Here is a 98,558-nt window from a genome sequence, read left to right on the forward strand (position 1 = left end):
GCCCTGCAACAACCCCAACTCCTTCTTCAGCCTAGCCATGAAGCTCATCCGTGCGAAAATTTTCCGCTATGGTAAGCCAGAGCCCAGAGCGTGTAACCAGACTTGCATGGAAAATTTCAAGATAAAATGATGGGCATTCCGGCATATATCCAGCTATTTCACTTTGAGTAAAAGCGGATAAGCTCAATCTCTTGCCAAAGCACACGTCGAAGTCATGAGCCATACTCTGTTAGAGCAGCGATAAGAGCCGGATTAGGTTGTTATCAGATCAAGGATCCCCTATATGAATCTATGGCTTGTTAGCCTCAGCTTGGCTACTACACTGCTATGTAACCCGCTACCGGCCGAACCGCTGCGAGTAGGCACGGCCCCCTGGCGCCCCTTTGCCTATCAGAATGCCCAGCAACAACCTGTCGGCATAGCCGTAGAGGTGATGCAGGAGCTAGCCAGACGCACCGGGCGGGAGATCTCGTTATCCCTCTACCCGGCGCGGCGCCTTAACCAACTATTTGACCAAGGTCAGCTCGATATTAACTTCGCCGACTCACCGCTGTGGAATCCGCCGTTTCAGCACCATGCCCCCCTATTCACGCAAAGCTACCTGCACGTCAAAGAGTATCTCTATTTTTCGGCCAAGCATTTGCACCCCAAACAGCCGCTGAGTGAATGGCGCGGACTGCGCATAGGGAGTGAGATGGGTTACTACTACCCCATGTTAGATCCCGCATTCGCACAGGGCAGATTGCAGCATAAGGAGTTTTCTCATCCGGAGGATATGCTGCAGTTGCTGCTTAAACATCGCATCGATGCCATGGCCATGGATGAGTGGTTGTTTCAGCATCTGCGGCAGCAACAAGGGCTGAATGACAAGGCATTTGTCCTAGGCCCCCAACTGAGCAATGCCCCGCTCTGCCTGAAACTACGTCCCGAGCTGACTGAGTTACAACAGCAACTGGATCAAGCGCTCCAGGCCATGCAACAAGATGGTAGCCTGCAGAAGATCATAGATCGCTACCAGCAACCTTAATCCATCCACACCACCATGCGGTTACATTACGCACATAAAAGAAGAGCGCCCACAAAGGGGCGCTCGTTTGTTTTAGAAGCACTGACTATTGGCTTATTTCAGCCACTGGCCATCGGCTCCCACCTTGCCTGGACCGTTCAGTACATAGGCACCGACTGAGTAGGGATTGACAGTAAAGGTCAGGTTGCCACCGCTGGCACTGATCTCCTTGCCTGTGACCGCATCCTTATAGGTACCGGCCTTGACTCCCTTGACCGTGATGGTCTGGCTAGAGCCGGAGCTCAACCCCACCACAACGTAACTGTCGCCACTGTCGCGAGCGAAGCTCATGCCATTCCCCCACTCGTTCACATTCTGCATCGCCCCTTTCTGCAGGGCCGGAATAGCCTTGCGGATCTGGTTCAGACGCTTGATATGTTGATACAAGGGATGAGCCTGAGTCGTCGCCTTATCGGCCAGCTTAGGACCATAGTAGGCCCGGCCGGTCTGATCCAGGGTGTCGTTAGCGCTGGCCAAATCCTCAGGCAAGCCGGCTTGGAACATGATCTCCTCACCATAGTAGAGTGCCGGGATACCGCGCACTGTCCACAACAGGTTATACGCCATGGCCGCATTGGCCACCTCACCACCGTAACGGTACTTGAAGTCGTTATCCGGGCCCACATCATGGTTCTGGAAGAAGGTCACCAACTGGGTCGGATCGGCGTAGGTGTAATCCATATCCAGTATGCCCTTGATGCCACCAAACGACCCCTTGGTGACGTTGTCACGGAAGGTAGAGAAGAGCGGGAAGTCAAAGACTGACAGCTTGGAATCTCCACTCGGCTTGGCCTTGTCGCTACCGGTACGGGTATACCACCAGGGGCGAATATCCGCCGAGGCATTGTCATTGGTGATCTCGGAACCAAAACCGGCACCCTTCACCAACACTTCCCCAAAGATAAACAGGCCTGGCTTATGAGCCTGCCAGTCATGGGTGTAGGTCAGCAGCTCGTTACGTTCGATATGCTTGGCGGTATCCAGACGAATGGCATCGACGCCCATGTCCAGATATTTGTGAATGGCGCCATTCATGTACTCTTTAACGTTCTGGTTCTCAGTCGCCAAATCGATGCAATCACCGGCCATGTGCTTACGCTGTAGCGACTTGGTGTTTTCCCAGTCCCCCCCTGACATGTAACCATCCAGGTGGAACCACTGTGGATCCAACTTACCTGGATCAATACCGAAGAAGCGATTGGCCGATACGTTTGGATCGGGAACCTTGGCTCCGGTAGTGGGATCGGTGAAGGGAACAACCCCTTCCGGATCACTGTTATGCAACGCCTGGAACCAAGCTGGCGCCACTGCATTGTCGTTGTCATCCCGGTTGACGGACTTGTAATCCCCCAGGTTGCCCAAATATGGACCGTTTTTGATCTTGCCCTGAGTCGAGCCCTTCTCCACGTAGTACTTGATGGGCAGGTGATCGATCCACACCTTGTCACGAATACCATATTGGCTGGAGTGGTTGATCACCACGTCCTGGATAATCTTCAGCCCCTTCTTGTGCGCTGCGGTGATCAGATCCTGATAGGTGGCATCTGGGGATTCCAGACGTGGATCTATCTTGTACCAGTCATAGGCGTGATAGCCGTGGAAATCGAGGCCGGAGCGGTTTTCTACCGGAGGCGTTACCCAGATAGCGGTAAAGCCCAGATCCTTGATGTAATCCAGTTGCTCGATCAAGCCCTTGAAGTCACCACGCCACTGCGGGTCACCTTCCTTGTAACGGTCACGGTTGTAGTAGTTGTTGCTGGGATCGCCGTCATTGAAGCGGGCGGTCAGCACGAAGTAGATGGTTTCACTACGGAAATCCCCAGTGGTGGTGCTGCCACCGTTATCGCCAATGTAGTAGGTGAAGGTGTTCTTGACCTGGTTGCCAGAGGCATCCACCGCCAGGGTCTTCACCGTCAGATCGGCACCGGTTTTCACCTTGTCGGTCGCACTCAGAGTCTGGTTGGTATAAAGAGTCGAGGCAGTGGTCGGCTCGTTGCCATCCGTGGTGTAGTAGAGCTTAGGTGACTTATCGACCGCATCGCTGATGCTCAGGCCAATAAACTGAGTATCGGTATAGGAACCTGCCGCCGGTGTCGCTGCAACCGTCGGTGGTGTCACATCCTTACCTGGGTCACCCCCCTGCTCCGTGCTGGTCACCGCCTTGCTGGCCGGATCGATACACACCTTATAGGTGGTGTCGGCTTTCACCTTCACATCCGCTGCCGGATAGTTCTCGGTCCAATCACCCTTATGGTCAATCTTGAAACGGGGGTCAGTCGCCACCGCACCAAAGGCCTGGGTCAGGCAGAATAGAGCACCATTCTGGATCATGGCGGTCTTGCCCCAATTATTCGGGGTACCGCGGAAATACCAGGTATCAGTTGATGCCGGCACCAGGGTGTAGACGAAGCTATACACCTGCTTGTTACCGCTGACATCCAGAGCCAATACCTTGACCGTAATCGTCGTGCTTGCCGTTCCCGCCGTCAGCGCTAACGCCTTGCCTGCGGTATAAGCCGTGGCGTTGGCGGTCGGTTCGCTGCCATCCAGGGTGTAATAGAGCTTGGGCGCCGCATCCTTATTATCGGTGACGCTCAGCGTCAGACTCTGTGTGCCGCTATAGCTACCCGCAGGCAAAGAGGGGGCAACCACGGGAGCCTGGGTATCGGCCGCGCTGATCACATAGGCAAAGCTGTAACTCTGCTTGTTGCCGGTGGCATCCACAGCCAACACCTTGATGGTGGTGCTGCTGGCCAGGGTAAAGGTGGTACCGCTATACAGGGTGGAGCCGGTGGTCGGCTCGCTGCCATCCAGGGTGTAATAGAGTTTGGCTGCCTTATCCAGGTTATCGCTGACAGTCAGCTTCACCGTTTGGCTGCTGCTATAGGTACCCGGGGCCACGGAAGGGGTGGCGACTGGTGCCTGAGCATCGGCCACTTGGATGGTATAACGGAACAGGCCGCGCCCGGTATTGCCGCTGGCATCCCGGGAGAGAGTACGAATGGCGAGATCAACGCCATCCGCCGCCACGTCATTGGCTTTGATCACCTGGCCCTTATATATCGGCGACTGGCTGTTGGGCAGGCTATTGTCCGTGGTGTAATAAACTACCGGAGCACTGTCCTGATTATCCTTGATATTCAAGGTGATGGATTGGGGTTGGTTATAGGTTCCCACCTTGACACTGGGCGTCACAGTCACAGGGGTGACATCCTTGGACTGGATGGTGTAGCGATGCAAACCGCGGATCCAGGTCCCATTGCTGTCCACCACCAGAGTCCGCAAATAGAGGTCGGTACCGGAGGCCTTAACATCGGTGGCCTTGATCAGCTCGCCCTTATAGGCCTTGGCACCGTTATTGGGCTTAGGTAGGGTGTTGTCCAGGGTGTAGTAGATAGATGAACTGGCACTGCCACTATTTTGCAAGGCCAGTTTGATGCTCTGGGCGACAGAGTAGGTACCCGCTGCCGGGCTGGGGGTGACCGAGGGGCTTGCCGCCAGAGCCTGTCCTGCGGCACCGACCAATCCCATGGTTAAAAGCCATTTATTCATTGCATATCCTTATCATTGCACGGGAAGAGCACAGCCATCATCTTGCGACTCATCCAGACAAGAGTCGAACACGCTGCGTCTCGGGGGTATTCCATACTCAGCAAGCTATACAGTACTGCGTCACCGGCTTGCACCGCGCCTTCAAACAGTCGGCCATGACTCCAGCCCAAAAATATCTGACATTTTGCATGCCATGATGGGCAAAACAGCCGGTATTAATTCGAAGGTATTAAGCTGCCTCAGCCTGAATAAATAGATAATTCAGCGAGAAAGCACATGATCAGCCTATGCGGTTATCTGCCTCTGTATATGCGGCAATATCACATTTTTTATTAATTTCCCGATGAGTTAAACATAATAAAAAGCAGGGCATAGCATTAGAAAACAATAAAGAATTAAAGAAGTATGACCAGTTTAAAAACCAGAGAATGAACACAATTTACAGCCACTTAAAATAACAAATGAAATGGGGATTTTATCTTTTAAAAATCAGCTCCGATTGAATTCAAAATAATACCTTTATTTAAGGACAATAAAAAACCGCAACCATGAGGTTGCGGTTTAAATTAACGATTTCCTATATCCAGGCAGAGCTTAATGAGTTGCCCGGGCTTGAACTTACTTCAGGTAAGGACCTGCCTCGCCAATCTTGCCTGGTGCCGGATTGCCCGGCAGGCTCAGCACATAGACGCGCATGTTACCCTTGCCACTGACCGACACCGCCAGGCTACCATTGGTCACACTCTTCACATCACCCGTGACCACATCGGTATAGGTACCGTTCGGGATCTTGTTGAAGGTGGCGCCATTAGAGACGGTGATTAAGGCAAAGCTGTCGATGTTCTTGGCCGCGTTAGTAAAGCGACGCTTGTAGGCCAAGTTATTGCCACTGATGTCCTCACGAGAGTACTGACCCTTCTGCAGAGCCGGAACGGCGCGGCGAATTTGGTTCAGACGACTCAGGTGTTTGGCCAGCGGTGAGTTGAGGGTAGATGCCATGGTGCCAGTGGCATTGCTCCACACCCCGAAGTCCTTGACGGTCACATCCCCTTCGATATTGTTACCATAGTAGGCCCGACCCGTGGTGCTCAATGGGCCAGTGGAGCCAATATCGGCGCGCGCCCCCTTCATGAACTCAACCTCACTACCGTAATAGATGGTTGGGATGCCACGGAAGGTCCACATGTAGCTCATGTTTTCCGCCCAGGCATCGGTACCACCGGCATAGCGGTTGTCAGTGTTTGGACCATAGTCATGCGAATCTACATACACCACGTTCCAAGTGGCATCGTTGTAGACAGCGTCCTGGCTGGCGATGTTGATGGCGGAACCCGCATCGCTGAAGTTCCAGTGCATGGGGAAGTCGATAACCGACAGTCCAGAGGCATTAGAGTAATCCGGCGCATGGTAGTCATTGCCGCGCAGTGCATGGTTGTCAGAGGTCGGTTGGTTATTCACCCCCTGACCATTCTCCCAATCATAGGCTTCGTGTACCGCCTTGGTATCATCGGAGCTGTAGGTGTGACGCTCAGCCCAGGTGTAGAACGGGGTAGAAAGAGGAGAAACGCCTTTGTTCCACACCTCATTCACCCGCGTCGCTACTTCACCAAACATGTAGAAGTCTTGGCCACCGCACGCCTTGAAGCCCGGCACGAAGTGACGGTTAAACATCAGACGGTTGACGTGCTTAACCGTATCAATCCGGAAGGCATCCACCCCCATTTCGATGTAGTGGCAATAGGTATCGATCAGATACTGCTGCACCTTGGGACTCTCGGTGTTCAGATCCGGTAGATCCTCATGAATGGTGGAGTTCTGGGCAGTTTCATCTTCCCAGTTCTTCAACCAGGTCTTGTGGAATAGTTCAGGATCAAACAGCGCAAGATCCGGCCATTGATAGGCATAGTTCCAACGGCCCGTCTTGTTGTTAAAGCCGGTCTTTTTACCCCAGTTAGGCAGGTCTTCACCCCAGGATTGAGCCGGCTTCTCAGCGGTCCAGAGATCGCCGTTGTAGTAGTTCTTGCCAGAGCCTGGCTCGACACTCACCCCATCATAGGTAAAGGATTTGTTTTCGGTGTCGTAGTACCAGCCCCACTCAGCATCTTGCACGCCAAAGTAGCGCACCTTCTGCAGATTCACTTCCCCATAACGGGAGGTGTGGTTCAGCACGACGTCCATCACCAGCTTCATGTCGCGCTTATGCATCTCGGCAATCAGGCGTTTGAAGGCTTCATCGCCACCAATCCGGCCGTCGATATGACGCATATCCCAGGCGTGGTAGCCGTGGAAGTCGTAGTCACTGCGGTTAAGCACGGGAGGCGTGATCCAGATGGCGGTAAAGCCCAACGCCTTGATGTAATCCAGCTTCTTGATGAGACCATCCAGGTCACCACGCCAGGAGGGATCATTACCCGCCACATTGCCCGCTTCCTTATCGGCGCGGCCATAGCGGTTATTGGTGGCATCACCATCAAAGAAGCGAGTGGTCATCAGGAAGTAGATGGACTCTTCGCGGAAATCCTTACTGGCTGATGGGGAGTTGCCGATGTAATAGGTGAAGGTATTACTGGCTTTGTTGCCTGCCGCATCTACGGCCAGGGTGCGCACAGTCAGGTCAGCGCCCTTACTGACGATGTCAGTGGCAGGCAGAGGTTCGCCCTTATAGAGAGCGGAGCTGGTGGTGGGCTCGTTGCCGTCGATGGTGTAATAGAGCTTAGGGGCGGTATCGACGTTATCGGTAACAGCCAGTTTGATGTTTTGCTTGTCGGTATAGGCCCCGGAACCTGGGGTCGCGGCCACGCTGGGCGCAGTCACATCCTTGCCTGGATCGACCCCCTGCTCTGTACTGGTCACCGCCTTGCTGGCCGGATCGATACACACCTTATAGGTGGTGTCGGCTTTCACCTTCACATCCGCTGCCGGATAGTTCTCGGTCCAATCACCCTTATGGTCAATCTTGAAACGGGGGTCGGTCGCCACCGCACCAAAGGCCTGGGTCAGGCAGAATAGAGCACCATTCTGGATCATGGCGGTCTTGCCCCAATTATTCGGGGTACCGCGGAAATACCAGGTATCAGTTGATGCCGGCACCAGGGTGTAGACGAAGCTATACACCTGCTTGTTACCGCTGACATCCAGAGCCAATACCTTGGCCGTAATCGTCGTGCTTGCCGTTCCCGCCGTCAGCGCTAACGCCTTGCCTGCGGTATAAGCCGTGGAGTTGGCGGTCGGTTCGCTGCCATCCAGGGTGTAATAGAGCTTGGGCGCCGCATCCTTATTATCGGTGACGCTCAGCGTCAGACTCTGTGTGCCGGTATAGCTACCCGCAGGCAAAGAGGGGGCAACCACGGGAGCCTGGGTATCGGCCGCGCTGATCACATAGGCAAAGCTGTAACTCTGCTTGTTGCCGGTGGCATCCACAGCCAACACCTTGATGGTGGTGCTGCTGGCCAGGGTAAAGGTGGTACCGCTATACAGGGTGGAGCCGGTGGTCGGCTCGCTGCCATCCAGGGTGTAATAGAGTTTGGCTGCCTTATCCAGGTTATCGCTGACAGTCAGCTTCACCGTTTGGCTGCTGCTATAGGTACCCGGGGCCACGGAAGGGGTGGCGACTGGTGCCTGAGCATCGGCCACTTGGATGGTATAACGGAACAGGCCGCGCCCGGTATTGCCGCTGGCATCCCGGGAGAGAGTACGTATGGCGAGATCAACGCCATCCGCCGCCACGTCATTGGCTTTGATCACCTGGCCCTTATATATCGGCGACTGGCTGTTGGGCAGGCTATTGTCCGTGGTGTAATAAACTACCGGAGCACTGTCCTGATTATCCTTGATATTCAAGGTGATGGATTGGGGTTGGTTATAGGTTCCCACCTTGACACTGGGCGTCACAGTCACAGGGGTGACATCCTTGGACTGGATGGTGTAGCGATGCAAACCGCGGATCCAGGTCCCATTGCTGTCCACCACCAGAGTCCGCAAATAGAGGTCGGTACCGGAGGCCTTAACATCGGTGGCCTTGATCAGCTCGCCCTTATAGGCCTTGGCACCGTTATTGGGCTTAGGTAGGGTGTTGTCCAGGGTGTAGTAGATAGATGAACTGGCACTGCCACTATTTTGCAAGGCCAGTTTGATGCTCTGGGCGACAGAGTAGGTACCCGCTGCCGGTGTGGGAATGACCGAGGGGCTTGCCGCCAGAGCCTGTCCTGCGGCACCGACCAATCCCATGGTTAAAAGCCATTTATTCATTGCATATCCTTATCATTACACGGGAAGAAACAGCCATCCGCAATCCAGACCATCTGGCAACCCTGCCAACGCTGTATCCCATCACTACCCATCGAGGCGCCACAGATTGAGCTGTTGACGCTCGACCCCCTTAACCTCTTTTGCTAAAGACACACGCTCTTTGTTATCCACCAGTGAATAGCCAGTTTGGCGGCGACTCACTGGTTGAAAGCGATTGGTCATTAGCGAGGTATTAAGACGAACGAATGATCCTCTCTCAGACTGGTTAATCACCAGCAGCAGAGAGAAAACTCAAATTTAGCGTATGGAGTTATGGCTACTGTTTTATTTGTCAGCTTCACATTTTCAAGTGAATTTTCAGCGAAAAAGCTAATTTTTTCACCGAGACACAAAGTCTGAAAACGTTACAGAACCAGATAAGAATGAGTTGATAAAATATTAGAGTTAGCGCATCACGGGCACGCCAAATAAAGCGTTGAAATAAATAGAGGGTTTTGAAAATAAACAAGATTATTGAAAACAGAGCCGTTGGCTCGTAGCCATTTCAGGTTAGCGGAGGAGCCGTGTGGCGATTTACAGCAGAGCATGTAACCACGCCAGAGTCGGCGCTATGGAAGACTCGGCTGGCCATTCGGCATCTTCATGCTCCAGACTCAACATCCCCTGGTAGCCGACTTGCTGTAAGGCCTGCAAGAACGCCCGCCAGAATTCGGCATCATGCCCCTGCCCTGGCAAACAGTAACGCCAACTACGAGCGGTCAAGCGCTCGTCGCGTGGATCCAGCAAACCCCACATGGCCTGCTGCTGAGCATCCGCTTGCCAATCCTTGAGATGGACATGAAATAACGCCTCGCCCAGCAGGGCAACGGCGCGTACCGGATCCATCCCCTGCCACCAGAAATGGCTGGGGTCCAGATTCGCCCCCAACGTCGGCCCACAAGCCTGGCGCAGTGCCAGCAGGGTGCCTGGTGAGTGGACGAGAAAGCCCCCATGCAGCTCCAGAGCAATGCGCACCCCCTGTTGTTTGGCAAAGGCCGTCATCGGCTGCCAATAGGGGATTAGCTGCTCATGCCATACCCGGTGCCAATAATCGCTCTGCTCGTAGGGCCAGGAGAGCACGGGCCAGTTGAGCTGACTATGGCCGCCGGGTTCCTGAGCTCCCGCCACCCCGGAGAAAGTCACCACCGTCTCTATCTCCAATTCCGCGGCCAGCAAGATGGCGCGGCGCAAGGCGGCGGTATGGGCGCGCGCCAAAGCAGGATCGGGATGCAGGGGATTACCGTGGCAGGAGAGAACCCGAGGTGTCACCCCGGCTTGCCTGAATTGCTGCCGCCAGTGCGACAGCGCTCGCGGGTGGGCGAGCAGAGCGCGACTGGGACAATGATGCGAACCTGGATAGCCACCACAGCCCAGCTCCAACTCACGAATGTCATGGCGCGGGGCATACTCCAACAACCAGAGCAGAGGACGCGAAGCAAAGGCGGCGGCAAAGAAGCCCCAGTGCCAGGATGCATCAGATGGCATAAACGTAGGCGGGATAATCGGAGCCTCAGGCCACGCCACGCGAAGCTTCCAGAAAGTGGGTCAGTTGTTCTGCCGACATGGGTTTGGCAAAAAAGTAGCCCTGAACCTCCTCGATCCCCAGAGACTCCACATAGGCCAGCTCTTCGGCTCGTTCCACCCCTTCGGCCACCAAGGAGAGATTAAGCGAGCGAGCCAGTTGCACTATGGCCTTGACGATCTGTTGATTGCCCTCTTGCTCATGGATGTTGGTGATGAAGCTGCGATCTATCTTCAAGGTGTCGAGAGGAAAACGGCTCAGGTAGCCCAGATTGGAATAACCGGTACCAAAATCATCTATGCTGATCTTCACTCCCAGCTCACGCAGCTCCTCGAAATAGTGGCGTACCGGAATGGCCCCCTCCATGATGAGGCTCTCGGTAAGCTCCAGTTCAAGACGAGCCCCCGGATAGCCCAAGCGCGCCATTTTGCTGATGAGATGGCGCACAAAGTCGTGTTGATGTACCTGGATCGCCGAGAGGTTTACCGCAATCGGCAACATACGAAACCCTTGCCGCTGCCAACTCTGGTTCTGCAACATCGCCTGCTCCAGCACCCAGTCCCCAATCTCCAGGATCAACCGTGACTGCTCGGCTACCGGGATAAAACAGACCGGAGAAACCGAACCCAGTTCCGGATTATTCCAGCGCAACAACGCTTCCATCCCCACCACCTCATGGGTTTCACGCGCCATCTTGGGTTGATAGTCGAGACGGAACTCATCACGTTTGAGGGCATTCTTCAGCCGCTGCTCGATCGACATGCGCCTGAGGGTTTCCTGGCCCATGCGGGCGTTGAACTCGGCAATCTGGCTCTTGCCATGGCTCTTGGCGTGGTACATGGCCATGTCGGCATTGCGGATCAAGGTATCGAACTCATCCCCATCTTCGGGATAGGTGCTCATGCCAATGCTGCAACTGATGTTGTACTCCACATCAAACAGGGTCAGGGGTTGTTCAAACAGACGGCGTAACTGCTGGCCAGCCCGAATGGCCGAGAGCCGGTTAGCTTGCTGCCCCAACACCACCACAAACTCGTCACCGCCAAAGCGCCCCAGCGCATCAAAAGGACCGGTAAATTGTTGCAGACGCTCGGCCACCAGCTTGAGCAGACCATCGCCTATATTGTGGCCCAGGGTGTCATTGATGTTCTTGAAGTTATCCAGATCGATGAAGAAGAGCGCCACGCCCTGACGCAGGGCCTTGGCGCGCTGCAATATATCGGCGAACCCCGCTTCAAAGGCGGGACGATTAGGTAAATTGGTCAGGTAATCATGGTGAGCCAGATGACGCATCATCTGCTCGGCACGCTTGCGCTCGGAGATGTCGCGAGCCATGCCCACGCTGCCGACTACCTTGCCACGACTATCGAATACCGGCACCTTGATCGTTTCGGCCCAAGCCTCCTCGCCATCGGCACTGGTGATGATCTCCTCTCGACGCAAGAGCGCCTGGCTGACCATCACCTGTTTATCATCGGCGATATAGCCGTTGGCTTGCTCCTCATTGGAGAGGTCAAAGTCCGTCAGACCCAGCAGGGATTGAGGGTCCCGATTAAAGACCTTACCAAACTGAGCGTTAACGAACAGGAAGCGGGACTGAGTATCCTTGATCCAGGTCAGATCGGGAATGCTGTCGAACAAAGCCCGCATATGACGACCATCCTGCTCCAGGCGCGTCATTTTGCGCCAACTCCAGAGCAACAGCAGCAGGACCCCCACCAATACTCCCAACAGACCCAGCCAGAGTCCGTCACTCGCCAATCCCAATGCAGAATACATACTCAATTCCTGTTAACGTCAGACTCACGCGGGATGAGAAAAAACGCCAGCGCATCCAACCAGCCCGAAATGGGGCAACCATCATGCCTGCTTCGCCGGATAGCAGACAGCGAGCCAGATCAATGCAACCGTCCGGCAAACTCAGTTCTTTGAGCCCAATCACCCGTTTCCACACTTATCCGACCAGTCAGTAAGCCCCATAATCCGTTCCACGGCGAAATCACGGCAGTGTGATGAGGTTCCTTGCTGCCCCGCAGCTTTTCAGGTTTGATAGGCTAAATCGTTAAAGCCTATCGGGACTGATCATGTCTTTGCGTCTCTCCACACAGAGCCTGCTGCTCTGTGCTCTCTGTGCTTGCACCAGCCAAGAGCCACCCTCTGCTCCTCCTGTCGCAAAACAACCCGATGCCAGCTCAACCAGCCTGGATATGCGCCCGGTTGCCGTGGCCCCCCTGCCGCGCCCGTTACCTGCAGACTGGGCCAAGGGTGCCGTTTTCATGGAGATCTATGTGCGGGGGTATCAAGACTCTAATGGCGATGGTATAGGTGACTTCAAGGGGCTGACCAGCCGGCTCGACTATCTGGCCAGCCTGGGTGTCCAGGGGATCTGGCTGATGCCCATCAACGCCAGCCAGGATCATGATCATGGCTATGCCGTCACCGATTATCGCAAACTAGAACCAGACTATGGCAGCGAGGCCGATTTCAAAGCCTTTCTCGCTGCGGCCCATGCCCGCGGCATAGGGGTCATCATGGACTATGTGATCAACCATAGTGCCTACCAAAACCCGCTCTTTTTAGACGCCAAAAACAGGCTCAACGACAAACGCGACTGGTATCTCTGGAGCGATCATGACCCGGGTTGGGTCAACTGGGATCAAAGCTCAAGCTGGCACCGCGCCCGCCCAAGTCGTGACTTTTATTATGGTGTATTTTGGGAGCAGATGCCCGACTTCAACCTGAAAAACCCCAAGGTCCTGGCCTATCACCATGACAACCTGCGTTACTGGCTCAATCTCGGCGTCGACGGCTTCCGCTTCGATGCGGTCGGGCAATTGGTAGAAAATGGTAAGAACGCATATGAATCTCAGCCAGAAAACAAGCCCATACTCCGTGAGTTGCAGCAGTTGGTGACCCACAACTACTCTGGCCGCTTCATGATCTGCGAAGAGCCTAACGATCCTACCGCCGCCGCGGGCAAAGATTCCTGTGGTTCAGCCTTTGCGTTTGGTTTCAACGAGGCGCTGAGAGATTCAGTTAAAGCAGGGAAAGTCACTACCGAGCTACAGCAGAAGTTGACCAACTACCCACTGGCCCAGATGGGATTGGTTCTGGGAACTCACGACTCCTACGCCGGAGAGCGCTTGATCGACGATTTCCAGGGTGATCTGGCACGTTACAAGCTAGCGGTGGCGACACAACTCACTCTGCCAGGTCAACCCTTTATCTACTATGGTGAAGAGATAGGCATGGGACACAGTGACGGCAACAGTGGCGACTGGGGTTTAAGGGCGCCTATGAGTTGGGAGAGCAAGGGGGGCTTCAGTTCGGCAACCCCCTTCCGTGCCCCGGCCAGCAATCTGGTGCAATACAATGTGCAACGACAGCAAGCCAGCCCGGATTCCCTGTGGCACTTCTACCAACAGCTGATCACCACGCGTAAACAGCACCCGGCCCTGCGTCAGGGTGATCTCACCCTGTTGCAAAGCAATGAGCTGCTGGCCTTTACCCGCCGCTATCAGGGCGAACAGCTACTGGTGGTTATGAACTATGACAGCCAACCCCACTCGACCACGCTGCAGTTACGCGGTAAGCAACAGCACCTGATCCCGCTACCTGGTTTTGGGGCGACCGAGAGCCAATCCGCAGTTCAGGGCAAACTTGGCCTCACATTGTCACCACACGAAATCCGCCTTTATCGCATCAAGAAGTAAGAGCCTGGCCCCATGCTAAATGGCATGGGGCCTATGACCAAAATTCAGCGCACTTGGTTTATAACCCTCTTTGCTGCAAGCGACGCAGAAATTCGAGCATCACCCGCTCGTAGATGAGCTCGCCCATGAAGTGATCTTCTATCCCCCTGTCTATGTTCGGGTTGTCATTGATCTCAATGACATAAGCCTTGTTACCACGCTGCTTGATATCCACGCCATACAGGCCATCGCCGATGAGATTGGCGGCACGCAGTGCCGTATCACGCACACAGCGCGGCACCGACATCACATCTAAGGTCTCCCACCCCCCCGCATTGAAGCTGCCCCCCTCCTTATGCTGATAGATCTGCCAATGACCCTGACTCATGTAGTACTTGCAGGCAAACAAGGGCTGGCGATTGAGCACCCCGATACGCCAATCAAAGTCGGTATACATATACTCCTGGGCTAGGATAAGGGACGAAGAGGCCATCAACTCCAATGCCTTGCTCTCCAGCTCTTCCGGCGTGCAGACCTTGTGTACGCCCCGGGAGAAGGAACCGTCCGGCAGTTTAAGTATGCAGGGTAGGCCCAAGTCATGGATGCTCTTCTCCACCCAGTTGCGCTCGCCGACCCGCAACACTCGAGTCTTGGGGGTCGGCACCTTGTGCTTCTCCAGCAACTCGGCCAGGTAAACTTTGTTGGTGCAATACATGATAGAGGCCGGATCGTCTATGACCACCAGCCCCAGCTTCTCGGCGCGCCGGGCGAACTGATAAGTGAAATCGTCGATGTTGGTGGTGGCACGAATAAACAGGGCGTCATACTCCCCAAGCCGCCCCATCTGCTCTCGATCGATGAGCTCCACATTGATACCCAACCGTTTTCCAGCGCGGATAAAGCGTTTGATAGCCAGCAGATTGGAGGGGGGCATGCGCTCCTCTCGGTCAATGAGAATCGCCAGATCATAACGGTAACGCTTACTCTGGGTGGGCTGACGCCAGATCTTGCGAGAGAAACGTTCCAGCGCGGTAGCAAAGCTATCCTGCTGACCATTTTCCAACTTGTGAAAGGGATAAGGGGCGATCGAGGCCAGATGCCAGCCATGCTTGTTGTGGCGAAACGTGACCTCCATGACCGGCAGTGGGTATTGATCAAACAGCTGGCGAGCCAGACGTTGTAAGGGAAGAACATCACTCTGGCCAAAATAAAAGAGCAGGGTGACCTGCCCCTGCTCCTGACCGGCGAACGCCTGATCTAACGCCTCGTTCATGCCATGCAGCACCATCAACTGCGGCTCGCGATTCGAGACCTCATTGATGGTGCGCAGTGTGGGCAGAATGCGGTGACCGCGGGCTTCGGCCAACAGGGTGCAGTAATAACCTATGCTCTGGTAATCATAGGTGCGACAAAGATTGATGACTTGGGTATTCCGGGCAGCCTGGTCGCTGCGATGGTCGAGATAATCGCCAACGCTAACGACGCTTTCCGAGGGAAAGTAGGCGGCCCAATCAGATTTTTTTTCCGTGACTATCAAAAACTTGGCCATACAGACTCCAAGTTGAACAGCAACGGTATCCGGCACGGCACGAGCGGGAGGTCGGATACGACCCGGCTGCAGAGTCAATCGGCATCACAGACACCTGGATTGGGGTTACGACTCTCAGCCCTGCAGAATGCTATGCCCGTCACACTTTACCCGTCAAGCCATTCGGCCTATGCTCTAGCCTCAACCGGGCACCTCTGCCCCTCGCCTACCCCCTGTCATCCTGACTCGTCTGGGCAGACGCCAGCCGCAATCTGAGTGCGGCTCTTCCTTGAGGCGTCCCTACTGGTTGTCAGGAGAGATCAATGATTCGTCATGCCGTACTGGATGATCTGGACGCCCTGCTGGCTCTGGAAGCTGACAGTTTTCCTGGAGACCGGCTCTCCGCCCGCCAATTTCGCCGTTTCATCAAGAGTGATAACAGCCGCACTCTGATCCTGGAGCGTGATGGCCAGTTACTGGGCTATGCCTTGGTGCTGTTTCATCATCGCACCCACTTGGCTCGCCTCTACTCCTTGGCCGTCACCGCAGCGTGCCGTGGTCAGGGGCTGGGCAAACAGCTTCTCGTCGCCAGCGAAGCCGAGGCGTTGGAACGTGGCTACCTTACCCTGCGCCTAGAGGTGCGCCAGGACAACCTAGGCGCCAAGCAGCTCTACCTCCAGCAGGGCTATCGCCCCATCCGCATCCTGGCTCACTACTACGATGATGCCGCCGATGGCATTCGCCTGGAAAAACGGCTGCAACCTGGGCACCCCACCAGCCTGTTGCCCATCCCCTATTATGCGCAAACGCTGCCCTTCACCTGCGGCCCCGCCTGCCTACTGATGGCCCAGGCCGCCCTGCAACCAGGCATCCCCCTGAAGCGGCGTGATGAGGTGCAGATCTGGCGGGAGGCCACCACTGTCTTCATGACCACTGGCCATGGTGGCTGTTCGGCTCTTGGGCTGGCTCTGGCCGCACAGCGCCGGGGGCTACAACCACGGCTGTGGGTGAGCCAGACCCAGACCCCCTTCCTGCGTGGCGTACGCAGCGAAAGCAAACGGCAGGTGATGGAGCTGGTGCAGGCCGACTTTGTCAGCCAGGCCGCCGCCTGCGGCATTGAACCCGCCATCCGCCGCCCGGTTCTTGAAGAGCTGGAGGCCGAGCTGGCGTTAGGCCACCCGGTACTGGTACTCATCAGCACCTGGCGCCTGACCGGGGACAAAGCCCCGCACTGGGTGGTGTTGGTCGGTATCGATGAACAGTTTGTCTTCTTCCACGATCCGGATGTGGACAGCAGCCGCGAACGACTAGCTTCGGCCATGCAGGTACCCGTCCGGCGCGATGATTTCTACGCCATGATGCAGTACGGCAAGGAGCGCTTTAGCGCGGCGCTGGCACTAAAAATAACGTGACAGCCGTCACAAGTGGCGCCGTTCGAAAACCAAGCTGCTGATTAAAGTAATAATAGAAAGGTATTTTTTAGTAAAGCTGGCTTTACTCATTCTTACGTATTAAATTTGCGCACATAATATAGGCTAAATCAGCCATAAGAACTGAAATATGCACAAGTTACGTAGGAAGGAAGTGCCAATGAGAACCACAGTAAATAGGCTTAGTGCCAAGCGATTGTTGAACCAGGCCCTCTGCGGTCTGCTGTTAACTGGCATGGCCAGTGCAGCCAGCGCCGCGTCAACCAGCACAGGGCTCAGCAGCCTCGATATTCTGCAACAGTTTAATGTGGTGGTGTTCGGAAACAGTACCTCCAGCGCCAACGTGGATGGGCGCACCTATATTGGCGGCGCGCTGAACGGTGGAAATTATAAATCAAGCGCCTCCAGCTATGCTGGTCTGACGGTACAAGGCTCCGCCTCTAATATTCATGTAGAAAACGGTGGGGCTGTCATTGCCGGTTCTTTGAGCAACAGCGTCATCAACAACGGCAGCACAGCCGTATTAGGCAGCAGCAGCTATACCAACTACAACGGTAACAAACAGAGTGTCACTTATGTGGCTGGCGCAGTGGCGGGGGGAAATATCAATCAGAAGCGTATCACCTCCCTAAGCCAAAACAGTGCATTACAAAGTGAGGTGATCGCGGCCCAGAACACCTCGACCAGTGCCCTGAAATCCAGCCTGAGTTCCTTGTCGCAACAGCTGAGTACCCAGGCGACAACCGGCGGCTACAGTGTGGATCAGCACAGCAAGGCCACCTTCACCGCCAAGGCCAATGCCTCTGGCCTAGCCGTAATCAACCTGTCGGCCAGTGATATCACCAAGTTGAACTCCACCAATAACTTCAGTTTCAACGTAGATAGCAGTGCCACAGCCCTGCTGTTCAACGTGAGTGGTCAAAGCTCAACCCTGACCGCCAATCTGTTTGGCAGCCTGCAGAAACTCTCCAGCAAGACACTCTGGAACTTCTATGATGCGACCTCAGTGACACTGGATAAACCGTTCGCAGGCTCCATATTAGCCCCCAATGCAGCACTGACTAACAATAATCAGCTCCTGGGTGGCGTATTCGTGAATTCACTGACCCAATATGGCCAGATCAAGTCAACGACTTTCACCGGTGCCACTGCTATTACCAGTATCACAGCGGCCGTACCAGAGCCTGAGACCTACGCCCTGCTGGGGCTGGGCCTGGTGATGCTGGGCTGGCGCGCTAAGAAGAGCCGCCAAGCGTCTCTGTGCGTAGCAGCCTAACCTCTAACTAACCCTTACACCGCCGCCAGCCGCTCTGCTGGCGGTTTTTTTCCTGCCCTCCCACTCCTGCACCACCAACGGCGATAAACCATGGCTGGCTCATCGCTCTTGCTTGGGTATACTCTCAGCTCGAGACAGGCCACGCCTACATAGTTCGAGGAGCCCAAGCCCATGAAGAGGCTATTTCTACTTTTACCACTGCTGCTGGTGCTCGGTTGCAGCCATATCAAGTCTGCCGGACGCACCATAGGGCATACCAGCCGCGATGCAGCTCATGCCGTGGGGCAGGGAACCAAAGAGGTGACCACCACCATAGGCCATAGCAGCCGGGATGCCGTCAAGAGTGTGAAAAAAGAGATCAGCGAATAGAGCAAGCGGTAGCCGAACCGCCCCTAGGGGGTAACCTGCCCATAAAAAGAGCCGCATCGCTGCGGCTCTTTTCGTTACTCATCGCAAAGCGAATGGCGATCAGGCATAGACAGGCAGACGCTTGCAAACGGCCAGCACCTTCTCACGAGTCGCGGAGAGTACCTGTTCATCAGTAGTGTTATCCAGCACGTCACAGATCCAGCCAGCCAGCTCTTTGGCTTCGGCTTCCTGGAAGCCACGGCGCGTGATGGCAGGAGTGCCGATCCGGATGCCGGACGTCACAAAGGGGGAACGCGGATCGTTCGGTACTGAGTTCTTGTTGACCGTGATATTGGCCAGACCCAGAGCCGCATCGGCCTCTTTACCGGTCAGATTTTTATCAACCAGATCGATCAGGAAGAGGTGATTATCTGTGCCACCGGAGACAATCTTGTAACCGCGGGACTTGATCACTTCAACCATGGCTTTGGCGTTCTTAACGACCTGTTGCTGCAGTACCTTGAACTCCGGCTCCATCGCTTCCTTGAACGCAACCGCCTTACCGGCGATCACATGCATCAGCGGGCCGCCCTGGCCACCCGGGAAGACGGCAGAGTTGAGCTTCTTGTACAACTCTTCGTCATCGGCAGCCGAGAGGATCAGACCACCACGCGGACCAGCCAAGGTCTTGTGGGTAGTGGAAGTCACCACATGAGCGTGGGGAACCGGGTTGGGGTAAACACCCGCCGCCACCAGACCCGCCACGTGAGCCATGTCGACAAAGAACCAGGCACCGATCTTGTCCGCGATTTCGCGCATCTTGGCCCAATCAACAATGCCTGAGTAGGCAGAGAAACCGCCGATAATCATCTTCGGCTTGTGCTCTAGGGCCAGACGTTCCAGCTCGACGTAATCGATCTTGCCGGTTTCATCGATACCGTAAGGAATGATGTCATACAGCTTGCCGGAGAAGTTGACTGGTGAGCCGTGAGTCAGGTGACCGCCATGGGCCAGATTCATACCCAGCACCTTGTCACCGGGTTGCAGCAACGCCATGTAGACGGCACTGTTGGCTTGAGAGCCCGAGTGCGGCTGAACGTTGGCGTAGGTGGCACCGAAAAGAGCCTTGGCTCGTTCAATCGCCAACGATTCGACGATGTCAACGTACTCACAACCGCCATAGTAGCGCTTGCCAGGATAGCCTTCGGCATACTTGTTGGTCAGCTGGGAACCTTGAGCCTGCATGACGCGCGGGCTGGTATAGTTTTCGGAGGCGATCAGCTCAATGTGCTCTTCCTGACGCACTGTCTCATCGGTAATAGCCGCCCACAGCTCGGGATCGTAATCAGCAATGTTCATGTCACGCTTCAACATCCATTTCTCCTGACTCTGCGTGTTAATATTTGGGGGATCTATCACATTCTACCTTGCCCGGCAGCGAGTTGACAGTGTGACCCCTGATCTTTTGCTGTAAAAACAAGCAGACGCCCCGTGGTAAGGCGATACTTTGAGCGCGACAACAGTTTCTTGCGGAGATTAGACCAGTAAAGTGCTGCCAAATCTCACGAAATCAATATAATTGGCGAGTTTGGCTTGAAGGCCAGCGCGATAAAGCATAAAAAACAAAAAACCTAGCCATCGCCCTAAAGAACAGCCAAGATGGCTGCATGATTGCCGAGGATAACCGCAAGATGACTGCAAGACATCGCATTCTGCTGCTCAATGGCCCGAACTTGAATCTGCTGGGCAAGCGCGAACCGGGAATCTATGGTTCAGCGACCCTGGACGATATCGTCAGCCATCTGCACCAGGTTGCCACCGCCGAGGATGTCACCCTGCAGCATCTGCAATCCAATGCCGAGTTTGAACTGGTCAACGCCATTCACGCCGCCATGGGTGCGATAGACTTTATCCTCATCAATCCCGCCGCCTTCACCCACACCAGTGTTGCCCTGCGCGACGCGCTGTTGGGAGTCGCCATACCCTTTATCGAGATCCACCTTTCTAACGTCCATGCCCGCGAGCCGTTCCGCCATCACTCCTACCTGTCCGATGTGGCCAAGGGTGTGATCTGCGGCTTGGGTGCGGATGGTTACGAATTTGCTTTACTAGCGGCTGTGCGCCATCTGCGTCAGTCAAACAACTAACAGCTAGAGAAGTTGAACAGAGAATGCAAATGGATATCCGTAAAATCAAAAAACTGATCGAACTGGTTGAAGAATCCGGCATTACAGAGCTGGAGATCACCGAGGGTGAAGAGTCAGTACGCATCAGTCGTGCCATGGTGGCCCAAGCCGCGCCGGCTGTAGCCTATGCGCAACCGGCCCCCCAGGCCTTAGCCCCGCAAGCGGCAGCCGCTGCGGCCCCTGCCAGTGAGTTGAGTGGTCATATCCTGCGCTCCCCCATGGTTGGCGCCTTCTACCGCTCCGCCAGCCCGGATACCGGCCCCTTCATCGAGATTGGCCAACAAGTCAAAGTCGGCGATGCCCTCTGTATCGTCGAAGCCATGAAGATGATGAACCAGATCCAGTCTGACAAGGCTGGCGTGATCAAACAGATCCTGGTGGAAAATGGCGACACGGTCGAATTCGATCAACCGCTGTTCATCATCGAATAATAGAGGTCTCTGACCATGCTGGACAAAGTAGTCATCGCCAATCGCGGTGAAATTGCGCTGCGCATACTGCGCGCGTGCAAGGAGCTGGGGATCAAGACGGTCGCGGTGCACTCCACCGCTGACCGCGATCTCAAGCACGTCAAACTCGCCGACGAGACCATCTGCATCGGCAAGCCCTCCGCCAAGGAGTCCTACCTCAACGTGCCGTCGCTCATCGCGGCGGCCGAGGTGACCGGTGCCGTGGCCATCCACCCCGGTTATGGCTTCCTCTCGGAAAATGCCGACTTCGCCGAACAGGTGGAAAAGTCTGGCTTCATCTTCGTCGGCCCCCGTGCCGAGACCATTCGCCTGATGGGTGATAAGGTCTCCGCCATCAACGCCATGAAGAAAGCCGGAGTCCCCTGCGTACCTGGCTCTGGTGGCCCCATTGGTGATGACGCCAAGGAAAATGCGGCCATCGCCAAGCGCATCGGTTACCCGGTGATCATCAAGGCCGCCGGTGGCGGTGGCGGTCGCGGCATGCGCGTGGTGCGAGCCGAGGCTGAACTGGTCAACTCCATCGCCCTGACTAAATCCGAAGCCGGTCAATTCTTCAACAATGACATGGTCTACATGGAGAAGTACCTGGAGAATCCTCGCCACATCGAGATCCAGGTACTGGCCGATGGCCAGGGCAACGCCATCTATCTGGGCGAGCGGGACTGCTCCATGCAGCGCCGTCACCAGAAGGTGGTGGAAGAGGCGCCCGCGCCAGGCATCACCGAAGAGATGCGTCAGTTCATCGGTGCTCGCTGCGTGCGCGCCTGTCTCGAGATCAACTACCGTGGTGCTGGTACCTTCGAGTTCCTGTATGAAAACGGTGAGTTCTACTTCATCGAGATGAACACCCGGATCCAGGTTGAACATCCCGTGACCGAGATGGTCACAGGCGTCGATCTCATCAAGGAGCAGTTGAAGATCGCCGCAGGTCAGCCGCTGACCATCAAGCAGGAAGATATTCACCTCAAGGGCCACGCCATCGAATGCCGCATCAACGCTGAAGATCCGCAGACCTTTCTGCCAGCGCCCGGCAAGATTGAGTGGTTCCATGCCCCGGGTGGTCTGGGTGTCCGTTGGGACTCCCATATCTACAACGGTTACACGGTTCCGCCCTATTATGACTCAATGATCGGCAAGCTCATCTGCTACGGCGATAGCCGCGACACCGCCATCGCCCGCATGCGTCAGGCGCTGGACGAGATAGTGGTCGAAGGGATCAAGACCAATATCCCGCTGCAAAAAGAGATCATGCGCGACGAACACTTCCAGCAGGGGGGGACTAACATCCACTACCTGCACAAGAAGCTGGGGCTGTAACCCACGTCTCAAGAGAGGCCACTCCGGTGGCCTCTTCTTTTATCTGCCAGTATCTATCGGCCTGGGGTTATCTGCGCTTTATCCGTGTTACCTCCCCGTTTTGACCAGCCTGGCTCTGCATTACACCCCTGCCTCTCTCAATCCAGCCCCTCTTGATGGGCTGGACTCAGAGCCAGTTGCTAAATCCGCTACCCAAAATGGAACCAAGTGCGCTAGAATGTGCGCCACATCACATTTTATGCGAGGTTTGGGTGTCCAATAGCCGCCGAGTACATGACTGGGGTCACGCCCTGCTATTGACCCTAACCCTGCTGCCCCTCGCCTCTCTGCTGGTCTATTTTGGCCAGGGCGAAAGCCTGCCCAGACAACTGCTGCTGGGCGCGGGACAGAGCCTGTACAGCATATTGCCGCTCTGTTTTGCCGTGCTCATCGCCAGCAGCCTGCAGCGGGAAAACTTTGGTATGCAGGCGATCAATGCCACCTTGGGCTACCTGATACTCACTGCGACACTAGGCGTGTTGGCACCACAGCAACAACACACCGCCATGAGCTGTGCCTTGGTCGCCGGGATCACCTCTGCATGCTCCTATCCCTACTTGGCCCGCCTGCGTCTGCCACCCCTGCTGCACTCCTTCAAGGGCGCCGCCATCATCTTGATCCTCAACGGCCTGCTCTGCCTATTGCTCAGCATACCCTTGGCCGCGCTCTTCCGTTGGCTGGAACCCGAACTACTACGCCTTGGCAGTAGCTGGCTCCGGGAGCGTGAAGGGGGCTTTGCCCTCGGCTCCCTCTACCAACTGCTGACCCCGTTCGGCCTACACACCATATTCCATCCCCTGGTACAGCCGGATACGGCGGGGCAGCTCGATAGCCAGCAGCTGACCTTTCTCTCCGGTCTCTATGCCGTCAAGATGTTTGGCCTGCCCGGCATGGCCATAGCGCTCATTCATCAAGCCCCTATGGCTCAACGCCGCGCCTTCATCGGTGCCATGCTGTTGCTGAGTATCAGTGGCCTCATCACGGGTGTCACCGAACCCCTGCTGCTGCCCCTGCTGCTCATCTCGCCGGCCCTGTTTTGCACCCATATCCTGCTGGCCGGTCTGCTGCTGGCCTTCTGTCAACACGCTAATATCCAGTTTGCCATTCCCCACCTCTTGGGTGGTGTCGACTCCCTGTGGCAAGCCGGGGCGCGGAGCAACAGCCTGCAACTCTACCTGCTGGCTGGTTTGACCCTGTTGCTCTATGGCATCGCATCCCATCTGGTACTACGTCTAGTAGGGCTGCGCGCCCACATCTGGCAGAGCCAGAGCGGCAACGCAACCGAGCGGAACCACCATGCCAACTCGGATATCAGCCTGCTGGCCGTGGGTTATATCAAGGCCCTGGGCGGGCTGGGCAATCTCATCAGCATGAGCGCCAGCCTCACCTACCTGACGGTGGAGGTGGAGAGCCCGGCGCAACTGGATAACGCCGCCCTGCAGAAGCTGGGCGTCATCACCCGCTACGAACTGGATAGCCATAAGCTACAGTTGCTGATTGGTCCCATCGCCGTCCAGTTAGATCAAAAAATCCAGCAACTCGCCGCCCGGCAGGCTCTGGATCTGCAACCCCGAACCTATCACCTGGCCCCCTTCACGCTCCCTTAGGCATTCCCGCTTCCGGCCCACCGCCACCAGCGACGCCTGTCTGGCCGGGGGCAGCTATGCTACAATCCGTCCGTTTTTTTCTTAACGAAGTGACCGCCATGCCCTGGATACAAATCAAACTGTACGCGACCGCCAAATCCGCCAACAAACTCAGCAACATGCTGATGGGCCAGGGTGCTCAGGCTGTCACCTACATGGATGCCCACGACAATCCGGTGTACGAACCGCTGCCCGGCGAGACCAAGCTGTGGGGCGAAACCACGGTTACCGGGCTGTTCGATGCCGAAGTGGACCCGACCCCTATAGTCGCCTTCTTCCAGCGTCACTTTGGCAAGCAGATGCCCTACAAGATAGAGCAGTTAGAGGACAAGGATTGGGTGCGGGAGTGGATGGATCACTTCCATCCTATGCAGTTTGGGGAACGCTTGTGGATCTGTCCCAGCTGGCGTGAAGTCCCAGACCCTGAGGCCGTGAATGTGATGCTGGATCCGGGTCTGGCCTTCGGCACCGGTACCCACCCGACGACAGCGCTCTGCCTGCAATGGCTGGACGGCCAGGATCTGCAGGGCAAGACAGTGGTCGATTTCGGTTGCGGCTCGGGCATTCTGGCCATAGCCGCCCTGAAGTTGGGCGCCGCACGGGTGATTGGCATAGATATCGACCCCCAAGCCATTCAGGCCAGCCGGGATAATGCCGAGCGTAATGGGGTAGCCGACCGTCTGGAGCTCTTCCTGCCAGAGGATCAACCTACCCAGTTGCAAGCAGACCTACTGGTAGCCAACATACTGGCCGGCCCCCTGCGGGAACTGGCGCCGCTGATGAACAATCTGGTGCGCCCGGGTGGTCTGCTGGCCCTCTCCGGCGTGCTGGAGACTCAGGCCGTCGAGCTGGAAGGGATCTACGGTCAGTGGTTCAACATGGATCCGACTGCCGTGAAAGAGGAGTGGTGCCGCCTCTCCGGCCAGAAGCGCTGAGGAGTAGGGATCGGTAACCGACCAGCACGCGCCTTAGTAACGTCGAATATTTGCTCAAAACATCAGCCAGCGGTGGCTCACTCCACCGCTTTCCCGTAGAGTAATCATAATGTTACACCGGCGAGGTGAGAACTATGGTGAAGAGACTTCAAGGGTTGCTGATCCCGCTGGCGCTGCTACTAGCCCTGGCCATGGCGGTGTTTATCGATTATCAGAAGGCCAGCGTCCCCATGGTACGCTCGGCGCCTCGTCACCCTGTCTATGTCTTGGGCGCGCCTCACGATCAGGCTAACGTGGCGCAAGGCGAGATAATTCTGGTGCTCGGCCCCTGGTGTTATGGTCTGTTTACCGGCACCCAAGCTTTCTCCAGCGTGGCTGAGGCCAGTGACTTTATCCGCTTGCAAGGGCTGAACTCAGACAAGTGGCAACTCTACCAAACCTCCGGCGATTACCTGCTCGACGTCACTGACGGCGTACTGAACAAGACGCTGCAACTGGTCGCCCCTCTCCCCTTTAGCCACTGACCTTATCTTGCCAGGAGCTCACCTTGACCTACCTGCTACGCCCCATGACCCGCGAAGACTATCCTGCCGTGATGGCCTTGTGGCAAACCAGCGAAGGGGTGACCCTGCGCGAGGCCGACTCAGAACCCGCCATTGCCGCCTATCTGGCGCGCAATGCGGAGCTGAGCTTCGTGGCTGAAGCGAATGAGCTGATACTCGGTGCCATCCTGGTGGGTAGCGATGGCCGTCGCGGTTATCTGCAACATCTGAGCGTGGCCGCAGCGTGGCGGGGAGTGGGTATAGGCCGAGCGTTACTGCAGGCGGCAATCCAAGCCCTGCAGGCCATGGGGGTAGAGAAGAGCCACCTGTTTGTCCATACCGACAATCAGCAGGCTCAAGCATTTTATCGCCATCTAGGCTGGCAGCAGCGAACCGATATCAGCGTCTACTCCTTCAATGCCAGCGCTAATCTCAATATCTGACCACGCCTCACTGCTGTTGCAGCAGATGATAGAGGCGATCCGTCTCTATCGGGTCGCACAACTGGGTGCCGTGACGCAAGGTGGCGGCGGTTCCGGCGGCCACCCCAAAGCGCACCATCTCGCGCAGATCGGCGCCAGCCGCCAGTTTCAGGCACATGGCCCCCACCATACTGTCCCCGGCACCAACTGTGCTGAGTTTCTGTACCGGCGGGGGGACCACCTGCACACTCTGCTCTCGGCTCACCGCTAGGGCACCTTGTGGCCCCATTGATACCACCACCAACTTGGCCGCCCCGCGACTGATAAGCGCCCGCGCCGCCGCCACGATCGCCTCAGGGCTGTCGACTGGTTCACCAGTCAGCTCAGCCAGCTCGGCTTGATTAGGCTTGATAAGCCACAACCCCCCTTCAGCCACGGCAGCCGCCAGGGCCGGTCCAGAACTATCCACCACGCAATGCAGCCGTTTTTGCTTGGCAAAGCTCAGGAGGTCAACCAGATCGGCCACATCCATGCCCGGCGGCAGGCTGCCGCTGATCACCAGCAGGGAGTGAGCGGGCAAGGCCGCCACCTTCAGCCGTAAACCATGGATCTCTTCGGAGCACAACGACGCACCCGGCATCACGAAGCGGTACTGCTCGCCACTACTCTGGGCCAGGACATGCAGATTTTGCCGGGTCCAATCCTGCGTCACTTCCACCGCCAGCTGCAGCCCTTCATCCTTCAGCAACGCACTCAAATGCTCACCGGTTGGCCCCCCTGCCGGATAGATGGCCAGAGCCTCACCACCGAGACGCTGGATAGCCCGCGCCACGTTGATACCACCGCCCCCCGGTTCAAACACCGGCTGGGCACAACGCAATTTTCCCTCTGGATAGATGCGGTCGGTAACGGTGGCGCTGTCGAGGGAAGGAGAGAAGGTCAGGGTGGCGATCGCGGTCATAGCTGCTCCAGATGATAAATCGAGATGAGACGCAGGCTTCAGCATCAAGCAGCCGCTTCGGCAATGCAAGCCACAGCAGCGCCACGAGCGACTTTATGTGGCCTGTATAGGTCTTATTTAGGCAATCCACCCCCCGATTCCACCCTTGAACGGCAAGAAACTCAAGCCCAAAACCTGGAGAGTAGCCACCAGGTTCACTAACTAGTTAACACCCTATGCCGGATCAAGCCCACACCTCGCCTTACCCGCTCACCCTGGCAGAGCCGCAACTCTGGCTGGGAGATTGCCTCTATTTGCTGGAAACGGAGATAGGGCGGGGAAAATCGGCCATCTCCTATCTCTACCACCGCCAGGGGCGCGATGGCGCTAGCCAAGCGTTACCCGAGAAAGTGGTACTCAAACGCTATCAATCTACCCCGCTGCAGACCATACCCTTTGCTCAGGCGCTGGAGTTTGAACTCTGCAGCTACCAGCGACTACAGGCCGCCGCCATCGCCCACCCCCGTCTGCTCGCCTTCAGTAGCCAGGCGTATTGTCTGGTCAAAGAGTACATAGCCGGTGATCTCATCATAGATCTGTTGGTCGAACAGGGGCTCGATGACCGCCATTTTCGCCCCATCTTCGCCATGGCCAGGCAGTTGCAACAGGCGGGTTGGCATATCGACTACTACCCGGCCAACTTTGTACTCAATGCGCAGGGGCTCTTCTATATTGACTATGAGGCTCACCCCTACAATGCCGAGTGGGATTTTGCCAACTGGGGCATCTTCTACTGGCTTAACCGTGAGGGGATACGCCGTTTCCGGGAGAGTGGCGATGTGACCCATATCAACAAGCCTGGGCAACCCAAACCCTGGACTGAGCCTTTTGGAGCCCAACGGGAGAGCTTGGTGCGCCGCCTGAGTTAAGTGGCTCGCCTGGGCTGCCGGGTTGTGGCAGGCTAACAGCCAGTTATTACCGGGAATTCACATGTCACAACCCGAGATCGAGACACCCCGCCTGCGCCTGCGGCCATTCCAATCTAGCGATGCCGAACGGATACGTCTGTTGGCAGGTGACCGGGCGGTAGCCGAAGGATGCATCCTCATACCCCATCCCTACCCGCCGGGCCTGGCCGAACGCTGGATCGCCTCTCACCCGGCGGGGTGGCAGGCCAACACGGCCGCCATGTTTGCCATTACCGACAAGCCCAGCGGCCTGCTGATCGGCAGCATCAGTTTGCTGCTGCGTGAAGAGCGCCAGGCCGATCGGCGCATCAAGCAGGTCGGCACCTTGGGTTACTGGTTGGGGCGCGCCTACTGGGGAAAGGGGCTGATGAGCGAGGCGGTCGCCAGCATGCTGGACTTTGCCTTCTACGAGCTGGGAGTGGATCGCATCGAAGCGGAACACGCCCCGACCAATCCAGCCTCGGGACGGGTAATGGTCAAAAATGGCCTGCACTTTATCGAAGAGCGCCTCTGTGACGAATTCGACGGCCAGCCGCACCGACTGCGCTGCTATGCACTGGAGTGGGCAGAGTACGTCGCCCGGCAACGCAACCCCGCCTAAACGGATCGCGTCAACTCCGCCTGCACTACCTTATCCTGAGCAATCTGCTGCTGTAACCAAAGGACAAAACGTTGCACGGCGGGACGCAGCATGGTGCGCGGGGTCTGCAGCAGGTAGTAAGCAAAAGGACAGGGCAGGAGCAGATCAAATAGTTGCACCAGAGTGCCATTTTGCAGCTCGGTTCCCACCAAAGAGCGTCGAGCCAACGCCACCCCCTGGCCAGCCAGCGCCATATTGACCACCTGAGCCGAGTCGGAAATAGTGAGATTGTGGCTGGGCACAAACTCGGTGACCCCGGCCAGGCGCAACCAGCTCGACCAGTTAAACGACTCCAGCGAGTTATCCTTAAGCAGGGTAAAGCGCGCCAACTCGGCGGGTGTAGCCGGCGCCCCCTCTCGGGCCAGCAAACCCGGTGACGCCACCGGAAACAGTTCATCATCCATCAGGTGCGTCACCTGTAGCCCAGGATAGTTACCACGCCCGAAACGGATGGCCAGATCGATGGCCGAGATCTGCAGATCTTGCAGTTGATCGCTCATGGCGAGGCGCAGCTCAATCTCGGGACAGCAGGCGGTAAATTGAGCCAGGCGCGGTAACAACCAGCGACTGGCAAAAGAGGGCAGCAGGGTAATGGTCACCACGGACTCCTCGTCCCGGTTCTGTATCTGCCGCCACCCCTCCTCCAATTGGGCAAAGCCCTGCTGCAAGAAAGGGCGCAAGCGCTCGGCTCGCGGCGTGGGCTTTAACTGCCTGGGTAACCGCTCAAACAGCAGACCCAGCTCCCCCTCCAACTGCTTGATGTGCTGACTCACAGCCGACTGGGTAATAAACAGCGACTCCGCAGCCCGACTGAAGGAGCCGGTGCGTAATACCGCCTCCAGCACAGCCAAGGCCTTCAACCTGTGCATTAGCACTGACATAAGCTCACCTAATACCCAATGCAGATTTTCGCGTTTGTGAGAGTGTGCCAGAACTTCGATGATGAGAGCCACAACAGGATGTTACCGCTCATCAGGAGTCACCATGTCACTCTTCATCGCCATTTCACGCCCAAGACTCAGATTGAGGCTATTAGCCAAGCTAATCAGCAGTACCCGACTGTTACGGCAGAAACTCGCCCTCTGGCAGCAAAACAGTCGAGGTCGGCGCCAGTTGGCCGAATTCAGTGATGCCCAGCTCAAGGACATCGGCATCACCCCCTGCCAACGTAGGGAGGAGATCCGCAAACACTTCTGGCAATGACCCCACCAGAAACAACTCAGGCCCCGCAGGGCCTGGCTTGTTGCATCGGTTAGCCAGCCAAGCTTAGCGGCGAGTCCGGTACATGGCCTCGATCTCGTCACCAAACGCCTGCTCAATCGCCTTGCGTCGCAGCTTGAGCGTGGGCGTCAGCTCTCCCTTCTCCATGGAGAAAGCCCGCGGCAAGAGGGTGAACTGCTTCACCTGCTCATACTTGGCCAGCTCTTTTTGCATGGCATTGATCCTTCCTTCGAAGAACTCCACCACCTTGCTGTGGCGCAGCAGCTCCACCTGGCTTTGATAGCTGATGCCGATAGAGCGGGCATACTCCTCCAGCGAGGCGTAACAGGGCACTATCAGGGCCGAGACGAAGTGGCGGGCATCGGCAATGATAGCAATCTGCTCGATGAAGCGATCCTGGGAGAGCGTCCCCTCGACCAGTTGCGGCGCCACATATTTGCCATTGGAGGTCTTCATCAACTCCTTCAAACGCTCGGTGAAGATAAGGCGGCCCTGGGCGTCCAGATCACCCGCGTCACCGGTGCGAAAGAAGCCATCTTCGGTGAACACCTTGGCGGTCTCCTCCGGCTTGTTGTAATAACCGCGCATGACAGTGGGCCCCTTGATGAGGATCTCCTTCTCCGCCCCCAGCTTGATCTCTAGGCCATCAAAGGGTTTACCTATGGTGCCGATAGGCAAGGAGTCCTCTTCCGGGCAGGAGACAGTGGCCGAGGTCTCGGTCATGCCATAGCCATACTTGATGTTCAGACCGGCGGCATTGAAGAAGAGATTGATCTCATCGGCGAGTCGCGCCCCACCCACTGGCAGGAAACGCACCCGGCCACCAAAGCGCTGCCGCAACTTGGCAAATACCAAGGCATCGGCCAGCTTGTGCTGCCAACGCAAAGTCAACGCGGCGGGTTCATCGCTGCGCTTCACCTCCAGCATCTTGAGCCCCACCCGTTTGGCCCAGTTGAACAGGGCACGCCGTACCGGGTTCGCCTCAGCCACCTTGCCGTGAATGATGCTATAGGCTTTTTCGTAGACGCGAGGGACGGCGCACATCACTGTGGGTCGCACCTCGCCCAGCACAGACATGACGCTCTGCGGGTCACGAATATAGACATTGAGGGCGCCTCGATAGAGCACATAGTAGCTCCAGAAACGCTCATAAACGTGGCTCAAGGGCAGCAGACAGAGGGAGACATCGCTGTGGCCGACAGTGACCCGCTGATCATGCAGCACCAGCACGGCAGCCAGATTGGCGAAATCGAGCATCACCCCCTTGGGCTCTCCCGTGGTGCCAGAGGTATAGACCAGGGTCAGCAGATCCTCCATCCGATAATCGGCGGCCCGCCGCTGCAATTCATCCACACTGGGAGCATGGTTGCCGAAGCGCAGCAGGTCGGCAAAGTGCATCGCTTGCGAGCAAGCGCGCAGATTGACGTGCTCATCCAGGGCGATGAGCTGGCTGATCACTCCCTCCTGCAGCAACTGCAGCCCCATGTCATATTGAGCCTGCTCACCGACAAACAGGATACGGATGCCCGCATCTCGAATGATGTAACGGGTCTGATCCAGGGTATTGGTGGGGTAGATCGGCACCACCACACCGCGGGCGGCCAAGATCCCCAGATCAGCTTGAGTCCACTCCGGCATGTTGCGCGCGAAGATCCCCACGCTCTGCTGTGGCTGCAGCCCCAAGCGGATCAACGCCTGGGCCAGATAATTCATGCTGCGGCCAAAGGCCTGCCAGCTGATGTCACGCCACTGTCCATCCTGCTGGACCCGCTGTGCGGCTTTACTCTTCAATCCTTCGATGCGCTGCCTGAACACCCTAACCAAATGGAGCTCATTCATCGATGCTTACCTATCAGTGGACACTTGTAGTGTGAATGGTGCGCAATTTACCAGCTTGTCAGCTAACGGATCCAACTTTTTAGCGTACAGCTGTTCGCTTTTTGAGTTTTGTTAAGCTTGGGTGCAGAATGAGGATCCTTAAGAATCTAAGCCGGGAGGCTGGGGATGAAAATCGTCTTGCGGCAGTGGCAAGCCGTGCTATTTGGGGCTGCACTGGCTCTACTGGCCAGCTTACTGGCCCTGTTCTGGCTGGATAAGGGCTCAGAGGATGCCCAACGCCCCTGGTTCTACAATGCCGCCGGCTATCAACAGGCCAGCAATCAAGCACAACAGGATGGTAAACCCCTGCTCATCTGGCTGGTGAGTCGCCAATGCCAGCTTTGCCCACAGCGAGAACAGGAACTATGGCCAAACGCAGGCAGCGCCTCAAGACTCAACGGGTGGCAGATGGTTCGTTTGGAACAAGAAGCAGACCCGGCCACAGCCCAACTGCTGGAGAGTTTCATCGCCCCCGGAGACAAGCTACCCCTACTGATCCTGGAGGCCAAGCCTCAAGGCGAGCGACAAAAGGTGCAGTTTGACCCGTCACTGCAGCACTTCCGGTTGGTCGGCACCGCGGCCAACTGGCGTCCCTTGAGCCAAGGCGGGCTAGCCCAACTGCTGACAAGCTATCAACAGGCTCAGTTGGAGAGCCAATCCCCCTGATGAGGCGCCTGCCCCTTGAGGACAAAAGGAATAGAGATCAACCGCTTGCCATCGTTGCGCTGTACCGCAAAGTGCAGGTGCGGCCCCGTGCTGTACCCTGTATTGCCCGACTCGGCGATCAGCTCACCCGCGGCCACCGACTGACCTATCTGCACCCGAGCCGAGCCGGTACGCAGATGGACATAAATCGTCATAGTGCCATCGGCATGCAGCAGCCGAAGGTAGTTGGTGCGGGCTCGGGCGGCCGGGTCATTGCTATGGCCAGCAAAGTGCATCTTCATATCGAGAACTGTGCCACTGCGGGCAGCCAGCACGGGTGTCCCTTCCGGCATAGGCAGATCGATAGCATAGCGGTTACCCGGAAAGTGATGGCTATAGGCGCCCTCGAAGCCTTGGGAGATCTGGAAGCGGCCATGGAATGGCGGCAGCAGATCCGACTCCAGCACCTGGCTGGGAGAGCCCACGATGAACTGATGGGAGATCTCCAGGCTCCCCTCTCCCGAATAGTGCAGATTATCCACGAATTGCTCGGCGCGAGCGGCGACCACTATCGGTTGCGTCAGATCGGTCTGACTCCTGACCCCTGCCAGATGGTTCAATTGCAGGGTGACAGTGACAGGGCCATACAGCTCGTTGATGATGAAGAGATTACCGCTGGGGGTATAGCGCAGTTTGACCTTGTCAGGATCCGGCTCCAGCAGTTCCATCTCCTCCGGATTAAATGGCGCGGCCGTAGCGAAGTCGTCGGTGTAGCTCACCACACCGTGTTCATCCACATACTTATAAACCCCGGCTAGGGCACTTCCCTGCAGCAGCCACAGGCATAACAGCCAAACGCACCTCATCCTTGTCGCACACCCCAAAGGTCAATGTATAGGGCATAGCACAGCCCATCCAGAACGCCACCCGATTCGCAGATGCCTAGTTGCATTCAGCAGAGGGTGCGTTGCATCACCAGCGCATCCTCGCGCCCATTTTGAGTCTGATAATACCCTTTACGCACCCCGACTTGCTGGTAGCCAACCCGCAAATAGAGCTGCTGAGCCACCAGATTGCTGCAGCGTACCTCCAGCCACCACTGCTGGCAGCCTAGTTGCTGGGTCAATGCCAGGTAATGCTCAAGCAACATACGCCCCCACCCTTTTCCCCGAGAGGATGGCAACAGACAGATGTTGTATAGCGTGCTCTCATCCAACAACTTATCGGCAATGCAAAACCCCACCAACTGCGCATCCTGCCACAGCCCGAGATTGAGATAACGCTCACCAAAGTTGGAGGCCAACAGTGCCTCGCTCCAGGGGGTGGGATGTGCCTGTTGTTCCACGAGCAGCATGGCAGGCAACGCCTCGACACCTAATGCACGGATCTGCGGCATCTAGGTCCCTCCCCAACGACTCGTATCCACCACGCCCGCGGCACAGAGCTGGCGCCACAACTCGCGCTTGCCCAGTCGGGCATCGAAGCGATGATGGCAAGCGACCGTCAAGGCCTGCTCGGTCGCGCCAGGCAATAGCAGCACCATGGCCAACGGCATCGACTCGGACAGCCGCTGAGGCAAGGGCTGACAGGCTGCGGCAGCCACTCCCAACACAGCCAATAGATCGCCAAGCCAAGCCGGGGCATCGCCACTCCACCACAACGCGGAGTGTGCCGTTTCGGCCCCAGGCGCGGCACCAGCCGCATCGCCAGCGGGCAGCCGACCCTGGCAGGCCAGCAGCTCGCCATGTCGCAGTTGCCACTCCACCAGACCCAGAGGTTGAAACAGTGCAAGCCGCCGAGAATCCATCACCTGTTACCCCCTCCGATTTGTGTCGTGTCACCACGCTCCAGCCTCACAGCCCAGAGCGTAAATCCGTTCACCATAATGGAAAATCTCCAGGACAAGTGACCTAAACCAATCTAGTCTCTAGGAATCCACGCTAAAATCCTTGCGTTTGTACCTGCTAGCACAACAATTAGCATGGCAATCCAGTGCCTTCGGACGTGCCTGGTCTGCAACGTCATACCCGGTCTTCGGATATCGCCAACCCCAACAGAATGTAGGTGGCATGAGCAGCAAATCATTACCCGAACGGATCAGTAAACTGATCGATGCCCTCTCTCAGGGACTCTATGAGCGCAAGGATATCATGCGCCTATGCCTGCTGGCTGCCCTCTGTGGCGAGAGCGTCTTCATGCTCGGCCCGCCAGGCATAGCCAAGAGCCTCATAGCCCGTCGACTGATCTGCGCCTTTCGCGACAGTCGGGCCTTTGAGTATCTGATGACCCGCTTCTCCACCCCGGAGGAGGTCTTTGGCCCACTCTCGATCCAGGCCCTGAAAGATGAGGGGCGCTACCTGCGCCTGACCGATGGCTATCTACCCGATGCCGAGGTGGTCTTCCTCGATGAGATCTGGAAGGCGGGCCCAGCCATTCTCAACACCCTGCTCACCGTCATCAATGAGCACAGATTTCGCAACGGGGAGAAGGAGATCCAGGTTCCCATGCGCCTGCTGGTCACTGCCTCCAACGAGCTACCGCAGGAAGATAGCGGCCTGGAAGCCCTCTATGACCGTATGCTATTGCGGCTCTGGCTGGATCGGATCCAGGACAAGCAGAACTTCCGCGCCATGCTCACCAGCCGTCAGGATCCAGCCCAGGACCCGGTGCCAGACCCACTGAAAATTGAGGATGGGGAGTACCAGCAGTGGCAGTTAGAGCTGAGTCAGGTCGCCCTGAGTGATGCCCTATTCGAACAGCTATTCCAACTGCGAGAGCGGCTCAATACCCTGGCCAACAGCGATGAGGGCAACCACAAAAACTCCCTCTATGTCTCGGATCGGCGCTGGAAGAAGGCGCTACGTCTGTTGCAGGCCAGTGCTTTCTTCAATGGCCGCAAGCAGATCGGCCCCTTGGATCTCTTGCTGCTCAAGGATTGCCTCTGGCATGACCTCTATGCCCGGGAGCAAATCGCTCAACAACTCTCTGACTATGCCCGCCGCCACGCCTTCGCCCAAGAGCGGTTGCAATTTGCCCAGCAACGACTGCAACAGGATCTGCAGCATTACCTGGATGAAGTCGCCAAGGAGCTAGGCTGTCACCTGACCCCTCGCCATGGCAAGCTGCTCAAGGGGGCTGGCTGGGATCTCAACTTCAAGGAGAATGGACTGGATCTGCACCAATCCAGTTTCCGGCTGTTATTCCTGCAGTCGTGCCAGCTGGATCCGAAACAACCCGAGCGCTTGGCCCTGTATGCCGAGGTGGGCCGCCCCGAACTGCTGCGCTGGTTACGCAAGGGTGAGCCCATTCTCTGCCGCCTGCAAAGCGATACCCATACCACGCCCTTGACACTGGATGTGGATCAGCAGCAACGCCTGGTCGCCCGTGACCTGGCGCATCGCGCCACGCCGCTGGCCTGGGTGCGGCGTACCCCTATCCCGGCCTGGCAGCAACAGCGCTGGCTGGAACAACTGGCCACGTTGGAGCAGCAACGGCTGGCGCTACACAAAGAGATACAACAGCAGCGTCATGCCTTCAACGATGCATGCCCGCACCTATTCCTCTCTCAGGAGTGGCTACTCTCCATCGAGGAGAGCCTACTGAAGCTGTCGCAAAAAGATGATGGCCTCAAGAGCCAGCTCAGTGAGACCCAAACTAACCTGGATCACCTGCTACAACAGGCCGGAGGTCATAAAACATGATGGAACTGCATACCCTGAGCATGATGCTCTCGCTCAGTGAGGCCGACCTGCTCAAAGAGATGGTCAGCGGCATCATGGCCTCGCCTCAGGTCATGAGTTTCATGAAGGCCAAGCCCAGGTTTGAGGCTCAACTCAAAGAGCATCTAGCACGCTGGAGTAACGGGCTCAGCGCACAAGTACAACATGCGCCGGCCCCCCCTGAGCTGGAGCAGGAGTTCCTGCTCTATCAGGAGACCCAGCAACTGGAGCCAGCGCGGTTTGTCCCCCATGAATCCAGGCTAGTCTGCCAATTAGAACGCTTTAGCCCCTTCCATACCGAGGCCATCCAGCTGCTGGAAAATCTCAAGGAGTCCAACCCGCTCAACCGCAAGCAACTGTTCCTGCAAAAATGGCGTGAGAGCCTGATCAGTCGCATCATGTCATTGGAGCTGGAGCTGGCTGATCAGGAGCGCGAACGCATGCTCAAGGAACTGGAGCAGCGCATGGAAATTGCCAGCGAAGTGGAGCAGACCCTCAACCCGCAAAACCCCGGTAAACTCTGGGATATGAGCGCCGCGCGCTTGCTACAAGGCGATACTCGTAGGCTGCGCCACTATGCCCGCTTCCTGGCCAAAAACCCGGAGCTGCAAAGGATCGCCGCCGAGCTGGGACGTACTGCGCGCCAGGAGAGCAAGAACAGGGATAGGCTCAGCCACCATGAGGCCCAGACCCTGCAATACGAGCAGATGGATAACGTCCCCGATGATTTGGTGGGAGTGCACCAAAGTGATCAACTCAATCGCCTGCTCTCCTCAGAAGCCATGCTGCTCGCCAACCCTGAGCTGGAGACCATCTTCTATAAGCATCTGGTCGAACGACGCCTGCTCAACTATCACTTCATGGGCCAGAGCCGCAGCCTGCGTAAAACTAAGGTAGAGCACTATCTACAAGGAGAAGAGCCCCTGCCTAAGGGCCCCTTCATCGTTTGTATCGACACCTCTGGCTCCATGAGCGGCTATCCCGAAGAGACAGCCAAAGCGCTCTGTTTTGGCCTGCTGCAAATCGCGCTGAGCGATGGCCGGGAGTGCATCATCCAGCTCTTTTCCACCGAGGTGGTTAGTTACGAGCTAACCGGAGCCGCCGGTCTACAAGAGGCTCTGAGTTTCTTGGGGAGCTCCTTCAAGGGCGGAACCGATCTGGCGCCCTGCTTCGCTGACGTACTAGGCAAGATGCAACAGGCCCGCTATGAAAACGCCGATGCCATAGTGCTCTCCGATTTTATTGCCCAACGCCTGCCGGCTGAACTGATCACGCAGGTCGAGGCGCTCAAACAAAGAGGCAACCGCTTCAATGCCGTCAGTCTGTCACGCCATGGCAAACCGGCGCTGATGAAGATCTTCGATGCGGTATGGCGTTTTGATACTGGCATTTCCGGCCGCCTGTTGCGGCGCATTCGCTAAATGCCACCAAGAGCGAATAGTGAACAAAGCAAAAATAAACTGGCGGGATAGTTGGGAAGCTAAGCTGATAAAAGTTGTATAAACAACCAACTCACACAGAAAACGACATGAAAGGCGAAAAAGGCTAGAGCGGAAAACAAAAAACCGCCAGTCGGCGGTTTTTGTTGAGTGTTGGCAGGGGCGGAGGGATTCGAACCCCCAACCATCGGTTTTGGAGACCGCTGTTCTACCAATTGGAACTACGCCCCTGCATTCAACGAGGCGAATTATACAAACTAGCCCCCAAAGGTAAAGCCCTTTTTTACCGCCCCGATTCAACTGCGCAATAAATCAACTAAAAGTGCATGAGTGCTGAAAAAACGAACCAAAAACGCAAATCCAATGGGGATGCGTTAACATGTGTCGTCCCATGCTCTATAATCCTCACGCCTTGTTAATGACCAACGGAGGAAGCATGTCCCAGATAGACAATTGCCCGGTCACTGTTTGTGCCTCACGTCGCACCGCTTCTTCCGTTTCCAACAAGCCCTCTATTGAGAAGAAGCCCCTCTGCAGGGGCTTTTTTTTGACCGCATGACCGACGCATAAGGGAACACAGACGATGGCCAACCCCCTCTATCAGAAGCACATCATCTCTATCTCCGATCTGACACGCCCCGAGCTGGAGCTGGTGGTACAAACCGCTACTCGCCTGAAGGCAGAACCCCGTCACGACCTATTGTGCAACAAGCTGGTGGCTAGCTGCTTCTTTGAGGCTTCAACCCGCACTCGCCTCTCCTTTGAGACAGCCGTCCAGCGGTTGGGGGGCTCGGTGATAGGCTTTGCCGATGCAGGCAACACCTCCCTGGCCAAGAAGGGGGAGACCCTGGCCGATTCGGTGCGCATCATCACCTCCTATACCGATGCCTTCGTGATCCGCCACCCGCAAGAGGGCGCCGCCCGATTGGCCGCCGAGTTCTCCCGGGTGCCGGTGATCAACGCTGGTGATGGCTCGAATCAGCATCCCACCCAGACCCTGCTCGATCTCTTCTCCCTATATGAGACCCAAGGTCGCCTGGATGGCCTGAAAGTAGCCTTTGTCGGCGATCTGAAATATGGCCGCACTGTGCACTCCCTGGCCCAGGCACTGAGCCTGTTCAACGCCCGCCTCTACTTTGTCTCCCCCGAAGCCCTGGCCATGCCGGAGTACATCTGCGAAGAGCTGGAAGAGCGCGGCATAGAGTTCAGCGTCCATGAGGAACTCGAGGAGATAGTCTCCGAGCTGGATATCCTCTATATGACCCGGGTGCAGAAAGAGCGCTTTGATGAAACCGAGTACAAGCACATAGCCGCCAAGTATGTGGTCACCACCGAAACCCTAGAGGGCGCCAAAGATAATCTGAAGATACTGCATCCCCTACCTCGGGTGGATGAAATCCATATCGATGTGGATGCCACCCCCTATGCCTACTATTTCGAGCAGGCAGAAAATGGGGTTTATGCCCGTCAAGCCCTGTTGGCCCTGGTTCTTAACGAAACTGTATAATGCACCGTCGAGGAAGAGTTCATCATGTCTGAGAAGCAACAACTTCAGGTCGAAGCCATCTGCAACGGTTCCGTTATCGACCATATTCCGGCAAGCCAAGGGATCAAGATCCTTAAATTGTTTCATCTGCTGGATACCCGTGAGCGCATCACAGTGGGCCTCAATCTGCCCTCTGCCGCCTTGGGCGCCAAGGATCTGATCAAGGTGGAGAACACCTCATTGACCGAAGCCCAGGCCAACCAGTTGGCACTGTTTGCTCCCCATGCCACGGTCAACATCATCGAAAATTTCAAAGTGGTGAAGAAGCATCAACTGCGACTGCCGGAGCAGATCAACGGAGTCTTCGCCTGTCCCAACTCCAACTGCATCAGCCACAGCGAACCGGTGGCCAGTGGTTTTAGCGTCCGGGCGATCAAAGGCGATGTGCGCATGAAGTGCAAATATTGTGAAAAGTCCTTCACCAAAGAGATTGTCAGCGCCACTTTCTAAGCAATTCGGGAGGCAAACGCCTCCCTCCTCTTCACCTTCTAGCGCCGCTCCTCCCATCCCGCTTTCTCGTTCGATACTTACCTGCACAAGTTACAGTTTTATCTATACTCAATACATCGGACTCGCGAGTGACAAGCGTACTGAGGTGGCTCTATGATTGTTCTGGTCGGTGGGGAAAAAGGCGGTAGTGGCAAGAGCTGCCTAGCGCAAAATCTAGCGGTCTATTTTAAGACCAACTATAAGGGTGAAGTGCTGCTCGTCGACTGCGACCCTCAGCGCACCACCTCTGATTGGATCCAGGAGCGTAAGGATAACGATGTGCTCGCCCCCATCAACTGCGTACAGTTGTATGGCAACATTCGGGAGGATCTGCTGAGCCTGAAGAGTCGTTATGATTTCGTGGTGGTGGACTGTGGCGGGCAAGATAACCGGGCCCTGCGCTCCTCCATGTCCGTCGCCTCCCATGCCCTCATCCCCCTGCGCCCCAAACGGCGGGATCTAAAGACTCTACCCCATATGGAGGACATCATCAGCACCTGCAAGATGGTCAATCCCTCCTTGAAGGCGGCCGTGGTGATGACTCAATGCCCCTCGCTACCCAACCAGGCCAAACGAATATTGGAAGCCAAAGAGGTGTGCCAATCCTTCTGCGTCGATGTGCTCAATGCCATTATCTACAGCAGGAATGTCTACGATGATAGCGAAGAGAAGGGATTGTCGGTGATGGAAATCGAACCCGGCGGGAAGGCAGCCGAAGAGATTCGGGTGATCGCCAAAGAATTTCTTAACCTGTAATCCGGAGCCAGTATGGGGCTTTCAGATCTGAAAAAGAAAAAGCTCAAAGAGCCGGGCCCTGCCCCCCACGTCACCATTGATGAATTCATCAATGATGCGGAGCTCTATGCCTTGGGGCATCCCAGATTTGTGAGCCCAGAACGTTCCCTTCCCCCGGAACAGCCGATCCCACTGCCAGAACTCCCCCCCCTAAGCAAGGAGGCCAAGGCCATATTCAAGAAAGCCACCTACTCCATGAGCATGGAGAGCATAGATCATCTGGCCTTGATCGCAGAGAGTGATGGACTCAATAAGTCCCAATTACTGCGCCTGTTTACCCAGTACTTCTATCTTCTACCGCCCGAAGAGCGGGACCTCATCTATGAACGCTTCAAGCCGCTGCTTGAACATAAGCATGAGCACAAGAAGTAGCGGCAACCGTTACCAAGGCGTTAACTGCCGATACGGATCCATTCCCGGCTAGGCGCAGGCCACTGCTTGGGCCACAACACCCGAACATCCAGCGGTGACTGCAGACGCCCAGCTAGCTCATCCGCCAGGTCGCCATGCCCCAAGAACAGATCGGCGCGCACCCTTCCCTTGATGGCCCCCCCCTTGTCCTGGGCAATCACCAAGCGCGAGAAGGGGGTCTGATCCGGCCAACTGCTGTGAATGAGGAGCGGAGTCCCCAACGGTATGTGGCGTGAGTCCACGGCCACACTGCGATAGGGAGTCAAACCTTCGCGCAGCGCCATGGCACCCGGTGGACCCACAGGATTGTCGCTGCGCTGATCCAGATGATAGAAAACGTAGGAGGCATTTTGCTGCAGCAGCCAATCGACCCGATCCGGATTGCTCAGCACCCAACGTTTGATGGCCTGCATGCTCATCTCTTCGCGAGAAACCTCACCGGCATCGATCAGCACACGACCAACCGAGGTATAAGCCCGATTGTTTTTATCAGCATAAGTCAATTTGACGGTCGAGCCATCGGGTAACACCACCCGGCCTGAACCCTGTATCCCCAACACAAAGGCATCAAACTTGTCACAATAGAGCAGAACCTCTCGGCGCAACGCCGGTGTAGGGGCAGTCTCAATCTGCTGACGAGTCAGATAAGCCACCCCCTTGCGTAGATCACCGGGTGGTGCGTAAACCGGGTAATCAAGGCGCGCCGTCGGGGTTCGGCTGCAGTGCAGCTGTGCCTCCATATAGCCCGTCAACAAGCCAGTGCCACTGTCCAAGCGATACTGGGCAAAATTCTCCTGGAAAAAACGCTGGGCCGCGGCAGGAGTTTGCGCTGTGGTGCTGGCACGCCAGCACAGAGGTTGCCAGTCACTCCCCAGACGCGAACAAGAACGCATGAAGGCTTGCAACGCCTCATGCTGGCGGCGATCTTCACCTACCAGAGAAGCAGGAAGCAGTGTGCTCTTGAGCTGAGGTTTAGGTGTGGGTTTACTGGTTTTAACCTGCTGCGTACTCGAACAGGCCACCAAAAAGAGTGATAAGCAGACTACTATTTTCCACATAGCTTTTCCTAAACCCCAAGAACTGACTCAACGCCGCAGGATAATAGATATAAGCGCCATGTGTCATTAACAGTAGCGATAAATAGGCTCACAACACCCAGGAAGTAACGGCTCGATGTGCCAAACGGCTATTTAACCGCGGTCCAGCAAGCGCTGACAGCAGCCGAGCAGCTGGCCCCTGGGATCTTTGCTTCCTTGCTGTGCCAGCAATTGCCCTCCTCGTTCAGCCGCCTGGCGAAAACTGCCGCTATTGAGCAGCAACAGCAACTGCTCTTCCATCTGCGTTGCACTCAGGGTCGAGGAGAGCAGCAGACCGGCCCCCAATTTGACGATCTGCTCGGCGTTATGCCTATGCTCCAGATGCCCGGGTAGTAACAACATGGGACAGCCCGCCAACAAACTCTGGCAGACGGCGCCAAGATTGCCATTACAGACCAGTAATACCGCCTGCTGCAGCAGGGTGGGAAAATCCACCATCTGGGTCAACACTCGTCCCCGGCTACCCAGCAGTTGTTGAGCCCGGCTCTCCTGCCCGGTCGCCACCCTGCACCAAAGATCGACCCCACTACGCGCCAGAGCCGCCAACAGGGGGTCGCATCCCTGCACGTTCAGATCCAGATAGGCAAAGACTCTGGGCGCTCGACTCACCCAATGGAGTGGTTCTGACTTTGGCAGGCAAACGGGTTCACTCCCTGTCGTGGCATACCCTAGATAGCAGGCATTGGGCCGTCTGGCGGCCTCCACATCGAACAGGGGGTAATCCAGGTGTTGCACGGCATCGGCAGCAAATAGCTCGGAGGCGTGGGTCAACTCCTGGGTAGCGAGCTGGTTACAGACAGTAAGCAGATGGGCCTCACTGCGCCGCATTCGCTCCGGCTCGGCAGGCAACCAGGGGGTATAATCCCGCAGCGGCAAGCCCGCCATCGGTATGCAATAGCTGTTGCTGAAAATGAGGGTGGGAATAGAACGTCCCCGAGCCGCCAACGCGGCGGTGGGGGCATAGTCGAGCACCAGCAGATCGGGGGCCACCAGGTCAAAAATGGCTCGCCACGCCGCTACCATGGGCGCAAGAGAAGCCTTATCGTGGTAACCCCGCCGCAACAGGAGTTCGGCCAGATTGCGGGCGGGCGTCGGCCACTTGCCCTGCCGACTCCAGTGCGGTGCCATCAGCAGCTGAATAGCCGTTCCTGCCAACAGAGCTCGGCACGCAGAGAGCTCCCGACTGACCAGCGTGACCTCATGCCCCTGCGCAACCAAGGCCCGCGCCAAACCAGCCAGCGAATAAAGATGGCCCAAGCCTTTGCCCTGCTCCCATGCCAGTAAGATCCGACTCATGATGGCGTCTCGCCAAGGAGCCTCTCACACCACTCGACCAGACGCCCTACCCCACCCAGTCCTCCGGCATGGCGCTGGGCTATCTCCCGCGCCGCGTGAGCAAAATTGGCCTCCTGCCACAAACGATCCAGGGCATGGGTGATCGCCCCCTCATCACTCTCTGAACTCAGATAGAGACCCGCCCCCAAGGCCACCACCTGCTCGGCGTTCCCCCTCTGCTCGGTATGCAGAGGCACCAGCAGCATGGGGCACGCGGCCAACAGGGCGGAGCTTACTGTACCTATGCCACCATGACAGACCACCAGATCGGCGCCAGCCATGGCCTGGGGCAGATCCAGCAACTGAGCGTGAATTCGAAAAGTCGGGGTGAGCCACGCCAGCCAGGCCTCGGGCAAGGGTGCCGGATAGAAACACTCCACCTCGCATTGCTGACGAGCCAGCTCGGCCAGCAGTAGAGGCGTCAAGGGCACGCCGGGTTTGAGATAACAGAGCACCCGGCGCCGGGCAGGCGTCAGCCAAGTGACTCTCTGCCCCCCTTGCGCAGGCTGCAGCGGCCCCACATACTCCTCCCCTCTGAGTCTGGCGTCAGGATCCAGCTCAGGCAACTGCGTTAAGGCGAGCCGATCCGCGGCAAAGAGCTCACTGAGCGCCCGAAGGGGCGGTTCCCCCTGCTCCTGCAGCCATTGATTAGCCAGGCTCAACACTTGCTCCTGCTCCGCGTGACTCTTGGCCGCATCCTGCGCCCCCAACCAAGGTGAGAGATCCCGTAGCGGGGCATCGCAAGGTGGAGCACCAAAGGCAAACCCGGTGAGCAGGGTTGGAATGCCCAGACCACGCAAGGCCAACTGGGCCGTGGGAGCATAATCCAGCACCACCAGATCGGGCTGCAACAAGGTAAAGAGCGTGCGCCAGCTATAGGCACAGCTCCAGAGCGTATCGAAGGATTGAAAGCTGTGGCGGCTCAAAATGGCGGCCAGGGAACGAACCTGGCCTGCCGAGCCCATCTGGCGCGGCACCCCCGGCCCCTGCAGCAGCGTCACGGGCATGCCCGCGACAAAGCGCTCGGCGCGGGAGAGATCCTTCAGCACCAGTGTCACCCTGTGCCCCCGCGCCAGCAGGCCTTGTGCCAGGGCAGAGAAGTTGGCCAAATGCCCCAACTCGCTGCCCATCTCCCAGGCTAAGACTATGTGGGCACCCATCAGCTCTTTCATCCTCAAGCCATATCGGCGGGCAAATAGTGATTGATCACAGCCCCCTTGTTGGCCAGCAGCGCATCACATACCCGGCTAAAGAGCTCATCCGTGACCAGCAGACGATTGAACTGCTTATTGCGGAAGTAGGCACACAGGTTGGCCGCACGTACCGGCACCGCCACCTGTTCGGCGAAATAACGCAAGACTCGTTCATTACGACTATCTATACCCCAGAGCAGCAAGGGGCTGGTCAAAATCAAATCATCGATCTGGGGCAAAGGAAGATGTTGATTCAGGCCGGTTAACAGCTCGGTACCTATGGCGGCATGACCGAGCCCTTCGCGTTTATTCACAACCTCCTGCCCGGCATGGATCAAAAACTCCAGCAGCGGATTGCCTTGCCTAAAACCACAAATGGAGTTGGTCACCTTCTTGCCAATCTTCAGCTCACCGTTGTAGCCAAGCAAAAACATCTCTCGGCAAAAATAGTAGGGATCCTGTTTCGGTAATTGAAACCCCTCCTTATCCATGATCAGCACATCGGCATCGACCCAAACAGCGTGCTCATACCCCTCGGCCAAGAGTTCACTGGCCAGCTTCAGCCGCGCCATATCCGTGATGAGGTTAAGATGCTCCGCCGCCTTGATGCGAAACCACTCGGGGGCATAATTGAAAAACTCATCATCGACGAAGCGGTAATCAAAACCATGAAAGCTCGCCCACTCCCGCACCGTGTTCATGCAAAGGCTCATCCACTCGGGTACATCGTGGGTACGGAAAGATTGAAAGACGACACTCCGACCGGCCTGAGTCATCGCCGAGTGCGGAGAAAAGAGCCGAGAAAAGGGCATAGGCATGAATTGCAGCTGCGTGAATGGGTGACAAAGAGCCTATCACCGCGCCCATCTGGGGCCTAGTCAGCCACCCTGGCGAACCGTGGTTTCCAGAAAAAAATGAGCACTCCTTATGGCTACGTCACTACACAGCGGCGTGATCTAAACCGCTGTCAGCTAAACTTGGCCAGCACATGGGCCAGGCCTTGGTGCCAGCCCTCAGCTGTATCCGGGAATGCTGAAAGTTCATCATCCAGTTGCGGATCTTCACCATAGCAATAGCGTATTTGCCAACCTTGTGGCGTAGCTTCTTTAACTAGGATCTGCTCTTCTTGATCATCGAAATAGACGAATACTCGCTCGACAGAAAAGTGCGCAAAGAAATCCACTAACTGGTCAAGCTCATACTCCCAATCGCTATCACTCAACGAGAATCCGACATAAGCCGCATCCTGGCTTGAGGTATCAGAATAATCCAGCGTTGTTAGCTCTTCGGCCCACTCGATAAGCTCAGCGGTATCTGTGTCCACTTCATCACTAAATGGCAGGGTAGAATCAGGATCCAGATAATAGAGACATGTGCTCAGGCTATTTGCATCAGGAAATTTTATAAAAAATGTAGCATACATAATTAACCGCCTATGAAGAACCGGCAGGCAAACCAGTTTCGTTATACCAAAAATCTCTATTCTCTTTTAACTTTGAAAAGTCACGGCCCTCTGATGATTTGACCCTCTGCCACAGAACTTGCAGTTTCTCCGGTAGCGGGCGATTCTCCAATATTTCTAAAAACTGCATAGCTAATTGCCGTCTTGCTGGCAATTCATCTGGAATGGCCAATTCATCAAAATAGTAAACAGATTGTAGAAATCGAACGACGTAATCTTTGTCCGAGTCGGGCGTAAAGTATTTGACCAAAGGGAGAAGGCTATACCAGTACTCAGCCATATATTGCGCTAAAGCATACTGATAACGAGTAACCCCTAGCATAAAAAAATAACTAGCCCGCATAATCCATACATACATACCATCTGCAGACACCGGATTGGGGAGGGGGTTTCCATCACGATCCAGCGGCAATGGCGGAGGATATTCCGAGCCATAAAATAGTTCGGCATAGAGTTGATCCTTGCCACCGAATGTCCCATCCTGCCCCAACTCCAAGTAGACATCGCCCTGGGCTGCTCTTACCGAGGCACTATACCATAGATCAAAGGCCTTCCAGCAATCATCAAATTTGTATCGTTCGGTGCAGGAAAGCAATATATTCCTCAACGTGGCGAGTTCCTGCCTGGGGTGCATCCGCATTAACCAAAATAAGCCTGCACCAGATATAGCCCCTGAACAAGCACAATAATCACCCCAGTCCATCTTCCCTTGATAAAATAGTCTTTGAATAGCACGATATGTTTGCGTTTATATTGTAGACAGCGCATGGCCTGCTCCAGAGCACGCCACTGCTCCTTGCGGTCTTTTAGCCACTCTTTGTCCTCAACGGGCCAGTCAGCCTTATCAAACTCCATTAGCATTTTTATACATTCCTACGTACAGATATCAATTTACCGGTAAACATTGGGCCTAATAGACGCGACCCAACGGTTCTACAAAATAAGCATTGGCAATCCATAATCCGAACGATAGCTATTTAACAAGTCAAAACTTTGAGTTTCAATTTGCTTGGTCTTTTCCCAAAGCTCCTTAACCCGCGGAGGAAACTCCCTTGTGTCCAATATTAACTTCAGTTCCTCGGCCAACTGTTTCCTACCACAAACACCATCGTCAGTAGCCAATTTATCAAAATAATAAATAGACTGAAAGAATACAGTCATCGCATCTTTGGTTTGAATAAAAGACTTATTGTTGTGTTTGATAGAGCAATACCAATATTCCGCTTGATACTGTTCTCTAGCATAACGATACTGAGTGATACCCAACATGAAAAATGCAGATGGCCATAAATAAGAAGAAAAAAAGCCTTTCACATCATCGATATAAGGATAGGTTCGTCCAGTGACAACATCAACTTTTGGAGTAATTTCGCAACTATCCCCCCAAAAGACCTGTGCATAGATCCCATCCTGTCCGTCAAAGATACCTTGCACCCCAAAAGCATCATACACTTTCTCACCATACAACTCTCTTTGTGCTGCATAATGATTTATTCTTGAAAAGTTAAGGTAATGCTCTATAGACAGCGCCATATCTGGGATGGAATCAATTGCGTCATAAATACGACGAAAATTATCTAAACTTTGCTTTGGATGCAAAAGCATCAGCATGAGTGATGAACCCTGCGCAAAATAAAACCCGTCTAAATCCAAAACGCCATTCAAATAAAAATCAAGAAAGACAGGAGCATGCTTAATTTTAACCACTTCTGATAAAAGTAATTTTTCCTGCAACAATGACCACTTGAGCTTTCGCTCTTGCATCCATTCAGCGTTATCCACAGCCCAATCTGAGATATTAAAAGCTGTCAACATTCTGAGTTAAACTCCACATCCATATCCTGTTCATCACTGAAAAAAACATCCAGCAGCTCGTTAGCAATACCACTGAAAATTGCATTTCGTATAGCAGGGTCTTTAAACATAAAAGTCTTGACACTAAATGGCTTGATTAAGCAACCACGTCGAACAGAAATTTCAAACTCTTTTTCCTTTAGCTGACTCAACTTATTCTTTTTGGCATACCCATAACTTGCAACATTTTCCGCTGTTAGCGTACTGAAATTTGGCGTCAGCTCATTACGAAGTTTTTCCCATTCCGCCTTAGAATAACTGCGCTGCCCCTGTGTAACCTTACCTTTCGCATCTTTGCCTTGAGAATTAAAATATTGCAACCACCATTCAAAACGAGACGCAAGCATCTTAGGTGCCCTATCTTTTGCGACATCAGCTTTTAACTTATTATCCGTTGCGGCGACACGATCAAGAACCCATTGGCGACCATAAGTTGTCTTTTCTTTCACTTCTTCTTCATCTACAGAGTTGGCACTAAAATTAGCACCATACGCCCATGGTTTCCAAGAAGTCAACCGAATAGGAGTCTTCAATGATTTAACCTCTACAAATATTGGTTTGTCATTTTCTTGGGTAGACTCCACTACAATATCGACTCGACGCTCTATTGGTTTACCTGCCGGTTTTAACCCGGAAGCTGTCGGAGTGTAAAACTGAACAAAATACGATTTCTCGACTGCCAGCAATGCACCAGTGTTCAATACTTCATGTGACAACTGTTTGTATGCAACCATTACCAACTGGAACAAAGAAGCAATTTGATTTGCGCCATTCATGTGATTACTCTCACCAAGCATGTAATCACCCAATGCCATACCATACAAGGTACGAATGTTTTTACGCAATAAAGAGTCTGTTATAGGTTTACAACCAGGCAATGTGCACGGCCCATCTGTCATTCGACTTTCCAAATAAGCAACAGCTGCAATTGGAATTATTGCAGGCATCCTCATTACGCCTTTTTTGGCTCGCAATAAATTTGAAACCCTTTTTACACCACCATGTTTCAGCACTGAAAGAGTTGACTTTAAAAAAGTCACATTAAAAATCAACTTCCTCATTTTTCTCATGTCCGCATTATTAGCAGAACGAATATCTTTCCCTATAACACGAATTAAAGCTGTCAGCTCTTGCCCTTGAGCATTCGCAATCTGTTCCTTTAGCTGCTTAATCAATTTCCCTAATGCCTTCCCATCCACCTTTCTACGACCCAGGCCATTTGCATATGCCTGACTTATCACCGAACCAAAAGAGTTCTGGGGAGATGGGTTATTAGCCAGATTCAAGGGGGGGATCACATCGCCATCCCAACCATCGGCCGGGAGCTTTAAGAAATCCACCCAAGCGTAGAAGTCGTCGGCACTGCTGATGGCATCGGCCATGGTCATCAAACCCTTGCGCGCCTCCTCATCCGAGGCCATTTCATAGGCGGTGATCAGCATGGGCATCAGATCAATAAACTTGTCATATTTGCCATGCAGGGCCTCATCGGCCAGCTTGCCCACAATCGAGCCCATGGAGCGGATAAACTTGGATTTGCGTAGCGGAACCAAGAACTTCTTGAGTGGCCGCAAGATCAGCTTGAGCGGTTTTAATACCGGCACCACGGAAACTACACCCAAGGCGTTGAAGGCCAGCTCCATGGGGTCAAAGCGCTTGTCATCATCCATCCAGTAATTGAGCTGGTTCCAAAGCCCGACAAAATCTTCATAGGGGATGATAGAGCCCAGCACCAGCTTGGCCGCTTCGAAGGCCCCATCTACGACCCAATCTGTCAAGCCTCCTGCATAGGCCACCGACATAAAGGGCACGGCGGGGTTATTGAGTCGGCTGATGTCGATAGGCGGCAAAGAGTCGCTTTTATTATTTTCATAATAGTGACCCATCACCTCGGCATAGAAGTCCTTGCTGAGTACACCGACAAAGTGGCGGTACTGCTCGGGTTTATCGCCTTCGTGTCGGGCGATCAATACCAGTTTAAGCATGCGCAGCTGGCTGTCGGCCTGCAAACTGTTGAGCTGCCCCGAGCTCTTGATCAGCAAGGCGTGCTCCGCGCCATCGCCCACCAGATGTTGCGTCAGCGACCCATCACTGAAGGTGATAAGCGGCACCGACCCCCAGTCATAGAAGCGCAGGCTGTTGAGATAGCCCGTGACACCACGGCCTATCTCGATACCTGTTTCGGTCACGGTATAGCTTAGTGCCTGGCCACCACTGACCGGGGTGCTGGCTACGCCATCGACCTCCAGCTCCAACTGCCCCTTGAGGTAGCGACCCGCCACGGTATGCCACTTGCCCGGCGTGATGGGGGCGCTGGTTAGGGTTAAGGGCCCCTCATCTGTGTAGACGGTGAAGAGCAGCTTGCCATCCTCACCCAACTGCAGGCTGTGGGAGCCCCCCAGCGTGAAGAGCGTCCCCCCCAACTCCTGGGGTTTGATATCCAGGCGGAAACCCAGGCTCTTTTCTGGTCGCAGGGCCGCGCTGGCTGGCACCCTGATCCAACTGGAGATAGGATTGCCTTCGCTGTCCTTACCGGCCAGACGGTTAAAGCCATAGCTGTTACCGACCCCGGATGGATCGTCCTGGATCTTGGTGACCAGCAGACTCTTGCCGCCATGCAGGCCCGTCTCCTCTATGGCCAGCGCATTGCCTTCGGCATCACTATCCAGATCATTCATGTAATAGGCCGCAAGCGGCGCCAGATTCGGCTCCGCCAACGACCCCAACTGCAGGGTATAGCGTCGATCCTTTTCGGTATTGACCTTGATGGGCGCCTCGGCCTCATACTGCAACTGCATGTTGAGGCCATCATAACGCTGGTATTGGGCCTGTCCGCGCTCGGTGGCATCCCCTATCAGGGTCGCCATGCCCATATCCACGGCCTTATCCTTGGGCTTGACCGTCGTCTTCTTATAGGTAGCGGGCACCAAGCCCACCCGCGCCATAACTTTCCCATCCTTGATGGGCGCATAGCCGGTGTGGAAATGGCCTGTCGCAATACCATCGCTGCCTGTCATGGTGATTTCGGAGCCAAAACGACCAAAGCTGGCGCTGAAGTTCACCGCCACATTGGGCACCAGTTCGCCGTGATCATCTGTGACTCGAACATGAATATCGTGCTGCTCTTCGGGTTGGAACTCTAAGGGCACAGAGATGAATTCAGGGTGAAGGGGCTTGACCACAAAGGGGTGGTTGTAGCTCAACGAGCCCACTTTTACGGTGACGCTATTCTCCGCCGAGGGCATGGCGACTCCACGGATCACCGCCTTGGCCATACCGCCCTTGGTGGCCAGATCTTGAGATGCAAAGGTCGCCTGGCCATCCAGAGTGAAGGAGACGGGTGTACCGTCCGCCACCAGATTGCCGTGTGCATCGCGCACCTCGACCGATAACTCGAGTGACTTATGCCCCTCGATGTAGATCTCCTCGCCCACCACCTTGGGGGTCATGACGGCCGGTTTACCCGGTATGACCACGAAGGGAGCCAGTTTCGCCGTCGTCTCCGAGCTATCCCCCAGTGTCAGCCGCACCACACTGCGTGTTCCGGCTATGTTCGGCAGGTGCAGATCGGCGGGGAAGATCCCCAGATCCTTGTACTCCTGGCTCATGTTGTCGAAGTACCCAATGCTGGCTTGCCAAACCACCTTCACCGGCTTCTTAAACTTGGGATCGCGCTCGGCATAACCCACCAGAATTGATTGCAGGGGCACCATGGGATCATCGGCACTGACATAGGTGGTGCCATCGTCATCCTCCATGTCGAAACCCTCTTTGCGGGTATGAACCGCCAGGTATTCGAAGGCATATTCCCAGAGCACGTTCCCCGCATCCTGGTTGGTGTAAAGGCGCAGAGTGAGAAAATCCTCGGGCTGCAACGAGGTCAGATGGGCCAAAGATTGCTTGTCAAAACTGACGCTGCCATCAGCCTTGAGATTGGCCTTCACCTCGCTCTCACCCAGAGCAAAGACCAGATCCTGGCCATTATCCAGATTGCTCAGACGCGGGTTTTTGGGAACATTGAGGGAGTAGAAGAGCTCCACCAGATCATCCAGCGAAGTGAGCGCAGGGGTAGTCTGATCCAGCATGTTGGGAACCCGTGTGCCGCCACTCTCTACCGCCGAAGCCTTGATCTGCTTCATCTGCAGATCGTAGCGGCTGAACTGGTACTCGGGTCTGTATTGCCAGCCATAACCGGCTATGGGCTTGAGCGGTTTGATCACGCCGCTCTTATCCTCGGCCTGATAATAATCCGACTTGAGTTTCCGATAGGCGTTGTACTCCACCCAACTATTGGTTTCATCATAGAAGGGGGTCATGAAAGGGGTTAACTTGGCCGGACGCGTGTTTAAGGGCGCCTTGCTCGCCCCACCTGTCTCAAAGGAGGGGTTCTCATCTTTGGCCGTGCCGGATACATGCAGATAGTAGTGCTCAGACTTGCTGAGGTTATCGGCCACCTTGACCACCTGAGTGCTGCGCCCGGGCGGAATGGGGAAGTTAGCCAGACCACCATCGGCCACCCCTGCCAACATATCGGGAGCCACCACCTTGGCCAGTCGCCCGGTCAAGCCATACTGCTCACCCCGATCGGCACCCAACCCCAGAGGCAGAGCCCGGCCATCTTGCGTCAACCATTCACTGTAGACGGTCACGTCGCTATCGCTGGACATGGCCGCCCCTTCACTGCCAATCAGGTAGTGGCGCTTCTCATCCTTGGTCAGCCCAGACTGCACCTTGTAGTTGCGCTCGGCCCAGATCTTGAGGTTGGGCGGCATGAGCGAGAGCTCACCGATCGGCACATTCAACAGCTGATTGTTATTATCGCTCGCCGCCTTTAACGGCACCGTCTGGCTGGCCATATAGCCAGTGGCCCGGTTGATGGCCACCACGGTCACAAACTCTCCGGCCTTGAGATGGTTGGCGTTGCGCTTCTGGTAGGGGGCTGTCAGCTTGTAGTGACTGGACCAGTTCTCCCAGGATTGCCCCATGGCATAGGCCGACTGCCCCGTGTCTCTGGGGCCGCGCAGCATGAGACGGTAGTAGATGCTCTGGGCATCATCGCTGACACCGACATCTCTGAGCTCAGTATCCCGGATCCCCTTGCGCTCTAACACCAGCTCGCCTGTGGCGTCGCGAAACACCAGGATATCGGTATTTTTCAGATCCTCCTTGCTAATACTGCTCAGCCAGCCATTACCCGTTTGCAACTGGGCAGTATCGGGCACGCGCAGCAGATCGGGATCGCCAGTCTTGTCAGAGCGAGAGCTAAAATAGACCCCTTGATACTGAGGCTTCTCCCCTTCCGCTAACTCGGTAACAAAGCGGGTCACCTTCTTCTTCTGGCTATCCTCAACCTCTTTAAAGCTACCCAACTTGCTCACATCGGGTTGCCCATCCTGATCGAAGTCATACTGGGTCTGGGTGATGGCTTTCAGATCTGGAGCCTGGTAGTTGTACTCCGTGTTCTCCTTCACCGGCACGATAGAGCCATCCGGGTTGCGCAGTTTCATCTGGCCCGAGAGAAACATCACATCCACATAGAAGTTACTCTGCACCATGGGCATAGCCATGGAGGCATAGATACCGATCAGCGCCACATCTGTCATGGCACCAATCAGTGTGCCATCTGGAACATAAGACGCCATGCAGTAGTCATAACCAGGGTGGCGCAGGTAATAGGGCCTGACGGCCGAACCACGCGGCGTAAACCCTTGATAATTCAGGCGAGCCCACACATCGGTCGTAAACTCAAACCCGCCCAAGGGGCAAAGGGGCAACCGATAGCCAAAACTGTAATGACCGTTCTTATTGGTAACGGCGGCCCCCAACCAGGGCGGATTGGTCAGGGTGACATAGGTATCGGCCATGGGGCCATAGAGCTTGTCTTTGCCTGGGGTGATCATGCCGCCCGCTTTCGGGTTTTCACCATTGCCAACAAAGCCGGTACGCGGAGCTATGGCATTACGCCCCTGCTCTATGATCCGCCCCTGGCTATTAACCACCAGCGAGACCGCATCGTTAGCCACCACCAGATTGTTCTGGGTATGATCCAGAGTGAAGGTGAGCAACACCAACTGATTGGGGTCGAGCAGGATGCGGTTGGCCTGGGAGCGCACCAGCACGCTTTTAACATTCAGGGGCAGGGTGTTTTGCGTGATCTTGCTCTTGTTGTCGGCAGCCAGAAACTCGCCCTTCTCAAACTGGGCCCGGCTCAGCAGTTGCGCATCTTTAGCCAGATCATTGGCATGCTCCTGCTTGAACTGCTGCAACACCTGCTGCTGAGAGCGGTACTCGTTGGCCGGGATCACATAGACAGAGGAGGTAGGCACGTTCAAGGAGAGTTTGCGTATCTCCTTACCCTCGGCATCATACTCCACCAGGATCGGCTGCTTGTTGGCATCCAACACCACGCTGCGCGCCAGCACATAGCCATTTTTAAAACGGCCAGGATGAGTACTGGTGTACATGGCTGAGCTGGTCGAGCTCAACAGCAAGAGGCCCAAGCCAAGCAGGCGCCCAACGTGACGGAAGTTGTTCCATCCCGGAAAAGAGGTGTGGCATCCGAGCCGCATACTAGTTCACTCCCTTACTGCGCTATCTTACTGCGCTGTCTATTGTGCGATGGCTTGAGTCGATTGAGTGGTTGATGTGATTTCCGCCTGCAAGGCAGGCAAAGAGAGTTGCCCCGCCGCCACGGCGGCCAGCTTGCTTTGCCACTCCACAGGCAAAATCACATAACCGATATAATCCAGCGAGGTTAACGCCAGCGTCCCCTCGCTGTGGACCACATGATTGTCGATACGGCCGATCCCAACCGGGGCAATCACGCCGCGATCCTGATCGTAACCCACCAGGATCACCCGCTCTGTGCCCGTGGGGATGTAGTCATAACGGCCGTTATAGGCGGGCATGGTCAGGCTGATGCCAACCTGGCCTTCAACCCTCACCCCCTTGGGCTGGGCCGCATAGGCCCATAACGGCGTAAAACCCTCCATGGTGTTGGCGCCCAGTTGCTCGAAGGGGAGGAACTGGAAGTAGAGGCGACCCTGATCCCGGCTATCCGGGAACTGCAGATGGGCAGCGCTAAAATCCAGGCCCAACTCGCCATCAGAGAAGCTCACCTTGGACTGACCCGATGCCACCTGCTGGAAGGCCAACTCGGGGTTAAGCTGCAGCAAGGGGAGCATGCCCAGCTGATTGTTTACCCCCCCAGTGACCGAGATCTGCTGCTGCTGCATGCCAAAACCTGGCATCACCAAGCCACCATTGATGGTGAGGCGGTAACGTCCAGTCGGTATCTCTTGCCCTGCCGCCTCCTGGAAGCCAAAACTGAAGGCGCCATCGGCGTTGGTGACTGTCTTGCGGGCCAGCTCGCTCAACTCCACCACCACGCCCGAGAGCGGTTGGTTGAACTGATCCACCACATTACCCGTGATGAAGGTCGGCAGAGGGCGCACCTGATAGGTGAAGCGGCTCAACTCCTGCCCCTGGTAAGAGATGGTCACCAGCGCCTGGGCACCAAAGCCCAGCATTCGTTTGGCATAGAAGCTGATGCTCTTGCCGTCCGGCAACAGGGAGGGGTTCAACTCAACCCGCTCCTGATCCCGGTGAACCTCTTGCAACTGGTAGCCTTTGGCCTGCAGGAACGAGGCACCGGCTTCATCCTTGTTGAGATAGCTCTTGCCGTGCAGCGTCTCTCTGAGCTCCACCTGAAGCAATGATGTCTCTATCGTCTTATTGAAGTAGAGGACCAGAGGCTCATCGGGTTCAACCCCAGTGCTGCCACTTTGCGGCGTCACACTCAACAGCGCCAGGGGGATGCTCTTGTCATCCACCACCTTGAAGTGGCGCTGGGCGGTCGCCAGGACTTTCCCCCCCTGCACTACCTGATAGATCAGCGTATGGGCGGCCGCCTCGGGCGCGACGCTCACCTCGCCACTGGCTACTTGCTGATCGCTGGCCAAGGTGATGGGCGGCTCTTCGTCTAAGCGCACCTCAACCTTGGCATCGCTGGGCAGCTCACCCAATTGGGCAGCCACCTGCAGCGTCATCGCCGACCCCTGGCTCAACAACTCACTCTCATCGGCGGGCAGGAGTGGCTGCAGGCTGACACTCGTCAACGATTGCACCCTATACTCCCTGGCGCTCTGATTACCGCCCAGATCCCGGGCCACCAAGAGCAGAGGCAGACTATTGCCAGCCGGTACGGCCACCTGGGTCGAGAAGCGGTAGTGCCCTGTCTGAGCTTGAGGTTCAAGGGTCAAGGCCTGATCGTTGAGCGTCAGGTTGGCCAGGTTGTCATCACTCACCTCGCCGCTCACCAACAGGCTCTGCTGACTCACCCGGTTGATGGCCGGAGCCGGCTGCAAGGCCGCCACACTCAGCACGGGGGCAACACCATCGCGCGTAAAGTGCAACGCCAGTTTGGCACTCTTGCCCAACCCATCCTCGGCCTTGAGTAAACCATCCAGAACATTTTTCCCCTCGGCAAAGGCGAGTTGAGTGGTGAAATAGCCCATCCAGGTATCACCATTGGCATAGCTGTTCTGGCTGGAGATGGTAATGCGCTTACCCTCCAGGGTGAGCACAACGGGGCCAGCGTGACTCTCCACTTGCCCCTTCACCGTCACCGCATCGGCCGTGACCAGGCTGTTATTGGCGGGGGTCAGCAGAGTCAGAGTCGGGGCGGCAATCGCGTCACTATTTTGTGGCTGGTAACTGAGCGTCACTTCACTATCGGCTTGCGCCAAGGCCGTTTCCGCCAGCAGTCGCAGCGTGTTACTACCTATGGTGAGCGGATACTCTGCCAGCTCGAAGTGGTAGCGACCGCCCTCTAGCGGCGTCAGGCTGGCCGCTCTGTCGTTGATGAAGAGGCGCAGTATGGGGTCACCCTGCTGGCTGCGGATCTCCCCGGCAACTGTGGTGGTCGCCGAGCTGACCACTGAGTTGGTGGCGGGTGAGATAGCCACAAACTCAGGTGGCGTTCCCCTAAATAGGGTGATCTGCTGCTGGGTACGGTTGCCCTGATTATCCTCTGCCAGCACTGTGATCTGATTTTGACCCGGTTTGAGCGGCACAGTGGCCTGGAAGCTCTCGCCCTTGAGTGCGGCCACAAAGTCTGTGCCCGGATAGGCCGAGGAGCGCAACACCAACTGTTTGATGCCCGAGGCATCAGAGACTGAGCCCACTATCACCTGCTCAGAGGCCGCCACATGCAGATCATTGGCGGTCGAGATCTGCAACGTCGGAGCTTGGCGATCCGCACTCTGGCGCGTCAGCTTGAGTTCGGCACGACACTCACCATCCGGTGTCGCCAATATAAACAGCAGGCTATTGTTTCCCTCGGCCAGCGCTACTGTGTGGCTAAACCGATAATGGCCCTTCTCCGTCTGCGCCTCCGTTGGTGCCAAGGTCACGCTCTGCCCCGCCTGCGTCAGCATGAGCTGTGCCTGCGGCCAGAGGCTTATCACCTCGCCCTCGACTGTGACACTCTCGCTCTCCAGTGCGGCACCATCGGCAGGTGAGCTGATGGTCAGCTGCGGCAGCGAGCGGCGCTGTACGGCCAGCGTCTGGCTGGCACTCTGGTAACCCGATTTCTCGGCCAGCAAGGTAAGCTTGGATGAGCCCAGCGGCAGGGGGATGGCTTGGCTAAAGTGGCCATCGGCGGCCACGTTCACACTCACCCGCTCGCTACTCTTATCGCTCAGCACACTTAAGGTGACATCTGTGCCGCTACTGGTTTGATCCTGCACCACACCGCTCACCAGCAGGCTCTCGCCATCGGTTTGCGTAGCCTGATCGCTTGCCAGCGTCAGGGAGAGTGTCAGATCTGGCTTGGGTGTCACCTTGCGCTTGAGTTGGAGCACCTGCTGCGCATCGCCATCTGGGGTCTGCAGCAGGAAAGTGAAGCTGTTCTCCCCCTCGACCAGCGCCACACGCTGACTGAAGTGGTAGTGGCCGGTTGAAGTAGGTTGCAGCACCACGGCCTGCCCGGCCTGAGTCAACACTAACTGCTCTTGCGGCCAGAGGCTGATCACCTCCCCCTCGACCGTGACGCTCTCGCTCGCAAGCTCGCTACCGTTGGCAGGTGAGCTAATAGTCAACTGCGGCAGCGAGCGGCGCTGTACGGTGAGCGTCTGGCTGGCACTCTGGGAGCCCGATTTCTCGGCCAGCAGCGTCAGGGTTGACACCCCCAGCGGCAGCGGTATGGCCTGAGTGAAGTGACCATCCCCCTCCAGAGAAAGAGTTGCCACCACACCCTGCTTGTCGTTTAACACCTTGAGCTGGATACCGGCCCCCTGCTGCTGCTCATCTTGAGCCACACCACTCACCAGCAGCGTCTCGCCATCGGTTTGCGCGGCCTGATCGACCGCCAGCGTCAGGGTGAGCTTAGGTTGCGGTTGGGGTATTACCTTGCGCGTTAGCACCAAGATCTGCTGGCTGTCGCCATCCGGGCTCTGCAATAGATAGGTCAGGGTGTTGCTTCCCTCCGTTAGCACCACCTGTTGCTGAAACTGATAGCTGCCTGGGGAGACCAGCTCTAGCGTGAGGTTCTCACCGCCTTGATGCAGGGTGAGTTCACTCTTGGGCCAGGCACTCAGCACACGCCCCGTGACTGTCACTATCTCATCACTCAGCTCACTGCCATTGGCCGGTGAGCTGATAGTCAGTTGCGGCACAGAGCGGCGCTGCACGGCCAGCGTCTGGCTGGCACTCTGGTAACCCGATTTCTCGGCCAGCAGGGTGAGTTTGGATGAACCCAGCGGCAGAGGTATGGCCTGGCTGAAGTGGCCATCGGCGGCCACACTCACCCGCTCGCTGCTCTTATCACTGAGCACACTCAAAGTGATATCAGAGCCACTACTGGTTTGGTCCTGCACCACACCGCTCACCAGCAGGCTCTCGCCATCAGTTTGCGTGGCCTGATCGCTTGCCAGCGTCAAGGTCAGCTTGAGATCGGGCTTGGGTGTCACCTTGCGCTTGAGTTGGACCACCTGCTGCGCGTCGCCATCGGGCGTCTGCAACAGGAACGTAAAGCTGTTCTCCCCCTCGACCAGCGCCACTGTTTGACTGAAGTGGTAGTGGCCAGTTGAAGTAAGTTGCAGCGTCACGGCCTGCCCGGCGTGAGTCAGCACTAACTGCTCTTGCGGCCAGAGGCTTGTCACCTCACCCTCGACCGTGACGCTCTCACTCTCAAGTTCGCTGCCATTGGCTGGGGAGCTGATGGTCAGTTGCGGCACAGAGCGGCGCTGCACGGCCAGGCTCTGGCTGGCACTCTGGTAACCCGATTTCTCGGCCAGCAGGACGAGTTTGGATGCGCCCAAGGGCAGCGGGATGGCCTGACTGAAGTGGCCATCGGCGGCCACGTTCACACTCACCCGCTCGCTGCTCTTATCACTGAGCACACTCAAAGTGACATCTGTGCCGCTATTTGTTTGAGTCTGTGCTTGATCCAGCACCACACCGCTCACCAGCAGGCTCTCGCCATCGGTTTGCGTGGCCTGATCGCTTGCCAGCGTCAGGGTCAGCTTGAGATCGGGCTTGGGTGTCACCTTGCGCTTGAGTTGGACCACCTGCTGCGCGTCGCCATCGGGCGTCTGCAACAGGAAGCTGAAGCGGTTATCCCCCTCGAACAGCGCCACTGTTTGACTGAAGTGGTAATGGCCAGTTGAAGTAGGTTGCAGCGCCACGCCCTGCCCGGCGTGAGTCAGCACTAACTGCTCTTGCGGCCAGAGGCTGATCACCTCCCCCTCGATCGCCACGCTCTCGTTCTCGAGCTCGCTGCCGCTGGCCGGTGAGCTGATAATGATCTGCGGCAGCGAGCGGCGCTGTACGGAGAGCGTCTGGCTGGCGCTCTGGTAACCCGCTTTCTCGGCCAGCAGGGTGAGTTTGGATGAACCCAGCGGCAGGGGGATGGCTTGGCTAAAGTGGCCATCGGCGGCCACACTCACCGTTACCCGCTCGGCGATCTTGTCGTTTAGCACACTCAGGGTGATATCTGTGCCGCTATTTGTTTGATCCTGTGCTTGATCCTGCACCACACCACTCACCAGCAGGCTCTCGCCATCGGTTTGCGTGGCCTGATCCGCCGCCAGCGTCAGGGTCAACTTGAGATCCGGCTTGGGTGTCACCTTGCGCTTAAGTTGCAACACCTGCTGCGCATCGCCATCTGGGGTCTGCAACACAAAAGTGAAGCTGCTCTCCCCCTCGACCAGCGCCAGCTTCTGACTAAAGCGGTAGTGTCCACTAGGTCCGGACTCCAGAGTCAGAGCGGTATCACCCTGTGTTAGCTTAAGCTGCTCTTTGGGCCAAAGGCTGATCACCTCACCCTCAACTGTGACACTCTCATCCGTAAACTCGGCACCGTTGGCAGGTGAAATGATGGAGAGCTGCGGCACAGAGCGGCGCTGCACGGCCAGCGTCTGGCTGGCACTCTGGTAACCACTCTTTTGCGCCTGCAGGGTCAGGGTGGAGCGACCCAGTGGCAGGGCTATACGCTGGCTAAAATGCCCCTGACTGTCCGATGTCACAGCCTGACTCAGCCCAGTCAGGCTATTGCTGATGGTTAGCGTGATCCCTGCCGCACGGCCCTTATCATCCAGCACCTGACCAGCTAACAGCAGCGTCTCGCCGTAAGTGACACTCTCCTGATTGGCGGCGAGGGTCATCTGCAGCGGCGTCTTGCTGTGATCTTTACGTTTGATCTCGACCTGGTGCTGACTCTCCCCCTCCGGCGTCTTGATGATAAAGACAAATTGGTTAACCCCTGGCTGGGCCAACTTCACCGTGAGTGAGAAATAGTAGGTATAGAGGGTCGAACTGGCGGCCTGAACCAGATTCGATGACTTGCTTTTGCTCTTGGGTTTGCTGGTTGAGAGGGGAACACTCTTCCCCTCATAGCTCATGGAGAGAGAATCCAGCGCCCAGCGACTCTGGATTTCCCCCTCCAGAGTATATTCGTCGCTGTCCACTTCGACACTCTGGGTGGGGGTATCCAGCTGAAACACTGGCTTAGCCGCAACGGCCGAGCCCTGAGTCTCTTGGCCTTTTTTATGATCCGACCAGCAGCCGTTTAACAGCAGTAAGGCAAATAGAACCAATAAAAAAGGTGCGTACACCGACTGCCGTGTCATCCCTGTCTGCTCTCCATGCATGTAAATTTTAAGGTTGCTCGACCCACTAATCCGTTTTCGGGGTCAACCACTCTATCTTGGCTTGCGCCTTGGCCTGCTCTGAGGCCTCTCTTACCGCATCACGCAAGGCAAGCGGTGCCAGGGTTTGGCGGATCTCCCCACTCACTTCGGCAAGCGGCTTGGCCGGAGTCTGAATAAGTGACGTCACTCGCAGCAGGTAGTAACGCCCATTGACGTTCAGCAAGTCAGAGGTCGCATCCTTCCCCAGCTTGGCCAAGGCCTGAGCCAGCTCGTCAGGCAGTTGTTGATCGCTACTGCGACCCCGCACCAGTTGCAGATCAAACTCCTGCTGCCACTTGGCTGCCGCAGAAGGCCAGGCTGACGTGGCGCGAATTGCCGCCACCTGGGCGAGGAAATCATCCCGCTTCTGCTCCAACAGCTGCTCAGGGGTCGCCAGCAATTGGTACTCCCTGATGCTCTGAGCGCCATAGAGTTCGGGGTGTTTCTGGTAGTACTCCGCCACCAGCTCATGGGTGACAGGTTTGGGCTGAATATGCTCTTTGAGGTACTCGCGAACATAGAGCTCCTCTTCATAGGCCTGTGCCTGGTTATGGAGCTTGAGTCTGGTTTCCGCATCCAGACTCTTCTCGCCTAGCTGCTTCATGGCACGACTGATCACCAGACTCTGCAACATCTTTTGGCGCAGCTCAGGGCCATCCACCAGGGCGGTGGCGTTGCCGCTAAAGGAGCGCTCCATGGCCAGCTCCAGTTGCAGATCGGTTATGGCCTCACCATTGACCTTGGCCAAGACCTGCTCTTGCGGTGCCGATGTAGCGGGAGCCTCAGCCACAACAGCGGCTTTCTTAGGACCACAGGCGATGAGCAGAAGTGAAGCCATCACGCCGATGGCGGCGGTGAACCCAAGGTGACGAGCCTGCATCATGAAGCCACCTTGGCAGTTTTACTTGGAGCCGTTTTTTCAACCTCTTGTTTTTCAAGATCTTGCTTCTCAACCTCTATGCTCTTGAGTAGACGGTTGATCTCGGCATCCTTGGTCTCATTGCGCAGTTGGTAGCGAATTTCGCCCATCACGGCTTCCAGCGGTTTCTTCTGCACCTGAACCCCTTCGATCACCTTGACTAGGTGGTAACCAAACGGCGTCAAGATAGGTTCGGAGACTTCACCCGGCTTCATGGCAAAGACCCGCTTGGAGAAATCGGCATCGATGGCGCCTTGGCGCATCCAGCCCAGATCGCCCCCCTTCTTGGCGGAGAGGGTATCTTCCGAGCTGGCTCGGGCCAGGGCGGCAAAATCATCCCCCTTCATCAGGCGGCTATAGATCTCCTGAGCCGTCGTCAGTTTGGCCTGACGCTCGGTTTCCGCCATCTTGCCATTCAGCCGCACCAGAATATGAGCGATATGGATATTCTTGGACTCATAATCGGCGGCATGGGTGGCGTAGTAGTTGCGCACCGCCTCGTCCGTTACCTTGTCTCTTAGCAGCTGATCCATGTAACGGCTGATCACCATCTGCCGTTTAAACTCGGCCAACTCCATATCCAGCAGAGCCGGGTCCAGCGCCTTCTCTTTCTCTATCGCCTTGACCAACGCCTCCCGATTAACCAGATCATCCAGCGCCCGGGCAACCCGCCCCTGATCCTGCTGAGGAATGCGCTTGAACTTCAGATAGGCGTTAAACTCCTCCTGCGTCAGCGTCTGGCCATCAATCTTGGCCACCCCCTCCGGCTGGCCACACCCGACCAAAGCGGTGAGCAACAAGCCCAGACCAAGCCACGTTTTTTTTGGTGCCAATGAACAAAAGATCATTTACCCATCTCCATGATTGTTATTGCATGAAATCCATTTTTAATACTCACCATAGCCGTCATGCAGATAGAGAGAAGCACCATACTGATCATCCACTTCATCAATCGACAGCAAGAAATAAGGGGCTCCATACTCATGATCCAGTGCAGTGTCGGGTACACCCTGGGTCAACTCATCCAATGTTGCCTCACCTCGACGGGTAAGTAGGGTATAGGAACCCGGCTCCAGTTCCCGAACGACAGTGTTATTACTGCTTAAGTGTAAATTTTCGCCGTCTGCCAGTCCTACGATATAAGTCGTAACCCCGGGTAAGGAGTGCCACTCATCATTCTGGTATTGATCAAAGCTATTCGTTTTAAAGGCAAAACGGTAATACCCCTTGTGTTTGATTTCCAGGGTATAGGCCCAAACCTCGGCAGCGGTCTGCTGTCTATGAATGAAGAATGGAACATCCAATTTACGGCGCGGAAGCGGGAATGGCACAGGGGTATGGCTAACATCCAGAGGCTGTACTACAGACGTAACCGCTATATGGCCACTAGAGTCGATGGCATAAGCCACAAACCGACTATGCAAATCGACGGTTAATGCGAACGAGTCATCCTGGTAATCACCTGAATATTCGCGCTTGATCGGCAACATTACGCTATGCACAACCTGTGGCAGGAGTAAGGGATGTGAACCACTACTGTTGTGTTCATCAGAACGAGACCAGGCATATTGCTCGTTAAAGACTGGCATCCATACTCTTTGCCCCTGTGATTCAATCTCCAGAGCCAGCCCCACGTAGCGGATATTTCGCCCTGTGTCACTAACACGTAAGGTCAAATAGCTACGATCATCACCAAAATATTGGGGCAGAGAGGGTGCAGCCATAACATCCAGTGTTGGCGAACTATCCAACTCCAGCGTCAATGGGATAGAGATGGCAGCACTGAACAAACCACAGCGCTCTATCTGCACATTGAATTCCCCATTCCTCACCGCATCACGTAGTGGTTGCATATCACCGGTAAATACAAACTGATGTCCCTCTTCAGTACTAAAGAGTCCATTCAACCTGACCCCGTTTCCATCCAATAAGTAGAGGGCATCAGCTTTAACTCCATTATTCAGCTTGAGCGTTAGTTTGGGTGCATTTTCAAGTTCCCCGAACGTATTCCCCACCAGTGGCCATACCTCCGCAAGTGCAATGCCATCAATCACAGGCATGGCCTCACTCACAGGGCCTGTATCCAGTAACACCCCATTTTCAGGAATCACCCGGCTAATAGAGGGCGTTAAATCAGAACACTCTTCTGCCGAGCCTACATTCAATACTCCTAGAGGAACTGTGGTCACCACGGGCTCAGAACCTTCCACATACTCGCTCAATTGTGCAGAGAGCATGACGCCGTCCAGTTCCTGAGTCGCTAAAACGCTATGATCCTGATTTACCATCAGTTTATTGAGTGGCAATTCGGAATTAACCATGGAGATACCATTGGTCAATACACCACAAGGATCATAAGCCCCCGTCATCTGTTCCAACGTAAAGGCAAACCCGCCATCCGCCAGATCCTGCCGGAAATAGAGACTACCGACCGCCCCGGAGACAGAGATCTCTTTTCGATTTTCATCCGGTGCAAATACCACCGGGATATCTGTCACGTAGAGTGTTTTCTCTCCAAACACCTGAGTCCTATCAATGGATAGCACAAGCCGATAGTGGCTATCAGCGTAGGCTTGGCGAGGTACCTGGTTTAGCAAGTCGTTATATCGTGCTTTGGGAGAGAGATAGAACACATAGCCGTAATAGCTTCCCGTGGTGGGAGTGAATGTAATGCCACCAACGTCAGCAAACTGGATTTGACCATGCGTGGAGTCTGCCGACATGTTAGCTTCGGTAGCCAGGTTCCATTCCGGACATGAATCCAAAGGCAGACCATTGGCCAAGAGCCGCAATACTGAAGGATTATCACCTTGAGTCTTGGATTTAACCCCCAGGTCCAGAGGCTCACCCGCTACCACATTGAGTCGGTCGGCTATATTTTCCGGCACCATCAACTCCTGCACAGGAGCATCCAGTACTGGCACAGTCAGATCCAGGGCCTGTTGATAACGCTGATAACTTTGATAGCCACTATGATCGGTTACCCCCACTAATGGCTCGCTCAACTCCACAATGACGCGAATATGTCCGCTAAATCCATCGGGTATGCCTTCAAACACTAATGAGTAGGAACCATTGAGGCCATAGCTTTCGCGATAATAGAGGCTTCGGTTCTGGCCATGCCGTTGGTATTGGCATTCGTGCCAATAGATATCATCACTACGACGATCTGACTCCCTATATTGGCCATCTCGCCAGGAGAACGAATCGTTACGCGAGAAGTTACAGACCATCTGATCATCCAGATAAATGGCGCGGATCTGGTTTCGGAATGGTGATTCGATCAGGAAGTTGACTATGCCGCTATTGTCATTGCGATAGAGCACTGCCTGCTCCCCGACCAAACGTATCTTGGCCAATGCCTGATCTAGCTGGATCTTCAACTCAACCTGAGTCTTGATCTCCGGCTTGGCCAGCAGTGAGGCTTCCAGTTGTACCGAGGCCTCCTTGACGCCATTGGGCAGGGTCGGGATCACCAGACCTTCGTCATTGACCTGCGCCAGGGTCGCATCACTGCTTTGGATCTGCAGCAGCTCGGCCATGTTCGCCAGCTTGGCCAGCGGCAACTGGAAGCTGTGACCCTCATGCTCGAAGGTGGCCAGGATCGGCAGACGGCGTGGTGAACTATCTACCCCCAGCAGATGGAGCAGAGGTTGCGCCTCTACTTTCAGCGCCGTGATATAGAAGGGGTCAATCTTCATATCGTTGGCATCGGTCGGGTTGGAGTCGGAGACCACCTCTACATAGTCAGGAATGCCATCGGCATCGCTATCGGCCTGCAGCGGATGGGTGCCATGGATGTTGACCTCATCGGCATCGCTCAGACCATCGCTGTCGCTGTCGCTGGAGGTGAGGCTGGTGTGCAGCACCAACTCCTCGGCATTGCTCAAGCCATCGCCATCCTGATCTTCCTGACCATCGTTGATGCCGTTGCCATCGCTATCGGCGGCGGTGGGATCGAGCCCCAGCTCAGACTCCAGTGCATTGCTCAGGCCATCACCATCCAGATCCGCATCCTTTTGCAGCACACGCAGACTGATACGGTTGGCACTGAGCAGGTTACTCTCCTCGGCCCCATCGGCGCGCCAGTAGCTCAGCGGGAGGACAACAGGCTCCCCACCATCCCTGGCTTGCTCCTGCAGCGCCAGCTCTATGGTGGCGCCATCGGCCAGCAGAGCCGGTGAGCTACCCTCGCCATGGGTCGTCAGCACGGTGAAGCTACGACTATTCCAATCAAACAGCTCGTCCTGCAACACCTGGGCATCCGCCGAGTTCAGTTGCAACAACCGCGCGCCAGGCAGGCTGGCACTCTCCACGCCACTGGCCAGGGCCAGCTCCAGAGGTTGCTCGCTCTGCTCTAGCACATAGCCCTTGGCGGCTGGCCGCATCTGCAGGCTTGGCATACAGAGTGAGAAGCGCTGCGGCAACCAGGCATCGTCTGCCGCCACCCCTTGCCAGCCGGAGTGAGCCGTATCGATCTGATAGCAGGCCCCCAACACCAGAGGTAATTCAGGCGTAAAGCGCAGAGTCTGCTCTTCCTGCTGCCACGCACCGGCAACCGGCTGCCCATTCAGGCTCACCTGGGCTGGCGCCTCGGCTTGGCTCGGATTGGCCTCAACCGCTTCGTTCAGCGTAAAGAGCAGCGGATTGATGCTACCGTCCACCACCTGCGCCACATGGGCCTCACTAATGGCAGGCAACAGCTTCACGAACTCCAGCTCCAACTCGCCCTTTTGCGTCAGTTCGGCCAGCAGCGAAGCATCACTGCTGCCTGACAGCAGGACGCGCCCGCCCGTCACCTTGAGCTTGCCCAACTGTTCACGGCTGACCAGGAAGCGCCCTTCACCACCACGCAACGCCACCTGGGTGATGGCCAGGCCCGCCAGATCCGACAGGGTGCCGTTATCCGACAAGGAGAGGGCGAGATCGAGATCTGCCGCCGGTTGACCCAGGCTTGGCCAACGCGCCACTGGGTTGTAGAACTTATCGCGCAGGGTAGCTTTCACGGTTGCCAGCTCAGCCACTTCCAGGCGATCGGGATGACCCAAGAGGCGGTTGCTCTGCTCCTCGAGGCTGAACTCAATCAGACGAGCCGCAGCCGCATGGATAGTCAACGGCAGGGCTGAGAGGGTGACCCACTGCCCCTTGCCTGTCATATCGTATTGGAACTCGGGTTGTCCCTGCATCGGCAGGGCCGCCGAGAGCAGGGCCAAGGGCGCCTGATACTCGCCCGCCCCATAGGCCGCGCTGAAGGGCACGGAAGCAACCCCATTTTGCACGGTAATAGTTGCGCGTTCGGCGCCCTCCATCAGCTGCGACTGCACGCCGCTGGCAAAGCCGAAGTGGAAACCGGCCCCAGGCAGGGTCACAGAGAACTGAGTGCGTGAGTCGGCTTCGACCAGGTTGCCCGCCGCATCCACGGCCGCAATGGCCAGGCGAGCCTCGCCCCCTGCCTCCAGAGTCGGGATATGGGCCAGGCGCAGCACCTTGGTCTCACCGGCGTAGATGAGCATCCCCATGCCCGTGCTGATCCGGGTGTTATCGGCCAGCTCGGCGCGCAAGCGATAACGCCCGGCCTGCCGCTGTGAGTTCAACGGATATTGCGCCAACCCTTGGGCATCGGCTTGGGTGGTCCCCAGCTTGGGCCCAGCCAGCACAGAGCCATCGCGCTGCACCGGATCCAGATACCAGTTGACCATCTGATAAGGCACGCGACGCGAGGCCTGATCCAGTACCGCCACTTGGTAAAGGGGCTCATCACCCACTGTGACATAGTAGGGGTTGGTTCCAACCCGCTCGGCCACGTTGGTGAACTGCAGGGCGTTGGGTCTATAGGTGAGCGGGATCTCGAAGCTCTCCGTCTCACTGCTCTGCCCCAGATGGTCGGTGATGCGGAACTGGAAGCGATAGCTATCCCCCGCCACCGCCTGGCTCGGCATGGTCAAGCCCCAGGCCAGCCCATTGCTGCTCGGGGAGACACTGCGCTGTTGGCCGTTGTCACTGCTATCTGGCGCAATCAGCGTCACCAGCATTGGATCACTACCATCGTTGGCCAAGTTCAGATCCTGAAGCTTCACTCCCACCGTCATGCCATAGAAGGCCGACTTAGGCAGTTCGAGGCGCAGCTTACTGGCATCCGGTATCTGATCGGGGACCACATCCACCGCCAGGCTCTGGGTGGTCAGGTGCCCCACATCATCCCATAGCTCGAGCTTGAGCTCGCCAGGCTGGGTTGCAGCCAGGCGCTCGGTGCGCGGATCCTTGAGTTTGAGCTGACGCATCGCCTGGGTGCCGCTCAAGGCGAGCTGGCTGCTGAAGCCATTCCAGGTCACGCGGGCCTTGGCCAGAGCCACCTCATCCTGAGCGGTGAAGTTCACCAGGAAGCTGCCCTGCTCTATGACTTGGGTCGGTGAGAGGGAGAGTTGCAGCACCTTAGGCGCCTCATCCTTGACTATGGCATAGGTGACGCTCTGCTCGGCCGAGTTGCCCGCCTTATCCCGCACCTGCAGCGTATAGGTGAGCGAGCCATCCGGGCTGGCGGCTGGCTCTTCAACCTGCAGAACCCCTTCATCGAAGAGGGCCGAGATGATCATCTCCTTACCCATGGCATCCCTGCGCTTGAGCAGCGCCGAGTCGATACCACTTTGCCCATCGCGTACCGGGATGGAGAGGGTATAGGGGTGCTCGGCATAGATCTTCCCTGGGCCAGCCATGGCACCGCTCACCGCGAAGGCGCCGATCGCAGGCTGTATGTTATCGGCGGCGCGCAGGAAGCGCACCGGGGCAGACTCGGTCAGGTTGCCGAACTTATCTATGGCTCTGACCTTCAGATACTTGCCGACACTGTCCACATCATAGAGACGGCTCAACACATATTCAGGGCCATAGTGTTTACCGATCAAGCTATAGGGCCCATCGGCCTGGTTGCTCAGGTAATACTCCACCCGCTCTACCGGCTGGGTGCTGTTTTTCACCTCGGCCCGGATCTCCAGCGGCTTCGGCACATAGCTGGTCTCATCGCTCTTGGGCGTGGTGATCACTACGCTAAAGGGGTTGGCTGGCAAACCTTCACCCTGCAGCAGCATCTTGCGTGGTTGCGAACGAACTAGCTGGCCAGAGAGCGTCTCGACCTCACTGCGCAGAGTAAAGGGTTGGCCGTTGCGCAGATTGGCAGGCAAAGGCACAGAGAGGGTGTAGGGGGCCGTGGCACTGCCACCGAGCAGAATATCCCCTTGCCCATCCCCACCATTGAGCCAGTAGCGAACCGAGCTCACCAGATGGCTATCCATCAGATCCAGGGTCAGCGCATCGCCCTGCACATATTGAGTCACAGGTGCAGGCTGCTGCAGCGAGGCGTTAGCCTGGCGCCACTCGGCCGGCAGGGCGACAATCTTGAGCCCTTGCTCTGCCAACCCTATGGCCAAGAGCCCCTGATCGGCGGCCAAGGCCGTGACCTCAACACTCTGCGGCAAGACTCTCTCTGCCACAGGCAACCAGCTGGTGACATCCACGGCCCGCACCTCACTGCTGGTAGCCGTGCGCAGGGCAACCCACAAGGTTCCCTCGGCATGGCTGAGAGCCGTGATGCGCTCCGCGCCATCCAGGGTCAGCTGTTGATCCTGATAAGTGGTCAGATCCAGCTTGTGCAGCTGTTTGCCCATGGTGAAGAAGAGGTAGTCTCCAGATAGGGTCAGGTGCGAGATGGCCTCATTGGCGCCATCGATCACACTGCGGATCTCCTGATTGAAGGGATCCATCGGCAGCGGACCAGTACGAACACGGTAGAGCCTGTGGTTGCTGGTGCTGGCATAGAGAGTCTCCCCTTGTGCCACCAGATCCGTGATGAGCTCACCCGTGGGCAGCGACAGTTTATCGGTCACCGCCAGATTGGCCTTCTGCGCCAGATAGATACTCTCGCCGCTTGCCACCGCGACCTTGCTAGGCGTGAGCGCTATCTCTGTGGCCGCCAGGTTGTTAAACAGTGTCACAGGCTGATAGCTGGGCATTGTGCCCGCCGGCAGCGTCGTGGCGTCATAAAGGGCCTGGGTCGCCAGGCGCACCACCTTGCGCTGATCGCCTTGCACCAGATAGGCGTAGTTTTGATCCAGCGCCACCCGGTTGACGGCCTCACTCCACCCCTTCTGCGGATAACTGCTGTTTAGCCACTGCGCCCCAGCCTTACCCTGATAGAGCGCGCCGTAGTAGCTGGCGGCCGCCATCACCTGACCCTGACTGATGGCCAAATCGACCACCCGCCCCTTGGGCTCGGCGGTCGTGTAGAGGGTACGGCTTTCGCCCTGATCCTGTTGCAACTGCAACAGAGTGCCGGAGCGATCGCCCAACCAGAGCTGACCGGCAAACCACTGGGCCTGATTGACCAGACCGTTGGCCGAATAGTTAAACTGCGCCACGACTTCACTGAAGTAGGGGTTCTGTACGTCGACCAGGCTCACCCTGCCCTGCTGACTGGAGAGCAACAGCAGACGGCCATCCTGGGCCAACAAGCGTTCGCCACTCAGAGAGAGGGGGAAACGCTTGAGCAACTGACCCGGCTGCACCGCCACCAGATCGCCCTGCTCATCCAGCACCAACCAACGCTCACCCACCCGAGCCATGGTCACAGCTCCCGGCAGATCCAGCTGTTGCGCGCTGGCGCTATGCCAATGGGCATCGATCCAGCTCACCGAGTCGCTACGCAGTACTGTGAAGCCCTGCTCGTTAGCCAGGATCTGCAGCGCCACTTGATCCTGGGCATAGTCGCTCACCTGCCCTCGGTCGCTGACCGTCTGCAGATTGGCCGCCTGCAGCGTGTTACCGCTGATGGCAAACCCTTGCACCTGCCCCTCCACCAGGGCAAGCAGCTGATCACCCGATACCGCCAGCTGACTCACCTCTTGGCTGAGTGGGTAGCGGCTGAGTACCGCATAATTTTCGGCCGGATCCAGGAACAGCAGCCCCACGCCACGTAGCGCCACCAAGAGGCGGTCGCCAACTCGGCTCATGGCCGTGATATCCGCCTCCAGCGAGGCCAGGCGTTGACCCTTCTCATCACGCAGCTCACGACCTTGCACCAGCCAGGCGTGACCGGCATCCGGCAGCAGGAGATCAAAGGTCTGCTGCGTCGAGGCCACACTCAAGCGGGCGCCCTGCACCACGCTCACCTCTTGCTCCACGCTCTTGCTCTGCCCCTCGGCATTGCTGACACTGGCCCGCACAGTCAATCGAGTAGCTGTCGCCGGAACTTGCAGATCCACGCTCTGCTCACCCGAGGCCAGCAGATGACCCGCCTGATCCACTACCTGCAACTGCTGCTTGCTGACACTCCCCTGGACGGACAAACCGTAGTGAACCCAGCTCTCGGCGTAGACAGTGGTGGTGACGCCCACCAGCTTGGGTGTGGCCAGCGTCAAGGTAGGTAACAGTTGGATTGTGCTATCCCGCTCCACATAGTTGAACTCGGAGCCGAAGTAGGCACGCAGCCGCACATGATAGGTATCCCGCTCTGAGACGACAGGCAGGGTCAGAGACAACTCACCCTCAGTCGTGCCAGATAGCAGTTGGCTGACAAGCTGTTGATTGAAATCCAACAGCGTCAGAGTGGCGTACTGGAAGTCGGCCCCTTGCGGCACCGAGACTCGATAACGGATAGGTAGCGTATCACCCGAGGCAAAGGAGCCATTGTTAGCCGGTGACTCCAGCGTCAGATTGGCGCCATTATCCACCGCAGCCTGCAGCGGGCCGCTTAACTGCTGGAGTGGCAACGCCTCTCTTTGCAGCTCGCCCTGCCAGCTCTGCTCAACGGCAGAGATGCTCTGCCACGCCAGAGCTCTATCCTGCCAGAGCGCCATGCTCTGGGTAGACCCGGCCAGCCAGGAGAGCGCATCCAGACGCGCACCTTGGCTGAAACTCATCACCATGGGCACGCTCGCCCCCTGGGTCAAGGCCGCGCCCTGTTGTGGCAGGCTGCTGGCCACTTGGCCCTGCATGCTCTGGCTCACGGCCAGTTGACTCTCCTGAGTCGAATCGTGGCTGATGGCGCGCAGCGTCAGACCCCCTTGGCTGATCTGACTACGCGGTATGCTCAGGGTGTAATGGCCTGGCTCGGCCACCTGGAGTCGGTTCAACTCATGACCCGTGGCATCCGACACCACCAGCAGGAGTTGTCCCAACGCCTTGGCTTTCACCTCGGCACTGACGGCGACGGAGAAGGCTTGCTCCTCTAGGCTCCAGCTCAGATCTGTGGCCACAGGCGTCACCGCCAGAGCACGATAACGGATCTGAACTCGGCCACTCTCCTCACTAGCCTGGTAGCTGCGGCCCGGCAGGAATGCCAGACGGGAGACATTGCCCCCCAGAATACCCGCCCACTGCCCCTGCTTGAGGGCAAACCACTCCCCTTCGCCAGCCCGATCCAGCTGCAACCAGAGCAGATCACCGTCAGCTGCCACATCCTTGACACTGCCCGGCAACGCCAGGGGGCTACCCACTTGGGTCAGCGCCCCCTGCTCATCCCACAGGAACGCCTGCAGCTGCTTATCGCTCCAGCTCTGCAACTTCTGACCGGCAAGATGGAAACCCAACTGATCCGGCAGCGCCACAAAGTGCTGTTGTACAACCCGTGGCAGACCCGTGGTCGAGATGACCAGGCGGTAGAGACCACTCTCGGTCAACACCGAGGCCTTATCGCCCTCAACCTGTACGGCGCGGATCGCCTCAGGCAGCGGATAGGCCGGCAGCGGCACCAGGCTCTGCGCGGTCTGCAGCATGGCGGCAATGGCATTGCCCTGCTGAACCCAGAGCAGATCGCCGGAACTGCCTAGCAGTTGCCCCTGCCAGGCCAGATCCAGATCGGCAGCCGCCAATCCCTTGCCAGAGAGCGGATAGCGGCGCAACCGCTGTACGCCAACCTCGTCGCTCACCAGCAACAGACCTCGGGATGAGATCACGGCCGAGCGAACTTCACCCTGGCCCTTGGTCAGCAGCGTCTGTTGACCATTGCTCAGACGATAACCACCGTTACGCGAATTAAAGAGCGCCAACGCCTGCGCCGAATCGGCACCGTCCGGTTGGGCCAGCAGAGCCTCCAACTGCTCCGTCGGCTCGCCACTGAGATAATCCAGCGCGGCCCCATCGGCAAAATAGGGGATCTTCGTCAATTGCTGACTACGGCGCTGTTCATTGCCCGAGTTGTCGCGCAGCACAGACTCCAGACTCACGGCCTGACCGAGCCGGCTTACGCTGACTCTCTGCTCTGGTCCTATGGCCAGATTAACAGGGGTGCCACTCTCGGCCGGATCACGGATCTCCAAGTGTGAGGAGTCAGAGTAGTCACTCATCTGCTCAGGCGCCTTGGCCTGCAACAGGATCTGGCTACCCGTCAGCACCTGACTCTTAGGCAACAGAGTGAGCGGCAGCTCATCGCTTATCCCCTCATCATTGAGCACATTCAGGAACTTGTAGCCACGCAACGCCCCCTTCTGCAGGCGCGCCAACACCACCATGTTCTCGCTCACGTCCGGCAGGGTCACGGTGACAAATTGCCGCTCACTGCTACCGCGTAGCAGATGGGCCACAGGCTGGGCCGACTCGACCCCACCCAGATCCAGGTAGAGATCGGCATCCGGCAGGTTGCGCAGCAACACCTCGAAACGAACCGACTCATGCTCATGGAAACGCTGGCCATTGCTCGGTGTCAGTATCTCGACCTTGGGCGCTCCCGCCTCCGCATCATAGGGCAGGACAGTCACCTCGGCGGTGGGACTCACATTGTTGTTAGCATCGACCGCACGGGCCGCCAGGTGTACCCCTTGCGCTATATCCTGCTCACCCGGGACAAAGCTGTAGTGATTAGGATCGCTCAGTCGGCTCCAGGCCCCGCCATTCTTGCTCACCTCGACGTACTGGATGCCGTACTTGTCGAACGACTTCAGCACCAGATCGCTCTTCTCGCCCAAGGGGACGAAACTGTTGTTGGTTGGCGAGAGGATCTCCAGGCTGGGCGGTGTGCGATCCAGATAGAGGGTATAGCTGCGCTCAAAGCGCTTCTCGAATACCTTGACGCCACCCGCACCATAGTTGGCCCGCAGGCGAGCCTTCATCTCGACGGGCGCGATCGCCGCCCCTTCGGGTAGCAGATCCCGGATCTTGGGGTTGATAAAGGAGGCCGTCACCAGACCGGATTGCATATCGAAGTTAGAGGTGACATCCAGGGCCCGGCCCTGGTTGATCTGCTCGACGCTGCTCTCCAGCTTGGTGACCATGTCGATGTCACCACTCAAGGTAAAGCGCAGCTCAGAGCGCACCGCCTCTTCCGGCTCTTGGGGGTTGGTTGCAAACGCAGCCAGCTCCAGAGTCGGATCGGTCAGGTTGGCGCGGAATATCTGCTCGCTCTGATTGCTACCATCATTGGCCTGCAGACGGATCTGCAGATAGCCATCATCCGGGCGGATCAACTGCGCTATAGGCTTACCATACTCGACGGGCAGCCAGGCGCTATTGGCCGCATCCAGATTGGTCGAAGTGCGGTAGGTGAAGCTCAGCCCCTTGCCCGAGGCATAGTTATCCTCGGCCTCGACGACGAAGCGGTAGAGGCGGCCACGGGTCAGCACCATGTCACTGCCCATGGGCTTGAGATCGGGCACGCGAAGCACCCGCAACAGACGCGGTGGCAAGGTATCCTGCGCCACAAAGTGGCTCAACCAGGTGCCAACAGCCTGATTTTGCTGCGTTGGCAACCAGCTGTTGCCGGCGCTATCCTGCAGCCCCAGGAGCTGCACCCGGTAGGCGGCATTGTGCTCAAGCGCCCCACCGAGCAGGCGCACGGCCACACTCTTGCTGCTCAATTGCACCAGCTCGAAGCGCGCCGAGATCGCCTCCTCCGGCTTGGCGCTGTAATCCTTGAACTCTTTGATGACCTGGAAGCCCGACGCCGTTACCGGCTCGTCAAAGGTCAAGATCAGCGGCGAGGTGTAATCCAGTGGCTGGCTGGCCACCAGACGTGGCGCCGTATCGTCGATGCCGGTCAGCAGTTGCGACTCATCCACTCTGAGCGTCTCATCTGTGGCACTGCGCACCAGCACCAACTGGTAACGCTTGCCCGCGACCACGGCCGGAGAAGCCAGGATCGTCAGCTTGCCGGTACTCAGGTCAAAGTTGAGCTTGCGGCTCTGGCTCAGGCTAACCCCCTCACCAAACGGCAGCAGGTAAACCTCCAGATCGCCCTCCAGCCCCAGCCCAGTGATCTCGATACGATCGTTGCCACTGTCACTCAAGGTGGCCGAGCCACCATTGCGGCTGCTGTTACTGGTCGCAACGCCATTGACGGCCATGGCCTGCGTCACCAACAGCGAGGCGGGCAACACGGCTTGAGCCTGGCTGGAGCCAAATTCGGCGACCACCCCCACTATCCCGGCCTCGGCCAGGGTCGCGGTGAAGGTCAGCTCTGTGCCCTCCTCGTTCACTTGCAGGGCAGATTTATCCAGCGTCACCGCCCCTAAATGCAGGGCCGTAACCCCTTGCAGCTGCTCACCCACCAGGCGATAACGCGAGGCGCGCCCGGTGATGGTGCTATGGGGCAGCAGCTGTTGCAGACGCGGCGGCTCCTGACCAAACAGAGGTGAGGTCGTCAGATGCCATGGCAGATCCAGCGTCACCTCGGCACCATCGATCATGGTGGTCGGCTGGTTGAAGAGGGAGAGATCGTACTCACCCCCTAAGGTGTAACTCCCGCCCTGCAACTGGAACTGCAGCGTGTCACCCACATTCAGGGTGCTGCCTGCCAGTTGCTTGCTGGCCTGGCTGTCCACCAGGTTCAGCGCCACGCTGCGCCAATTGGCCGCGGCTCCGGCAACCCTGGCCAGCACAGGCTGCTGAGGCATGCTCAGGGTACCCGGCTCCACTTGCCACAGGTTGTTGAAGGGCAGGGCCAGGTTGAAGTAGTCACTGCCTGACTGCCACTCCAGCAGGGCGCCATGCAGGGCAAAATGTCCCGGCTCATTGAGCGTATCTATACTTCCCAGGGATTGCAGGGCGAGCAGGGAACCTGAGCGGTTCACGTCGAACAACTGCAAGGCCGGGGTATTGCGCGTCTGGGTAACCAGCAAGTCGCCATGCAGCGCGGCGGCACGCTGTGCCAGCGCCGCCTTGCCCAGGGAAGCGGCTTTACCCGCCTGCAGCACCACGGTATCGAAAAGCTCCAGCTCATCATCGGAGGCGATCAGCAGATGTTGACCATCCAGTTGCAGACGAGTGGGCATGATGAGGGCGTGATCCTGGCGCTGCGCCACCTCGGCCAAATTGGCATAGCGGCGGTACTCCAGGCGATCACTAAACAGCAGGTAGAGCCCCTCGTCACCGAAGGCCACATCCAGGCTTGGTGCTGCCAGAGCGATGCGCTGCAACGCCCCGCCAAGCACGGGGGCCACATAGAGAGCATTTGGCTCCCAACCGCTCCAGATCTCCCCAGCCAGGGCGATCCGCGTCAGTGGGTAGCGCTGCGGATTGCTGACACCAGGCAGAGCCTTGGGTGCATAGGGGTTCTGTAGATCGTAAAGCGCCAGTTGGCTCGCCTTATCGCCGGTGAGCAGCGCCAGATAGCGACTCGAAAGAGCCGCATCGCGAATGGTATTGCCAAGTGAACCCAGAGCCAGACGTTGCGGTAACGCCCCCTCCAGGGTAGAGCTCAACTGCCAGCTCTTATCCTGATAGGTCAGCAGCAGATCGCCGCCTCGGCGCCAGCCACTGAGCCCAGATAGGCGACGCGTGCCACTCAAGGAGACCTGCATCTCATCGTTACTGGCCCCATCGACTGCCGGAGAGAGGTTGCTGACCACCAGATGCAGGTAGCCCAGGGTGTTATCCGGTTGCCGCAGGCGCAACAGGTGCGGAGTCACCAGCACCAGCTCTTGAGCTGGCTTACCATTGAGGGTCACCTGAGTCGTGGCACTGAAGCCACGACCAGAGATCGCCAACCACTCGCCGCTATTGAAGGCAAAGCGCTGCTGGTTGCTATTGACCTGGGAATTGAGCTCATCGTAACGCCCCACCGCCTCTATGGCCGGATCGGCAACATAGGTGAAGGCACCATGACGTCGTGCGCTGAGTTGACCATTTTGTACCGCCATGCCCACCAAACGGTTATCCCGTGGTGAGGCGGCCAGTGCTGGCACCTTGACCCGTAACTCATGTTCACTGAGCCACTGCACGCGATCGGCGGCAACCGGCTCACCCGCCACAAATACCTGGCTCTGGGCCGAGAAGCCGTTACCCAAGAGGGTCAGCTCACTGCCGCCTCGCCAGCTGGCAAATTGCGGACGGATCTCCCCTATATCAGGTTGCAAGCCCTCTGCGGCGGTAAAGCGGAAGCTGTAGTCAGCCGCCAGGGTCGTGCCATGCAGATCCTGCAGCGCCCCGGAGAGGCGAACGCGATAGCGGGCCCCCGGGATCAACGGAGTTGTGGGTCTAAACTCCAGGCGCGACCCGTCGTTGGTGGTCACCACCTTGATGGCACCCGCGAGCTTGCTGCCGTTGTAGCTGAGTTCAAGGAGCTGATCCTTGCTGCTCGCCAGTTGGCTATTGTCCAGCAGACGGTTGAACTGCAGTGTGATGGGCGCATCCAGCGGCAAGAGGCCATTGGCCTTCGGCTGCTGCTGGGTCACCATCAAGAGATCGTTGACCAGGGTGTTGATACGTCCCCCAAGGTGGTTGACCTTGCTCGGATCCTCCACCGGGTTTTCACCCGGCTCGCCACCCACATAGGGGAAGAGGCTTCCAGCGTAGAGAGCACGAGGATGCAGGGCAAAGCTGGAGACATCCCCCAGGACGGAGAAGTAGTGCTGCAGCTTGGGTTGCACGTTATAGCGGCCATCCAGCCAGGCAGAGAGATCAAACAGCTGCAGATCGCCTTGGCCCGATGCCACATGGAGGGTTTGCCCCAGAAGCTGCATCTGACCGGCATTGATGGTGCCATTGCGCACCAGGTAAGCCAGATTGAGACTCGCCACAGGCGTAATGGCCGTCGCATTGTCCAAACGATAGGCAAAGACGCCCCCCTTGCTGCCCGAGGAGACCAGCGCCAGATCCCCCTGCACCAGCAGGGATTGAGGACGGAAACGGGCACTGGCCTGATCCTGAGTATCAAAGCCTCGCCCTATCCGGTACTCACCGCTGCCGAGCTCAACCTCGACGACACGACGAGAGTCAGCCAGAACGACCCAGAGACTATCCCCATCCAATGCCAACGCATAAGGCACGCCCTTGAGCTGAGTCCGACTGATGGAGGCCACAGACTCCAGCTTCCGCTCCTTGCTCAGGCGATAGACCTCTATCCCCCCCGCGTGGGAGAGGTAGAGCAGATCCCCATCCAGAACCAGATCCCGCACGTCATAGGTCAGATCGATACGGGTCAGCAGCAGAGGATCGGTCGGCAAAGTGGTATCAAACAGGAAGAGCGAGCGCCCCCCTATGGCATAGAGGTTATTCCCTTGCGCCTTCACGCTGCTAAAGCCCGAAGTACCGAGTCCCCCCGTGATGTCATAGCTGTAGGGCTTGCTGCCATCGGCAAAGAGTTTGTTCACCACCACAGGATGCACGGGGTCGGAAACATCGGCGACCACCAGACGGGCAGTATTGGATTTGAGCTTTTTGCTCAGGCGACCCTGACGGTTATAAACCTCATATTCCCCCCCCGTCACCGCATAGAGGATCTGATCGTTGAGCGCGATGGAGGCAATGGGGCTAGGCTTGTCTGCTGCCAGATCGACGGATCCCGTCTCCTTGCCCGCATAGAAGTAATCCTGCGCTGACTTGGCCTGCTCACCCGGGAAGATCGGGTTTTCCAGCGTGATAGGGGCATAACCGAAGTCGCCAGCCGGAGCACGAACCTGGAGGTGATTGCCACTGAGCAGACGCAGATCGCCCGCCTGATGCCCGGCGAACTTCACCACTGTATCCTGGGTAAAGCCGCGACCATAGAGATCCACCACATTGCCACCCTGCGGGGCGCCACGCAGCGGCTCAACCTCTTGCACGCCGATCTTGGGCAGGATCACCAAGGCACCGTGGCGCAGCGTCGTCACCTGTTGACGCGTAACCCCAACCGGCAACGCCAGCCCCTCGCTCCCCAGGAACAGATTGGGCAGCACCAACTCGATACGATCATCCCGCACGCTGCGGATGGCCGACGCCGGAACCAGAGTCGACCCGATAGTCACTTTGAGTTCATCACCACGGGTGCCGAAGTGGGCACCGTGTAGCACGGCCACCTCGCCCGTTTCACCGTGGAAGAAGTGACCAAGCTCCTTGCCATTCACCAGACGCTCGACACGACTCAACTCGGGTCTGACACCCGCCAGCAGCGTGTAGTTGGCCGTCACCGGACTCTGTAATCCCACCCCATTGAGCGCCAACAGGGCATCGGTCAGCTGAAGCGTGATCGGGCCTGTGGCGAGTTTGTTCGCCACCAGGCGTATGGTCAACTCGGCACCGGTAATACGGTTACTGGCCGAGAGCTGATAGCTATCGGCAGGCAGAGGTTGCCCCGCGCCATCACTCAGGCGCACGGCACGACTGAGCAGCTCAGCCGAGGTGTTGATCCGGCTATTGAGGGTAATATGGATGGGCTCATCCACACCCAGGGTACTCCCGGCGGCTGGCTGCAGCTCGGTGACCACTAACCCATTCGGATTGAGCATGGTGGCACCACCCGTACTGCCGCGAATGACGCCCCCCTCACTGGTCATCAATTCCGCGCCCTGGCTACCGCTCGCCTCCCAATAACTGGCTTGCCACCTCCCCTGTGCATCCTGGCGGTAGAGCACGCTCTCCTCACCCACGGAGACCAGCAACTGACCATGTTGCATCACCATGGAGGCCTGCAACTCGGCTGTCTGACCATGCGTCAATGGAGTCAGCTGATAGTGTTTACTATTCGGCAGCTGGTCAAAGGTCACCAACGCCAGGCTCTTGCCACGTTTGAGCAACACATGCAGCTGGCCGTCCTGCCACTGAACATCCAGCGGCTGGCCACGCAATTCTCCCTCACTGAACTGTAGACTCTGATAGCCAGCGGGAGGATCCAACTGCTCCTGCTGCAGGTCAAAGAAACGGATGAAACCGCTACCAAGCTCATCTGCTACTGACATGGCCAGCATCTGCCGTGTGCTATCAAAGGCCACATCGGTCGCCACTTGACCCGGCACAGGGAAGCGATTGAGCAGCAGAGGTTGCTGCAGATTATGGATATCCACCACCAGCAAGCCATCACTGCCGCTGGCCAAATAAGCCAGATCGTCCACCAAGGCTATGCCCGTGACGGGCTGGGCGGTCGCCAGCTGACCCAAGCGAACCGGGTGCTCCCATACGGTGGTATCGAAGATCTCCAAGCCAGAATTCAGCAGACTCTTGTTGTTGCTGGTGGCCGAGGCACCGGCACGTACACCGACGAAGAGGTTCTCACCACTTTGCTGCATGGCGCCCATCACCTGAGGTGGATAATTGGGCAGCTGCAACTCACGCCCCACACCTTGGGTATAGGAGAGCGAGCCGACGGGATACTCATGACCTGCCGAACGCAAGAAGAGCTGGTAGACGCCAGGCTCCAGCACACCAGGGGCCCGGAAGCTAAAGTGCTGCAGATCGCGCACGTCATCTTCCAAGTCAATGATTGAACTGCCATTAGCCGTGGTCAGTGTGGTGATCTCTGTATTGTCGCTGCCGCGCAATATCACCTTGCTGCCAGGCAGTATCACCTCGGCGGAGGCGGAGATCTGGACAAGGTTGCCCCCCGCCATGTCGATGGCATTGGGGCTCGCCTCGAAGGTGGCATCGGCCAGTCGCGCCCCCGTGACTATCGCCCCCAGGTACTCGGCCGTCAGCTCATGGTCGGCCAGACGCAGGTGGTGTTGTCCTGTTTGCAGCGGCAGCTGATCCAGCGCCGCCGCCGGGATCTCCAGGGTATGCTCATCAATCCAGTTGTAGCTGAGTGGGTAGCTGTCTACATAGAGCTTAAGTTCCGTCGTCGCGGCTCGGAAGCCCTCTCCCAGAATGCGGATCGGTTGCTGTGCCCCTTGCCAGTACGCCCCAGCTTCCACTCGATAGATCTGGGGCTGCTTGGCACCTTGGCTCGCTGCCAGCAAGCTCTGCTGGAAGGGGGCCCACTGAGTGCCGCCACGCAGGTTACGCGTATCCTGGATGGAGATCAGGTAGCGGCTACCCGCCTCACGGGCAAAGCGCAGCGTGAACTCACGCGCCGCACCCGAGGTGGGCTGCACAGGCTCAACCGTAAGATCCAGAGGTTGCGAGCGTCCCTGCTGCGTCACCACAGGCTTGAAGGAGTCCAGGGTGACGGGCTCGTTGAAGGTAATGCGCAATGGCTCACCTTCGGCCAGAGGGGCCCCCTCCTCCACCGAGGTCGCCATGACTATGGCCCCTGGCAACTGCATACTCACCAGGCCGGCACTGCCTGCGGCCACCATCAGGCGGTCGCGATAGATATCGACGGCATTAAAATGTTCATCGTTCCCGGCTGACACCACCTTGGGTGCCATGGGATCGCGCAGATCCAACACCACCAGGCCGGAATCCACGGCCACAAAGAGCAGACTGCCGTAACGCTGCAGACGAATGGCTCGCCCGGCCGTGGCCTGCAACGTGCTGCCCACATCCACCCGGACTCTGCGCTCGGGGCGAGCCTTCTCGACTATCTCGACCCCATCACGCCCCAGGGCCACGATCAGGTAATCCCCATATTCGTTGAGATCAAAGACCGTATTGCTGAAGAGCCAACTGCGCTGCAGGTAGGGATCGAACAGATCCTGGGCCTGTACCGTATCCGCATGACCGTCAAACAGTTTGGATGCCGTCTCCATCTGCCAGCCGGGTGGGCACTCGCCCCCCCACAGGGCCGCGGCACCGGCTTGGGTACCATAGAGCCACCCTTGGTGATAACTCAGGCTCTGCCCCCCCTTGATAAAGGGCACGCTACCCATGTAGACGGGGTCATTAGCCACCATCAGGTTGGCCGAAACTACCCCTGTGGCCGAGCCAGGGTAAGGAATACTGCTACATGCTGGCCCCAGGGGTGGCTCACCCTCCCCCGAACTCTTGGCGGCAAAGAGCGCCGCCCCTTGAGCTGTGACTCCGTTAAAGAGCCCCTCTTGTGTCCAGAGGTTACCCGCACTCTGCAGGCTATTCTGATCATCCAGATTTAAGCGGGCGACCCCGGCCGGACCATTGGCCACATAGAGCTGCTTATGCCAGACGGAGCCATCGAAGCGGCTCTGGCGCGCCAGACGCACAGAGTCGGCGGACAGAGGAATCGTTCCCCCCGCTACGCGCTGATAGAGCTGACGCTCTTCCAGGCTCAGGCGCTCCAGATCTATCTCCATGGTGGAGGGATTGAGCGCCTTTTGCAGCAGCCGGCTCTCTGTGATGTAACGCTTAAGCGCCGAGCCATCACTCCCGCTGACAGGCAGGCTGCTGGAGCCGCCCACCAGTGTGGGTTGCAAGCCATTTTGCACACTGTAGGTGGCCGCCAACCAGGACTCTGGCAGCAGCAAGCCATCCACCACTTGGGCCTTGCCTATAGCCCGGAACAGACCCGCTCCTGTGATGGCGACCCCGCTCTGTTGATCAATCTGGATATCCAGCGGCTGGACAGAATTGGCCTGCGTATAGGCAAGCTGAGTGATGCCATAACCAAAACCTTGGGCCGCAGGCAGAATGGCCTGGCGCCCATAGCGATCGCGGCCACGTACCTCATGGCGCCCCGGCTCACCCTGAGGGGTGACCAGTTGCAGCTTGGTCGTAGAGAGCACCTCGATTTTTTGTACCGGCAGCGAACCAATCTGCAGGCTCAGCCCTTCCGAGACCGAGGTGCCTGGCTCAAAGCCCTGGCCGTAGAGCGTCACCAAAGAGCCACCGCGCTGGGGCCCCCACTCGGGTATCACACGACTCAGTTGTAACGGTTTATCCACCAGTATGGCGCCAGGCAGGGAGAGCTCCTGCCAGACCTGGCCGCGCTTGACTCGTGCCACCAGATCATATTGTCCCGCCTGAGTGAGCGCAGGCAGGGTGGCAGTCACCATGCTGACCCGTTCATCATCACTGCTGGCCTCGATGCGCTCTAGCTTGAGCGCCTGATCCGCCACATAGAGCTGTAGCGTATCGAGAGTCGAGGGAATACCCAGCATGGAGATGGTCACAGGCGCGGGGGTATTGAGCGTGAAGCGGCGAGGCACCACGGCAGAGAGCGCCAGCTCGTCCTGTCGCGCATCGCGGTAGGTCAGCTCTACGCGCTGGGCGTGCGCCAGACGATAGAGAGTCAAGTAGCTGCTGCCTTGCGACTGCGCCACCGGCTTGGCGGCTTGCAGCCCTTGGTCCACCAGCACACTCACCTGCTCGCCCGGTTGCAAGGCGACGGGCTCACGCAGGGTGAGTTCGGCATCGTTGTTCTGCAGCTGCAGGGTAAAGGGCAGCGCAGCCCCTTGCGCATTCTGCACATGGAAGAGGTTACGGTTAGCCGGATAACTATCTATGGCCTTGTTAAAGCGCAGGCGCACCACGACCGCACCGTTAGCATTACGATCCAGCACCCCATTGCCCGGGGTGACGCTGTGCAATTTGAGCGCCACATCGGGTGACTCCTGCACCAAGCCCTGGCCCAGCGCCGTCACGCCACTGCCTATGGCCGAGTAGGCTGTCGCCTCCAGGGTATAGATAGCCGCCCCCTCACTGGCCGCATAGGCATGGAGCAGTTGAGGATGGAGCGGATCGGTCACATCCAGGGTGGCCATCCCCGCCTGGCCCTTGGCCAGATAGAGGAGATTGCCGTTCAGAGCCAGATCATAGATATGGCCCTGATTGGTCACGCGCGCGACCAGTTTGGGATGATCCAGATCGCTGATATCGACGATAGCGACGCCGGCATCACCGGCCGCCAGATAGGCATAGTGGCCCGAGACCAACACATGGCTGGCAGGGATATCCAACTGGCCACGCACATGCAAGCCCGTGTGGGTATCGTTGGCTATGATATAGAAACCACCCGCCCCGACTCTTTCCTGCTCCAGCAGGCGCTGGCTATTAAAGTCATAGGCCCCCGTGACCAGGGCATAATGGGAGCCCTGCCCAGCCGGGGTGGCAATGGTCGCCAGATCCAGGGCTGGCTTGCCGCCCTCGATAACCAGATTTTGTGCCAGATAACTCTTGGTGTTGAGGAAGGTATCGACAAACCCTATCCCCTTCTCACCCATGGCCACCACGGCTTGATCGCCGTCGACCACTATCCCCTTGGCATAGGAGGCATCCAGCGGCAAGGAGCGAACCACAGTGCTCTTGCCGATCTCCTCGTCATCAATGGCTATGATGAAGAGACGGGCCTCGCTAGGTTGTCCCTTAGTGAACTTGGCCGCCGTCACATAGAGACGATCACGCTGGCTGCTAAACGAGGCGCGGATCCCCAGCGCCACATAACCATCCGGCAACGGAGTGCGAGCCACGATACGATCATCTCGGCCATCCCCATCTTTATCGACCAGACGCAACAGATCATCCGGGTTGGTGATCTGACTGCTATCCCCCACCAGAGTCGAGGAGTCGATGTTATAGATGATGACACCGGATCGCCCTGCCGCCCCCATCAGGTAGGTACCAGTAGGATCGAGCGTCACATCATAGAGGCGATCCATCTTCTCACCCGCTATGGTGGCTTTGACCGGTTGCTGATACTCAAAAGCATCCTTGACGCGAACCTGTTGGCCGTTGTCCAGCACGATGCGCAGATCCGCCCTCCCCAACTGTCCCGGTGGCGTCGTAAACTCCAGCACGGTTGAGGAGATCACCTTGAGATCATCGGCCTTGACCGGCTCATCGCCCAGATAGACCTGGGTCCTTGGCTTACCGGCGACCAGTTGGCCAGGGGTGAAACCCGAGCCTTCCACGCGAACCCGGGTACCACCATTTACGCTGCCTTGAGCCGGCAGACTCGTGCTGATGGTCAAGGGCTCCAGATACTGGAGTGCCGCCAACCAGCGACTCTGCTGGCCACCCTGATTGACAACTGTGAGCCCGGCCAAGCCCGCACCATGAGCCGGAGCTTGCAGGGTATAACGCACCGAACCATCGGCGAGCAGTTCGCTCCCCTTGATGGCCACGGCACTCTCACCGAGCAAAAAGCTGGGATGCTCACCCTGCGCTACCACCACTTGCAACTCGCCACCTGCGGTCGTCAAGCTGCCTGGCGTGATGGAGAGCAGCTCAGGCTTGCTCCCCACGCCCTGCCCAGTGGTGAAGTTCAATGCATAATCAAAGAGCCCTGCCGTGCGGCGGCTGGCACTCTCCCCACGCAGCTGTAATCGATAGCCACTATTGGCCAATAAAGGCGCCTTAGGTGTCAGTGTCAGCTCCCGCTTATCGGCCGAGAGGACCAAGGTCGTTGGCACAAGCGTCCCCTTGGCCGAACCATCCAGCTGACTCAGTGCCAGATAGGCAGCCAGATACTCCTCGGCCGTTTGACCGGCCGGGATCACCAAGGCCGAGCTGAAGGTGAGGTGAATGGCGCTATCAAGCCCCACGCCCTGTTCCCCCTGTGCCGGGCTATGGGTCACCAGATCCGGAGTCATCAGATCCACCAGCTTCACGTCGCTGACACCCAACTCCCGGCTTTCGGGCATGGTGGCCAGCACGGCGACTCCATCCGCGGTCAACAGGGAGGGAGCCCGTTTTTGCCGCAAATTAGGCAGCAAGGGATAGGCCGCTATTGCCTCACGCGGGAAAACACAGGAGGTCAGGGCCAGGGCGTCGAGCACCTGGATCTGCTCAGGCAGACTCACATCCAAGAGGCTCAAGTAGTAACGGGATGAATCCTTATCACATTGTTGCGAACGCAGCTGAGTCACCAGCGTGCGGCTGCTCGCCATGCTCTCCAGCGACCCGGGCAGCGGGAAACCATTGTCCACATAACGGCCCAACTCACGCAGGTAGTTGGGATTCTCGACATCCACCACACCCAGGCCCTGATCCCCCAGAGCGAGTGCATGGGGCGCCCCCAAGGCGACACTCTGTGCGCCTAACCCATTGGGGATCTTCTGTATGCCAAGTTGTGGTGCGCCCGGTTTGTTGAGATCAAACAGCACCAGATAGCCATCGCTGCTGACCAGCAGACGGCCATCCTCTACCTGCATGTGGCGGGCATGCAAAGGCTGACGCTCGCCGCCCAGCAGGGCTGAATCCAGATAGTTAACCAGAGCCGGATGCTTGGGATCGGCAATGCTGAATACCAGCACACCACCATTGTCGATCTGCGCCAACAGCAGGCCATCCAGTGCCAGCAGTGAGGAGGGAGCTTGCGCAAGCGGCAGCGGTAACTTGTAGAGTATGTCCCGATCCTGGCTCTTGATGACGCCATCGGGTGAGAGATCGGGCAGACGATCGAGGCGATCGTAGACCAGAAGCCAGCTGTTGTTCTCGTGCTCACTCTGCAGCAGAGGCAGATCATAGCCCTGTGCCGTCACATAGAGCTGGGTACGAGACAACGCCATGGCGGCGGGTGTCATGTCATTGGGCAGATCGTAATAACCCAGACCCACCATGGGGGCGGCATTCTTCAGCTTACTGCGCTCATAGTGCAGCAAGGCGATCCAGCCATGGGAGACATAATCCCGCAGGGTATCGCTGTCGGCTATGTTTTGATGAATAGGGCCACTCACCACAGGAGTCGGCGCCCCTAACACATAGATGAGTCCCAACTTGGCATCGGCGGCCAGATCCACCACCTTGCCCGGCGGTAGCTTCTGCGCATCCTTGCTAAGACCACTGGGCAGGCCATTAGCCAGACGCTCCAGCTCTTTTTTCAACTCATCAGCAGAGAAGGGGGAACGACTCTGCACCGCCCTATCCACCACCAGGTGTCCCATGAAGAGGGCATTAGGACGCAGTGCAACCCGCCCTTGGGCATCCCTCAACTCCAGGTCGACAAAGCCGCGATAGCTGTCACCAAAGTCGGCCACCAGCCACTCCAGGCGCTGGGGTCCATAGAGGTGCAGACGTGAACCTATCTCATCCTGTTTAGCCAGCTCAGGGTGTCCTGACGGGTAGGCCTTGAGCGTGATCCCGGCATGGAAACCATAACCTGTGATCGTCACCTTGTCGTTTGCCCCCTGCTGCCCCACCCGGATCACGCCCGGCGTGACGGCGGAGATCTGCAGCAGATCCACATAGGTGTAACCACCCAGCACAGTGGTTTGTAGCCCGGCTTCGTTGGTCAACTGCACGGCCGCCGCCCCCGCATAGTGGGGCAGGGTCACCACTTCTAATTGGTCGCTCTCCTGCTCAGTTTTAGCCGGAGTAAAGTTGCTCACTTCGCTCTTTTGCCCGCCGATCCAGATCTGGGCCTTGGCATCCAGGTGGTCGCCGCGAATGGTTAGCGTGGTGCCCCCTTCGATCGAGCCCCAAGTCGGCGAGATGGAGGTAATTTGCGGCTTGGCAGCATTGCCCGCCGCCGAGGTGTAGAAGGAGAAACGGTAATCTTGAGCCAGAGGGTAACCGGTCAGAGGGTGTAGCCCCTGATGCACCACCACCACATACTCTGTGGCTGGCTCCAGCGGACGCAGCGGAGTGAGCTCGATGAAACGGTGTGCCTCTGCTTCTGACTTATCGGCGCTTTGACGTTGCGCGAAGGCCACATTGAAGCCATCCGCCATCTCCTCACCCAGCGGGTAGCCGCCACGGTAGACGCTCACCGCCTTGTGGAGATCCACATCGGCTGGCAATACGGCCGAGAGCTCAAGTCGGATCTTGGCCAGATCGGTGGAGACCTGACGCTCGGAGGCAACCGGGGTATGCCCGACCAGCTGCAGCTCCTTGAACTCAACCCGGGCAATACCCTTTTCTCCCGCCGCCAACTGCATGGCGCCCCTGGCCATGACCATATCCCGCACCGCGAAGCTCCGCTGTGTGGCATGAGGGTTGATCATCACGGGGACGGTAGCATCCACACCCGTCTCGGCCACCTGCTCCAGATCGATCACCTCGACCAGAGTCTGTGCGGGCTTGCCCGCTTGATCCACATAGTGAACCGAGGCATAGGCCAGGTTACCGGCCACGGCCACATCATAAACCCCCTCGGCGCGCAGATCGGTGCGATTGGGCTTGAGGTTGATGACCCGCTCCATGCGCGGATGCAGCGGATCGCGGATATTGATGACGCTCAGGGCCGAGGTCGCCCCCTCCCCCGCCATGTCGGTGATAAAAATTCTATCCCCGACTATCTGCAGACGGTTCGCCACCCCCAGCGTATCGAGTGAGGCCACGATCGGCATGGTCGGGTCCGCCACATCGGCAATCACCAACCCCTGCTCGGAGGCGGCGATGAAGGCGTAGTGATCCTTGAGCTTCACGTCTCTGGCATAGCCATCCGGCTTGATATAGCCAAGATGGCTCGGTGCCGAGAGACGGCTGATATCAATGACTTGGACCCCGCCATTACCGTTGGCCACGAAGGCCAGATTATCCTGACGATCCAGGCCATACACCTGGGGATAGGGCAACTCGATACGCCCGGCCAGCAGGTAGGGCAAACCAAACTGCTCATCACCATTTTGCTGGGTAAAGAGCAGCAGCTCCCCTTCGGAGCTTCCCTGCTGCAGACCACTCTTCTCCACGCCAGCGGAGAGGCCAGCACGCAGCAGCGACGTAAACTGAGTCGGGTGATCCCTATCCTGCGTTATCTGGGTAGGGATCCCCTGCTTGGTCGCCAACACCATGTTGGCATCGGCATGCAGTTCCGAGATCGACCCTTCAAACCACTGGGCGGCCCCATTGGTCAGATCGGAGTAGACAAATTGATCGCCACTCTGGCTATCTTCCACGCCCAGATCGGCCAGGAAGAGGCCAGTACAGGCCACGCATTCACTATCCGTGCTCAGCAGCGGATAGTGGGCGCCAAGCCCCTCCTCAAACTTGTAAGGATCCAGGGTCGACCAGGCGGCGATCACTCCGCCGGTATTTTCGGCAGACTTGTATTGGGCAACCGCGTTGTAGTAGACGCTTTTCGCCGCAGACTTGGCCTGTTCGCTTTTACCCGGTTGCAGGTAGAGGTTATGGCTGATAGGCATACCTATCTCATGCCACTCCTCACGCTGCACCACATGGTTGGGCGTATTGACCGCAGCCACCAGACGTACCCGCTCATTCTTGTAGTGCTGGCGCTGCAATATCTCGCCGTCGGCAAACTGCTGCCAATAGACAAAGTAGTGATTTTTCACATCACTCTTGCTGATGACGGGGCGCACCGAGTCATCATCGTTGTGCTGCAACACCAGATCTTTGCTAGCCAGGGTCAACCACTCACCCTGCTCATTTTGATACTCGCGGATCCACTGGACCTTGACCTTGCGATCCTCTTCAACCCCGATATCGGTGACACCCACGGCCACCACCAGAGGTTCACCTGAGGTCAACACATCGTTGGCAAAGGGTTGCAATATCTCCAGCTTGGGCTTGACCGTATCCTCTACCCGGCCCACATGCACGACCTGGGTCAGACCACTTTGCCCCAACTTGTCAAATACCGTCGCTTGCAGAGCAAAACCATCGACCCCCTTGGGCGCATCAATGACGGCCTTATAGAGGTGATCCTGCCCTGAGCCACCCTGAGTGGCGGAGAGGGAGTCATAGGCGGTATACGCCAGGTTGCCATTGAGATAGAACTGGACCCTGTCTACCCCCTCACTGCCCAGATCATCCCGGGCATCGACCACTATCTCCAGGGGCTGACCATCTATGATGACGCTACTGTCATTGGCTGGCTGCACTATCTGCCCACTGGGGGGCATATCGGCCTGAATGGTGAAACTGCGTGGGGCAGAGAGCGCCGAGGCATTGCCATCCACATCAACCGCTAGGGCCTTGAAGGCTATGGGTTCACCAACCTTATCTTTAGGCACCTGAATATGGAATTGATAAGGAGCGGCGCCATCCCGAGAGAGCTCGGTGAAGGGGGCGTTCTTACCGATAGCCTGGTAGAGCGCCACGCTCTGGACCCCGGCCTCAGGATCGGAGGCGATCACATTCAGCAGCACCTTTTGTCCCGCCGTGAGCTGGGTCAAGTGGGAGCCCAGATTAACCCCCTGGCTATTGAGCGCCTGGATCTCCTGCACCTGTGGCGGTGCATTCTTGACCAGGTAGAGTTGTCGCTGCTCGACACTCTCATTACCCGCCCCATCGCGAGCCGTCACCCTGAAGAGCAGGGCCATACGCTCAGGCAGCTGGGCCCCCTCGGGCAGATAATGCGCCATGGTGTCGACAGGTAAACTTCCCGACCAAGGGGCCGAGATCAGGAGTGACTGCGCCACCTCTTCGCTGGCGGCAAACTCACCATCACTGTTCTTATCCACAAAGAGTTGCAGCTTGGCACTGCCAACTCGCACGTTATCCAGGATCTGCATCTGGTAAGGCAGTGGCCGCCCTTCGGCCAGGGTCCCCCCCGCCGCCGGAGGCTGCTGCAGGGTGATCTCGGGTGGCAGGGTATCCTTATTAACATTGACCGTAACCTTGCGCAGGGCCGGCACAGTGCGAGCCCCTTGGGCTCGACGCTCAGTAACCGATGCCGAAAGCTGCAGAGGCTTGCCTGCCTGACCATAGGGCACGGGCAGTAAAAACTCATAGGGCGCAGAGGTATCTATGAGCGTCTTGTCCCCGCCGAGTAAACCGGCCACATTCAAACTGACACGATCCACACCCGCATCATCGACCGCGTTAAGCTTGACCAGGAGGTATTCGCCCTCCACCACGGCCGCGCCGTCGGTGGGCTCGGCAATGGCCACAGCGGGTGGAGCATCCGAGACCAACTCGATCGTGGCTTGCTCCTCAGCCCTATGCTTGTCCAGATCACCATAGGCGGCACCATAGGTGTCGATGGCATCCACCTTGAGGGTGATGCGGTTGTTCGCGGCGTTATCCGGGTCAAAGGCCGGGAGCGGAACCAGGAAATTGTAGGGAGGTGTGCGCAAGCGCTGGGTAAACAGCGGCTTGCCATCTTGCTCGGCGACGAGGCGTAACGAATCGAGCCCGACATCATCATAAGCATGCACATTGACATAGAGGGCGGTCGACTCCACCTGACGGCTTCCATCAACCGGCGCTGTGATATCGACCACAGGTGCCTCATCCACCTTGATCGGCAGGGTGATCTCCTTGCTACGGCGATTGCCAGATGGATCGACGGCCGTCAGGCGCACCCACAGATCAAAACGGGCCCCCTTGAGCTCGCCCAAGGCAGGGAAAAGTGCCGCAATATCGGCCAGACGCGCAACATGCACCTTCTGTTGATAGAGGGGCGTATCCACATTGTTGGTAGAGACCGGATCGGCATCCGTTGCCGGAATACCCGACACGGTACGCAGGGCGGCACCATAGGGAAGCTCTTGATAACTACCATCCGCCTTACGCACCCCATAGTGGGTTGACACTTCCAGACGCTCGACCTTGACGTTGTCATAACCCCGGAACGCCAGGGTAAAATCGGATGATTCTGGCGCGGCAAAGCCTACCCCAGGCTGCGCAATCGCCACCTCGGGAGTGATCTCATCTTTGGCCCCGAGTATGGTGATCTCATGCTTGCCGATGGCGTTGTCACTATCCTTGACCTGCGCCGAGAAGTGGATCACCTCATTAGACTTGATGAGCGAAGAGGGAAGATCAAAGAGATAGCTCTTCAACAAGAGGTTAGGAGAGTTGCTGACACCATACTCCTTGGCCACATCGGCGGAGTACTTGCTCTCAAATGCATCATAAATACTCTGTAACGCCTGGCGTGTCGCGGCATCGGAGAGCGAAACGGCTGTCGAACTATCGTCGGATCTGCGTAGCTGAACCCCATTGGCATAGAGCACCAGCTGATCACCGCTGAGCAGGCGATCATCTGCCGCCACGAGGGCTACTTTCAGCTGACTGGTCCCGGCCACTATGTATTGATTATTGGCCGGGGTGACGATACGCAGTTGCGGTGCCACGTTATCCAAGGGGTGAACCAGGATAGTCCGCTCCGACTTCTGCCCCAAATTGTCAACGAGCTCAAGCACATACTCTGTCGGTTCACTCTGGGCAAACGTCAGCTCCGCATCCTGCTGCGCCACCTCTTTGATGACGGCCTGAGGGCAGAGCGTGCCGAAGGCACGATAAAACTCAGTGGTCCGGCTGCCATCTCGATTGACCCGATAGATGGCATAACTTTGCAGGGCGGCATCATCAACCAGCCGACTGCTCAGGCGGAACGTCTCCCCGCTGCGCACCCAAAACTCCCCATAATTGAGTCTGGAGGCGTCGGTCAGCTGCTTCTGATATTGGCCATTGACCATGTAAGAGGCAAAACCACTCAGGCTAAGTTGTGGCGCCTGGTTGCTCTGAATCGCCAACTTCACACTCTGGCTGCTCACCTGGCCGCTCTCGTCGCTGGCCGTGACCACTAGCGGCAGCTCACCGCCCTTGAGATCTTTTGGCACATCGTAGACAAAACGGTAGTGATCCTCGCCCACCAAAGCTCCCGTCAAGGTCTTGCTCTGCGCCCCATCCTGCAGCATCAACTCGGCAAGCCGCCCTGAGTCATCCTTGGCACTCAGCTCCAGAGTCAAGCGCTCACCGGCACGAACGGCACTGCCATCCAGAGGCGAGAGTATCTTCAGTTCCGGGGCTTGTTGATCGTGCTTGGCCTGCTCTGTCAGCAAGGCTGTCAGGGGCTGCGCCCCTCGCTCTGCGGCCAGTCGATCCGCCGCATAGGCAAACAGGGAGTAGCCCGTCTCTTTGCCCATCACAGGCAGCAAGGCCGCCACATCTCGGGTAGCCAAGGCACTCTGTAGCGTAAAGGCAGGCATGAGTTGCAAATAGGCCAACTCATCGCTCTTTTGACTATCTTGCAGAGCCAACTCGATATGGGCAAAGCGCTCCAGATAGCGGGTTTCCGATCCATGCGGATAGCTAGTAAGAGAGGCGACACTGCCCGAGTCGATCCGAATGCTCTGCAAAAAGAGTGATGAACTCTCGCCCTCTTGCCCGACCACCTCTGGTCGAATCCAAACCGTAGTCGCAGTGGTCGGCAACCAGGAGCGCAGCTCCAGTTTGCCCCCCGCACCACGAAGTTGCTCTGGCGTCACCACCACCTCATGGGGCTCACCAGGCGCACACTCCTGGCTTTGACGATACGTCAGACGGTAACTCAGCTCACGCCCCGGGATCGACAGCTGCAAAAACTCCACTTTCTGCTGCTCTGCGGCAGAGAGAGTCAGCTTGCCTTGCTGCAAAGAGAGGCGTTGAACCCCATTGATGAGCAGCGATGCCGATAGATCCCCCGCCTCGGGATAGGCCAACGTAATAGTGGGCTGTGGTTTCTTATCCTGAGACAGGAGGCCCACAGGGTTGCGCGTTGCCATATCGCTCAAGGTGGTGAGCAGTGGGTAGAGCTGTAACGGCGCCTCTGCCGATACATAATCATCCTGACTCTGCAGCATGAAATAGGCTACACCACCACTGCTGGCCGGGGCAGCAGGCTCACGACCACTCAATGTGACTTCGGGCGCCTGATCGGGGAGCACATCAATCACCTGATTGAGCGTGGCTGGGTTGCCCGCTAAGTCAGTTGCTTCAATATGCAGGGTGAATTGTGCCGCCTTACCATTCAGCGGCACAAAACGCGCAAGATCGATCGCAGTAGGCGAGTTAACATCCACTCGCTGAGTCGATAGACCCTGCTTTTGCTCAATGAGACGAGTCGTGGGGTCGGCAATCTGCACCTTGTAGCTGGCAATCCCGACATTGTCGCTAATAGAGAGGGCCAACGGGCTGCTCTGTCTGTCATAGAGACTCTTCAGCGGCGAGCTCAAGACAATCTTGGGGGCTTCATCGTCCTGTTTCAGATGTATGGCTAGGGGCTGAGTCAGCGTCTTATTGACTCCCTTATCTTCAGCCTGGAGCTGAAGGGTAAACTCATCGCCCTGGCTGGCCAGATCGACAGGCAGACGCAACCTGGCTTTAAAATCAACGTTGAAACGCTCGGCCACCACCATAGAGCCCAGGCTGCCAGGGTTAGCTACCTTGATCTGTTCAATGTGCTCATTTCGGCTGAAACTTTCCCACTGGACGGGAACGACTCCCCCCTGCTTGTTCAGCAGAACGGGAAGCACATTATCGACATAGAAATTGTCGGTCGCCGTACCAGATAGCTCAAACGACTCGCCTGGATAGAGGGTCACGGCGGAAGTTGGTGCCGCTAGCACCACTGTGGGGGCTTCTGTATCGTCCTCTAGATCCAGATCGAGCAGCAAAGAGGAGACGACCTGACTATCATCCGTAGCCCGCAACACAACACCAGAACCAGCGACATCGCGATTAGGTACGCGTAATGAAACGGAGAAATAGCCACCCTGCGCCACAGCTTGCTCAAGCTCACGGCCAGTCACACTCTTAGCTAACCGCTCTTTGCCTGACTCCACGACCAAGAAACTGACACTGCTCAATTTTCTGTCATCCGTGACCAAAGCCGTCACATTGAATGACTCTCCCTCCTGCAGGCGTGAACCTGCGGCGGGCTGTCGAATCGAAATCTCTGGCGCCTGGTTACGATTAACCTGATAACGCCACTCGGAGCGGCTCTTATTATCAAAGCGATCCACCGCAACCAGCTCAATCACCAACTCGCCCGACTCAGCAGGAGTAAATGCAAACACTCCTTCAGCGTTCACGCTCAGGTTAAGTGCCGATGAGAAGATACTCTTGCCCTGCACCGTCGCAGTTATGCTCTTGAGTCCTGATGGGTCAAGTGCACGCCACTTAAAGCGAGTCGCTTCAGATGTAAACAGGGTGGCACCAGGAGTGGGTGAAGAGAGGGCCGCTTGTGGAGAAATCTGATCGGCAACTATGTCGACGCTTCGGCTCACCTCAGCCGAGGCCTGCTCATTCTCATCATAAGCGACGGCCGTGATCCGCAACTTTTGGTTAATATTGTCCAGATCATGCAGCGAGGCTAAATCCAGCTCATCACTGAGCTGCACAGTGGGTAGCAGAGTCAGACCATGAGAAGCGTCGAAGGTTTTAACCTTGATCACACGCCCCGCGATAGAGTAAGTCACCTTAACCTTGGCAACAGCTTTATCATCCTTGGCTAACACGCCCAGCTGCAGCTTACCCGCGACACTCAGCTGGTTGATATTGGGCTCCAACTCAACCAACTGTGGTGCCCTGTCCTGCATAACGCCGATGACAGCCGAGGTGGTCGAGCTATTTCCCGCCTCATCCCAAGCTGTGATGGAGACGGGGTAGGAGTCAAATTCAACCGCAGAATTCTTAGTCGATGCCGGGACCTGCACTAATTTCAACGCAGAGAAGGCATGCACGGCACCAGGAATATTTTGCGGGGCAAACTCATCGCCGGTAACAACATCATTGGCGTTACCGGTTAAAAGGTATTTATTCCCGCTTTTGACTATGCCGTGTACTTCAAGTCGAGTGGCGGCCACATTGTCATAACCGGTAACTTTTAATACGACTTCGCTATTCTCTATAACTTTGGCGACGGACGCACCCGCATGGGTATCGGAAATCACAGGCGAAGCCAGGTTAATAACTGGCGGCTCTTCATCATGGCCCAGTGTCACATGAACGCTATTGCTGGTAACGACATGTCCGGCAGAATCCGTGGCAACAGCCGCTAGGGTTAACTCTTGCTCATTAGCGATCTTTTGCGGTGTCGGGTATTCAAACGCATAAGGGGCCTGGTTATCTGACCCTACCGTGATGCCATTTACTAAAAAATCAACCTTGGCAATTCCGAGGTCATCAACCGCATTCGCTCTGATCTGCAACGGCAAGCCCGCCACAAACGACGTCCCCGTGACGGGATAGGAGAGTGCGACTGTGGGCGGCTGGTCTTCGCTTGTGGTTATTTTCAGCGCGGGCGATTCAGTGATCTGCTGGTGATAGTCTGTCGCTCTTGCCTTAAATTTAAGCGTGTCACCCAATTGCTCCGCTGTCACTGTATAGCTATATATCAGCTGCCGGGTTGTGGCCGGGACGAGTAACTCATCATCACTCTGGGCCGTGATAGTTTGGCTTTGGATCACCTTGTCATCGAGCAGCAGATCAACTTGAGTACCACTTAGCAGGGTGTCGTCGGCAACTTCGACAGCAAAATTCACTTTTTGGCCGACCGTGGCACTACTCCCCGCTTGCGGCGCAAGGATCTTGACGGAGGGCGCGCTATTTTGTTGCACCCGGATCAGACGTGCTGGAGCATCAGCCACAGTACCCGAATTGGTATAGAGACGAGCCGACACTGCCAGTGTTGACTCTTTAGTCGCAACCGATGGGGTATTAGTCCGTAAGCGCCATATTTCAAATAGAGCCGTTTCCTCTTTACCGTCTACGATAACGGTGCGTTGAGCCAGCAGGGGAAATGATGCCTCCCCTATCTTGCTGCCATCAGTAAAAAACTCGACACGAGAGAGCACACTCCGCTCTTGAACATCCGGCATTATGCCAAGCGGCACGGCCACTTGCAGAGTGAATGGGCTATTTTCTACAAAACGCTGCCCATCATCGGGCATCTCAAATTTATAGTCAGGAAGCGTCTCTTCCTGTTTTGCTAATATCTTGACCTGCTGAGGTTGCGTACTCGTTTTCTGTCCGGCGCTATCTACAGCGATGGCACTAAACTCCAGCTCCCGACCAACCAGATCTTTTGGTACCGGCATACTCAAATCAAATGGGGCGCTGTTACGGCTACCGACCAGTTGACCATCCATTAGATAATCAACTCGGGTTATGCCCACATCATCGTTGACCTTGGCCTGCAGCTTTAACTCACTGGGCGCGGTCAAGGAGCCCGGAGCCAGCAGCTCGATAGAGGGAGCCGCATCCAGAGCCGAAGTTTCAAGTACAGTGCTTATGCCCGGCAACTGGGGGAGAGAGAGCAATAACTGCGCAGGCGTCTTATCACTGATCACGGCCGAAGCGCGAATTTTACCCTGTTCATCAAACGACAAAACTGAGCGGTAAGGCTCAGGTATGGTGACGGTTGGCTTCCAGTTATCCGGGATAAGCGCTCTGGAGTCATCGTTGTAAACACCGACTAACCTTGGAAGATCCACATAGTGATTTAGTCGCGAGATGACAAATTTAGCGCTGTTCACCTCACCATGTTCAATGGCTAAGCCTTTTAATTTTTTGGTGTAATCAACAACCGCAGGAATGGTGACATCCGGTAACCCTGGATAGGAGACAGTGATTTTTACTTCTTGCCCCGCACTCTCGGCAACGGGATAGACAGTGCCATCATTGGTTACAGCAACAATATCTGGATGAGATGAGTGGTAACTGACGTCGGACCCCAGACCCGTGACATTAACCAAACCACGGAACTGATAACGAACTGAGGCTGAAATAACCGCTGTTTGCAGCGGATCACTCAATATTATTTTATCATTAGAGACAATTAGCGCCTCTGCCGTCTCGGAAATATTATCGCCCGTCAGCAATATTTGTGAATCAGTAGCCCGGTTATCACTACTATCGACAACGGCAGCATCAACTAGAACCAGTACGTCATTAGCGATAGCGCTGGTTGAAAGAGTCTGTTTAATCGGCAGAGTAGCAAAATAAGTATTTTGCTCATCGCTCAGGGGGTAAATGCGAACCGGTTTATCTGTAGTGACAAACGCCTTATCTTTAACTTGAGCCAGAACGCCACCCGCAGCGCGAAGATCAGATGCTCTAAGTCCCGTAATTGATGCCTCTAAATAACGAACATCCAGATCATCTTCTGCTTCAAACTCGACAGTTAGATCTTGCTTGCCATCCTCTCCTGAAATTTTCGCTGAAATAATGTTAATGGCTGGCGCATTACCCTCTGATTTGAATGACTCACTATATGAAATGAGCTCCCTATCTTGTTTTTTTACTTCCACGCGTGGAGATAGAGAAGATGAGTCAGACAAAGAAAAATCAAAGAAGCAGATATTGGAATATTGGCTATCTTGATAGGCATCTTTCGCGGTGAGTTGCTGAGAGCCCTCTAATCCACTCTGTATCGCCACACTTTGTAACTTGTCACATTCATCCACAGAGAGTGTGTAGTTATTAGCCACGTTGCCAATTTGGCTGTTAGCTCTAATATTTAAGTCCGCGACAGCGGGAAAGGATAATAACAAAAAAATCAGGAGCAAAAAAAAGCCAGGGGCCAAGGCAAAAGGGCGCAGAGAAGGCAGCATTCGAGAAATCATCCATGAAATAAAACATACTAAACAGGTAACGCACTCTCCGACCACCTCGCAGAGCGCCTCACAAGGGGAGCAACCCGTTTACTGACCCACAGCATAATCCCTATGCTAAGGGCCATTATTTTGTGAATATGTGTAAAGAAATCTGTCAGCGGGCAATTTCGCAGAGTATTACATCAACATCAAGTGTCACAGATGAATCTGGTACTCTTTTCAAACAAAAGAGCCAGAGTCAATGCATCTTATGATGATATAAGGAAAGGCTTCCGAGTGAGATACACTGGAGGATGGAGAAACAA

48 protein-coding genes and 1 tRNA gene (1 of these 49 only partly in view) are annotated in these 98,558 nt (G+C 56.8%); 22 read left to right on the forward strand and 27 right to left on the reverse strand.

Going from position 1 to position 98,558, the window contains the following annotated elements:
• A protein-coding gene (gene yjeH, locus ACZYTD_RS12975; protein ID WP_463892599.1) for an L-methionine/branched-chain amino acid transporter crosses the window boundary here: on the reverse strand, nt 1-39 show its 5' portion. Its footprint begins 1,233 nt before the window's first position; 39 of the gene's 1,272 nt are visible here — the first part of the coding sequence; its start codon is at nt 37-39; the stop codon falls past the left edge of the window.
• Between the two features lie 244 nt (nt 40-283).
• Between yjeH and ACZYTD_RS12980 the strand changes: the two genes are divergently transcribed.
• Nucleotides 284-1,027 (forward strand): substrate-binding periplasmic protein, encoded by a 744-nt coding sequence (locus ACZYTD_RS12980; RefSeq protein WP_463892600.1) that lies wholly within the window; start codon nt 284-286, stop codon nt 1,025-1,027.
• A 93-nt stretch (nt 1,028-1,120) separates the two neighbouring features.
• Here the strand turns inward: ACZYTD_RS12980 and ACZYTD_RS12985 are convergent, their stop codons facing one another.
• The 4 genes from ACZYTD_RS12985 to ACZYTD_RS13000 all read right to left on the reverse strand — a co-directional run bounded on the left by ACZYTD_RS12985 (nt 1,121) and on the right by ACZYTD_RS13000 (nt 12,206).
• Complete coding sequence (locus ACZYTD_RS12985) at nt 1,121-4,618, reverse strand: chitobiase/beta-hexosaminidase C-terminal domain-containing protein (protein WP_463892602.1); 3,498 nt, start codon at nt 4,616-4,618, stop codon at nt 1,121-1,123.
• A gap of 618 nt (nt 4,619-5,236) precedes the next feature.
• A complete protein-coding gene (locus tag ACZYTD_RS12990; RefSeq protein ID WP_463892603.1) occupies nt 5,237-8,866 on the reverse strand; it encodes a chitobiase/beta-hexosaminidase C-terminal domain-containing protein in 3,630 nt (1,209 codons plus the stop codon).
• Between the two features lie 573 nt (nt 8,867-9,439).
• Entirely contained in the window at nt 9,440-10,390 is a 951-nt protein-coding gene (locus tag ACZYTD_RS12995; protein ID WP_463892604.1) for a sugar phosphate isomerase/epimerase family protein, read from the reverse strand.
• A 25-nt stretch (nt 10,391-10,415) separates the two neighbouring features.
• Nucleotides 10,416-12,206 (reverse strand): putative bifunctional diguanylate cyclase/phosphodiesterase, encoded by a 1,791-nt coding sequence (locus tag ACZYTD_RS13000; protein WP_463892605.1) that lies wholly within the window; start codon nt 12,204-12,206, stop codon nt 10,416-10,418.
• A 305-nt stretch (nt 12,207-12,511) separates the two neighbouring features.
• Between ACZYTD_RS13000 and ACZYTD_RS13005 the strand changes: the two genes are divergently transcribed.
• A complete protein-coding gene (locus ACZYTD_RS13005; protein ID WP_463892607.1) occupies nt 12,512-14,140 on the forward strand; it encodes an alpha-amylase family glycosyl hydrolase in 1,629 nt (542 codons plus the stop codon).
• A gap of 58 nt (nt 14,141-14,198) precedes the next feature.
• Here the strand turns inward: ACZYTD_RS13005 and ACZYTD_RS13010 are convergent, their stop codons facing one another.
• Nucleotides 14,199-15,668: a RimK family protein gene (locus ACZYTD_RS13010; protein ID WP_463892608.1), complete on the reverse strand. Its 1,470-nt coding sequence runs from the start codon at nt 15,666-15,668 to the stop codon at nt 14,199-14,201.
• A gap of 302 nt (nt 15,669-15,970) precedes the next feature.
• Here ACZYTD_RS13010 and ACZYTD_RS13015 point away from each other — a divergent pair, with 302 nt between their 5' ends.
• The 3 genes from ACZYTD_RS13015 to ACZYTD_RS13025 all read left to right on the forward strand — a co-directional run bounded on the left by ACZYTD_RS13015 (nt 15,971) and on the right by ACZYTD_RS13025 (nt 18,722).
• Complete coding sequence (locus tag ACZYTD_RS13015; protein WP_463892609.1) at nt 15,971-17,059, forward strand: GNAT family N-acetyltransferase/peptidase C39 family protein; 1,089 nt, start codon at nt 15,971-15,973, stop codon at nt 17,057-17,059.
• Between the two features lie 178 nt (nt 17,060-17,237).
• Entirely contained in the window at nt 17,238-18,353 is a 1,116-nt protein-coding gene (locus ACZYTD_RS13020) for a collagen-binding domain-containing protein (protein ID WP_463892611.1), read from the forward strand.
• A gap of 171 nt (nt 18,354-18,524) precedes the next feature.
• Nucleotides 18,525-18,722, forward strand: a complete 198-nt coding sequence (locus ACZYTD_RS13025) for a hypothetical protein (protein ID WP_463892614.1) — start codon at nt 18,525-18,527, stop codon at nt 18,720-18,722.
• A 99-nt stretch (nt 18,723-18,821) separates the two neighbouring features.
• On the opposite strand, the gene glyA is transcribed toward ACZYTD_RS13025, so the two are convergent.
• Nucleotides 18,822-20,075, reverse strand: coding sequence for a serine hydroxymethyltransferase (gene glyA, locus ACZYTD_RS13030; RefSeq protein ID WP_463892615.1), 1,254 nt, complete (start codon nt 20,073-20,075; stop codon nt 18,822-18,824).
• A gap of 317 nt (nt 20,076-20,392) precedes the next feature.
• Between glyA and aroQ the strand changes: the two genes are divergently transcribed.
• The 7 genes from aroQ to ACZYTD_RS13065 all read left to right on the forward strand — a co-directional run bounded on the left by aroQ (nt 20,393) and on the right by ACZYTD_RS13065 (nt 26,279).
• Complete coding sequence (gene aroQ, locus ACZYTD_RS13035; protein ID WP_463892616.1) at nt 20,393-20,848, forward strand: type II 3-dehydroquinate dehydratase; 456 nt, start codon at nt 20,393-20,395, stop codon at nt 20,846-20,848.
• A gap of 29 nt (nt 20,849-20,877) precedes the next feature.
• Nucleotides 20,878-21,318 carry an acetyl-CoA carboxylase biotin carboxyl carrier protein gene (accB, locus tag ACZYTD_RS13040; RefSeq protein ID WP_463892618.1) on the forward strand — a complete coding sequence of 147 codons (441 nt, stop codon included), beginning with the start codon at nt 20,878-20,880 and terminating at the stop codon, nt 21,316-21,318.
• Between the two features lie 15 nt (nt 21,319-21,333).
• Nucleotides 21,334-22,674 carry an acetyl-CoA carboxylase biotin carboxylase subunit gene (gene accC, locus ACZYTD_RS13045; protein WP_463892619.1) on the forward strand — a complete coding sequence of 447 codons (1,341 nt, stop codon included), beginning with the start codon at nt 21,334-21,336 and terminating at the stop codon, nt 22,672-22,674.
• A 251-nt stretch (nt 22,675-22,925) separates the two neighbouring features.
• Nucleotides 22,926-24,320: a PTS transporter subunit EIIC gene (locus ACZYTD_RS13050; RefSeq protein WP_463892620.1), complete on the forward strand. Its 1,395-nt coding sequence runs from the start codon at nt 22,926-22,928 to the stop codon at nt 24,318-24,320.
• A gap of 98 nt (nt 24,321-24,418) precedes the next feature.
• Nucleotides 24,419-25,294, forward strand: coding sequence for a 50S ribosomal protein L11 methyltransferase (gene prmA / locus ACZYTD_RS13055; RefSeq protein ID WP_463892663.1), 876 nt, complete (start codon nt 24,419-24,421; stop codon nt 25,292-25,294).
• Between the two features lie 134 nt (nt 25,295-25,428).
• Complete coding sequence (locus tag ACZYTD_RS13060) at nt 25,429-25,818, forward strand: hypothetical protein (RefSeq protein ID WP_463892622.1); 390 nt, start codon at nt 25,429-25,431, stop codon at nt 25,816-25,818.
• A 23-nt stretch (nt 25,819-25,841) separates the two neighbouring features.
• A complete protein-coding gene (locus tag ACZYTD_RS13065) occupies nt 25,842-26,279 on the forward strand; it encodes a GNAT family N-acetyltransferase (RefSeq protein ID WP_463892623.1) in 438 nt (145 codons plus the stop codon).
• Between the two features lie 7 nt (nt 26,280-26,286).
• Here ACZYTD_RS13065 and pfkB read toward each other — a convergent pair whose 3' ends face one another.
• Nucleotides 26,287-27,219 (reverse strand): 6-phosphofructokinase II, encoded by a 933-nt coding sequence (gene pfkB / locus ACZYTD_RS13070; RefSeq protein WP_463892624.1) that lies wholly within the window; start codon nt 27,217-27,219, stop codon nt 26,287-26,289.
• 215 nt (nt 27,220-27,434) lie between these two features.
• On the opposite strand from pfkB, the gene ACZYTD_RS13075 reads away from it, so the two are divergent.
• Both ACZYTD_RS13075 and ACZYTD_RS13080 read left to right on the forward strand, forming a co-directional pair.
• The gene (locus tag ACZYTD_RS13075) at nt 27,435-28,127 is read left to right on the forward strand and encodes a BUD32 family EKC/KEOPS complex subunit (protein WP_463892626.1); all 693 of its coding nucleotides are present in this window, start codon (nt 27,435-27,437) and stop codon (nt 28,125-28,127) included.
• Nucleotides 28,128-28,188: 61 nt separating this feature from the next.
• Nucleotides 28,189-28,767: a GNAT family N-acetyltransferase gene (locus ACZYTD_RS13080; protein ID WP_463892627.1), complete on the forward strand. Its 579-nt coding sequence runs from the start codon at nt 28,189-28,191 to the stop codon at nt 28,765-28,767.
• On the opposite strand, the gene ACZYTD_RS13085 is transcribed toward ACZYTD_RS13080, so the two are convergent.
• Nucleotides 28,764-29,687, reverse strand: a complete 924-nt coding sequence (locus ACZYTD_RS13085) for a LysR substrate-binding domain-containing protein (RefSeq protein ID WP_463892628.1) — start codon at nt 29,685-29,687, stop codon at nt 28,764-28,766. The two genes, ACZYTD_RS13080 and ACZYTD_RS13085, sit on opposite strands and share 4 nt — an antisense overlap.
• A 103-nt stretch (nt 29,688-29,790) precedes the next feature.
• On the opposite strand from ACZYTD_RS13085, the gene ACZYTD_RS13090 reads away from it, so the two are divergent.
• Nucleotides 29,791-30,009 carry a DUF1127 domain-containing protein gene (locus tag ACZYTD_RS13090; RefSeq protein ID WP_463892630.1) on the forward strand — a complete coding sequence of 73 codons (219 nt, stop codon included), beginning with the start codon at nt 29,791-29,793 and terminating at the stop codon, nt 30,007-30,009.
• 63 nt (nt 30,010-30,072) lie between these two features.
• Here the strand turns inward: ACZYTD_RS13090 and ACZYTD_RS13095 are convergent, their stop codons facing one another.
• Entirely contained in the window at nt 30,073-31,866 is a 1,794-nt protein-coding gene (locus ACZYTD_RS13095; RefSeq protein ID WP_463892631.1) for an AMP-dependent synthetase/ligase, read from the reverse strand.
• Nucleotides 31,867-32,031: 165 nt separating this feature from the next.
• Between ACZYTD_RS13095 and ACZYTD_RS13100 the strand changes: the two genes are divergently transcribed.
• A complete protein-coding gene (locus ACZYTD_RS13100; protein WP_463892632.1) occupies nt 32,032-32,571 on the forward strand; it encodes a hypothetical protein in 540 nt (179 codons plus the stop codon).
• Here the strand turns inward: ACZYTD_RS13100 and ACZYTD_RS13105 are convergent.
• The 3 genes from ACZYTD_RS13105 to ACZYTD_RS13115 all read right to left on the reverse strand — a co-directional run bounded on the left by ACZYTD_RS13105 (nt 32,547) and on the right by ACZYTD_RS13115 (nt 34,360).
• Nucleotides 32,547-33,416 (reverse strand): peptidoglycan DD-metalloendopeptidase family protein, encoded by an 870-nt coding sequence (locus ACZYTD_RS13105; RefSeq protein ID WP_463892634.1) that lies wholly within the window; start codon nt 33,414-33,416, stop codon nt 32,547-32,549. The two genes, ACZYTD_RS13100 and ACZYTD_RS13105, sit on opposite strands and share 25 nt — an antisense overlap.
• A gap of 86 nt (nt 33,417-33,502) precedes the next feature.
• Nucleotides 33,503-33,946 carry a ribosomal protein S18-alanine N-acetyltransferase gene (rimI, locus tag ACZYTD_RS13110; RefSeq protein ID WP_463892635.1) on the reverse strand — a complete coding sequence of 148 codons (444 nt, stop codon included), beginning with the start codon at nt 33,944-33,946 and terminating at the stop codon, nt 33,503-33,505.
• A complete protein-coding gene (locus ACZYTD_RS13115; protein ID WP_463892636.1) occupies nt 33,947-34,360 on the reverse strand; it encodes a hypothetical protein in 414 nt (137 codons plus the stop codon). It abuts the gene before it with no gap.
• Nucleotides 34,361-34,619: 259 nt separating this feature from the next.
• On the opposite strand from ACZYTD_RS13115, the gene ACZYTD_RS13120 reads away from it, so the two are divergent.
• Nucleotides 34,620-36,251 carry an ATPase RavA domain-containing protein gene (locus ACZYTD_RS13120; protein ID WP_463892637.1) on the forward strand — a complete coding sequence of 544 codons (1,632 nt, stop codon included), beginning with the start codon at nt 34,620-34,622 and terminating at the stop codon, nt 36,249-36,251.
• Nucleotides 36,248-37,690 carry an ATPase RavA stimulator ViaA gene (viaA, locus tag ACZYTD_RS13125; RefSeq protein ID WP_463892638.1) on the forward strand — a complete coding sequence of 481 codons (1,443 nt, stop codon included), beginning with the start codon at nt 36,248-36,250 and terminating at the stop codon, nt 37,688-37,690. The genes ACZYTD_RS13120 and viaA overlap by 4 nt, the downstream gene beginning before the upstream one ends.
• Nucleotides 37,691-37,862: 172 nt before the next feature.
• Here the strand turns inward: viaA and ACZYTD_RS13130 are convergent.
• Nucleotides 37,863-37,939, reverse strand: a tRNA-Trp gene (locus tag ACZYTD_RS13130).
• 352 nt (nt 37,940-38,291) lie between these two features.
• On the opposite strand from ACZYTD_RS13130, the gene pyrB reads away from it, so the two are divergent.
• From pyrB to ACZYTD_RS13150, 4 genes are all read left to right on the forward strand, one after another.
• Nucleotides 38,292-39,215: an aspartate carbamoyltransferase gene (gene pyrB, locus ACZYTD_RS13135; protein ID WP_463892639.1), complete on the forward strand. Its 924-nt coding sequence runs from the start codon at nt 38,292-38,294 to the stop codon at nt 39,213-39,215.
• A 24-nt stretch (nt 39,216-39,239) separates the two neighbouring features.
• A complete protein-coding gene (pyrI, locus tag ACZYTD_RS13140; RefSeq protein ID WP_463892640.1) occupies nt 39,240-39,704 on the forward strand; it encodes an aspartate carbamoyltransferase regulatory subunit in 465 nt (154 codons plus the stop codon).
• Between the two features lie 153 nt (nt 39,705-39,857).
• Nucleotides 39,858-40,499, forward strand: coding sequence for an AAA family ATPase (locus tag ACZYTD_RS13145; RefSeq protein ID WP_463892641.1), 642 nt, complete (start codon nt 39,858-39,860; stop codon nt 40,497-40,499).
• A gap of 12 nt (nt 40,500-40,511) precedes the next feature.
• Nucleotides 40,512-40,910, forward strand: a complete 399-nt coding sequence (locus ACZYTD_RS13150) for a CopG family transcriptional regulator (protein WP_463892642.1) — start codon at nt 40,512-40,514, stop codon at nt 40,908-40,910.
• Between the two features lie 20 nt (nt 40,911-40,930).
• Here the strand turns inward: ACZYTD_RS13150 and mltA are convergent, their stop codons facing one another.
• From mltA to ACZYTD_RS13215, 13 genes are all read right to left on the reverse strand, one after another.
• Nucleotides 40,931-42,007: a murein transglycosylase A gene (gene mltA, locus ACZYTD_RS13155; RefSeq protein ID WP_463892644.1), complete on the reverse strand. Its 1,077-nt coding sequence runs from the start codon at nt 42,005-42,007 to the stop codon at nt 40,931-40,933.
• Between the two features lie 132 nt (nt 42,008-42,139).
• Nucleotides 42,140-43,342: a glycosyltransferase gene (locus ACZYTD_RS13160; RefSeq protein ID WP_463892645.1), complete on the reverse strand. Its 1,203-nt coding sequence runs from the start codon at nt 43,340-43,342 to the stop codon at nt 42,140-42,142.
• The gene (locus ACZYTD_RS13165; protein WP_463892646.1) at nt 43,339-44,553 is read right to left on the reverse strand and encodes a glycosyltransferase; all 1,215 of its coding nucleotides are present in this window, start codon (nt 44,551-44,553) and stop codon (nt 43,339-43,341) included. The genes ACZYTD_RS13160 and ACZYTD_RS13165 overlap by 4 nt, the downstream gene beginning before the upstream one ends.
• Nucleotides 44,554-44,555: 2 nt before the next feature.
• A complete protein-coding gene (locus tag ACZYTD_RS13170; RefSeq protein ID WP_463892647.1) occupies nt 44,556-45,275 on the reverse strand; it encodes a hypothetical protein in 720 nt (239 codons plus the stop codon).
• A 266-nt stretch (nt 45,276-45,541) separates the two neighbouring features.
• Nucleotides 45,542-45,997: a hypothetical protein gene (locus ACZYTD_RS13175; RefSeq protein WP_463892648.1), complete on the reverse strand. Its 456-nt coding sequence runs from the start codon at nt 45,995-45,997 to the stop codon at nt 45,542-45,544.
• A gap of 10 nt (nt 45,998-46,007) precedes the next feature.
• Nucleotides 46,008-46,670, reverse strand: coding sequence for a hypothetical protein (locus ACZYTD_RS13180; protein WP_463892650.1), 663 nt, complete (start codon nt 46,668-46,670; stop codon nt 46,008-46,010).
• Between the two features lie 5 nt (nt 46,671-46,675).
• Complete coding sequence (locus ACZYTD_RS13185; protein ID WP_463892651.1) at nt 46,676-46,897, reverse strand: hypothetical protein; 222 nt, start codon at nt 46,895-46,897, stop codon at nt 46,676-46,678.
• Between the two features lie 72 nt (nt 46,898-46,969).
• Nucleotides 46,970-47,851: a hypothetical protein gene (locus tag ACZYTD_RS13190; RefSeq protein WP_463892653.1), complete on the reverse strand. Its 882-nt coding sequence runs from the start codon at nt 47,849-47,851 to the stop codon at nt 46,970-46,972.
• On the reverse strand, nt 47,845-54,459 hold the full coding sequence (locus tag ACZYTD_RS13195; RefSeq protein WP_463892654.1) for a hypothetical protein: 6,615 nt from the start codon (nt 54,457-54,459) through the stop codon (nt 47,845-47,847). The genes ACZYTD_RS13190 and ACZYTD_RS13195 overlap by 7 nt, the downstream gene beginning before the upstream one ends.
• Before the next feature lie 39 nt (nt 54,460-54,498).
• Entirely contained in the window at nt 54,499-61,020 is a 6,522-nt protein-coding gene (locus tag ACZYTD_RS13200; RefSeq protein WP_463892655.1) for a hypothetical protein, read from the reverse strand.
• Between the two features lie 46 nt (nt 61,021-61,066).
• A complete protein-coding gene (locus ACZYTD_RS13205; RefSeq protein WP_463892656.1) occupies nt 61,067-61,963 on the reverse strand; it encodes a peptidyl-prolyl cis-trans isomerase in 897 nt (298 codons plus the stop codon).
• On the reverse strand, nt 61,960-62,847 hold the full coding sequence (locus ACZYTD_RS13210; protein WP_463892658.1) for a peptidylprolyl isomerase: 888 nt from the start codon (nt 62,845-62,847) through the stop codon (nt 61,960-61,962). The genes ACZYTD_RS13205 and ACZYTD_RS13210 overlap by 4 nt, the downstream gene beginning before the upstream one ends.
• A gap of 39 nt (nt 62,848-62,886) precedes the next feature.
• Nucleotides 62,887-97,452 (reverse strand): Ig-like domain-containing protein, encoded by a 34,566-nt coding sequence (locus tag ACZYTD_RS13215; RefSeq protein ID WP_463892660.1) that lies wholly within the window; start codon nt 97,450-97,452, stop codon nt 62,887-62,889.
• Between the last annotated feature and the right edge of the window lie 1,106 nt (nt 97,453-98,558).

It is taken from the genome of Pseudaeromonas sp. HNCC25DJ180, from assembly GCF_055413345.1.

What these genes read in the sequence shown, in the direction of transcription:
- ACZYTD_RS12980 (WP_463892600.1), top strand. Translation starts at nt 284, where the DNA reads ATGAATCTATGGCTTGTTAGCCTCAGCTTGGCTACTACACTGCTATGT.
- ACZYTD_RS12985 (WP_463892602.1), bottom strand. Translation starts at nt 4,618, where the DNA reads ATGAATAAATGGCTTTTAACCATGGGATTGGTCGGTGCCGCAGGACAG.
- ACZYTD_RS12990 (WP_463892603.1), bottom strand. Translation starts at nt 8,866, where the DNA reads ATGAATAAATGGCTTTTAACCATGGGATTGGTCGGTGCCGCAGGACAG.
- ACZYTD_RS12995 (WP_463892604.1), bottom strand. Translation starts at nt 10,390, where the DNA reads ATGCCATCTGATGCATCCTGGCACTGGGGCTTCTTTGCCGCCGCCTTT.
- ACZYTD_RS13000 (WP_463892605.1), bottom strand. Translation starts at nt 12,206, where the DNA reads ATGTATTCTGCATTGGGATTGGCGAGTGACGGACTCTGGCTGGGTCTG.
- ACZYTD_RS13005 (WP_463892607.1), top strand. Translation starts at nt 12,512, where the DNA reads ATGTCTTTGCGTCTCTCCACACAGAGCCTGCTGCTCTGTGCTCTCTGT.
- ACZYTD_RS13010 (WP_463892608.1), bottom strand. Translation starts at nt 15,668, where the DNA reads ATGGCCAAGTTTTTGATAGTCACGGAAAAAAAATCTGATTGGGCCGCC.
- ACZYTD_RS13015 (WP_463892609.1), top strand. Translation starts at nt 15,971, where the DNA reads ATGATTCGTCATGCCGTACTGGATGATCTGGACGCCCTGCTGGCTCTG.
- ACZYTD_RS13020 (WP_463892611.1), top strand. Translation starts at nt 17,238, where the DNA reads ATGAGAACCACAGTAAATAGGCTTAGTGCCAAGCGATTGTTGAACCAG.
- ACZYTD_RS13025 (WP_463892614.1), top strand. Translation starts at nt 18,525, where the DNA reads ATGAAGAGGCTATTTCTACTTTTACCACTGCTGCTGGTGCTCGGTTGC.
- glyA (WP_463892615.1), bottom strand. Translation starts at nt 20,075, where the DNA reads ATGTTGAAGCGTGACATGAACATTGCTGATTACGATCCCGAGCTGTGG.
- aroQ (WP_463892616.1), top strand. Translation starts at nt 20,393, where the DNA reads ATGACTGCAAGACATCGCATTCTGCTGCTCAATGGCCCGAACTTGAAT.
- accB (WP_463892618.1), top strand. Translation starts at nt 20,878, where the DNA reads ATGGATATCCGTAAAATCAAAAAACTGATCGAACTGGTTGAAGAATCC.
- accC (WP_463892619.1), top strand. Translation starts at nt 21,334, where the DNA reads ATGCTGGACAAAGTAGTCATCGCCAATCGCGGTGAAATTGCGCTGCGC.
- prmA (WP_463892663.1), top strand. Translation starts at nt 24,419, where the DNA reads ATGCCCTGGATACAAATCAAACTGTACGCGACCGCCAAATCCGCCAAC.
- ACZYTD_RS13060 (WP_463892622.1), top strand. Translation starts at nt 25,429, where the DNA reads ATGGTGAAGAGACTTCAAGGGTTGCTGATCCCGCTGGCGCTGCTACTA.
- pfkB (WP_463892624.1), bottom strand. Translation starts at nt 27,219, where the DNA reads ATGACCGCGATCGCCACCCTGACCTTCTCTCCTTCCCTCGACAGCGCC.
- ACZYTD_RS13075 (WP_463892626.1), top strand. Translation starts at nt 27,435, where the DNA reads ATGCCGGATCAAGCCCACACCTCGCCTTACCCGCTCACCCTGGCAGAG.
- ACZYTD_RS13080 (WP_463892627.1), top strand. Translation starts at nt 28,189, where the DNA reads ATGTCACAACCCGAGATCGAGACACCCCGCCTGCGCCTGCGGCCATTC.
- ACZYTD_RS13085 (WP_463892628.1), bottom strand. Translation starts at nt 29,687, where the DNA reads ATGTCAGTGCTAATGCACAGGTTGAAGGCCTTGGCTGTGCTGGAGGCG.
- ACZYTD_RS13090 (WP_463892630.1), top strand. Translation starts at nt 29,791, where the DNA reads ATGTCACTCTTCATCGCCATTTCACGCCCAAGACTCAGATTGAGGCTA.
- ACZYTD_RS13095 (WP_463892631.1), bottom strand. Translation starts at nt 31,866, where the DNA reads ATGAATGAGCTCCATTTGGTTAGGGTGTTCAGGCAGCGCATCGAAGGA.
- ACZYTD_RS13100 (WP_463892632.1), top strand. Translation starts at nt 32,032, where the DNA reads ATGAAAATCGTCTTGCGGCAGTGGCAAGCCGTGCTATTTGGGGCTGCA.
- ACZYTD_RS13105 (WP_463892634.1), bottom strand. Translation starts at nt 33,416, where the DNA reads ATGAGGTGCGTTTGGCTGTTATGCCTGTGGCTGCTGCAGGGAAGTGCC.
- rimI (WP_463892635.1), bottom strand. Translation starts at nt 33,946, where the DNA reads ATGCCGCAGATCCGTGCATTAGGTGTCGAGGCGTTGCCTGCCATGCTG.
- ACZYTD_RS13120 (WP_463892637.1), top strand. Translation starts at nt 34,620, where the DNA reads ATGAGCAGCAAATCATTACCCGAACGGATCAGTAAACTGATCGATGCC.
- viaA (WP_463892638.1), top strand. Translation starts at nt 36,248, where the DNA reads ATGATGGAACTGCATACCCTGAGCATGATGCTCTCGCTCAGTGAGGCC.
- pyrB (WP_463892639.1), top strand. Translation starts at nt 38,292, where the DNA reads ATGGCCAACCCCCTCTATCAGAAGCACATCATCTCTATCTCCGATCTG.
- pyrI (WP_463892640.1), top strand. Translation starts at nt 39,240, where the DNA reads ATGTCTGAGAAGCAACAACTTCAGGTCGAAGCCATCTGCAACGGTTCC.
- ACZYTD_RS13145 (WP_463892641.1), top strand. Translation starts at nt 39,858, where the DNA reads ATGATTGTTCTGGTCGGTGGGGAAAAAGGCGGTAGTGGCAAGAGCTGC.
- ACZYTD_RS13150 (WP_463892642.1), top strand. Translation starts at nt 40,512, where the DNA reads ATGGGGCTTTCAGATCTGAAAAAGAAAAAGCTCAAAGAGCCGGGCCCT.
- mltA (WP_463892644.1), bottom strand. Translation starts at nt 42,007, where the DNA reads ATGTGGAAAATAGTAGTCTGCTTATCACTCTTTTTGGTGGCCTGTTCG.
- ACZYTD_RS13160 (WP_463892645.1), bottom strand. Translation starts at nt 43,342, where the DNA reads ATGAGTCGGATCTTACTGGCATGGGAGCAGGGCAAAGGCTTGGGCCAT.
- ACZYTD_RS13165 (WP_463892646.1), bottom strand. Translation starts at nt 44,553, where the DNA reads ATGAAAGAGCTGATGGGTGCCCACATAGTCTTAGCCTGGGAGATGGGC.
- ACZYTD_RS13170 (WP_463892647.1), bottom strand. Translation starts at nt 45,275, where the DNA reads ATGAACACGGTGCGGGAGTGGGCGAGCTTTCATGGTTTTGATTACCGC.
- ACZYTD_RS13175 (WP_463892648.1), bottom strand. Translation starts at nt 45,997, where the DNA reads ATGTATGCTACATTTTTTATAAAATTTCCTGATGCAAATAGCCTGAGC.
- ACZYTD_RS13180 (WP_463892650.1), bottom strand. Translation starts at nt 46,670, where the DNA reads ATGCACCCCAGGCAGGAACTCGCCACGTTGAGGAATATATTGCTTTCC.
- ACZYTD_RS13185 (WP_463892651.1), bottom strand. Translation starts at nt 46,897, where the DNA reads ATGCTAATGGAGTTTGATAAGGCTGACTGGCCCGTTGAGGACAAAGAG.
- ACZYTD_RS13190 (WP_463892653.1), bottom strand. Translation starts at nt 47,851, where the DNA reads ATGTTGACAGCTTTTAATATCTCAGATTGGGCTGTGGATAACGCTGAA.
- ACZYTD_RS13195 (WP_463892654.1), bottom strand. Translation starts at nt 54,459, where the DNA reads ATGCGGCTCGGATGCCACACCTCTTTTCCGGGATGGAACAACTTCCGT.
- ACZYTD_RS13200 (WP_463892655.1), bottom strand. Translation starts at nt 61,020, where the DNA reads ATGACACGGCAGTCGGTGTACGCACCTTTTTTATTGGTTCTATTTGCC.
- ACZYTD_RS13205 (WP_463892656.1), bottom strand. Translation starts at nt 61,963, where the DNA reads ATGATGCAGGCTCGTCACCTTGGGTTCACCGCCGCCATCGGCGTGATG.
- ACZYTD_RS13210 (WP_463892658.1), bottom strand. Translation starts at nt 62,847, where the DNA reads ATGATCTTTTGTTCATTGGCACCAAAAAAAACGTGGCTTGGTCTGGGC.